A 114,961-nucleotide genomic window follows, 5' to 3' on the forward strand; every position below is an offset into this window, starting at 1 on the left:
TTTGGACATATGAGGATAGAACGAATAAAGAGTTTACATATCGTAGACTTTTTAGATGATTTATCGAAGGATGGTGCGAGAAAAGATGGTAAGCCAGGGGGATTAGGAGAAAGAACAATATTAGATATCTTTAAATTACTGCAGGTAGTTTTTAAAACCGCAGCTGAAGAATGGAAGATTATCAAGATTGATCCAATGAAGGGATTGCCCTTGCCAGTCAACGAGAAGAAAGAAATGAACTATTTTGAAGCAGATGAAGCTGCTCAATGTATTAAGATTCTATATGAAGAAGTTGATATTAAATGGAGACTTTATTTCTTAGCAGCTATGATAGGGGGATTGAGAAGAGGTGAAGGTCTTGCACTCGAATGGCATTTAGATGTGGATTGGGATGCTGGTGGATTTAAAATTAATCGTTCACTTTCAAAGACAATTCAAGGCAAACCGCATGTGAAAGACCCTAAGTCCAAAAGTTCAAAACGATTCGTGCAGATGCCGGATTGGTACATGAATGAACTTTCTCTTTACTATCATATGTGGAAAAGAGAAAAGGAAAAGCTCAATGATGCCTGGGAAGGTGGAGATCACCAATACATTTTTCATAGTGGTCTTGGTAAGCCTTATTACTTTACTACTCCAACTACAAAGTGGAACCGCATTACACAAAAGTATAAAATAAAAAATATCCGTTTACATGATCTACGTCACACTATGGTTGCTTTATTGATGGAAGCCGGCGAAAGTATAAGTGCTATTCAAAGACGTGCCGGACACGCTAGCGCCAGAACAACATCTGATATATATGGCCATGTAACAGATGAAATGAAAAAGAGTGCAGCGAATCACTTTAACAAGTTTGATCCTAAACATCTGAGAAACACAAATTCAGAGATAGGAAATTTCCGTCCCCAAGTCGTCCCCAAGGTTAAAAATAATGCATAATACAAATTTGAGAGATTTCTCATCAAAAATAAAAAAATAGCCTTCCCCCTTGTATTCTAAGGGGGAATTAAATATAATAATATTTATTGAAACATCCCGGGGCATTAGCTCAGCTGGGAGAGCGCTACGCTGGCAGCGTAGAGGTCAGCGGTTCGATCCCGCTATGCTCCATTATCAAAAGCCTATCCAATGATGGATAGGCTTTTTCATTTGATTTTACTCATAAAAGATTATTTGTCTGGTTCTTGAATTTGATAACCAAAGACTCCTTTTATCTCAACATCCCCACAACCTTCTTTTTTAGTCAGTTTAATACCATGGGGTCTATAAATGTAGCGACCACTTGATAAAATTCGGTCTGTTGCACTTAGATCATATTGGTTACCTGTATACTCTTTGACTGATGACGGAAAATCCGTTCCTGATAAGGATGTTCTGTAGAGTGTCACCTCTAGAGTACACCCCTCTGCATTTAGTATAGAAAATTGGTAGCCATAAGTAGATGGATATTGTTCAGGATTATTTTGACCTCCTGGTACCCACAAATCTTTTTCCTGTTCCGTCATGATGAAATCAACTTCTACTTCTCGATAAATGGTCTTAGCTGCAACCTTTTCCATATTAAAATGGAACATGACAATGAAACAAAGAGACATCATTACACTTATCCGCTTCATACAACCCCTCCATTCATTTTCACCATTATACAAAAAATAACACCAAAAATGTCTTTATTTTACTTTTTTATAATAAATAAGGGTTGATCCATTCCATATGTGTTAACTTTCTATGACCTTTCTTAATGTTTCTTTGGTCTTTGGACCATAAATGCCATCTGGGGTTAACCCATGCATCATTTGAAATCGAGACACTGCATTTGCAGTCTTGGGTCCGTAGTACCCATCGATTCCATTGTTGATCGCTCCCTTATCAGGATAAAAATAAATCGATGCTAGGGCTTGTTGTACGGCTTTTACAGCTGGCCCTTTCGTAAGAGGCTTCGTCACTTTTAAAATACCTGCGGGCAAACTGTATGTTTTTTTGACCTTGTTGATTTTAGATGTTGATCTCGTTGATATGGTTTTGATAGATGTTTCTTTCACCGGTTTAGCTGTTGTCATTTGACTTGATGCTGATGCAATACCAGCCTTGAAGCCATCCCAACGATTTAACAGCTTACGCGGACACTCTTTCCAGCTCCAATGCTTATGCGGCACCACGTTTGATAAAGGAATTCCTAAATCCCCCATCAGTTTTCGAATGAGCCATTGGGCATTTTTAACGGCTTGTTCAAAGTCACCGCCTGCATTTTCACAAATTTCAATTCCAATTGATTTCATATTGCCGGTTCCCCTGCCATCTCCTGCGTGCCAGCCATTTTCGTTTAAAGGTAAATGCTGATAAATGACCTGATCATCGACCGTGTAGTGCCAGCTAACCCCGGTACTTGCCCGAGCAACAAATGCTGCATGATTTGCCGCATCAGCCCCCCGTCCAGTGTTCGATGTATTATGCACCGTAATATAGAGCGGCTTCATCCTGTTTCCTGGTCTGTTGCGATTCTGTTTTGGGATGAGTGCTTGAATGATCTTCACCATATTGTTTCTCCTTTAAGAATTATTTTGTTAACCCTCTTTGTTTCAGGGCATCTTTTTGCAATTGACCTTTATAGGTCACATAATTATTTTTAAACCAAGCGATCATGGCAGTGACCATAGTGAAAATTGTGGAACCTGCCACATATAGTGCCTCTCCTACGGTTTGCACTTGCTCCTCGCTAATCGGCAGCACTGTTTGTCCAAACATGACAAGCGTTTGGTTGATAAGCGCAATAAAAAGAAGCACTGTGCGAATCACAGTGCCTTTGTCGAATGTTTTCATGATGTTTTCCTCCTATTTTAAATTCCGTTCAATTTTATCGAGCTTGTCGATCACGACGTCATACTTCTCACTAAACTTTGCTAACACATCATTTTGCGCCTCGATTTGCTCATTGAGTTTGTTTTCTCGTTCTTTTGTTGTGTTGAGAACATAAAACAGAATCCAGCAAAAAAGAACGGCGAATGGGCCTTGTGTCATTAAGTTTTGAACGACATCTACTTCCATTGGAATCACCTTCTTTCCGGCAAAAAAATAAAGCCATTAGGCTTTGTATATTTCTCCAGTTATATTTTGATAGTCTTCTGCTTTAGTGAATTTCTTATTGTAACTACCATAGTGGAATTGCTTCATTCATTTCAATACGTGTTACCTTTAACGGATCATTTGCAATTAATCCATCTAATTTTAAACTACCCTCTTTAGATAAAGACATCCTAGCAGATCCGTATGAACCAACCGTCGCACAAGTGAAAACGGTTAAAGAGGAAGGTTTATACGTTAAACGTGCAATTTCTGTTTCATTAATCGAAACTATTTCAAATGATCCTCTCAAATATAAAATATTTTGTCTGACAGAATATTTCAATGGATTAACTGAATATTGATTTATATTACTATTTAGATTTACATTATACCAGGTAGCATTTAAATCTGTAGACGTGAGATGTTTTTCCCATTCAGTCCATGTATAGTCAGTTTTCCTAATTCTATAAAATGAGTTTAGACCATTGACTGCATCATATATAGTTTGTAGCAAGGTATTCCCATAACTTATCACTATCATAAATGCTCTTTTGATCTCTTTTGGACCATTAAGGCCTGCATTATAAATGAGATACATTCCTGTTTCTATAATTTCGTTATAGTCGGTGGTCTCACCTATACTTTTATAAAAGGGTTGACCGTTATCCCTTGTTATTTTATGAAGTTGACTGTTGTTCCATTTATCTTGTTCAGCTGCTGTCGGAAGCTGTGTCCAATTGATAGATATGTGGTTAGGATAATAGTAAAAGTAATATGCACTGCCGGATGTATCTATTGCGAAACCTGTTCCAATATTATTTTGCCCCACTGTCTGTATCCCTCTAATTGCGTATTGTGAAGGGTTATCCTCAATCCCACTGGGCGCATAGAATGTACATGTTCCTTTGTCTTTAATTGAATCAAAAATTCTTGAACCAACGGAAATATTTAAAAGTTGTGTTCCATTATCACCTGTAATTTTATACAGCTGCGACTCATTCCATTTCTTTTTTTCTACTTCTGAAGAGTGTTGACTTGGATCATTGATATGAAGAGTTATTTGTTCTGACATACCAGTGTCGTTATGAAGCAATGTTTCCAACATATCATTGAATAGATCTGCATGAGCTTTATCACTCGTTTCAAAAGGACGAGGAGTTTGTATAACCAATGTATTTTCTCCTTTCTATATTCAATGTTTAAGATTCCTTTGTTATCTTGTTCTAAATTGGAAACAAGAAATAATAAATTCATTTGGATGATTGAACTCAAAATTTTCCATCAGCCTCTATAGATGTTCTATGAACTAGTGGAGCGTTATCCTCCCAATGCCTAACTCGATGACATCAATAAAGTGAATCAATGTAAAAAAACAGAGTGAAATTCAAGGTTAGCCATCCACAATGGAACCAATTATCTCAAAAGTACTTAGAGTGCATCGAGCTACTTAATCGTTCTTTTGTTGTATTGTGCACATAAAACAGAATCCAGCAAAAGAGAACGCCGAATAGCTTATGTCATTCGGTCTTGAACGATATCCACTTCCAGCGATATCGTCTTCTTATTAGCAAAAAAAGCCATTAGGCTTCGTATTTGTCTCCTGTAATATTTTGATAGTCGTCAGCAGAGACCATCCAACGCTTACATAAAATATAATATCCTGCCATAACAGCGCCAGTTCCAAAAATGTTTGATATCAGCAACAGTTGGAACTTCCTTAATTTAATGGAATCACCATGTCTAGGTAGTAGCCAGTTACAGCATTGTCTTTTGCAGATAGCAAGCCTGTTAGTTTCATTTCTCCATCACCATAAATAATTAATTTACTATGTCCTGTTGTACCTGATACTGGCACTGATACCACAAGACCTTTTTCTGGTAAACCTGAAATAGGAATCTTTCCACAGACGATTTCTCTAATTGCTATCAGATGTCCTCGCAGCAATAATAAGTTTCCCCATTTAGCATATTGAACCGGTCTGTCTCCGTTTGAGGAACCTTTTTCTAGCATGATATCTTGCCAAACAACTGGTGCATTAGGTGTAAGTTCCATCCAAGGTGTCCAATTGTCTGTAAATTGTGTCTTATTTCTAATAAATTTTCTTCTAGTATCAGGGATATTATCGGTTACTCCTGAATATGAAGTGAATTCTTGATAAGGGTAGGTACTATAGTTATATACTGTTAAATAACCATTATTCTTTACAGGGCCATTGATTCCTGAAAATATATAGTAAAATCCTGTTTCAGTAACTTCATCGAAATTGACTCCGTTCAAACCTTTAATTGATCCATTGTCTAAGGTAAGTTTATGGAGCTGTCCATCATTCCATTTGTGCATGTCAGTTACTGTGGGCAGTTTTGTCCATGTTATAGACGTGTGACCATAATTATAATAGAAACTGTAAGCATTTCCTGCGATATCTACCGCAAAACCTGTTCCTATATCATCTTGACCAACTGTTTGAATACCTCTCAACGAAATATTCGCTGGTGAAGGTGAGTCTTCTACACCTGCGGCTGCGTAAAATGTACACATTCCTTTATCCTTAATTGCGTCAAAAATTCTTGACTCAGCTGAAATGTTAATAAGTTGCATTCCATTATCGGCTGTGATTTTATAAGATTGTGATTCATTCCACTTTTTCTTTTCTGTTTCAGAAACATGATGCTTTGTGTCATCAGCGTGAATATCCAGTTGCTTCAACAAGTCAGAGTCATTTTTAAACAACGTTTCCAACACTTCATTAAATAGATCTGCATGGGCTTTGTCACTGGTAGTAAAGGAACGGGGTGATTTTAAATCCATTTGACCTGATCTCCTTTCTCAAATTGAATTGATTAAAAAATCTCGTGAAACAGTACTATCTTGTTCTAAATCGAAAACCAAACGTGATGAACTCATTAGGATTCAGATCATTAGAACAATATTGAACACAAACTTTTCCGTCTTTCCCAATTGCGGTCCTATGAATTTGTGGTGTACTGCCCTTACCCACGCTTGACGCCACTCCAATGAAGTGAGTCGATTGTAAGGGTCTAAATCCTTCTTCTAAAGTAAAAACAACAGATTCAAAACCAACTTTACCGCCGGTAATTGATCCAATAATTTCAACGACACCTAATGCATCTTTACTATATTGCAAAGTGTGGGGGGTACCATCGACAGAATTATATATTTTCCAATCGTTATCTAGAGGAAGTCGTACTTTTGTCCACTTCACCTCTTCATCCGCAGCAGTCAGTAATCTACGCCAGCCCTGCCAGCCTAAATTTAAATCAAGATAGTTCGTAAAGACGTTATTACGATAATCTACAGCAATCACCCATCCAAACGTCCCCTTGTTATTACTGTCCGCAGATGTAAAGTGATAAAAACCCCGTGCAGATAAAGCCGAAGGATTGTCCTGTACACCAGCTGGAGAATAAAATGTGCCAAATGTTTTTCCCGCCTGTGTAATTTTATCGAGTAAACTCTCTGTAGTTCCTACAGATACACGTACGCCACCCGTGTCATTTGTAATTTTAATTAACTGACTATCATTCCATTTATTTTGATCGGACATATTTGGCAAAGGCGTCCAACTAATAGAAAGATCACTGGACCCATATAGAAATGTATAAGCATTTCCCATTGTATCGATCGCAAATCCTGTTCCTGCATTCGCTTGCCCTACCGTTTGAATGCCTCTTAAAGCATTCGTTGTTGGACTATCTTCTATTCCACGAGGAGCGTAAAATGTACATGTTCCTTTTTCTTTAATAGCATCATAGATCTTACTAGAAGCTGGAATGCTGATTAAATGTGTCCCATTGTCTGCAGTTATTTTATAACTTTGAGAATCATTCCATTTTTGTTTCTCCAATCCAGTTACATGTTGAATCGTATCATTTTTATGACTAGTGAATTGTTCTAACAGCCCATGGTCGTTTTCAAGTAAGACTTCAACCATTTCATTAAATAGGTTTGCATGAGCTTTATCACTAGTTTCAAATGTTTTTGGTGTTTTCAAGTCCATTTTCGACTCCCTCCATTAATAAATATCATCAATCTCAAAAACAAATTCGATGTCGCCGTCTTTTTGTTTGTCTGTCATGGTGCGGATGGCGGTGAATTTGCCGGCCTCGTCGACAAGGGCTAGTTCATTGATGACTTCGCCTGCGAGTTCTCCTTCAGCGATGGTGCAGGTGTAGCGGATTTTTGCCGGTTCCATGAAGGTAAATGAATCTATATTTTTTTGAATCAGTTCTTTTTCGAGTGCTTGTTCGGTTCCGTCAAGAGAGATCGGTTTTCCATCCTTTGTTCCTCCATTTCCGAATGCCATTTTGACGACTTTTGTGAGTTTTGTTCCTTCTGCTCGTGCCTTTGCCATTTGTTGACGTGCATATAGTGTGGTTACGGTTAATTGATCAGCCATTGTGATCCTCCTTATAGGTCTATTTTTTTAGAAGTTGCTGCTAGCATTTTTGATCCATCAAGTGGAACGGATCCATCGAGAATCCAGTAATGCTCCTTGATCAGTAAACTGCCGCCTTGTTCATTTTGAACATGTACCGGTAAGCGGAACGTCATCCTCTTTTTCGTTTGATGTGAAAGCTGGTTCTTTGCGCGCAAAGTCAGCGTAGCTGCTTGCTTCGTTTCATGCGATGCTCCAGTCATGACATAATTCAGACGATATGCTGTTTCTTTCTCTTGTTGAAGCGGCATTCTCATCTTTAATGAATGCCGAAAGCGAGCAGGGACCTCCGTAGTACCTCGTATCCCGCTGAGATAGAACGTTCCATTTAATACGAATTCACCATTGAGTAAAATTGGAATATGATCGAAAAAGCCCACTCTGCTTCGCAGTGTGAGCCGCTGGTGATGATCATTTGTTTCATGAACATCGGTATGATGACTGGCGGTGAACGTATACGCCAAATGTGCTGGCTTTAACGTTTCGAGTATTTCGACGATATATCTTGTGTTTTGCAGGTCATCCAGGTTGACACGCAATGCAAAATGATAACGGTTGACTGTAAGACGGATGATCGCACTTGGATTTTTAAGAAATCGATTCACTGATTTCTCTAATGAAAGATACGTAATTGGTGGAATGTTCGACATCATATTGAGTAATCGTGCCCTGCGCAGCTCAATTGAATCATCTGACTCTCGCTGCACCTTGAGCATTCTTTCCCACCGATTCAATCCCCACGTCGCTGTTAAGGGGAAGAACTGATCCGTTACATCAAAAATGGATTCGTCCAATTGTTCAAACTCTGGCGCCTCCGTTTTTAGTAAATGATCCACATCATAAATCTCTGTGAAATAAGGCGGCAAGTAGTTTTTCATTTCATCAAGTTTGCTCAATAACCTTCACCTGCCTCAGACGTGGTATCTCAATGTCCTGTAATACTAAGTTTTTTGACTCCCCATTCAATAAGACATTTGCATAATCGGACACGCTCTCTGAATGGTACAAGATATCATTTAAGGCGGACATTCGAATCGTACTTTTTTCAAATGCGATTGATTTTAACAGTGCTTTGACCTTTTCTTCTATTTCTTTTTGCGCACCTTCAAGCGTCCAGTCCATCTGAAGTTCGACGGACACTTCTATGTCAATATCTAGCCACTTGGCGCTTTCAACAGTTGCTTTTGAACCAATAGGAGCTTGCCCTTCTCCTTCTCCTGGTACAGGATCGATATACTCCTGAACCCTTTTGACAAGAAGCTCAGATGCTACATCTAGATTGCCATCGGTGATGACAATTTTGACCGTTCCCTCTCCATTCCATAACGGGAATACTTTCGCTCTGCCGACACCAACCACTTCCTCGGCCCACTTTTTGTAATGTGCTCTGTTGGCACTGACAGCCTCTCGCCTTGCGCGTATTAAATACCGATCGTATAATGACGCATCATCTTCTTCCTCTTGCCCTGGTATCACCAATTCCTTCATGATCATCGACTCTAGACCCGGAATGGTATCAAGCGATAGCAGCGGCTGACCTGTTAATTGCCCATTGCCGGCTGTACCTGTTGTCTCGCATTCTAGTGTACCGTCCTTTGAAAATTGAAAATAAACGTCTTCAATAAAGAATCTTGATCCTGCTGGAATGTTTACGTTCTCTGGTTGAATGGTTACGGACCAGACCGCTTTGGTGGCTGGCTTTCGTTCAATCCCTACTTCTGCTGCTCGTCTATCTAAAAATTCCCCCTGTGCTGTATCAGCAAAGACAAGCTCAAACACTTGATCAAGCCAAATATACGACTGAGCCAGTTCAGCAGCAGCAGGTGCCAAGGCATTCCAAATGACGCTGTTTTCTCTTTTATCTATGTCATCTGGCAGCCTGTCCAGCATTCTTTCCATCAATGCCTCATACGTTTGCTCTTCAAACATCTCCCTCCATCACCTCCTCTATTTCTAATGTGCCTTCATCTGTGACAATGGTTAGTTTGACTTGAAAGGCATCATTTTGCTTCGTGACCTCTATCTCTTCAATATGATCAATCCGCTCATCAACGACCAATGCTTCTTCAAGCAATCTTGGAATCTCCATTTCTTTGTATTCATCAGTTGCTTCAGTATCAGTCAATAGCTCCTGAATTTCAGTGCCAATATCGTGACTGTAAATGGGATGTGCATAGCGCTCTGTTCGCAATGTCATATAAATAAATTGACGGATCGATTCAATGCCTGTAATGGCTTCATTTGTCAGCCTGCCATTTTCAAAATCTATGCGATACGTCGTCGAGGTTTCTACCTCTTCATCTTCCTCTGTTTCCTCGATTTCTTCCTCTGGTGAAAGTGCCACGTTCATCACCTCCCTTACAATTTGTCGATGATGTAAAAGGACTGCCCTCCTGCCATTGCAAGTACCATAATGCTGTCTCCCCTTTTCAACTCATCATCCTCACCCTTATTTAAGCGTTTAGGCCAAATAAGCAGTTCTTCCGGAATGATCAGCTTACTGTTTTCATTTAATCGGATGTGAAGAGGCGAAGCCATTGTGACCTCTCCAATCACCAGATCAATTGGAGAAGCTGCATCTACTGCATTGACAGCGAGTCGTTTAATTGCTTCACTTAATCTCATGCTTGATCACCCTTTGGCATGGAATTTTTCTCAACGACGTCAATTGTCATGGTGTGCTTCACTCCATTGAATTCATGCTTGTCTTGATCGATCCAGTAGGTTTTTTTGATGTTGATTTCAGGGATTTTCAAATAGATTGGCAGACCGCTTTGCAGTTCAGGGATTCCGAGTGCTTGTATGCTTTTCACTTCTTGTTTGACGCCTTTTTTCTCAGCTAGGCGTACTTTCGCTCTTTTTTGAAGCTGCGGCTGGTTGATTTGACCTGTGACCGTCTCCACATGCTGTAAAATGCCGTACTTACTCTGACCCGCTTTATCCTGTTCGATCACCACAATATCTGATTTGCTACCTTTTTTCTTATTCTTCCCCTGTTCGTCTACAGACGTGCGCATCTTCACACGTGTTGCTGTCTCTTCAATGGAGGTGCTGTACTGATAACCGATGAGGTTGACGCCTGATTCAATGACCCACACGTCCTCTGGATCGGGCCAAGCTCTCAGCCCCATCTTGCCTTTAGCAGAAAAAATTTGATAATTTCTACCGGTTTGCCGCTTCGTTTCCTTCAATGCTTTTAAAATGATGTCATATAAACTCGTGTCATTTTTAAAAACGAGAGACTTCATGACATGTCCTGTATTTGCGATGGATGTCATAGGAATTTGAAAGTCTGCCCCGATCCGCCTCAAAATTTGATCTGCCCGTTGATTTGAAAAAACATATACATCTTGGTTTTTCACTAAATATTGGAGCATATCGTATGCGGTAAAGGTCAGCTTTCCTTCAACAGGCGTCCTAGAAAACACGATGCCTCTGAACAGCTCTTTTCCTTTCCATTTAAAAAGAACCGTGTCTCCTTCTGAGACACGGTAATATGTTTGACTGCCTTGCTTTGTGATAATATTCGCCTGAATAGAGCGAGGGGCCTGATACCTTTGCCCCTGAAGTGTCACACTCTCTGTGACAAGCTCATACATCGTGCCGCTTCTGATGGCAAAAAGCTCAATCAATGTCAGCCCCCCTATTGTGGTATTTTCAATTTTTGCCCTGGAAAAATCCAATATCCCGGCTGTTTAATATTGAGTTTACTTCGTTTGATCATCGCTGCTTTATTGGCATTCCAAATACGCCGCCATTTTGTACTATCGCCATAAAAACGGCCTGAAATGGCCCACAGAGTATCTCCCTTTTTGACAGTGTACAATTTTGGTGGTGTTTTTGAGGGTCTTTTCTTTTTGGTTTGTTTTGCTTTTTTCTTTCGTTTGATTTTCCTAGGCGATGCGGTTTTATATTCCTTTAACTCGATCGTAAATTCACGATCCCCTATGTCATAAGACCCTTCCTTGTGTGTGAAGCTCTCAATGCTGCACGTCATATTGATTTTAGTCCCTGTCACAATCAGTCGCACAGACTTCTTTGAACGCATCATTCGTTCAATTTTCGCTATTGCATTCTCTGGTGATGGAATGCTTTTATATTCAGCAATTGGCGAATATTTCTTAGGAAATAATGAGGTGAATGATACTTGTTTAGCCGATGGTACATCAATAAAAGTCAGTTCTCCAAAGGAGGAGACCTTCACTGTTTCATTTTGTACATTATTTGTGATCTCAAGTTCGGATGGAAGCACAGGGAATCGCAACTTCTCCTTGCCTTGGGAAATCCACAATTGATACACTGATTTACCCATCGATCACGACCCCTTTCGTTCCTGTCTGAAGCTCTACTTCCAATTCGTCTACAAGCATTTGTCTAATTTTTTCGACAAGCGATTGCTGATCCTGTCCATTATGGAAATGCTGATCACCATTAAACTGGATGGTGATTTGTTTATTACCAGACGTTGTTGTATTCCCAGCTGACTGTGCTGAGGTAACTTGCTGCATCTGTGATTCTGGTAAAGGAGCAGATGCATTTGATGGATCATAGACTTGCATCCCAAGTGCCTTTGCTGCCTGCGTCAATAAATATCTCCCGCGAATGCCTCTTTCTTCTGGAATAATCCACTCGCGTTTGTTTCCTTCACCGACTCTAGCTACCTGCTCCTGAGTAATCAATCCGCCATTGGCGTAGCCTTTATAAGGACCGCCTCTTCTCATACTCCGTAATCCCGGTGTATTGAAGACTGTTCCATATCTGCCCTTAATGTAGTTAATGGCTGCTACGGCATTATGAATTGGGTTCCAAATATCATTCATGCCCTTGCCTTTATTAGAATGAAAGGTCGGCCCAATGGTTTGCATTAACCCTTTAGAAGGCGTTCCCTTCTTGGCGTTGGAATCCCACAAGTTGATGGCTTTCGGGTTACCATTTGATTCGTGCTGAGCGATTGTCATAAGACCTGGAAGCCAGCTCATCGATGTGCCAGTCGCCATCAGAGCTGCCATGAGCCATTGCTGAACACTAAGACCTGAAGCACCCATACCGCTGAACGCTCCGATTAATGAACCCGCTTGATTTTCAGCAAACTTTTTCACATCAACTGAATCGAGCCCTTTGACGACACCAATCGATGCGAATTTCCCTAGACTCATCATGACACGCGAAGGAGAATGAATGTCTAGTTCTTCTCTAAACGCCTGTTCCACTTTCTTCGCCATTTCTTTGGCAGCTTGTGTGACTTCACTTGCTTTTGAACGCATGCCGCTATTGAAGGCATCGATCATTCCTGAACCCCATCCTGGTGATTCTTGTTTGGCTTGCAGGAATGGTTGTTTGACGTGTTGGTCTACGTATTGGCTTGTGCCAATTGATGTGGCATTTTGACCTGTTGCAAAGCCACTAACAGTTCCAGAACCCCAAGTTGGTGATGCTGTCATCACTTGTTGGTATGGTGCTTTTACACGACTTTGCAAAAAGCTATCAGTTCCTGTTGGTGTCATTTGCTGGCCAGTAGCAAATGCCGATACCGTTTGTTGTCCGTACTTTCCTGAATCTGATGTCATTTGATTAAATGGCTGCTGAATGTTTTTTTGCTTCCATTGATCAAGTGAAACCACTTTTTGATTCAGCCCTTGTTCAAAATCATGATTAAATTGCTCACCTATGCTGGCAGATTGGATGTTTCCATTCATTGAAACCGTTCCACCAATTGAACCGGCAGAAGCAGTTGGAGCTGCTGGAGCATTTGGCGTTATTGGAGCTGGAGAGCTAGAAACTGGACTTGCTGCTCCGCTGCTGCTTGGCACAACAGACATTCCAAGATGAGAAGCAGCTTGTGCAAGCAACATCTTCCCACGGCCCCGGTTATTTTGAGTTGGAATGACAAATTCGTTACCCGCTTCACCAATCCATGATAAGGTAGGCTGGGTGATATAGCCGCCTGTTGCATTATTATCAGGTTTTTTCTTTCCAACGATCCAATTTATTACAACATCTACAATACCGCCTGCTTTTTCAAAAATCTTTTGAACCCAACCAAATGCTGCAGAAAAACCATCACTTATGGCACCAGCCACTTTTACGATCGGTGTCTGAATATTATCTTTAAACCATTTGGATAATCCATTCCATATATCTGTCACCACTTTATACGCTTCTTCAAACTTCTTCCCAATGCTATCTTTAATGGTTCCAACCGTTTCTACAAGCGGATTCCATACATTGTTCATAAACCAAGAGGATACTGCTCCAAAAATTGATTGAATGGTTTTCCACGCATTTGATAATGCTGTCCAAATCCCCGTAGCGACTGTGACAACTGTGCTGCTTAGCGGTGTCCACACATTCTCAATAAACCAGCCTGCTACTGCACTGAATGTTTCTTGTATCCACGTCCAGGCATTGACTAGACTTGTCCAGATCGTGGTTGCTACTGTAACGACTGTGTCGCTTAGCGGTGTCCAGACATTTTCGATAAACCAGCCCGCAACTGCACTGAATGTTTCTTGTATCCATGTCCAGGCATTGACTAGACTTGTCCAAATCGTGGTTGCTACTGTAACGACTGTACCACTTAGTGGTGTCCAGACGTTTTCGATAAACCAGCCTGCGACTGCACTGAATGTTTCTTGTATCCATGTCCAGGCATTGACTAGACTTGTCCAGATCGTGGTTGCTACCGTGCCAACCGTGCTGCTTAATGGTGTCCACACATTTTGGATAAACCAGTCTGCGACTGTAGACCACACTTCAACAATTTGATCTTTGATTTCAATGGCTTTTTGGCCAATCTTCTCAAATCCACCGCCATCAAACCATTTTCCAATTGTTTCACCGATAGATTCTCCGCCCATACTGCCAGCGATGCCGCCTACTAGGCCGCCGATGGCTGTGCCTACTCCTGGTACTACACTTCCAATAGCTGCACCTGCTGCTGCACCTGCCATCCCTCCGGCGATGCCGCCTCCAGTCGCACCGATCTTTTCACCAGCATTCTCTTTTTTCATACCAATTAGATTTGTTGCACTAAGTACACTGCCTAAAATAGGTACTTTCTTTAATAATTTGCCGCTCCCTTTACCGATATTTTTCAACGCATCCCCTAATTTACTTGGAGGTCTTCTATTCATTTCGGTTCTTGTTGTGGCATTTGGATTTCTAGGTTGTCTTGGTGATTGACCATTTCTATTTTTGGTTTTAGTAGATCCTCCCCTGCTTAAACCTCTTGCACAACAAGGACAACAACTATTGCGAAACAAACCTTTACCACCTCGCGGCTTAGATTTCTTATTGGGAGCTGAATTTGATGGTGTGGATGTTGGTGCTGTTGTTGGTGCTGTTGTTGGTGCCGTTGTTGGCGCTGTTGTCGGCGCTGTTGTTGGCGCTGTTGTTGGCGCTGGAGTGCTACTTCCATTCGATTGATCACCTGCACCAAAGAGACGGTCTAATACATTGGTCACCAATTCATCTAGTTTTTTTTCAGGATTAAATTTAATCTTCTCTTTTATTCTTCCGATCACATCTTGCTTGTACTCTTCCATTTTATTTTCAACCCAAGGAAGTGCCTTTTCGTCCCAAAACTTTCTAGGACTTAATTTTTCTTTCAGCTTGTCTGCAACATCACCTGCATATTTTTGAATTTCATTTAACCCTTTATTAGCAAGGCTCTGGAGCCAACCCTGTTTGGGTTCATCCTTTTTAATTGGCGGACTAACAGCTTCAGGCTCTTTTTTTATGTTTTGTTCTTTCACAACTGACTCTGCCTGATCTCGTTTTTTCAACTTACTCTTTGCATTGTCTTGAACAGACACTCTGATCTCATGTTTAGCCATTGTCAAGCTTTTGAGTGTCTTTTTGATTCGTTGAATGGCAGCGGTGGCTTGGTCAACCATGTTTAATCTCATATAGTACGTTCTGTTCATGAGCTGAAGGATTGATTTTTTGATTGATGACATTTTTCCTGACAACTGATCATTCAGTTTGAACGTCACCAGGATTGGACTTGCTTGTGATTGTTTCAAGCGATCTATACTGGATTTAATGACATCTAGTCCTTTTGCTTGAATCGATATGATCATCTGTTTCGGTATCATGTTCAGCTGGTTTGTTAATGATTTGAGATCACGATAGATTCCTTGATCTAGCTTCATGGATAATACAGAAAACCTTCTCATCGATAAATTGAGGTTCCTTAGCTTCTTTTCATCCATTTCCAGGCTTATTTTCACCGGTTTTCTAAATGGTTTGAGCTGCTTCTCAAACGTTTGAAAACGTTTTTGAATGCGCAACAGCTTCTTTGATACTTTGTCTTCTAATTCAAATCGTGCAGTGAGCTTCGCCAGTTTATTTCCCTCCTTTCTTTGCTTCTTTTTCTAACATGTCGAGTTTGTAGCTGATGAGTCCGAATAAGAATGCCTTAAATTGTCTTGGTGCTTCGTATAAATCGAGAAGTTCTGATGGGGAATAGTGAAGCTCATGCATGGCGTAATATAAAAACACCGCTTCCTTATCCCCATCTTTTATTAGTTTTTTGCTGCGTCTTCTAAATCTTCAATTTCGTCTTCAAATCCGTTGATTTCAATGGCTTTGTTTAACCAGTTTGCATATTCACCGCCGACAGATAAAACACGTTTTGCAACTTCAACTGGATCTTGTGTGCTGTAGGCTTCTCTTAATTCCTTTGAGCGGAAATCTGGATAAATCGTCGATTCAATGGCAATTCGTGCGTAGAAGCGCTGGCTGTCTAAGTCTTTCACACGGCCTCTGCCTTTGACATTTTTGAACGTGGTGTTTTCTTTTTCCAGTTCATCAATACGTTCCGTGGTAATCGCTTTGAAGACAAAAGGAATGACATTCCCTTTTTTATCAACAAAACGCTTAGAAATTGGCACTTTGACCTCTTCCGCTTCTACTGTTTGTCCTGGCATAAAAAATGAAAGATCAAATGTTTGTTTTTCGCTCATGTTTAAAAACTCCCTTTTGTTTGTTTTTTGAATACAAAAAAGCACATCCATTTTTGAATGTGCTTTCCAATCTTTTCATGTATAATATAACTCGTACAATTGAACGGCTTGCTCAAGGGTGTCTGGCTCATCCCCGATAGGAAGGGGGTGATGCTCATGTCAACGTTCCAAGCGATTTCCCTAATGCTTTTATTCGGGATGTTTATCCTTGCTTTGTTGACGTATATAAACAAAAAATAGACTCCCCTTGAGCTTTGGTAGGTGAAAGGGAAAGTCTATCCTTAAAACTATCTAATTGATAAGCCAGCCCCTTGAAGGGCCTCATTGTACATTGCCGGGATGTTAGCGCATCCTGGCTTCTTTTTATTGTATGCAAATCGCTTTGCATGTAAACATCATTTTGTGTGTCATTGAATGCAATGTGCATTACAAATGCATTCATTTTTCATTACATTTGCATTATAGCATATTTGGTTTTTATTTAGCTAATTAATTAGCTAATTTCCTCCGCATTTCTTAGAAAGAATTCTTCAGCTTTTCAGGCAGATCAAAGTCTTCAAATGTAAATGGAACTTCTTCTTCAAGTGCCTCTGAATCAACATCTAGTCCAGCAATTTTAGCTGAATCAAAGTTGACATCGAATAATGTCACACGCTCTGTGCCTCGGCCTGATGATTTATCATCAATTACCGCTTGAAGAGTGAAATAAGGATCTTCCCCTTTTTTCACATAGTTGAGCATAAGTTGAACGAAACGTGACGTAACTTTATAGAATGTTGCCGTTCCTGTTCCGTTTGCCCCTGTTGTTTTATGACCAGTCATTCGGCGGCCCATCACATTCACTTCTGATTTATTTTTCTCCACGTTTGCTTCAAACGTTTTGATAAAGGCAAGCTCCTCACCTTCTAAGAAAAGACGACCTTCTTTACCTGAGATTGTATTTTGCGCTTTAAAAGCCATCTTACTTCACCTCCACATTGAAATAGAATTTTTCTGCTGCGTCTACTGGCTGTACTGCTAAATCGATGATAAATCCATCACGATCTTCATTGAGGCCAATGACGATATCTGTTTCTGAGTTAAAGCCTGTAATGCCGCTTCCATCTTGAAGTTGTGTGAGATACTGTGTAATCAGTGTTTTCACAAGCTGCACACCGTCGTCTGATGCTGGAATGTCATTGCCATTGGCTTTGCGTAATTTAATCAAATTTTTCAGTTCAAATGTTAAATCATTGTTGATTGCATCTAGCACACGGATGATTTTGTTTTTCGCCATTTGCTGGTTCTTTTCAACCGTGAAGCTTGTCAAAGAGTTAATATCTTTTTCAACGCTCACCGTGCGGTCTCTTGCATCGAAAGTGAAAAGAAACTCTCCTTGTGATAAACGGTATTCTACTTGATCATTATCAAGACGCTCTAATGTATCGACTGCGCCTTCGTATTCAACAAAGGTCAGTGACTGATTAAAATTCGCTCCTGCACTTGCTCCTGCGACCCAAGCTGTTGTTTGAGCAGGCGTCAGTTCTGTTCCGTCTTCTAAAACAACACCGCTTGTGACATTGATGATTCCTTCTTGATCAGCTGCATAGTTAGCCACAACGCCTTGCACCTTACGTCCTTGCTTATCACGTAAACGCTCAATAAATGACGCGAATGTTGCTTTTAATTGCTCACTATTATCGACTGGGAGTGCAATGACATCAAAGTATTCCGTTTCAGCTGCTTCTAGGAAAGCTGTATAATCTGCGACACTTGCCACACCGTTTTTCCCGCCGCTTAAAGCCGCTCCTGCAGTAATGACCGCTTCGCCTTCACCAGAAAATTGAACGTATTTGTTTTTCACAAGATCTTTGACATCTTTGACCACCTGTTTATCGACAATATCTGTTCCAAGATAGGTGATGACGTCACGCTTTGTGCTGTCGAGTACATTTTCTGCCACTTGAATGGTAATCTCATTTCCTTTTTGACCACCATAATTGGCTGTGACCACAAAGTTTTCTGCGATTTCCGCTTTGGCTGGCTCTCCTTCGTTTAGACGGTAAAGCAAGACCGTTTGCGCTTTTTTCTTCGCTTCACGGAAAAGAAGAAGTGACTTATCATCAATGTTGAGCCCGACCTTTTTATTTAAGTCTTCCATATCGGAAACGGAAATAAAGGTTTTTGGTTCTCCCCAGCTCATGACAAGAGGAAGTGCAACTGTTCCTCGCTCGCCTAAAGTAATTCGCTGCTCTGCTGTTGTTTTAAAATTAAAGTAAATGCCAGGACGCTTTTTCTCTGTACCTGGTGTAAAAGTGCCTCCGTTCATCCTTTAAACCTCCTTGGACAAAAAAGCATCGATGTGCTTCTTTGCTTCTGTTTTTGTAATTGGTTGATGTTTGATATAAAAAAGAGCACCTTCAAGGATTTCTGGTTTTACCCCAAAAAGATCCTTGCTGTGCTCTTTTAAGGCTTCAAATGAAAAGCCAAATTCTTTTTCTTCGCCCGCTGTTTGATCGAGCTGTGTTTTTTTAGTCTTGCCCACGTTTGATCACCCCATCTGAAAAATTGATATCTTCTAGGCTTGGCTGTTTATCTCGGTTGTACCAATAGCTGCTATCCCACGTCAGGACAATCGCTGCTACACCTTGATCTATGATTCTTGTTTCCACTCTTTTTATGCGGACATAATCATCAAGCACCTCTCCATCTTCACTGATCATCTGAATGATTTGACGATCAGCAAGCAATGCATCGACGATTGTTTCCGCCGCATCATGCGCTTTTTCTGTATCCATATGAAACACTTTCACTTGCAGCGAATAAGATTTCATAAAAGTAGACACTGTATCTGGACCACTAATGACAGTCACTGGCGGCACATAAACAGATGGCACTTGGAAACGCTCTGGCAGAAGACGATCATACATTTTCACAGGAAAGCGTGTGTATATATAATGCATGATTGCCCCGACTTCTTGATTCATTCCATCACCTCCCAAAATGTCGATCGATCCAGCTTTGAAGCTTTCGATCTAGCGAGTGTTCAAACATTTGTTCATAGAGCATGACGGCATGATCCCAGTACCCATTTCCTTCAATCCATTGAGATGAAAGCATCATGCCAGTACTGGCGTTCGGATCATATTCAAAGCGGCTGCCGTTCCATCTGCCAGGCACCCATCTTCGTTCTCCATTTGAAGAAATGGCATGTCCATCGTTCACGTAAGAGGCATAATCAAGCTGTGTCCCCACTTCTAGCGTGAGCCCGCCTCGGGAAGTGAGAAAGTAATTCTCCTTGTCACCTTTTTGAAAGGAATTGAGGAGACGGCCTGTATCAACAGCCTTTTCTTTGATGATTTCATCTTGAATGATGTCTAAAAACTGTAAGCCCATTTCCTGTAACCACTCTTGATATTGCGCCGTTAAGCCGCCACTATTTGCCTGTTGGAGCTGGGATAGCAGCCGGTCAAGTCCATCAATTTTCATAGGTTTTCCTTTCTGACGGCCATCACTTCCATGTGATGATTTTTCACTCTTTTTGGCTGCTGCAACTTGAGTGAGATGCCGTTCCACACCATTTTGTCATGCAAGCGAATGTCGCTTGCTAAAGGGAAATGGACGAGATAGGACTGATAGATAACTGTATTCGGTTCTTCTTGCACGAGTGACTGGCTTTTTTCTACAACATAGCAAGCCACATCTCTCATACTTGGTGTATCAGGATAAGTGAGGTCCGTTTGCAGATCCCCTGCTGGTATACCAAATTTGCCACGGACTGCCCCCTCATTCTCTAAGTGAAAAAGATCACAGCGATCCGTTAATAGAGAATCATAGCTCATAATGATCTCACCTTTAAATTGGCGCTGCCGCCAGTTAATGACGGTTCAATATAATCAACAAGAAGGGCATACACATAAGGTCTGCCTTTCACTTTGTCCGCTGCCTTTGCATATGAATAATCACCCATTTTTTCTGAAGTCAAGCCTTTCATCATGGATTCATCATCATTCAGCATGGCAAAATACTGGGCCATTTTTAATAAGGCGATCCTTGCTTTTTCAGGAATGGGCTGATATTTTTCATGCGTAAAATCGTGCCCGACCATTTGAAATACCGCTGCTTCTGCTTCAATAATATCTGCCGCTAGTCTCTCTACAGAACGATTTTTCACGCGATCAAATACAGAATAGGCTTGTAGTTCCTCAGCAGAAATGATCATAGCCTGCTGTCACCTACTCTTTCACTTTCATGACTTTGGCTACAGCATCCTCTTCCTCAAATTTGCTGTCGAGCTTCGCTGTCAGAACAATGATAAACTTACGGCTGCGAATATCTTTTTCTACTTCAATGCGAATATTGCGAGAAAACCCTACGATAATGTTTTTCGGATGTGTCAGTAAAATATCTGATACATCTGTTCCTGCTTCATCATATGGCTGCATATTGGCAAGACCTTTGACCGGAACACCGAATGCAGAAGAAAGGCCGCCTTGAATCGCCGCATCTCCGAGACCTGTCTGACGGTTTGCTACTTGGTCTTTCCACTCGACCTCTAAACTTGGGGATGTATAAAAACGGAAATCCTGAGGTACACGTAAATATTTTGACGGCATCGCTTTATAGCCTTGTTTGAACATTTGACGGCTAATTTCCGCTCCATTCGCATCGACAATATGAGAAACTGCCTGTTTTCGTACGCCATCCATTTGAGCTAAAAATGGATCTTGTGATGTTGTATCACCGTTGACGATCAGTTCTTCAATATCGACTGCCGCTCGTTCCGCCAGCATTTGCATAATGGTTTGCTGAATCCCGTCTTTTTCAATGTTGTTTTCAATGCTGTCGTACGTCATATGAATCTCAGCAATGACTTCTTTTGCATTGAGCTGAACAGTGCTTGTCGCTGGGACAACACGGTCTTTTGCATCAAGCGCTTTGCCTTCTTCTGCTGGGCGTAAAATGCGCTGACCGAAGCCGATTTTTTCGATTTTTTGTGAATCACTTTCCATTGGAATGATACGTGCATCATTTAAAACGGTTGGTGTATTTTGCATCATTCTAATGAATGTGTTGGATTGGGCTGCGTTCATGAGACCGCCTGTTTTTAAGCTGGCAAGTGTCATTTCAGCCTTGCGAATCAACTCTTGATTTCTCACACTTTTTCCTCCTTATTTAGGCTTATAGTAAGCCATCCCATATGGGCTTTGTCATATCATTTTGTGTATCGTGATTTGTTTGTTTAGAAATGCCCCGCGCTTTTTCAAGCATGTGTATCCGCTCTGAAATAGGCAGTAGCTGTTGCTGAAGCACATCCTGAATCGCTGCTTTTTCTCTGCCTGCTGATTTCTCTAAGGAAGAGAGCTGATGGCGAATTGGCGCAACCACTTGCTCCAGCACTTTTTGTACAGGTTCTTCTTCACCTGTTTGATCTGTCCCTTGTTTATCCGCTTGTTGTAAAACGTTGTCGATGGCCATTTTTGCTTTTTCTAGTTCGCGTACTTGATCAGTCGTTAATCCGGCATCTTGCTTTTGAACGGATGCTGGTCTTTCGCCAATCGTTTGGAGGACATCATTTGTTTTCAACACATCCTGCACAATTGGAATCAATTGTTCAAGTGCCGCTCTTACGCTAGATTCATCACCATCACTTGACTGCAACGTTTCCAGCAGATGATCTAAAACGCTCCAAAATTGTTGTGGCATATTTGCACCTTCCTCTTTCAAAAAGAAATTTTTCAGCAAAGAAAAAAGCCCTCTCTCGTTCGTTTCTTGAGATAGGAGCTGATCGTGTTCCTCTATTGCGATGATGTCTGCTGTTCCAGCCATTGAGTAGCCTGTAATGTGGCCTTGCTGAATTTGGTCCCAAATATCTTGTGATGCCTTTGTCACAAGTACCCAAGATCCTTTTTGAATCAGCTCCCCGCCTACTTCAAAATCCGCTGGGGCAATGTATGATTCGACGACTTCGCCAACACCGTCTTGAAAATCATGCTGTTTATCAATGTGACGGGCATCTTTCATAAAACCGTGTGCTGCTCTTTCAATTTCTTTGGCCGACATAAAGTCTTGATGTGCATCAGGTGTATTTGGTTCATACACGACGCCATATACGAGGCGATGGGCATCCTCTGCCTTCGTCAGGACACTGACTTCTTTTTGAAAGTCAGGCTGCTTTTTCTTTGCTTTCATCAAGAAAAATTTCTTTTGGTTGGCGGCCCTGTCTACATAGGAAACATGCGTAATTTTTGCGTTTTTTAATTCCCTTGGCATATGTTCACCCCCTTTCAAAAAAAGCTCACGTCCTTCTATTTCTCTAGCCGGTTTGGCTCAGATGGAGACAGCCCATCAGCTGTTTTTATGCGGCTTTCTAAAGGTCGGTGGTAGAATTCTTCCGGCCATTCCTCTAACGTCTTGCCAAGAATACGCCCCGCAAGATCTCGTAAATCATTTGGCGATACTGCCCCAGCCTGAATAAATGGTGTCAGAACCTTTGCTATCTCTAATGGATCTCTAAAGTCAGGACCATTTAATAGAAAGCGGACATGCCATATATCTAAATCCGGGAGAAAAAGAGTATTGAGCTTCCCTGTAATAAGATGCCGCTCTGGCTGAAACACTTGCTCCTCCGTTGTTTTTCGCGCGGTATCTGCTGTAGCCTTGTTATAATCTTGTGACTCTCCTGTGTAAATAGGCGGCAGACGAAAAGCGGAGCGGATTTTGTTTCTCGTCTTTTCATCGTATTCTAAAAAGAGCGCATCCTCTTGCAGGATTTCCGCCAAGGATTTAAAGTTCACTTTGACATTTGATACATCTTCTTCACCTGTTAATCCTTTTTCTGTCGGAAGCCCTTCTACTTCAAGTAATAAAAACTTATGCGCATGGTCAGAGCCTTCAATATCATCCATATAATCTTGTAGCTGCTGATAAGAAGTCTCTGACAGCATGCCGTTTTCGACAATGATGGCACCAGGTACATGCCGTCCTTGCTTAAAATAAAGATAATTCAGCTCTTCTGCTTTTCGTGCGCCATACATATTGACGATGTTGCCAATCCAGCGGGGAATCCCATACGTCCCACTGCCAATTTTAAAATGAATGACTTCTGTTGCTTGAAGTGGTTCTGGTGTAGCATCATCGTACTTGCCTGTTTCACAATTTAATATGCGCGGATCACCATACTCCTTGAAAAAGACTTTCTTCTCATTGATGACCTGCACATATTTTCGGAATCGTTTCTTGCGATTCATCGTCTTTAATTCGCCGTTTTCTGTGTAGCGGAATTCGACGTCGACTGGCTCACCTAGCTTGCAAATGCGGATATGGAGTGCATCCAAATACTCGATTCCTGCCGGCTTTCCTTGTCCATCCCGCAGCACCTCTAAAAAGCCATTTCCTGTTTTCTCCCGGTCTTCTAGGACATAACCAAGAATCACGTCAGCAGACTCATCATAGTTCATGTATTTCGTAAACTCTTCGAGTCTTGTCCATTCCTTCTCGGCTGTCTTCTTTTTGACCGGTTTCACATCTTCCGCATTAAAATCAAAGGCGTATTCCACCCCAAAGCCAAAACCTAAAATGTTTGTTCGATACGCATCTATACATTGCTGAAGAATCGTTGAGTATTCTGCCATGCTTTTTAATTCATTGATATGGTAGGGCGGGGGGACAATGTCATCTTTTTCGTATGAAAATTCATCCTCATACATTTGTTTTGTATGATCAGACATGTTGGCCTTCATAATCGTTGCTTTTAATTGTTTCATTGTATGGACCTCCTCTCTCGGTTTGGACGGACACGCTCTGAAGCAGTCTGTTTCAAATCGGTCACCTCATAATCATCTAGCGCATACCAAATGGCAGATAATGTGTGTGGATCGATTTGAAATTCATCTTCCTCTAAGCGGCCGTTCTTATCTGCCTTATAGGTTAGTGATTGAAGTTCATAGATGGTATAAGGGCAAGCATCGGAACAAATGATTTTCTTAAATCGTTTGATTTTCTTTGTATATTGCAAACGTGACCCTTGGAACTTATGCGCAGCGACCATTTGAAATCCGCGTTGCCGAAAATAGTGAATCGTTTTAGGCTCTGCTGCATCTGCCTTAATCAGTTCCTTTGATTCAACAAATTCTTTCAAATCAACAGCTGTTTCATCATCTGTTTTCCCGCGGTCGTAATATTCCCAATAAATATATAAGTACTTTTTTTCATGATCGACAGCTAACCGAATGAGCGCATTGTAGGATTCGACAAATCCAAAATCCATCCCCGCACGTTTCAGCGGTCTTTCAATTTGCCCGATTGCTTCTAATACGTCGGCATGCTGTCTGACCTCAAATTGTGGAAACACTTTTGTGCCATTGATACCGAAGTATCCTTTCCTTGCAATTCGATAAAGATCTGGATCGTATTCTTTCAGCTCATCCAGCTGCTTGACATAGCTTTTAGGAAGAAATAGATTGTCTTCTGCTGTTGAGTGGTGATAGTACGTATCTTTTATCACGATGGTTCGCTGTTTGTATAAGGTTTCGTCATCAAGGACAAATCGTTTCAGCTGTTCATCTCGAAAGAAATGTCTGTACGTCCAATTATCCTGACCAACGGGATTCGTCGATAACATCATATAAAGAGGTAAAACTGGATGTCTCAGCCTTCCAAGCAGTTCTTTAAACCCTTCATATGAAACCTCGGAACACTCCTCAATCCAAATCATTGAGATGTTGTTGATCGACTTCAATTTCTCAGGCTTGTCCAGTCCTTTAAATAAAATGCTGCTCCCATTGCGAAAAGTGAGAGCAAGCGGTGAACTGCGGCACTTTACTAGATGATCGATGCCAAGATCGCTGACGATTTCTTGTAAAAGAGAGTAGGTCGACTCCCGGTGCGTATCATACACTTCTCGAATGACAAGTGCTGTCCGTTTTTCCTCAAGCAGTTTTAAAATCAGCTTTAAAGCAATGTGATAGCTTTTGGAGGAGCCATAACCGCCTACTAAAAACTGAAACTTTTGATTCCAATCGAACAAAAAGTGTTCAAAGTGAGGATTGACTTCTTTTTCAATCAACGGCGTCATGAATCGTCCTCTTTTCTTTTGATCATGATATGAAGATCTTCTTCTTTTTCCTCACGAACTGCTTTTTTTGTTTTTTCGATTGTCAGCTCAATTTGCTTCAGCTTTAATCTTCGTTCATCTTTCGCATGAGCGAGCTCTTCAAACTGTTTAATCAGCCGTCTTAGTTCTCCCATTGCACGAGATTGGGCATTTAAAAAAGTAGCATGCCGATCCCATGAAAATTGAAACGAAAATTCCTCTGCCGTGATCTCTGGCTCTGGATGAATGCCTTCGCCTGTTTCTTCCTCTAATGAAGAAGGCAAGTACGTCGCCTTTTTCAGTTCTTTGATCATGTCATCTTGATCTGCTACATGCATGATGCGCTGCGCTCGAATAATGGCTGCGTATTGAATTTGAATTTGATCCCAGATGATATCAAGAGATGTGCGCCCATCCATTTTTTCCATGATTTCAATCGTTTCATCTGAAAGAAATTGATGAAAGATCGAGTGCGCCTGCTTTGACGGTGTTTTTTGTCTTTGCCAGCCGTATCGTCTTTTCCATGATTTGACAGTATGGATGGAGACATTGTAATGATCCGCTAGCTGCTGGTACGTCATCCCTTTCATATAATCCTGCTTAGCCTCTATCCGTTTATCTTTCATTTACATTCACCTGCCGCCTCCTTTTAGTTCGAATGATTCCCTGAAGAGGAATCATTTGTGCCGGGCTAGCAAACATTCGTTTGGTCTTTCTAACTATAGGTGGCAACTGTAAGACAAGCTTTTGAAGATTGATGTGATGAAAGAAAAAACGCCTATTCAGCTGCTTTGAATAGGCGTTCTTGTACTTTTTTGGACATTTTGGTCCGAGCTCTTTCCATATGTTTTTGGACTGTTCCTTTTTTTACATCTAGCATAATCGCAATCTCGCTAAATGACAGACCCTGTGTTGTGTGCATAAAAAACACGTCTTTCTCTCGATCTGTTAAAACAGACAAAGCTTCATCGATTCGCCTTTTGTCACGCTCACTTACCTCTCTTTCTTTCTCTTGAATGAGGGTGTATTCATGTGATAAAGCCTCTAATACCTCTTGATTAGCAAGAATGGTGCGCTGATACACAGACCGTCTATCTAATCCTCTGCGTGCGCCCGGCTCTCTACCGAATTGAAGCCATTCCACCACATATTCTAAATCACTGACCATACTGGCGATCATTTTTTGATCATGTTTGTCCTGATCTGACATCTGTTTCTCTTCTTTCTCTTTCAATTGTTCATATCGTTTTCTGGCATCTTTTAAACTTCTTTTATATTCGATCAGTAAATCTTGCATCTGTGCTCTCTCCCTTTTTTAAGAAAATAAAAAACGGACACCAATCAGCCCCTTTTTATAGGGTCTTGATCAGTGTCCGCAGGCTTCCCGTCTTGGACTTATTCAGTTGTTCTTGTTCATCAGACTAGCTGATTTTAAAACCAATCTCATGATCGACTCTTGCAAAATGTCCTTTTGCTGTTTGAATAATCGTTTTTCCATGCTCAGGTACATCCATCATATAAGCCGTTCCTACGTTTCCATCTAACACAATGACTTGAATCTTCCCTTTTTCCATTTCACCGACAAATGTCTGGTTTTCTTGAATCATGATTTGTATTGGCTCGTTCATATGCTTGTCTCCTTATTTGGTGGTGAGGATCTCATATCATCACCCATCGTATTTAAAATGATTTCCATTCGAGGACGCATGCTATAAAACTGTGAAACTCTTAATTCTACAATCTGTAAAGAGGCGTCATCGGCAATGGCATGAATTGCTTCTTGTATATACTGCAAATTTGGTTGAAGAATGCTGATGTGTACCGGGCGTATCAAGCCTTTTTCAGCAGATGTACGCGTGTCTTGGCTGTTCGCTAGATCAATGGGCATATTGTAAAATGAGCGAATGTCGAGTGATAATGCGCCTTTTATTTTGCTTTTGCATTGCGCTTTAGCGGCTGTTTGAATTCTGTTTATCAATGTCTCTTTTGTGCATAAATGTTCTTTTTCAATGATAAAATGAAGGACCATGCTACGATCTCCCGTCATCCTTCGCCCACTGCCGAATGTCTTGTTCGTTTTGACCCGCATTGAGCAAACATTTCAGGAATGTCATGATTTGCTTCAATCGATTCATGTCGCATTCTTCCTTTCCTTCTTCTTGTCATCAACGGCTTTTTCTGCCATGAGGGTCATGTATGTGCGTTTTTCTTCTGCCGTGGGGAAAGCAAAAATCGGCTCTTTTTGATGAAAAGTGATCCAGCCGCCAGCTTGTACTAGGCAATGCTGTGCTTCTTTTCGGGCATCAAATGTCATCTGATGTCTCATCATCATCAAATCCTTTCTCACGGTCCTCGTCCTCTAATCGATAACCACTTCGGGACATTTCATATGGCCAGTAACGTTTTGGATAGCCGAAATCATTCATTTGCGTCACCATCGGATGTTCGATATTCATTCTGTTTGTCTCCCCTTTTTAAGAACGGTCTTCCTCAAGACTATTACTCTTTTTGTGTAACTTTTGACCAAAAAAAAGCTCTTGAACACCGATATTTAGCAAATCTGCAATATGCTTGGCTATTTCTAAGCTGGGCTTTGTTCGGCCCATTTCTATATTTGCATAGCCACTCGTGTACTTATATCCAAGTTTTTTCGCCATATACGTTTGTGTTTTTCCTTGTAATATTCGTTCTTCTCGTAAATTTTCAAGTTTCATGTTTCCACCTCTTACTCATTATGTGTAAGTTATATTCATTATGATAATATACACAAAACGAGTAAGTCAATCATATTTTTATTCTTTTTGTGTATTTATTTATCTTTTCCGTGTAATTCATGATAAAATTTACACATAATATGAAAAAAAGGTGTTTCCGATGGATAATTTGACTGGAAAGATTCTAACTGAATTAAGAGAGAAACATGGATGGAGTAAGTCTACCGTTGCCAAAAAACTCGGGTTAAAGGCGATGTCGACCTATGCTAACTGGGAGTATGGATTGAGAAAGCCAGATGGTGAAATGATTGTGAAAATCGCCGAGTTATACGGGGTCTCAACAGATTATCTTCTCACAGGTAAAGACAAAAACGCCTCTGATGACGATCTTGCAGATGATCCTGATTTGCAAATTGCGTTTAAAGCTGCCTCCGATTTTTCTGAAGAAGCACGAAGACAAACCATCGACTTTATTAACTACATTAGAGAGAAAGAGAAACAAAAAGGCCGTCAGCCAAAACAGACAGACGACAAATAAAAGATCTCTTTTCATAAAGCATCACATAGCTGGGTAGATACCCAGCTTTTTTTATGTCTCTTTTTCCCCCTAAAAAAAAATGACATATGAATAAAAAATCATGTGTTTTTTGAGTAAAATCGTCTTCCCCTACATAATATGTGACAATTTTCACCAAAAATACTCATTTTTCCACTTATTTTGATTGACATATAATTCTATTATTATTAATATATGTATATACCAAAAAAAGGAGTGTTACCGATGAAAAAATTAATGAAAGCTTGTACATTGTCTTTAGCTGCTTTAGGTGCTCTTACGTCCTTCCAAACAGAAGGTGCTCATGCAGCTGCACAGCCTAAAGAACCAGTTATAGCAAAAGCTCCTATTATGAATAAAGTGATTACGGTGAACCGCACACTTACTGTAGGTTCTTCAATCGCTGTTTCACTTCCAGCAAGTCAAATTTCTGTCTCAGGCGCAACGTATGCCATTCAATTAGACCAAACTGCTCCAAACTTCACATGGATCCGTGCTGTACAACGAGGTTCTGTTACAGTGTCTTACTATAATTCACTAGGTGAGCTTGTTATTAACTATATTACTGTTCGTTAAGCGATTTTTTTTCATATGAAAAGGCGATGACTACATGTTCATCGCCTTTTTGTGTTTTTACTTTTAAGCTGCTTACCAGTGCTTGCCAATCTCCATCCATTATGTTAACTTTTAATAAAAATAAGTTTACATATTGAGAGGGGCTTATGATGGGAAAAATAACGTCTTTGTCTTGGGAAACGATCGTGAAGAAAGCCATCAATCACGAACCAATTACGATGGAAGAAGGTCTAAATATTCTTGAAGCAGACGACGCAGAGTTGCTGCCTATTATGCATGCAGCTTATCAGGTGAGATTTCATTTTTTTCAAAAAAAGGTGAAGTTAAATATGATCTTTAACGCCAAAAGCGGATATTGTCCTGAAAACTGCGGTTATTGTTCACAATCGGTGATTTCAACAGCTCTGCTTGAGAGATATACAATGCTTGACCAAAAAACCATTGTGGCCGGTGCGCGTGAGGCGTTAAAAAGAAAAGCAGGGACTTATTGTATTGTAGCAAGCGGGAGAGCACCTTCGCACCGTGAATTAGATGAAGTCACCGCAGCAGTAAAGGAAATTACCGAGACGATGCCTTTGAAGGTGTGTGCATGCCTTGGGTTATTAAATGAAGAAAAAGCAAAGCGGCTGAAGGAAGCGGGTGTTCATCGGTATAATCATAATCTCAATACACATCAAGATCATCATGCTCAAATTACAACGACCCATACGTATGATGACCGCGTATCGACCCTTGAGAAGGTCAAACAGTCAGGGATGTCACCATGTTCAGGAGTTATTATTGGGATGGGCGAAACCAATCAGCAAATTGTCGAAATGGCTTTTGCGCTTAGAGCCCTTGATGCGGATTCGATTCCCGTCAACTTTCTCCATGCAATTGAAGGAACGCCTCTTGAACATCAAGAACGCACACATCCGATCAAAGCGTTGAAGGTTTTGGCACTGATGCGATTTATCAACCCGGCTAAGGAAATTCGAGTATCTGGGGGAAGAGAGTTTAATTTACGAACGCTTCAGCCTCTAGCATTATATGCAGCGAACTCTATTTTTGTAGGCGATTATTTAACGACAAAAGGACAGCAAGTTCAAACCGATCATCACATCATTGAAGATTTAGGTTTTGAAATAGAAGAATGTGCGCTTTAAAAAAAGTCTGCCGATGGATCGGCAGACTTTTGACGTTGAGATTAGAATCTTTTATGGAAATCGACAGTACCGCTTCCTTCTTCGCGGTCAAAGCTGCCAACAAAAGTCCAGTTAATATAGCCCCCGTCACCATTGTTGACAAACGTACCATCTTCAAATACCCAAATACCAAACGTAATGCCGTCATATTCAACACTATCATAATAAACAACATTGTTCAGTCCGCTAAAATCATGATCTTGGCTTAAGTTTTGAACAACTACGTTGTAATTTTGACCTGCTTCATAGAATGCACTGTATGCCGCATTTTTTACAAATCCATCACGATTTTGAGATGATTTTACTGCTTGTTCAATTTTATCGGCAATGGCTACTGGATCAATCGAGACACTTCCATCGACACCTGTTGTCGTAGCAGCTTCAGCCTTTTGACCAAAAGTCGTAAGAGATAAAGGGACAGCAACCATTGACGTAGCAATCATAGAGCTAACAAAAAATTTACTTGTTTTCCTCATTATTTCTAACTCCTCCTTTAATTGGTATGTTTATGTACTACCCTTTTCTTTGTCACTTAAACACTAATTTAAGAAAAAACTTCTTTTTCTACCAATTAAGAGGCTGTTTTTACTGTTTAAAAGGGCAAAACAACAAAAAAACTACTCTTTTAAAAGAGTAGTTTTCCATCATTACATAAACATGATGAATAAAATCAGACCTAGGATGATTCGGTAGATCGCAAAAGGCACAAGTTTGATTTTATTAATCAGTTTTAGGAAGAATCGAACAACAAAGAGAGCCACAATAAACGCACTCACAAAGCCCACAATAAAGAATGGAAGCATGTCTGTTGTTAAATATTCGGCATTTTTAACAAGTGTTAAGAGGCTTGCTCCCGCCATAATCGGCATGGCCATAATAAACGTAAAGTCAGCCGCCGCTCGGTGATTCAGTCCAAGAATAACACCACCTGCTATTGTAGAACCTGAACGCGAGAAGCCTGGCCATAGTGCTAAACATTGAAATAGCCCGATATACAGCGCTTGTCTGTACGTCATATTATCCACAGAGCTTGTTTCTGTTTTACGTTTATTGATCCAATCAGCGACAAGCATCAGCACAGCCCCTAAAATCAAACCGACAGCGACCGTTCTCACATCAAACAAATATTTATCAATATAATCTTCAAATAAGAATCCTAAAATGACGGCTGGGACGAGTCCAACAGCAATTTGAGCAATGGTCAGCTTATGTCCGCTGCGTTTTTGTTCTTCTGTGATATTTTTCTTTAAGCCTAACAAGTTCAAAATACGATCTTTAAACACGATCATGACAGCTAAAATTGAACCTAACTGAATCACGACTTTAAATGTGTTTGCAGCCTCTGGCGTAATGATGTCTTTTGATTTTAGCCAAAGATCATCAACAATGATCATATGCCCTGTAGACGAGACAGGTGCATACTCTGTTAATCCTTCGACAATTCCTAAAACCAGTGCCACGAATAAATCCCATAGATTCATGATTTTCTTTCCTTTCAATTCTGATCTTTTGAAGGCAAACATCTATGTCCACATAAAGACAAGCTTTCTTTTTCGAAAGCTCGTCTTTATGATACTATATTTTTTTCTAAAAAAGATTATGACATCAAACCTTTTCTTCTTTATACAAATTGGATCGCATTTTGAACCAATCAAACAGGTGGGTCGTGATCACTTTCAGAACGGCATACGTCGGAATCGCGACAATGATGCCGACGACACTGAACAATTTACCTGCTGTTAATAGAACAAAAATAATCGTAATCGGATGGATATGAAGGTTTTTCCCCATGACCTGAGGAGAAATGAATTTCCCTTCAATAAGTTGAACCACTGTCCAGACAATGATGAGTTTTAAAAGCATCACTGGTGATGTCACAAGCGCAATCACAATCGCTGGTGTAATCGCAATGGTTGGACCAAGGTATGGCACTACACTTGTACATGCCGCAATAATCGCCAGCAGCAGCGCATAGTCAAGTCCAATAATCATATAGCCAATTAAAAGAAGAATACCGATACAGAAGCTGACAATGATCTGCCCGCGTATATAAGAACTTAAACGATGGTTCATTTCGTGAAGCACGATATGAGTATGGTCTCTAAACTTATTCGGGATAAATTTCAAGAAATAGTCAGGCAGTTTTTTGCCGTCTTTTAATAGATAAAACAGAATGAACGGAACCGTCACGATCGAGATGATAATTTCAGTAAGCGCCCCTAAGAAAGTGCCGACTCCGGTAAAAGTACTTTCCAAAATCTTCGTCGCTTGACTTGACGCTTTACTTACCAATTCAGAGACGTTAAAGTTCATCGTTTTCTGCACTTGACTAATAAAGTTGCTTCCAGTTAATTGTCTAATCTGTTCTTCTACCGTATCAACGTATTTTGGCAGATTATGAAACAGACTCATCGTTTGTGCTTGTAAAAAAGGAATAATAGATACAATGGTCACTGTAATAATCCCAATAATGACGATATATAAAAGCAAAATCGAAAAGATCCTTTTGACCTTAAATCTCTCTAATAAATTCACAATTGGATTTAATAAATAATACACAACCCCCGTTAAAATAATCGGTAAGGCAATGGTTTTGATGAGTACAATGAGCGGTGTGAAAATAAAAGATGCTTTCATGAAAACAAGGATATTCAACCCTATTAATAGCAGGATGAGTAAAAAGAGAACAAACTTGTTATCAAGAAAAAATTTTCTAAATCGACTGCTCCACATTTGCATAGAATTCATATCTTTCCTCCAAACACGGGCTATTTTATTAGTAAATTGTACACTACTTGATCATCATTTTGTGATCATTGTTTTAGCTTTTTTTTCATGTTTCGCAATGGACATGGCCCATCCAATCAAAATCGGTTGTCCGATTAATCTCATCCATAACAAGGCTTGTTCTGTGCTCTCTTGCCCTGGAAATGGAATCCCTTCTCTCGCAGCAAATAGGTTCGCAGGGAAAATGAGCACCAGATAGACAGCGATCATTTTTGCTGCCACAATCCTTACGTTTGGAAGAAGCAGTAATACGGCCAGCAGCCATTCCAAGCATGCGGTGGCATAAATGATGCCATAGGGAAATGGCCATCCAGACATCATGCGGGCAAAGCCGCTTGGCTCTATCACATGAAAAACACCGGCTGCTATAAATAAAAGCGCGAATGCGTATGTACTTCCTATATGTAGGATGCGCTTCATGTTCGTTTCCTCCTCCCTCCTTCTCAAGTATTACCCGAATGAAGGAGGAAACTATCCACTTTTCGTACATTTATATTCTTTATGTAAGACGCATCAGCTAAGGTAAAGGTTTCATCCGCTTTTCAATAAAAAAGAAGATTCTTTCATACAAACGCTTTCAAAGCATGTATAATCAGAGAAAAGCAGAAGGAGGGAATGTGATGATTCGATTTGCTGTCATCGGAACGAATTGGATTACAGATCGATTCTTACAGGCTGGTGAAGGAGTGGCGGATTTTACATGTACGGCCGTCTATTCTCGGTCTGCTGAAAAAGGACAGGCATTTGCAGACAAGTATGGCATTGATACCGTCTTTACTAATTTACAGCAAATGGCGGCAAGTGATGCGTTTGATGCTGTGTATATCGCAAGTCCAAACGCCCTTCACAAAGAGCAAGCGATGCTGATGATGGCGCATCAAAAACATGTATTATGTGAAAAACCATTGGCCTCTCACCGGAAAGAGGCTGAAGAAATGATTGCTGCTGCGAAAAAATATCAGGTGTGCTTAATGGAAGCGATGAAGACCACATTTCTGCCGAATTTTCTTCAAATCAAACAGCATCTTGATCAACTAGGCCCCATTCGGCAAGTGATCGCTCATTACTGTAAATATTCCTCAAGATACGATGCCTACCGAAACGGTGAGATTCCAAATGCTTTTAAGCCGGAATTATCCAATGGCTCCTTAATGGACATCGGCGTGTATCTTGTCTTTCCCATCATTTATTTATTCGGGCTGCCACATCAAATCACCGCGAGAGGCTATACACTTTCTTCTGGAGTAGATGGGAGCGGTTCATTACTTTTACAATATGAAGGGCATCAAGCACTTCTTTTCCATTCAAAAATCTCAACATCTCATGTATCTGCTGAAATTCAAGGGGAGGATGCCACAATGGTGATTGATCAATTCCATCGCCCTTCTCGTATTATCATCCATGATCGGAATGGACAGGAAACCGATATTTCTCTCAAAGATGATCAACCTGCTATGTATTATGAAATCGATCACTTCATTCAATGCATCAAGCAAAAAAAGGGACAGTCTCCAATCAATACATTTGCCTTATCCGTTCAAACCATGTCCGTCATGGACGAGGCGAGAAGACAAATGGGCATTATCTATCCAGCCGACAGACAAATGTAATGAGGCATTGAATGAACAAAGGGCGTTTTACAGCCCTTTGTTTGTTCATGTGAATCTAGTTTGCCGCTAATACATCGGCAAATGCTTTCACATATGGTGGAAGGTCCGGCGGGCGTCTGCTAGATACAATATGACCATCTGTCACAACGGCTTCATCAAACCATTCTGCTCCAGCATTCGTCATATCATCTTTAATACCAGGTGTACTCGTTACTTTTTTACCTTTCAGGATACCAGCTGAAATGAGCACCCATCCGGCATGACAGATTTGTCCGATCGGTTTGCCCTTTGCATCAAACGTACGAACGATGTCTAATACTTCTGGATATCGGCGCAGTTTATCCGGCGCCCATCCCCCAGGAACGAGAACCGCATCATAATCATCTGCTTGAATGGAATAGAAGTCTGCATCTGATACAGCTGGCACTCCGTACTTCCCGATATATTCATGATCTGCTTTTTCGCCTACGAGATGGACAGTTGCCCCCTCTTCTCTTAATCGCAAAACGGGATACCATAGCTCTAAATCTTCAAAATCATCACTGACTAACGCAATGACCTTCTTATTTGATAAACGCATAACATCTCTCCTTTTCTTCGGATTTCCTCTATTGTACGAGATCATCTCTTAAAAAGAAAAGCGGTTCCCCTTGAGGAGAACCACTTTCCATTATTCACTGATCTTGAATTTTTTAATTAAGTCACGCAATTCTTCCGCCATTTGGGAAAGCGTCGTCGAAGAAGAGCTAATCTCTTCCATTGATGCCAGCTGTTCTTCTGCTGATGCTGCGATATCTTGAATACTTGCTGAACTCTCTCTCGATACATCTGCAATTTCATTCACTGCTTTAGAAATTTGCTCAGATCCTTTTGAAAGCTCACGAACTGTCGTATTCATTTCATTGATTCTTGTCGCAATTTCTGCCGTTTGCTGATTGATTTGTGAGAAGCTTTCTTTTGTTTGGTCTGTAATTGATAGACCATTTTTTACTTCTTCATTCACAGATTTGAACATATTTTGAGACGTTTCAATTTCAGAGACAATTTCTTTGACGAGTTTTTCAATCTCTTTTGCAGAATCTGATGATTGAACTGCCAGTTTACGGACTTCTTCTGCTACAACCGAGAAGCCTCTGCCTGACTCACCCGCACGTGCTGCTTCAATGGCTGCATTCAGAGCCAGTAAATTCGTTTGATCTGCTATACCGTTAATGACACCTAAAATGTTGGTGATATCTTTTGATTTATGCTCTAATCCGTTGATCACACTTTCAGCTTCTTTCACTGAATGATCAATCGTTTTCATTTGGCCAACTGTCTGTTCAACAAGCTGTCCGCCTGTTTCTGCGACTGTTTTTGATTGAACCGATGATTCTGTAATGACATCAGATGTTTGTGCAACTTCATTTAGCCCTTCGTTCATTTGTTTCAAGTGGGCTGCACTTTGTTCCACCATTTCGCTTTGATTTTCGTTTCCATTCGAGAATGTTTCAATGGATGATGTAATATGTTCGGTTGCTTTTGTCGTTTGACCTGCACTTGCCGTCAGTTCTTCCGACGATGACGCCACGTTCTCAACAGATGTCTGTACAGCTTGGATGACGTCTCTGAGTGACTCACTCATTTCATTAAAACTTGTACCGAGCTGACCAATTTCATCCTTTGATTTAACATCAATTTTTTCTGTTAAATCTCCTTCGCTAATCTTCTTAGAAGAGGAGACAAGCATGGAAAGTGGTTTTGTAATAGAACGGATGATAAAGAAGATGAGAATACCGCCAATGATGAGCGCACCAGCTAATATAATGGCCGCCATGTTGAAGACTGGCTGCGCCGCTTCTTCTACTTCATTGACAAACATTGTACCGGCAATTTTCCAACCAGTCGCTTTGTTTGTTGTGAATTCCATTTGCTTTTCTTTTCCTTCAAACATATAACTCATTGAACCTTTGTCTTGCGTATAAAGCTTGTCTACCCAATCACCTGTTAATTTTGTTCCTGCTTTTTTCGTTGGATGTGCCACGTATGTCCGATCTGGGCTTCCGATAAAAGCATGACCTTCTTTACCAATATTGATACTATTAGACTCTTTTACTAGATTCGCAATGTCCAGGTTCATCGCAATAACACCAGAACCATCCTCTAGTTTTTTAGAAATCGTCACAACAAGTGTACCAGTTGATGCGGTTGGATATGGAGCGGAAACAGACAGCTCACCGTTTTTCGCCCAGCCATCTTTGTACCAATCCCGCTCAGTTGCGACATAATCAGCAGGCATTTTTTGATTAGGATATCTTGAGAACACTTTTCCATCACTTGAAGCAACAAAGATGCCTTCTGTGTCATCATTCATGCTCATGAACTGCTCAAAGCGTCCTTGAATATCAGTCGTTCCTTTTTGCCCCAGCTTTTTCTTCGTAATCCATTTGCTAAAGAAATCGGCTGCGTCTGTTTTTACTTTCACAACCTTCGTAATGTTTTTGTCCAGCTGTTCTACATTTTCCTTTGCACTTTGCATGATTTGATCATTTAAAGAGGTGCTCGCCGTATGATATGAAGAGAATGCCAATACGATAATTGGGCATAAAAGAATAAATAAGAAAGAGAAAACGAGCTTTTTTGATATCGATGGTTTTTTGAAATACTGTATGAAATTCATAAAAAAGAAAACTCCTTTTAGTAAGATAGTATATATATCGGAAGTACTACTAGGTTCTTTACTTTTTTAATTTATTAAAGTCTAGATAAGTCCAAAATACCCAAATTATGTGCAAAGAACGGAAAAACACCTGACGTCAAAACGTCAGGTGTTCCACTATGACTCTTATATTTTAAATTGTTTGATGAGCTCTCTCAGTTCTTCTGCCATTTGAGATAAAGTGGCGGAAGATGAGCTGATCTCTTCCATTGATGCCAGCTGTTCTTCTGCTGAAGCCGCAATATCTTGGAAACCTGCGGAACTTTCACGTGAAAGCTCTTTGATTTGATTGACTGCTTGTGAAATATCGTTTGAGCCATGAGAAAGTTCTTGGGCTGACCCGTTCATTTGTTTCATTTGTTCTGTCATTTCTGATGTCTTATGGGTGATTTTCTCAAAACTCACTTTCGTTTCATCTGTAATGTTTAATCCAGATTGAACTTCTCCTGCTACTTGTCTAAACATCTTCTGCGACTTTTCAATTTCATCTACGATTTCGTTCGTTAGGCTTTCAATTTCTTTTGAAGAGCTGCCTGATTGCTCTGCCAATTTGCGGACTTCTTCAGCGACCACAGAGAAGCCTCTTCCTGCCTCACCTGCACGTGCTGCTTCTATCGCTGCATTTAAAGCAAGGAGATTCGTCTGATCTGCAATGCCGTTGATAACTCCAAGAATGCTTGTAATGTCCTTAGATTTCTGTTCTAGCCCTGCAATCACAAGCTCTGCTTCTTTCACTGCTTGTTCAATCGTTTGCATTTGACCTGCTGTTTTTTGAACGAGCTCTCCACCAGCCTGAGCGGTTTTGCTAGACTCAATAGATGATTCCATCATATGAGAAGTCGTGTTGACCATATGTGATAAGCTTCGATCCATGTCGTTTAACTGGACAGAGCTTTTTTCGATCATCTCATTTTGATGTTCATTGCTGTTTGAGAACTGTTCAATAGATGAGGTAATATGCTCAGTCGCTTGGGCTGTCTGTCCTGCACTAGCCGTTAATTCTTCAGATGAGGCAGCAACATTTTCAATTGAATTCTGGACGGCTTGAATGACTTGTTTCAGCTTTGCCGACATATCGTTAAAGCTATGTGCAAGCTTGCCGATTTCATCGTGTGTGCGCACCTCGATATGCTGAGTGAGATCCCCCTGACTGATTTTCTCAGCCGATTCAGAGAGCTCTATGAGTGGTTTTCGGATCGATTTAATAATAAAATAAATCGCGATTCCACCGATGACAATCGCAGCAGCCAGGATGATCATGGTTAAGTCAAGCACTGGCTGTGCGGCTTCCTTCACTTCGTTGACATACATTGTTCCCGCAAGCTTCCAGCCTGTCGCTTCATTTGTGTCATAAAACATTTGCTTCGGCTGTCCGTTGAATTCATATTCGAAACTGCCTTTTTTATTGTGATACATCTTTTCGATGAAATCGCCTGTCAGTTTCGTCCCGGCCTTTTCCGTTTTATGAGCAATGTAACGTTGGTCTGAGGTAGCGACAAACGCATAACCTTCTTGACCAATTTTGATGCTGTTTGTATCTTTCACAATCGTGTTCAATCGTACATTTATGCCGATAACACCAGAACCATCTGCTAACTGTTCTGATATTGTGATGAGCAGGTCATCTGATGACTTGTCTGTAAAAGGATCTGAAATGATGAGTTTGTCATCTCCCATTGATTGTTGAAACCATGGTTCATTTTTTGCGCTTTTGGCACTGCCTTTATGAATCTCGGAATATTCAGTTAGTTTACCATTCTGATCTGCAACAAATACTTCTACGACATCGTCGTCTGTTTCCGATAGTTGCTCTAATTTCACCTTAAGTAAATCCTTATTTTTAGAGGCCAGTTCCTTTTTTTTCACCGATTTAGATAAATATGAAACAATATCAATTTTAGGCTGTACATCTTTATTGATCAATTCATTTAATTGATTCACACCATTTGCAGCGCTAGACATAATCTCATCATTGAGAGACTTAGACGCCACTTCATAGGAAAATGCGGCCAACACAAGAATGGGCACTAGGAGAATCGCTAAGAATGCAGTAATTAATTTCTTTGACATCGTAAAGTGCTTAAAAAAGTTGATTTTTTTCATGACTCTACTCCTTTTGGTTTATGATTTGGGATCATCCCCCTCTATTTTTAGGTAATACGGATTATTTTTCAAGGTGTAACGCTCGAAAACTCATCAAAATAAGCATATTTACCTATTTCTTTCGTTATATTCAGTTCAAAAAAGAACCCCCTAGCTGGAGGTTCTTTTCATTTTGTTTATTCGACTTTAAATTTGCTAATCAAATCACGTAATTCTTCTGCCATTGAAGATAGGGTGGCAGAGGATGAGCTGATCTCTTCCATTGATGCCAGCTGTTCTTCAGCTGAAGCGGCAATGTCTTGAATATTGGCGGAGCTTTCACGTGATACGTCTGCAATCTCACGGACAGCCTCAGAAACATGTGCAGATCCTTTTGACAGCTGGACAACTGTTCGATTCATTGTTTGGAGCTGATCTGAGATTTCTTTGGTCATGTCGAAAATATTGTGGAAGCTGACTTTCGTTTGTTCAGTAAAGCTTAAGCCTGATTGAACTTCTTGATTTACTGCTGTGAATACTTCTTGTGATACATCAATATCTTGAACGATTTCTTTGATTAAGTTTTCAATTTCTTTCGCTGAGTTGGCAGATTGAACAGCAAGTTTTCTTACTTCTTCTGCTACAACGGAGAAGCCTCGACCAGATTCGCCAGCTCTTGCTGCCTCAATCGCTGCATTCAGCGCAAGTAAATTCGTTTGATCTGCGATGCCATTAATGACACCAAGAATCTGGGTAATATCTTTTGATTTGCTTTCCAGCGCACTGATGACATTCTCTGCTTTTTTCACTGATTGATCAATCACGTTCATTTGAGAGGCGGTTTTTTCTACTAGCTGTCCGCCTTCTCCTGCAATCTCTGTTGATTTGATGGATGAAGCGGTAATCGATTCAGCCGACTCGTTCATGTGCTGAAGGCCTCTGTTCATTTCTTCTAACTCTTCTGAGCTTGATTCCACTTTATCATTCTGGCTTTCGTTACCAGTAGAGAATTGTTCAATGGCTAATGTAATATGCTCTGTTGCTTTACTTGTTTGTCCTGCGCTTGCGGTCAGTTCTTCTGATGAAGAAGCGACATTTTCAACGGAGGTTTGGACGGCACCAATGAGGGATCTTAATGAGTCAATCATCGTATTAAAGCCTTTACCAACTTGTCCTATTTCATCATCTGATTGAATCTGAAGTTTATCACGTAAATCACCTTCGCTGACCTTTTTCGAGAAACGGGCAAGATTGGATAATCTACTTGAAATAGAGCGGACAATAAAGAAGATGAGGGTTCCTGCTACGATCAGTGTCACACTAAACACAATAATGGCTGTATTGAAAACGGGTTTAGCTGCATCCTCTACTTCTGATACGAGCATCGTGCCGCCGATTTTCCAGCCGGTTAGTTCATTGGTGACATACGCCACCTTTTTATCTGTTCCATTGAGTGTAAAGCTGCCGTTTCCTTGTTTGTTTTTAAAAATAATGTTCGCCAAATTCTCATTGACTTTGCTTCCAGCCTTTTGGGTTGGATCTGCTAACACGGTTTTATCCTTCTCCATGATGAAAGCATATCCTTTTTGACCTATTTTAATTTCTTTTAGCTTTTGAATGAGGCTGTCAATTTCCATATCAAGACCAATTACCCCTGAGCCATCTTTCGTTTTTTGGGCAATGGTGATGACCATTTTACCTGTAGATGCTGCGACGTATGGCTTCGTGATGACTTGTTTACCATCAGCACTCATGGCCTCTTGATACCACGGACGCTCTCTGGGATCATAGCCTTCAGGCATTTTTTGAACTGGGTATTGCATGAACAAGCCCTTTTCTGAACCTGCATAAATGGCTGAGACATCTTTTTCATTAATTTTTCCGTATTGCTGCAATTCTTTAATGGTAGCTTTTCTATTTTTTTCTTGAAGATTAACCGCTTTGAGATCATCTGTAAACAGAGTCACAGCCTCTGCCTTGTTCCCAATATTCTCATCGATTAAGGTATCAAATGCATTGACCTGACTCATCGCACTGCCCATAATCTGTTTGTCTAACTCTGTTTTTGATGTAAAAAATGCACTGATTGTGAGTGCGACGGTTGGCAGTATGAGGACTACCAAAAAGGCAATAACTAATTTTTTAGAAATGGATGGTTTTTTGAACCATTGGATCATTTTTCCCATTTTCTCTTTCCCCCTTTACTTCTCTAAAGTTATTATCGGATGAAAGGTTTATTTTTAGAGGGCTGGAAATGACGTTTAAAAATAAAAAAAATACCCAGACAATTCTGGATATTTTTTCATCGTTTTTTAATCAATTTTAAATTGACTTGTCAGCTCTTTTAGTTCCTCAGCCATATTGGCAAGTGTGACAGAAGAGGACGAAATTTCTTCCATAGATGCCAATTGTTCTTCAGCAGATGCCGCAATATCTTGAATGTTCGCCGCACTTTCTCTTGAAACTTGACGCATCTCCTGCATAGCTTGTGACACAAGTTTTGATCCGCTTGATAGGTCAACCGCTGTATCATTTAATTGAGTGAGCTTTTTCGACATACCTTCTGCCGCCTCATAGATGTTTTGGAAGCTTTCTTTTGCTTCTTCTGTCATCCCAAGTCCTGCATTTACTTCTCGGTTAACAGCTTTGAACATCTCTTGAGATTTGGAAATTTCCAACACAATTTCTTGGATCAGCTTTTCAATTTCTTTCGCTGAATCTGCAGATTGGACCGCTAGTTTTCTGACTTCCTCTGCTACGACAGAGAAACCGCGCCCTGATTCACCTGCTCTTGCTGCTTCTATGGCTGCATTGAGTGCAAGTAAATTCGTTTGATCTGCGATGCCATTAATGACATTTAAAATGCTCGTAATATCTTTAGATTTGTATTCTAATTCTTTCATGACTTGTTCGGCTTCTTGTACAGATGTGTCGATATGTTTCATTTGATTCGCTGTGCTTTCAACGATACGTCCGCCTTGTCCAGCCGCTTCTGTCGATTGAATGGAGACAGCAGTCACTTCTGATGAAGTTTGTGACATACCTTGTAATCCTTCATTCATTGCGACAAGCTGATTCGTGCTAGATTCGACTTTCTCATTTTGTGCTTCATTCCCATTTGAGAATTGTTCAATCGACATGGTGATATGCTCTGTTGCCTGACTCGTTTGGCTGGCACTAGCAGTCAGCTCTTCTGAAGCTGAAGCCACATTGTCGACAGATTGCTGGACCGCTCGGATAACTTCACGCAAAGATTCACTCATCTTACTAAAGCTTCTTGTGAGGTCTCCTATTTCATCCTTCGATTTGGTTTCAAGGGTTTCCGTTAGATCCCCTTCACTCACCTTTTCTGAGAAATCAACAAGCCTTCTAAGCCCAATTGTGATGGAGCGAACGATAAAGAAGATCGCAATACCGCCAAGGATAAAAGAAGAAATTAAAAGAATAATGGCAGAATTCCAAACTGGCTGTGCTGCTTCTTCTGTTTCTGATACAAACATCGTTCCAGCAATTTTCCAACCTGTTAAATCATTTGTGACAAAAACGAGACGTTTTTGCTCTCCTTTATTCTCATAAGTTGATGTTCCTTCTTTGCCGCTGTAAAGGATTGATGAAATATTTTCAGTCACTGCAGATCCTGATTTTTCTTCTGGATGAGCGACAATCTGTTTGTTTTTATTTGCAATAATTGGATATCCTTCTCGTCCAATTTTAATGTCTTTGATTTTATCGACAATGTCTTGAACTTCAATGTCGATTCCTATTGCTCCAGACCCGTCCTTCAAGCGTTGGGCAATTGTGACAACCATGCTGTCTGTTGTGGCTGAGACGTATGGATTGGTGACCACAGGTTCACCTGTCTCGTCCTGCATCGCCGCTTTGTACCAGTCACGAGTTGTTGGGTCATAGTCCTTTGGCATATCCACTTTAGGATACTGAATAAAGTCACGATTTTTACTTGCTGCATAAAACCCAACCACATCATCTTCATTGATTTTACTGTATATCTCAAAATGCTCATACAGTTCGTCCTGGTTTTTCTTTTTAAAGTCTGCAGCACTGGATGTTTCGGTAAACAGTTTGACTGCGTTCTCCTTATTCAAAAGCTTTTGCTCGATCATGTCATTCAGTTCATTGACTCTTGCGTTGGCTCCGTACATGATTTCATGATCTAATTCTTCTTTGGCAATCTGATATGAAATCGTACTGAGTGTAATGATAGGCAAGACGAGAACAAGTGTGAATGAAATAATCAGCCTTTTAGAAATCGATGGTTTTTTCAACCATTTTATGATACTTTTCATGTTTTTCCTCCTTTTAAACGTTATGTTTTATATCGGACAGCTTCATATTATTTTCATGTTTTTCAAATAAAAAGGATGCTTTTTTGTTTATTTTCACAAATTGATTCCTTGCCCAAGCATCCCGCATACGCTAATACAAAAGGGGGCGCTTTTCATATGATTATCCTTTCAGGACAGCCAGTGACAAATGAGCAGCTGGCATCGTTTCAGCTAGAAGGACAAAAGCGGATCATTTTGATGCAATTACAAGCCTCAAATGATACGTTCCGTTATAGGCAGGCATCTGATTTGTTATTTGAGGTGACTTTACGATCGAATATCATGAATGCGGCAAGAGATTTGAACAAGAGCGGTGCCTCATTTGCTATCTTTCAAAGGTCCCGTGCGAATGACGCCTATTGGCGTGTATCAGAGGCCGGAGCGTTAGAACTGCGCTATCAAGTCGAGCCATCTACGGGGATTAAAGACATCTTTGAAAATGGCTCAAAATATGCCTTTGAATGTGCCACAGCGATTGTCATTGTGTTTTATATGGGAGTCCTGCAAACGGTAGGAGACGAGAAGTTCAATCGAAGACTTAGAAGTTTAACGCTGTATGACTGGCACTATGATACATTATCCATTTATACAGAGCGCGGAAATGATTTTATTTATGGGGATTGCCTATATTTCGAGAATCCAGAGTTTAGCTATCAACAGTCTCAATGGCGCGGAGAAAATGTGATTTACTTAGGGGAAGATCAATATTATGGGCATGGGCTTGGGATCTTAACAGCTGCAGAGATTATCGATAAATTAAATGCCAGAAGACGGCCAGGGGCGGTTCAGTCCGCTTATTTACTGCCGCAGACTACTAGGATGGATGTTATTTATCTGAGGCAAATGTTTGGCAGCTAAAAAAGGCCTCTTGTCTATAGGTTATGACAAGGGGCCTTTGTATGCCTTGCGTTTGCGGTAATCGTGGAGCGTGCCAAGCATTGTGTTTGCTAGGATTTCCATTTCTTCTAGGTCGTTTCTTGTGACTGGAGGGTCGTGCTGATTCCATTTCACATAACGGACGAAATAGTAATGACGAATGGGGGTAAGGACGGCAGGGGAGTGCGGAAAATCATCAAATAGAAATTCAATTTGTCCTTTTTTCCGATATGAATGTTTTAAGATTTCCATCCTGTCACACCACCCATCATCAAATTATATCTGCGTGAGTTCATGCATGATCTCTTCAACGGTTAAAATCGAGAGAATGCGGCCAACCCCCTGACCTGCCCAAAGAGCCATTTGTTCTCGGTTTCCTGCAGCAGCTGCCACTTTTCGCATCGGTGTTGTCCATACATGCTGTATAGGATAGGGAAGAACCCGGTCTTCATTTCGTCTTTCTTCCTCCATCCACTGATTGACAATACCTCTGGCTTTTTTTCCAGAGAAAAGCCGTGTCATCGCTGTTTCACTGCCTTCTGCCTGTAACAGCGCCTTTTTGTACACATCTGCCGCAGCACTTTCTTGACTCGCTAAAAATCGTGTCCCTATTTGAACCGCATCTGCTCCAAGTGCTAGTGCTGCTTTCATAGTGGTCCTGTCTGTGATACCTCCAGCGGCAATCAATGGGATATGACAGACAGACCTGACATCACTGATCAGGCAGAAAAGTCCCTGCAGAGCATCTCCCTTTGAATGTAAAAAGGTGCCTCGGTGCCCTCCTGCTTCGCTTCCTTGCAGAACAATGGCATCCATTCCTTTTTCTTCTAAAAGCAGTGCTTCTTCTTTTGTTGTAGCTGTTCCAATGAGAAAGATCCCCTTTTGTTTCAGGTGATGAATTGTTTGTTCGTTTGGACAGGCAAATGTAAACGACACAGCTGGGACTTCTTCTTCTTGAAGAATGTTGATTTTTTGTTCATAGTCCTTCCATAATTCTTCCTCGCTAGGGATCATCTGTGCTTCTGGTATGACAGGCAGCCGATCTCTCCAAAATGATACATCTTCTGTTTTCGTTTCTGAAATGGGTTCAGGGACAAACACATTCACTTGAAATGGACGAGATGTCAGCTGTTTGACCTGTCTGATTTGCTGCCTCATCTTTTCAGGCTGTACATAACCACTTGCTAAACTGCCGAGACCGCCATATTGTGAAACAGCGGCGACAAGCTGCGGCGTCACCGCTCCTCCTGCCATTGGTGCTTGAATGATGCCATGTTCAATTTGAAGTAACGCTGTGAATTCTCCCATCTTCTCCCCCGCCCTTACTCGTTAGATGACACCTGTACATAAAAGTGACGATGTCTCGGTCCGTCAAACTCACAAAAATAGATTCCCTGCCACGTTCCAAGCACAAGATCACCATGATGGACAAGAACGTGCTGAGATGCTCCCATATAACTGGCTTTCATATGCGCTGCTGTATTGCCTTCCATATGACGATCTTTTGAATGTTCCCACGGAAAGACTTCATCAAGCCGGCGCAGCATATCTCGTTTGACGTCTGGGTCGGCATTTTCATTAATGGTGATTCCAGCCGTCGTATGTGGACAATAGACCATAACCGTTCCGTTTTGAATCCCAGTTTCCCGGACATATTGCTGAACTTCATGGGTAATGTCTATCATGTCATCGTGTTTGTCTGTTTGTACGTTGATTTTTTTCATTTCACTGGCTCCTTTTGATCATGTCTATAAAACCATACCCTTTTTATGTGAAATCAATCACTGCCGGTTGGCAGAAACAAATCTTCTTACATAAAGTTTACCAAGCAAAAAAACCTCGTCAATAGCTCGGAGGTTTTTAGGAAAAGTGAACCTTTTTTACTTCTATGGTTCGAATATGATGATCTTCTGCATCGACAATTTTAAATTCACAGCCTTCTGCTTCAATGATATCTCCAATGTCAAAATCAATTTTATGCGTCATCATCCACCCTGCAATTGTATCAACATCATCATTTTCAATCGCTAAATCCAATAAATCATTTACTTCATCGATCAAGGCTTTCCCATCCATCACATAATGAAAGTCACCTTTTTTCACAATATGAGGGGTCTCATCTTGATCATATTCATCTCGAATCTCGCCCACAATTTCTTCTAATATGTCTTCAACTGTGACGAGACCTGCTGTTCCGCCGTATTCATCTACAAGCACCGACATATGAATCCGTTCCTTTTGCATCAAAATCAGCAGTTCTTGAACCGGTGTACTTTCAATGACTCGAATAACAGGGCGCATTAAGTCTTCAATGGACACCTCTTGATTGAGAAAACTTGCTTTAAATACGTCTTTGCTATTGATCACACCAATGACATGATCTTTGTCTTCTTTAATGACAGGATAACGTGTATACCTTTCGTTCAGCATATAATGCGTCACGTCTTCCAGGCTCTGTTCAATTTCAATGGCTGAGATTTCTGTGCGCGGGATCATGATCTCTCTCGCCACTCGGTTATCAAATTCAAATATTTTATTGACATATTTGTATTCAGATTGGTTGATCTCGCCCTTCTCGTAGCTTTCAGACAGAATGAGACGCAATTCTTCCTCACTAATCGCCACTTCATGTTCTTTGACAGAATGAAAACCAAATAATTTCACAATGCCTCGTGCAGCCCCATTTAATGCTTTAATAAACGGATACATGACTTTATAGAAAAAAATAAGAGGTTTTGCCGTCACAAGACTGACGGCTTCTGCCTTTTGAATGGCAATCGTTTTGGGAGCAAGTTCCCCAACGACAACATGCAAAAACGTAATGATCACAAAGGCAATGATAAACGATATGATGTCTGTCAAAGCGGAATGAAGCCCTGCCTTTTCAAAAAGCGGATGCAGGAAATGTTCCACTGTCGGCTCCCCTAACCACCCTAAGCCTAATGCCGTGATGGTAATGCCAAGCTGACAGGCAGATAAATATTCATCAAGGTTGGTTGTCAGTTTCTGAACATGAATGGCTCTCTTATCACCGCTTTCAATCAGCTGATTGATTTTTGAGCCTCTAATTTTCACAATCGCAAATTCAGTGACAACAAAAAATGCTGTCGCAGCAATGAGTAATAGGACTAAAAATACGTTTAAAATATACAAAAAAACCCTTACCTAACACGGGTAAGGGCTCACCTCCTCTGGCGTCAATTAATCATTACGGCCATTTAGGAAGATCATTACAAAACGGAGCAATTCAAACAGGGAGACAAGGGCCGCTGCTACGTACGTAAGAGCTGCGGCATTTAACACCTTGTTCACGCCTCTTTCTTCACTGCTTCTAATGATTCCTTCTGAAACAATGATATTCTTTGCACGAGAACTTGCGTTAAACTCAACAGGCAATGTCACTAGCTGAAAGAACACAGCAGCTGAGAACAAAACGATCCCAAGCCCGATTAAGTTAAGGCTGCCGAGCAATAATCCACCTAGGAAAAGAAGCGGGGCAACACCAGATGCAAAGTTCACGACAGGGAAGATCTTATGTCTCAAGACAAGCGCACCATAGGATTCCTGATGCTGCAAGGCATGTCCAACCTCGTGTGATGCGACTGAAATGGCCGAAATGGAATGGCCATAATACACTGGTTCAGATAAACGAACCACACGCTGCGTCGGGTCGTAATGATCAGTCAAAGTTCCTCTTACCGGTTCAACGGGTACGTCGTATAACCCGTTGCGATCTAAAATATATCGAGCGGTTTCAGCGCCTGTTTTCATACTGGCAGCTTCAACCTTTGAATACTTTTCAAAATTATTCTTTACTTTAAATTGTGCCCAAAAAGACAATCCCAATGCGGCAAATGTTAAAAAATAAAAAAACAGCATGCTCATCAGCTTCCTTTTTATTTTATATATATATTTACAATTTTAATGACTTTTATGTAACGTGTACAGCAAAAAGCACTAGGTCTTTTTAAGGGGAATCACTACACCAATGAAAAAGAAGAACATTCCGATGCATGCTGTATAAAATGTCACCGTTCCATATAGGTCTTGAAAAAAACGAAGCCACGAGAAATCATTCATGAAATGGTTCACCGCATTTAAATCAAACACGAGTAAAATCACCGCAGATGATAAAAAGTGTGCGCCGATAAAAAGAAGTACGGTCTTTTGAACAAACGACATTCGCATTCCCTCCTTCTTCTCTCTTATTTTAAGATATGGGTTCTGTTTCAATACATGACGATGATGAAAAATTGTTTCCTAATCGGGCATACTGACATTAGCAGTTTCCCTGAAAGGACGAGTTCGATGAAATCAAACCGTATCTTCATTGCCTGGCTAAGATGGCCTCTTTATGTTCGCATTGCGATCATCATCTGTTTCTTGCTTCTCTTTTTTGGACAATTAATCGTCATACTTGAACCAAAGCAGTATCATACGATCTTTGATGGGATCTGGTGGGCTCTCATTACAGTCGCGACGGTAGGCTATGGTGATTTTGTGCCGCAAACCATGCCCGGACAAATCGCAGGTATGGCGCTGATTCTGATCGGGGCAAGCTTTGTAACGGCTTATTTTGCCACGCTTGCTGCCGCTGTATTTAGCAAACAGCACCATTATGTAGAGGGGAAGGTGACTTTCAAGGGGAAGGGACATCTCATCATTGTCGGCTGGAATGAGAAAACGAACAAACTGCTTCAATCGTTTCAAACCATTGATCCCGCCATGCCGATTGTACTCATTGATGATTCCTTAAAGGAAGGACCTCTTTTAGAGAATGTTCATTTTATTAAAGGCCATGGTACAGAGGATGCCACACTTCGCAGAGCAAATATTATGAGTGCTGATACATTGATGATTACCGCCGACCAGCATGAAAATGAAGTGACGGCTGATATGCAGAGTGTCTTAACCTTGCTTGCGGCAAAAGGATTAAATCCTTCGTTATATTGTTTAATTGAAATTTTAACCGATCGCTATGTGAAAAATGCTGAGCGGGCTGGAGCCAATCAAGTCATCCATACTTCTGATGCCGTGAATCATTTAATGGTGGAGCATTTTCTTTTAAAAGAACAGCTCATGGCGTTAAAAATCAAAAGAAACATGACCCTCCATAAACAGATCACCATCATTCCAGTACCGGCTTCATTAGCTGGAGAGACATTCTTAACGGCACTTCATCACTTTCTAGAGCACCATGTCATCATTGTAGGCGTACAAAAAAAAGAAGGACCCATGATGAATCCTCCTTTTGGATATGAGCTTCATCCAGAGGATGAGCTGATCAGCTTTTAAAGCAGTGCATCTTCTAATTCTTTGACGAGTGAAAAGCCAATTTCGGCATAAGCCTTTGACACATCTCCGTCTTTCTCTTTCGGTTCTTGGAATTGGTTAAAAGATGCCCCTACATTTCCAACCATCGCATGGTCATCTAATTTATCTTGATAGACATGCTTTAAGAGAAATGGATGTCCCATTTTCACCACAACGCCTGGCTGATCCAGCTGTCCTTTCTCGGCTGTAAACGGAACTCTGAGAAAGGTATAGCCGTCACGGTTGTCAATTTTATAATCAAAATATCCATGATCATAATCCCAATTCCCATTAATGACATATCCGAGCGGCTTCATGTTTTCTTCTAAATGGTACAGTGAAAAGCTTTCACCAGTTAGCCTAGATGGTACATGAATCATACAGAACCCTCCTTTTTGTATAGGGTTCGTTAAAGAGAGGAATTCATACATTTGCCTTTCGTGATTTGCACATTGTTTGTAAAAGCAGCATCAAATAAGGCCTGGCTGGATGATGCATTTGTCTCGTTTGCACTGCCCGCTCCTGATGTTTCTTTCGTAGCACTCATTGGACAAATCCGCCCAACATTCCCAAAGTTAACGATGGCCTGCCCGGAAATGTCATGGATATAAATATGATTTGTTCTCATCGGTTCATCAACCTCCTCCATTGATTATTCTATGTACAGAGCTTAGGGAGGCTTGCACTGACACCATGAGAACATAAAAAAAGGCACACCTTATGCAAAGATGTGCCTTTTATTCTTATGATTGTTTGAGACGGCTCTCAAGTTCTGCCTTTTTCTCTTCGAAGCCCGGTTTTCCTAATAAAGCAAACATGTTCACTTTATACGCTTCTACTCCAGGCTGGTCGAATGGATTGACGCCTAGTAAATACCCAGACATCGCACATGCTTTTTCAAAGAAGTACACGAGATATCCGAATGTATAAGCATCCATTTCAGGAATTGTCACAATCAGGTTCGGTACTTTTCCATCCGTATGAGCAAGCATTGTGCCTTCAAATGCTTTTTTATTGACGAAATCAACCGTTTTTCCTGCAAGATAGTTTAACCCATCAAGGTCTTGTTCTTCTGCTTCGATGACAAGTTCATGTCGTGGCTTGTCTACATTCACGATGGTTTCAAACAAGTCTCTTCTTCCTTCTTGTACATATTGACCAAGTGAATGAAGATCCGTTGAGAAGTTGGCAGATGAAGGATAGATTCCTTTTTCATCTTTCCCTTCACTTTCGCCGAATAACTGCTTCCACCACTCCGCAAAGTACTGTAAGCCTGGCTCATAGTTAATCAGCATTTCAATTGTCCGTCCTTTATTATAAAGAACATTACGGACAACCGCATATTGATAAGCCGCATTTTCTGAGAGCTCAGATGAAGCGAAGTCTTCACTTGCTTTCGCAGCACCTTCCATCATTTGATCAATGTCTGCACCGCTTACAGCGATTGGCAATAGACCAACTGCTGTTAAGACGGAATAGCGTCCGCCGACGTCATCAGGGATGATAAATGATTCATAGCCTTCTTCAGTTGCTAACGTTTTGAGTGCCCCGCGTGCCTTGTCAGTTGTCGCATAGATGCGTTTTTTCGCTTCTTCAGCACCATATTTTTCGATAAGGAGCTTTTTAAAGATACGGAACGCAATGGCTGGCTCTGTTGTTGTACCAGATTTTGAAATCACGTTAATGGAGAAATCGGCATCTTCTAGCAGATCCATTACATCTGTTAAATAAGAAGAACTGATGTTGTTTCCAATAAAGATGATTTGCGGTGTTTTGCGTTTGCCTTTTGGCAAAGTATTATAGAAAGAATGGTTTAAAAACTCAATGGCCGCACGTGCGCCAAGATAAGAACCACCAATTCCAACAACGAGTAATACATCAGAATCAGACTTAATCTTTTCTGCACTTTTTTTAATGCGGGCAAATTCTTCGCGATCATATTGCTTCGGTAAGTCAACCCAGCCTAAATAATCACTGCCAGTACCCGTTTGTTCATGAATATTATGATGGGCCACCTTCACAAAATCTTTTAAATATGTAAGCTCATGTTCTTGAAAGAAAGGTAACGCTTTCGAGTAGTCAAATTGAATATGTGTCATCGCTTGTAAGCCCTCCATTACGTTAGTTCTGTCCCTTTCACTTTAGCGGAACTAGCTATTGAAATCAAGTGATCGTCATTGATGCAGCAAAAAGCCGCTCCTCATGAAGAGAAGCGGCCATCCAAATTATAGAGAAGCTTTCAAAATCGCTAAAATGTCATCACGGCCAAGTTTCATAAAGTTACCAAAACCACCATATTCCATTTCTTTTGCTGCGATGTCAGCAATTTTGTCCAGTTGATCTTCACCAATATCATAATCCGCTAAACGACTCGGTGCACCGAGGCTTGTCCAGAAGGCTGACAGCTTGTCGATTCCTTCTAATGCGATGTCACGATCCGATTTTCCTTCTGTCTCAATGTCAAACATGTTCAACATGAGGTTTTTAAAACGTTCGACATTATGATCGAGTGTATGACGCATCCAGTTTGGGAAGAGGATCGCAAGTCCACCTGCATGCGGTATGTCATAGACTGCTGATACTGCATGCTCAATCGTATGAGATGCCCAGTCTCCAAAATAGCCCATTTGCAGCGTGCCATTTAAAGCAATCGTTCCTGCATAAAGGATGGTTTCACGGTGCTCATAGTTTTGTAAGTCTTCAAGTAGCTTTGGTGCTGTCTCGATGACTGTTTGAAGAACAGCAAAACACATCCGATCTTGTAGAGGCGTATTTTTGACATTATGGAAGTATTGTTCAAATACATGGCTCATCATATCAACCATGCCATACACCGTCTGATTCTCTGGCACAGAATATGTGTGCTCAGGATCTAAAATTGAAAAAGCAGGGTGCGTGACTGAACTGCCCCACACGTATTTTTCATTTGTTTCCCAGTTCGTGATCACAGAATCCGGGTTCATTTCTGAGCCTGTCGCTGCAAGTGTCAATACTGTGCCAAATGGCAGTGCTTTTTGAGCGGTCGTTTTCTTTGAAATAATATCCCAAACATTCCCGTCATATTCAGCTCCAGCTGCAATGGCTTTTGTACAGTCGATGACACTTCCCCCACCAACTGCTAATAAGAAATCAATGTTCTCATTTTGGCAAATGTCGATCCCTTTTTGCACTGTAGTGAGACGAGGGTTCGGTTCAACTCCTGACAGTTCAAATACGTCAGCCTCTGCTTCATTTAAAGCGCTGATGACCTTATCATAAAGACCATTTTTCTTAATACTGCCTCCACCATATACAAGAAGCACTCGCTTTCCATAACGAGCGAGTTCGCTTTTTAGTCCGTCTAGTTGTCCTTTTCCAAACATTAATTTCGTTGGATTATAGTAAATAAAGTTCTCCATCTGTTCTACATCTCCTTAAAACATATATATCCAAAAACATGAAAGACTACTGTAACATATGTACATGCAGAACTCAAAAAAGATAACTGCTTAAAAGCAGCTATCTTTTTCATGTTCGATTATAAAGAAGCGTTTAGAATAGCTAGAACATCTTCTTTGTTCAGCTTTTTAAATTGGCCAAATTCACCACGTGCCATTGCACGGTCTGCAATCAGATCAATTTTCTCATCGTTGATGTCATAGTCAGCTAAACGGTTTGGTGCTCCTAAACTTGTCCAGAAAGCAGAAAGTTTTTCGATTCCTTCTAAGCCAACTTCTTCGTCTGTTTTGCCCGCAGGGTCTACATCGAATACACGCACTGCTAATTGCTTGAAGCGACCTGGGTTTTCTTGAATGACATGTTTCATCCAGTTCGGGAACAAGATCGCAAGTCCGCCTGCATGAGGGATGTCATACACCGCGGATACCGCATGCTCAATATTGTGAGATGCCCAGTCTCCGCGTGCGCCCATTGAAAGCATTCCATTCAGTGCAATGGTGCCTGTGAATAAAATCGTTTCACGAAGCTCATAGTTTTCCAAATCATTGATCAGCTTTGGTGCTGTTTCAATGACCGTACGAAGAAGTCCTTCACACATGCGATCTTGGTAAGGTGTATTCTCCGTGTGATGGAAATATTGTTCAAACACGTGAGACATCATGTCGACCATGCCATAAATCGTATGGTTTTTTGGCACAGTAAATGTATTGACTGGGTCAAGAATAGAGAATTTAGGGAAGACAGCTGGACTGCCCCATCCGTATTTCTCATTTGTTTCCCAGTTTGTGATGACGGAGCCAGAGTTCATTTCAGAACCTGTCGCGGCAAGTGTTAATACTGTACCAAATGGGATGGCTTCCATTGGGACATGCTTACGAGTGACGATATCCCAAGCATCTCCATCGTATTTCGCACCAGCTGCGATCGCTTTGGTTGCGTCAATGACACTACCGCCGCCGACTGCCAAAATAAAATCAATTTGGTTCTCTTTGCAAAGCTCAACCCCTTTTCTAACTGTTGTTAAGCGCGGGTTTGGCTCAACACCAGCAAGCTCAGTGATTGCAGCTCCTGATTCTTTTAAAATGCTGACAACTTGGTCATAAAGGCCATTTCGTTTAATGCTGCCTCCACCATATACAAGCAATACGTTTTTTCCGTAGTGTTTTAGTTCATCTGAAAGGGCTGATACTTCTCCCTTTCCAAAAATTAATTTCGTTGGGTTCCAATAAGTAAATCGATCCATGTGATCTCCTCCTCGCGCTACATTATGCGCCTCTTTCATTCCAAAAGTAAAGTAATTTGCTTTCATCCATTTTCTTACGCATAGTTTGGCTAAAAATCTGCAAAATATAAATGTATTGATACTGTAGCGAAAGGAGGAATCACGATGAGTGCTATTCAGCGTATTGCCCTCGTGCTCACGATTATCGGTGCTATTAACTGGGGACTAATCGGCTTTTTTCAATTTGACTTAGTAGCAGCGATCTTTGGCGGTCAAGGTGCTGCATTATCACGTATTATTTATGGTCTTGTTGGAATTGCAGGTCTTGTCAATCTTGGTCTGTTGTTCAAACCTAGTGAAGAAGCTGTCCGCCGTGACGAGCCAAATCCAGAGGTCCGCTAATGAAAAAGACATAAAAAAAGACTGCCTATGAGGCAGCCTAAGGCACCGTTTGAAGCGGTGCTTTTTTTATTTCTTGATAAGGTCTTTACGGTTAGATTGCTCAATCCACTCTTCAAGTTTATCTTTCAGTGTATTGAAACCTTGTGGTGCAGCAGCTTCTTCTTTCACTTGCTGTGGTCTTTGTTTCTTTGGTTTGCTTTCTTTTCTTTCAGGTGCTTCTTGCGTTGCACGGATAGAAAGGCTGATTTTACCAGCATTTTCATCAACAGAAAGAACTTTCACTTGTACTTCGTCACCAATTGAAAGGTGCTCGTTGATGTCTTTTACAAAACCGTGAGTTACTTCAGAAATGTGCACAAGTCCTTGAGTTTCTTCATCTAATGCAACAAACGCACCATACGCTTGTAATCCTGTTACTTTACCAGTGTAAACACTGCCTACTTCAAACTTTGTCGCCATGATAACAACTCCTAAATAAATGTTTTAATATTCGTTTATACGCAATTAAAAACTATATCACAGAACGCTCTTTTACGCAAAATATTTTTTAATTGGGTTTAGATCCGTTCAAAAGGGGGAATACCTGAAAACAAGAATGCTTTCTAGTATTCCCCCCCTAATTTGAGAGGCATGAGTCCAGATGGATTGATGCCTTTTTTTATTTTAAGATAGCAGGTGCCTCTTCTTGCACTTGTCTATTCTGCAAAAAACGCTGGATTCTTGAAAGTGATTCCTGCAAGTGATCGAGTGATGATGCATATGAACAGCGAATATGTCCTTCACCACTTGGACCGAATACATTTCCAGGGACAACCGCTACTTTCTCGCTAAGCAGCAGCTCCTCGGCAAATTGTTCTGACGTCATGCCTGTGCTTTTAATGGACGGGAAAGCGTAAAACGCTCCGTTTGGCTGGTGGCAAGTGAGTCCAAGTTCATTGAGAGAGCCGACAAACAAATTACGGCGCCTTCTGTAGCTTTTCTTCATTTTCTCCACATCTTCAAGTCCATTTTTTAATGCTTCTTCTGCGGCATATTGTGCCATAGCTGGTGCACACATCATAGAATATTGATGTATTTTCAGCATGGCATCACGGAGGACTGGCGGTGCTGCCACATATCCTAGGCGCCACCCCGTCATAGCGAACCCTTTTGAAAAACCTGAAATCAAAATCGTTCTTTCCTTCATATCTTGAATCGCCGCTACGCTCGTAAAAGCTTCATCGTACGTCAGCTCTGCATAAATCTCATCTGTGATGATTAAAAGATCATGCTCCTTTGCAAACTGAGCAATATCTTCAAGCTCTTCTTTCGAGTAAACAGACCCTGTTGGGTTTGATGGAGAGCATAGCAAGATGGCTTTTGTTTTCGGCGTCAGCTTCGTACGAAGATCAGCAGAATCGGCTTTAAAATCTTTTTCAGCCGATGTACTTAAATAAACCGGTACACCGCCCGCAAGTGTCGTCAGAGCCCCATATGCGACGAAACAAGGCTCAGGGATGATCACTTCGTCCCCGCTGTTTAAAATGGCGCGAAAGGCCAAATCAAGCGCCTGGCTGCCGCCAACGGTAATAATGAGTTCTTCTTCAGGACTGTACTCAATGTGAAACCGCTTATATAAATAATGACTCAATTCTTTTCGCAAAGAGAGCAGCCCAGCATTTGCTGTATAAGAGGTCAGTCCTTGCTCTAAAGACATAATACTGGCTTCTCTCACATTCCAAGCTGTCACGAAATCCGGTTCGCCGACGCCGAGGGAGATAACCCCTTCCATTGTGGCTGCCAAATCAAAGAATTTCCGAATACCTGACGGCTGAATGCTTTGTACCGTTTCAGATAAATAAGACTTTTTCATTTAAGGAGACACCACGATTCTTTTGTCATCGTCCCCTGTTTCAAAGACTTTCCCATCATGCTTATATCTTTTCAAAATAAAGTGGGTAGTGGTTGAAACAACAGAATCAAGTGTCGATAATTTTTCAGATACGAAGCGGGCGATATCAGACATGGATCTTCCTCTGATCACAACAGATAAATCATACACGCCTGACATTAAATACACGGACTCCACTTCTTGGAACCTGTAAATGCGTTCAGCAATTTCATCAAAACCGACGCCTCTTTTTGGGGTCACTTTCACATCAATCATCGCTGTAACGCCTTCGTGTCCGTCTACTTTTCGCCAGTCAATCATGGTCGAATAATCAATAATGACTTTTTGATCTTCGAGCTTTTGAATAATGGCTTCTGCTTCTTCTGATGTCACACCTGCCATTTTTGCAATTGTATTTAAATCGGCGCGGCTGTTTTCATCTAAAATCTCTAATATTTCAGTTTCTTTTTCGGTTAGTTTCATTGATTTCACACCTCTGATTGTAAAAAGCTAGTTTTAAAAAATCTTCTGAACATTATAGCACGTTTTTCCCATTATGCTAAGCAGGGAAAAGATTCTAATCGTAGCTTAAAATCCACTTTTTAGGGTACAATACAGTCACCTAACAGAGAGTGAGTATCAAATATCGGAGTTGATGAGTGTGGACATTGTACAGCCATCCTATATGAAAAGTAAATTCGGTTTAGATATCTATTACGAACACTATCCAAATGAAGGTAAGAAGACATTGATTTTGATTCACGGTCTTTTCTCATCTACCTTCAGCTATCGAAAGCTCATCCCGCTTCTGAAACAAGACTTCAATTTAATTGCGATTGATCTGCCTCCATTCGGGCAGTCCGAAAAATCAAATACGTTCATTTACAGCTATCGCAACATGGCAAAAATCATCATTGAACTAGCTGGTTATTTGCAGATTCAGCATGCGATCCTCGTGGGGCATTCCATGGGGGGACAAATTGCTTTATATGCTGCCTCTGAGCGTCCCGACCTATTTGAAAAAGCTGTTCTTTTATGCAGTTCAGGGTATATGAATAAGTCCAAAAAGTCGCTTGTTTACAGCACATATATTCCTTATTTTTATCTCTATTTAAAAAGAAAGTTGTTCAAGCAAGGTATTATGAAAAATTTAACCGCTGTTGTGCATGATCATTCGATTATTGATCAAGAGATGGTAGACGGATATTTAAAGCCTTTTTCAGATGACCAAATTTTCAGAGGTATTTTTCGTTTGATTCGGCATAGGGAAGGCGATTTAGCGTCAGATGTCTTAAAGAAAATGGAGACACCTGTCCTGCTGATTTGGGGGGAGGAAGACCGGATCGTTCCTATTCAAATTGGCGAAAGACTGCACAAAGATCTGCCGCATTCAACCTTTCACGCATTAAAAAAAACCGGGCACCTCATCCCTGAGGAAAATCCGGTCTTTGTGTCTGATCAAATTGGTCATTTCAGCCTGTCTTAAAACGAGCAGGAGCTACTTTCTCTTATGATAAAAAGCTGATTTGCGATATGCTGGCAGCTTTCCATCGGAAGAAGCTGATCAAATGAGTGATGGTAAATGGCTTGAATGTCTTTCGCGAAAGATAACGGGTCTTCTGCGTCGTATAAGGCACTGATGACGTCAGCAGGCTCCGTTTCGTAAAAGTCCTCTCCATACTGAAAAGGGTCCCATGCCTTAATGATTTGAATCATCTCTTCTACAGCTTGACTATCTTTCATGGGGATCACCGCTTATAATAAATTTTGTGATGTTTATTTTAGCACAACCAAGAATGGTTGAAAAACGGCTAGAGGTGGGTTTCATGAATTTCGACGAACAGATCATACGTAAAGGTTCAAAATCAGTCAAATGGGATCAAGCAGAGTCTTTGTTCCTGACAACAGATGCGCTGCCAATGTGGGTAGCAGATATGGATTTTAAAGCGCCCCAAGTCGTACTTGATGCTTTAAAAGAACGATTAGATCACGGCGTATTCGGCTATGCATTTCAGGATCAGGATACGCAGCAAGCAGTAGCTGACTGGGTCAAAAGAAGACACGGTTGGACGATAAAAACAGATGCCGTCACCTTCACACCAGGTATCGTGACAGCACTTAGTTTTGCGGTACAAGCCTTTACAGCTCCGAATGATGAAGTGGTCATTCAGTCACCGGTGTATACGCCCTTCTATCAAATGATTGAAAGAAACGGACGTATCGTCTCAACCAACCCTTTAAAAATAGAAAACAACCGTTACATGATGGATTTTGATGATTTAGAGAAGAAATTAAGCAGGCCAGAAGCAAAGCTGATGTTTCTTTGTCATCCGCATAATCCTTCAGGGAGAGCTTGGTCAAAAGAGGAATTAAAGCGTGTAGGAGATTTATGTGTACAGTACGGTGTCACCGTCGTGTCAGATGAAATTCATTCCGATCTGATGCTTTACGGGCAGCCGCATGTGCCTTTTGCCAGCCTTTCTGATGAGATAGCTAACATCACGGTAACGTGTATTGCACCGAGTAAAACATTTAATTTAGCTGGTCTTCAGGCATCTGCCATTATCATTTCTGATGAAGAAAAAAGAACTCTTTTCACCAATGAAGTGCAAAGAAATGGATTGTCTAAACTGAATGCCTTTGCGATTCCTGCCATGGAGGCGGCCTATCGCCACGGAGATGAGTGGCTTGATTCACTTGTTCTTTATCTCGAAAATAATATGAAGATCGCAATGGATTATATTGATGAATATCTGCCGAGCATGCGTTATATGAAACCAGATGCTTCTTATCTATTATGGCTGGATATTCGTGATTATGAGCTCACTCAAGCAGAATTGAAACGTAATCTGCTGAAAAAGGGCAAGGTCATACTAGAGCTCGGAAACGTATATGGGTACGAAGGAGACGGCTTTATTCGAATGAATCTGGGCTGTCCTGCCGGAACAGTGAAAGAAGGTCTGAAGCGCCTTCATCAAGCATTCACTCAATCTTCCGAATAAAACCATTTCTATCAAAAGAACATCCTAACGGGTGTTCTTTTTAAAGAAAAAAACCCTCCTATTATCATATCTACTTTGTACATGAAATGATATAATGAGAGGAATTACAATTATTTACGAGGAGAGCATTTAAATGGAAATGTTCAAGGATTTTCTGCTCCATGTATCTTTTATTCTATTTCCAATCTTTTTATATCATGCACTATGGCTAAGCCGGACCCCTGCTCATTTCCCTAAAACGAATAAACTGCTCATCACCATATTTGCATCCATTTCATCAGCACTATGTATTATGTATCCAGTTGGTTCGATTTTAGATTTGCAGACTGGGCTTCAATCGATTCCCCTTGTACTGGCTATTTTATACGGGGGATATACCGCCGGAATCGTCGCTATCTTAGTAAGTTCAACCGTAAAGTTCGTGATGTATGGCTCTTTTTTATGGGTTGGATTGATTGTTGTACCGATTTACTTTTTCATTCCTTTCCTGCTTTACCGGAAATGGCGCCAATATTCTAAGCAGAGAAAGCTGTTATACGGAGTCATGATTGCGTTATTAAAAGGGATGTTTATTTACATTGGACTGCTTGTGGTCAGCTTAATAGAGTACAGCCCTGCATTCATTATGCAACAAAAGCTGCTCGAATTATTTTTCTCAACTCTTTACTACATATTCTTCCTTGTGCTGAGTATTTATTCCATTGAGTTTGTGAAAGAGAATGCGCAAATGAGAACACAGCTTGTCCAATCAGAGAAACTGACGATTGTGAGTGAACTGGCAGCAAGTGTCGCCCATGAAGTCCGCAATCCACTGACGGTGGTGAGAGGATTTATCCAACTGCTCTTTTCAAGTGACAATACGAAAGAGCCGTCAACCAATAAAGATTATAAAAATCTCGTTTTATCTGAACTTGACCGTGCGCAGGATATTATTACGAGCTATCTTGATATTGCGAAACAAAATTATTATCAAATTGAGTCTCTCAATTTATCTAAATTACTTGAAGAATGTGCATCGCTGATGACATCCTATGCGAATTTTAAGTCGGTCACGATTCATCAATCGATTGAACCAGACTTATACATCCAAGGTGATGAAACGAAAATCAAACAAGTCATGATTAATTTAATCAAAAATGCAATCGAAGCAGCGCCCGAACACGAAGGTAAAATCGAACTGTTTGCTTCAAAAGAAAATCATCGAATCTGCCTTTATTTCGTTGATAACGGTGTAGGCATGTCAGAAAGCCAAATGAAAAAGCTTGGTGAACCCTATTACACATTGAAAAATAAAGGAACAGGGCTTGGGTTGACAGTGACATTTTCCATCATTGAAAATCATCATGGAACGATTCGTTTCAAAAGCTCATTGCAGTCTGGTACAACAGTCACCGTGAAGTTTCCTGAAGATACAAGAAGAAAATGATCAATCCATTTTTTTTGTCCTTTTTTCATCGATCTGCTCCTGCTTCTTAGAAGCACGAACGATCAGACGAAAGCAAATAAATGCAGCAGCAAAGAAAAGCACCGTCGTGATTGCCGCAGGGATATACTCCCTTTTATCTTCAGGAAAATACAGTAGAAAGAATATGATGAACGACATGTTCCGCTCTTCCCCCTTTTGCTCGTTTACTTCACTATATTGGCTAAAAGAAAGGAAATACCTTCTTATGCGAAGGAAATGGAGGAATTTCATATGACAGACATTCAGATTGGACAAATCGTGAAAGGTTTTTACAAAACAGGTGTTTACGTTGGGGAAGTGACAGCCATTAAACCATCTACTTATCTCGTTCAAGTAAAAGCGGTTTTAACACACCCTACTCAAGGTGACCTGCATCATCCAAAAGAAGCGGACGTACCTTTTTTTCAGGAAAGACGGGCTTTGGCCTTTAGGGAACAGACGAACATCCCTCATCATATGGTCAAGCCTTATGATGGCGACATACCTGATTATCAAGTATCACTGAAAGACGCCGTAGACAAATTGAAAAAAGGGCTCAGTGCGGATGATTCCAAGTGGGCTGAAAAATCAAGAGTGTGCCTCTCTTCTCTTGAAAAAGATTATTTTCCAGAAGACGCCCGCTAATCTGCCGAATCAAAAAAGTGAGAGAAGTCAATGAGTTCACCAATTTTGGTTGTTTGCGGATTTTCCACATAGGATCGATCTTTTTCAAAAAGGGTGAACAGCTGATAAGTGGTCATGGCATCATCAAGTGCTTTATGATGCTTACCAGCTCCTTCACTGCCGTACTCCTTAGCTGCTTTCCGAAGTCCTGTGAGTGTTCTATCCCCAAAAAAGGTTTTATATTCAAAAGCCAGATCCCTTTGATTCCCCTTAAAAGGAAAACCAATATGATTGAGCATACAGTTTTGCTTCAGTACCTTCATGTCCATATTTCCCCATGTGATAATCTCACAGTCTTCTCCCCCATCGAGTGACACGAGCTTCTCGATAAACGTCTCAAAAGAAATCCCGCTTTCTACATCCTGCTGCGTAATGCCAAGGAACGATTTACAGCGCTTTGTCAGCTTTGGGAACTTTTTCGGTTTGACATAGCTTGAGAATGTGTCTATGATCGTTTCATTTGATGCTTTGACGACACCGGCTTCAATGATTTCCGGGAAAAAATTTTGCGGATGATATTTCCCATCAGGCATCGTAAATTCAAAATCGACCACAAGCAGCGTCTTCTGTTCCATCAGTCTCACCCCACTTTCTCGTCTGTTTTCCATCCTGCTACTATTATATTAAGACGGACTTTGAAATCACTTCATTTTCGTGAAAATAATGCAGATTCACTATGCCCAACCTATTCATCAGATGAAAGATCGTTTATTTTCCTTTATAATTATTAAGGAACACGAAATAAATAAAGAAGGTGGTCTTTATCACAAACAGGAAGAAAAACTTGTACATCATGTGGTTTGTGAACTTTTTTGTATCTGCCAGCATTACAATGATCGTCCCTTTTTTATCACTTTACATAGAGTCTCTTGATAGCAGTTATTCGAATGAATTTGTTCAAAGATGGAGCGGCTATGTCTTTGGGGTTACGTTTTTAACAGCCTTTCTCATTTCTCCAATTTGGGGACGGATTGGTGACCGGCATGGCTATAAAAAGATTTTGCTCATTAACGGTATTGGGATTGCAACAAGCATTTTATTAATGGGGCTTGTTCAAACCGTTTATCAACTATTTGCGTTAAGGCTTTTCATGGGGCTTGTGACAGGCTTTATTTCGACTTCGATGGCACTGATTTCTGCACAGACCGAAAAGGCAACAGCCGGTAAGACCCTTGGTACGATGCAGATGAGTAATGTCGCCGGAGGGTTATTCGGTCCATTAATGGGTGGATTTATGGCAGACAGTGTCGGATTCATTTATACATTTTTCTTAACAGCTGCTGTCATATATGTGTCAGCGATTGTCATTATCTTCGGTGTGAAAGAACAGCCGATCCGTTCAAAAGAAGCAAAACGGGTTTCTTACTCACGGAAGGATGTCCTTGTCCATATTTTCAAACAGCCTTTACTTGTCGTCACCATGCTGCTCACATTTATTACGCAAGTCGGGAACTTTAGTATTCAGCCGCTTTTAGCCTTGTACATTCATGATTTACACGGCCCAGTCAACCTTGCCTTTTATGCAGGACTGGCGTTTTCTGCAACCGGGCTTGGCAATTTGCTATTTACACGGAAATGGGGAGACCTTGGAGATCGTATTGGTCACGATAAGGTGCTGCTTGCCCTTCTCATCCTCTCCTCCATTTTATTTATCCCGCAAGCGATGGCAGATTCCTACGGGATGTTAGTGATCTTCCGTTTCTTATACGGGATGGCACTAGGCGGCATCATTCCTTGTACGACGGCCTATATTCGCATCAAAGCGCCTGCCTCTATGCAAGGGGAAGTGCTTGGTTACAATGTCAGCTTCCGCTTTCTTGGAAATGTCGTCGGACCCGTCATAGGCGGTATTGTGGCGAGTCATTACGGAATTCCAGCTGTCTTTTATGTTACCGCAGGCATTTTCCTTTTCGGGGCATTATTTTTATGGGCGGTCCGCTCACAATCAAAGACAAAAGAGAGGAGTGTCTGATCCATCATCAGATACTCTTTTCTTCTGTCTAAATGCCTTGTTTACTAGACTTCACGTCTATTCTTTTCTAAAAATAACCTTCTCGTAATCGCAAAAGAATGGTACGATATGGCTAGAAATCCGAAGAAAGTGAGTGACCTCATGTTTCGTGCAATCATTGGATGGTTATTACTTGTTGCCCTCATTCCATTATTTGTTCTGACTTTTTATCTATCAAAGGAAGAAGCCGCAAGTGTAAAACCTGTTAACGAAGTGCTTGATCAAAAAATCAAGCTGGAAAAGGTAGACTTTTCCCAAAACAGTTATATGTATGATCGAGATGGTTCTCTTATCTCTGAGATCGTATCAAACGATGAGAACCGTGTTTTCGTGAAGTACGATAAAATTCCTGATTCCGTCAAGGAGCTGTTCCTCCGATCAGAGGACCGCAACTTTTATGACCATAAAGGCATTGACTTTATGGGCGTGATTCGTGCCCTTGCCGCAAATGTGAAAAACCATGGCATTAGCCAAGGCGCTAGCACCATCACACAACAGTTATCCCGTAATTTATATTTAAGTCATGAACGTTCATTCAGCCGAAAGTTTACAGAACTGCTCTATTCCTATGAGCTCGAGCGAAAATTTACAAAAGAGGAAATTCTCGAAAGCTATTTAAATACGATTTATTTCAGTAACGGGGTTTACGGTGTCGGTTCTGCGGCTAATTACTATTTTGATAAGCCGCTTAGTTCTTTGACGCTTGCACAGATGGCATTTATTTCTGCGATTCCTAACAACCCTACGCTGTATGACCCATTGAAACAATTCAAACATACAAAGAAACGCCAGGAACGGCTGCTTGGTATTTTAGAAAAAGATGGTGTCATTACTAAGAAGCAATACAAAAAAGCAGTGAAAGAAAAAATCAGCTTGTCCTTAAGTGAAAAGAAAAATCTTTACCCTGACTATGTGACATACGCCAATGAAGAATTTACCGATCTGGTGTCTGATCAGGAAGGCTTTACAAAACGATTGAAAAAAGCCAAAACAGCTGGCGCAAAAAAGGCAATTCAAAAAGAATTATCAGAAAAGGTCAGTGCATTGCTTCAAGATGGTGTGAAGATTTATACAGCACTAGACCCTTCCTTACAACAAAGAGCGGTTTATCAGCTCAATGCACAATTGCCTTATCAAGGTGTGGAAGGCGGTTCAGCAGTCATTAACCACCAAACCCATCAAATCGTCGCACTTGCTGGCGGGAAGAATTATAAAAAATTTGATTTCAACTACGCCTATCAAGCGCAAAGACAACCAGGTTCCGCCATTAAGCCGCTGTTAGATTATGGCCCTTATATTGATCAAACCGGTGCCACGGCATCAAGCAAAATCAGTGCCGGCAAGTTTTGCAGTAGCGGATATTGCCCGCAAAACTATAATCATAAAACGTATGGAACTGTAACACTTGAAACAGCCTTTAAGAACTCTTACAATACACCAGCGATTCGTATGCTTGATACAGTCGGTGTCAAAAAAGGCTTCAGCTATTTAGAAAAGTTTTCATTCGAACATATTGTCGCAGATGATTACCGTCTCCCTTCTGCACTTGGAGGATTTACAAAAGGCTTCTCGCCGCTAGAAATAACCGATGCATATACCGTGTTTGGCAATCAAGGTGCCTATACGCGAAATCACTCCATTACAAAGGTCACAGACTTAAACGGCAAAACCCTTTACAAGTGGAAAGAGTCGCCGAAGCAAATCTATTCTCAGCGTACAAATGAAACAATGCGCAAGCTGCTTGCCTCTGTTGTGAAAAGTGGAACAGGGAAAAAGGCGAATTTCAATTCTCCTTACATTGGGGGGAAAACAGGGACATCCAATGACTACAAAGACATTTGGTTTGTTGGCCTGACAGATCAATACACAATGGGTGTATGGGTCGGAAGAGATAGAGGAACCGTTGAATCGATTTATAGTTCAAGCCCGCACTTACGTATTTGGAAACAAACTATGCAATACGCTAGATAAACAGGAGGATTGATTGCAATGCATTCAACACAACCCTCTCACTTCATTTTATTTGACGGTGTCTGCAACGTGTGCAGTGGTGCTGTTCAGTTTATCATCAAGCGCGACCCGAATGAGCGGATGATGTTTGCTTCTTTACAATCAGATACAGGGCAGCGTGTTTTAAAAGAAAACGGCTTGCCTTTAGATGAGTTCAATTCATTCATTTATATTGAAAATGGGACACTTTATATGAAGTCAACAGGCATCTTAAAAGCCGCACGGCATTTAAAAGGGATATACAGATGGAGCTATTTACTCCTCGCGATCCCTCGTCCAATCCGTGACTGGTTTTATCAGCTCATTGCAAAGAATCGCTACAAATGGTTTGGTCAAAAAACATCCTGTATGATGCCTACACCAGAAATTCAGAAGCGGTTTCTTCCATAAAAAAAAGCATCCTCCATCATCGGAGGATGCTTTCTTTCGTCTGATTAAGCTGGCAGACTCGCCATCACACTGTTATAAAGCTTAATAAATAAGTACAAAATGCCGATCAAAAACGTGGCCCAAAACAGCAGAATAAACATCATAAACCCAATTAAATTCAGCATGGAAAGTGATTGATAAATGCGTACCACAACCCAGATAAAATAGACGAGACTTGCTAAAACAAAAAGTCCAACAAGCAGAATGAGCTGCTGCGTCAATAGAAATGCAAGTAAGCTGGCAAACAAATAGACAACCGATGCAATCCGAATTTTCTTTAAGTTCTCCCCTTCAGGGTCCTTTGCAAAAAAGAGCAGCGCCAACTCTAACACCGTATCTGCAATGAGTTTTAAAGCAGATAAAATCATAAAATAAACAAGTGCAAATGCGGCAAATAAAGCAAGACGAATGCCCTGTTCAGAGAAAAATTCCAGCATTCCTTTTAAAATTCCTGCTTGGGTCAAGAAGTCAGTCGTGATACCTACTGTAAAAATAGAAAAGGCAGAGCTGAATAGCAAAATCGAAATCAGCGGAAAATATCCAGTCAAATATGTATTTTTCATAAATAGATCCTTTCTCATAAGCTCATTTTTATTATGGCTCACTTAAAACGGATTGACAAGATGCTTTCCAAGTAAACTGGAATCTAAATCAAATTTGTGATTTTGCACGTACATTCCTTCACAAACTTACATTTTCCCGTTAAAGTATTACTATTACGAAAAAATTGCGCGTTAGGGGTATACTCGTGAAAAAAACTTTAAGACTGCAAACACGGCTGACGATCTTTGTCTGTATTGTTGTCCTGATCTCCCTCTGTATCACATTCTTTACGATCTGGTCAGAAACAGCCAAAAATATTCATCAGCAGGAACGTGACATTGCCCTCTCTACTGCCAAAATGGTCGCAGAGGCTCCGATCACAGCGAAATCATTGGAAAAAGATCAATCATATACAGCACTACGGAAATATACAACCAATGTGCAGCGTATCACCAAAACCGAATTCGTTGTCGTCATGGATATGAACGGTATCCGCAAAACACATCCGAATCCGCAAAAGATTGGGAAGCGATTTGCTGGCGGTGATGAAAAACCGGCATTACAGGGTAAAGAACATATTAGTACCGCATCTGGAACACTTGGCAAGTCCATGCGTGCCTTTGTTCCTGTTTATAACCAAGATGGCAAGCAGCTCGGGGCTGTGGCAGTTGGGATTACATTAAAGGAAATTGATTTAATTATTCATCAAAGCCTGCTCCCGCTCTACTTTGTCACATCGCTTAGCCTTTTATCTGGCATTATCGGCGCACTCATTGTGGCACGTAAAGTAAAGAAGATTATGTTTGGACTAGAGCCAGATGAAATTGCCACCTTATTAAAAGAACGAAGCGCTATGCTAGAGTCAACAAAAGAAGGCATTCTTGCCGTCGATCAGCACGGTAAAATCAAGCTGGCAAATGCAGAAGCTAAACGCCTTTTTCATAATATGGGCATTATGGTTGACCCTAGAGAACAAGATGTACAGGCCCTTCTACCTTCAAGCGGCTTAAAGCAAGTAATCGAAACACGGAAACCGCTGCTTGATCGCGATGTCAGAATGAACGGACTGGAGCTGGTCTTTAATGAGGTTCCGATTACGGTAAAAGGAGAAATTGTCGGAGCGATCGCAACCTTCCGTGACAAAACAGAAGTCAAACACCTGGCTGAGCAGCTGAGCGGGGTGAAGATGTATGCCAATGCACTTCGTGCCCAGTCACACGAATTTATGAACAAGCTCCATGTCATTTTAGGATTGGTCCAGCTGAAGAACTATGATGACCTTGGCACCTATATTAAAGATATTGCGATTTATCAGCAGACAGAAACAAATGAAATCATCAACCATGTGAAAAACTCTGTCTTAGCCGGGTTTTTACTAGGAAAACAAAGCTACATCAGAGAACAAGGCGCAGCTTTAGAAGTCAATTGCAGTACACAAGTACCAAACTCGGAGGACCCAGCAGTCACACATGACCTTATTACGGTCATCGGTAATCTGTTAAATAACGCACTCGATGCCGTTTCCCATACAGAGAACAAAAATATCTCCATCTCATTCAGATATGTCCAAGAGCAGCTTCATATTGAAATTACAGACACAGGGGTCGGTCTGACAAAAGAAGAACAGGACATTATGTTTGATCAAGGCTTTTCAACAAAAGGAGAAGACAGAGGATTTGGCCTTTACTTTGTTGACCAAAGCATCAAAAAACTGAACGGACATATGATCGTCACAAGCGAAAAAGGAGAAGGAACGACCTTTAGTCTCCGTATTCCATATAAACAAAAGGAGGATTCACATGATTAATGTGTTGATCGTAGAAGATGACCCAATGGTCGGGGAGCTGAATAAACGCTACTTGACCCAAATAGAAGGATTTGAATTAAAAGGGATTGCCACCTCATTTCAGAAGGCACTAGACATCTTAAAATCAGAAATCATTCACCTTGTATTGCTTGATATTTATATGCCTGGACAAAATGGGCTTGCCCTATTATCAGAAATTCGTCAGCAAAATCATTCCGTTGACGTCATCGTCATTTCAGCTGCAAATGAAGTGGATGTCGTACAGCAAACGATGCGGAACGGAGCTGTCGACTATTTAATCAAACCTTTTGAGTTCGAACGCTTCCAATCAGCACTGGCAGAATATAAAAGAAAACATGCCCTATACCAAACGATGAACAGCATCTCGCAAAATGATTTAGACGCGAAGCTTTTTCATAAAAAAGCAGAGGCGGAAAAAGTCCTGCTGCCAAAAGGCCTGACGAAGAGCACACTCAAACTCATCTGGACAAGCATTCAATCATTCGGTCAGCAGGCTTTCACGACCGAAGACCTAGCCAATCATACTGAAATCTCCCAAGTTTCGATTAGAAAATATTTGAAATTTCTTGAGGATATCGAAGTGGTTGATGTGGAGATGGCATACGGGACAATCGGCCGCCCTGTTTTCCAATATAAACTGAATACAAGCAACATGAATTTGATACAGCAATATCTTTAATTTGACACATCTGACCTTTCACAAAGGCCAGATGTTTTTTTATGGCATACGATGTCACAACCCCCTTGATATCAGCGGTTTCACTGTAGTAGAGCACATCATAAAAGCGGCATTATATCATATTTCAGCACATAAAAAGACATCGAATTTAGCCTTTTAACATTTTTTTAAAAATAAAACAAATTTCTATTTATTTATTCGATGGGAAATGATAAATTATGATTGATTAGTTCAACGAGATATAAGTCTGATGTCTTACATCTTCTCTCCTGTTTCCATCAATTTTAAAAGAATGCAGGATAAAATACCCTTTTCACAAGGATAGGAGAAGGCAAGAGTCGGTCTTTTTTCGCGAGACTTTTCTGAAACTTTTAAATTTTATAGGGGGTTATGTTTTGAAGAAGCGCAAAATTGGACTTGCATTGTCCTTAGTCGTAGCAGCAGGAACCATCCTTGGAGCATGCGGCAACTCTGGCTCAAACAGCGGTGAAAACAAAAAAGATAAAGATCAATTCACTGTTGCAATGGTAACTGATGTCGGTGGTGTCGATGACAAATCGTTTAACCAATCTGCTTGGGAAGGTTTACAAGCATTTGGGAAAGACAACAATTTAACAAAAGGTAAAAACGGCTTTGATTACTTACAATCTAAATCAGACGCTGACTATACAACAAACTTAAACACACTTGCTCGTGAGAAATTTGATTTGATTTACGGAATTGGTTTCTTAATGCAAGATTCTATTACTGAAATTGCGAATCAACGTAAGAAAAACCACTTTGCCATCGTTGATGCAGTTGTAAAAAAAGACAACGTAGCAAGCATTACATTTAACGAAAACGAAGGTTCATTCCTTGTAGGTGTTGCAGCGGCTCTTTCTACAAAATCAAACAAAATTGGTTTTGTTGGCGGCGTTGATTCTGAATTAATCAGAAAATTCGAAGTTGGTTTCCGTGCAGGCGTTGAAGCAGCTAATCCAAAAGCAAAAGTTGAAGTGAAATATGCTGGGGCATTCGATAAAGCAGACATCGGTAAAGCAACAGCTGAAAGTATGTACAAATCTGGCGTTGACGTCATTTACCACGCAGCAGGCGGAACTGGAACTGGTGTCTTCACAGAAGCGAAAAACCTGAAAAAAGCTGATCCTGACCGCAAAGTGTGGGTCATTGGTGTCGATAAAGACCAGTATGACGAAGGTAAAGTACCTGGAACAAAACAAAGTGTCACTCTTACTTCTATGATTAAGAAAGTAGACACAGCGGTACAAGACTTAACAACAAAAGCAAAAGAAGGTAAATTCCCTGGTGGCGAAGTCATCACGTACGGTCTGAAAGAAGGCGGCGTTGACATCTCTCCATCTCAAGAGAATCTTGATAAAGATGTATTGAAGAAAATCGAAGAATGGAAACAAAAAATCATCAAGGGTGAAGTGAAAATCCCTGCAACACGTGATGAACTAAAAGATTTTAAAGCTTAATTTGTGCATCGGGATAAGCACGCCTTATCCCCTTGCCTCTCCTTTACCTCCTCTTTATTCGTAAAAGGTGGTAAAAGAAAAGCTGCAGCCTTGTTTTGCAGCTTTTCTTTTGCTAGTTTTTATCTTCATCAGCACCCTAAAAAAGGAGCGGTTAAACCTGTGGATTATGTCATTGAAATGTTGAATATACGCAAAGAATTCCCTGGCATTGTAGCAAATGATAACATTACGCTGCAGCTAAAAAAGGGCGAAATTCATGCGCTGCTTGGTGAAAACGGCGCTGGAAAATCAACGCTTATGAACGTGCTTTTCGGACTGTATCAGCCTGAAAAAGGTGAAATCAAGGTACACGGAAAACCGGTTACAATCTCAAGTCCAAATGATGCAAGTGATTTAGGCATTGGAATGGTCCATCAGCATTTTATGCTAGTTGATACATTTACTGTGGCTGAAAACATCATTTTAGGAAAAGAGCCAAAGAAATTTGGAAAGATTGACAAAGAACAAGCCATTCAGCAAGTGCAGGAACTTTCTGACCGTTATGGACTAAAAATAGACCCTGCGGCTAAAGTATCTGACATCTCAGTCGGTATGCAGCAGCGAGCAGAAATCTTAAAAACACTATACCGCGGCGCTGACATCTTGATCTTCGACGAACCAACAGCCGTCTTAACACCTCAAGAAATAAAAGAACTCATACAAATTATGAAAAACTTAATCAATGAAGGCAAATCCATTATTTTAATTACCCACAAGCTTAAAGAAATTATGGATGCCTGTCATCGTGTGACCATTATCCGAAAAGGGCAAGGTATTCGTACACTTGATGTGGAACACACAAACAAAGACGAGCTTGCCAGTTTAATGGTCGGCCGCGAAGTCTCATTTAAAACAGACAAAAAAGCAGCCTCCCCTGCTGAAGAAGTCTTGCAAATTCAAGATCTCACTGTCAAAGATGCGCGAGGAATTGAAGCTGTGAAACAACTCAATTTATCAGTGAAAGCCGGTGAGATTGTCGGAATTGCGGGTGTAGACGGAAATGGTCAATCTGAATTAATTGAAGCCATTACAGGTCTGAAAAAATCCGAATCTGGCACGATCATGCTAAACGGGAAAGCCATTCAAAATCTCCCGCCTCGTAAGGTCACAGAATCTGGTATCGGACATATTCCTCAAGACCGTCATAAGCACGGACTTGTCCTTGATTTTTCAATTGGAGAAAATATTTCCTTACAAACGTATTATCAGCGTCCATATTCGAAGTTTGGCTTGATGAATATGAAAAATATTTATCAAAAAGCAAAACAAATCATTGCTGAATACGACGTACGGACGCCTAGTGAATATACAGAAGCACGTGCGCTATCAGGCGGTAACCAGCAAAAAGCCATTATTGGCCGTGAAGTGGACCGAAATCCTGATTTATTAATTGCCGCACAGCCGACACGTGGACTTGATGTCGGAGCCATTGAGTTTGTTCATAAACGTCTGATTGAACAAAGGGATTCAGGCAAAGCTGTTCTGCTCATATCCTTTGAGCTTGATGAAATTATCAATGTCAGTGATAAGATTGCTGTGATTTTCGAAGGCAGCATTATTGCCATTGTGGATCCAAAAGAAACAACAGAGCAAGAACTTGGTCTGTTAATGGCTGGAAGTACGCAACAGGAAGTGGGGAAAGAAGCAAATGTCTAATCGCTTAACAAATCTGCTGATTCCGCTTATCGCCATTGTACTTGGTCTTTTCGTTGGGGCCATCATTATGCTGGCAAGCGGTTATAGTGTCATCGAAGGTTATAGCGCCCTTTGGAATGGCGTCTTCGGTGAAACGTATTATATGGGAGAAACCATCCGACAAGTCACGCCTTATATTTTATCAGGACTTGCTGTTGCCTTTGCATTTCGGACGGGCCTCTTTAATATCGGGGTAGAAGGTCAAATGCTGATTGGCTGGGTTGCTGCTGTATGGATCGGCACAACTGTCCATGCCCCTATGTATATCCATTTGCCTCTTGCACTGATCACAGCAGCAGCTGCTGGTGCACTATGGGGCTTTATTCCCGGATTTTTAAAAGCTCGTTTTTACGTACATGAAGTCATTGTCACCATCATGATGAACTACATTGCCCTTCATGTCACAAATTATTTAATCTCAAATGTCTTAACAAACAATAAAGATAAAACAGAAAAAATTGATGCAACAGCTTCCCTTCGATCTGGTTTTTTTGAGCAGATCACTGATTTCTCTAGAATGCATAATGGGATTTTTGTTGCCATTATTGCGGCTGTTGTCATGTGGGTTATTATCCAGAAAACCTCTAAAGGGTTTGAATTACGCGCAGTTGGGATGAACCAGCAGGCCTCTCATTATGCTGGGATGAACGTTCGACGCAACATCATTTATGCGATGCTCATTTCTGGTGCCTTTGCAGGTCTTGCAGGTGCGATGGAAGGACTCGGAACATTTGAATATGCTTCGATTAAAGGATCATTCACTGGCGTTGGTTTTGATGGAATCGCTGTTGCCTTATTAGGCGGAAACACAGCTATTGGTGTCGTCTTAGCGGCATTATTGCTTGGTGGATTGAAAGTCGGTGCTTTAAACATGCCGCTTGAATCTGGCGTACCGACTGAGGTCGTTGATATTGTGATTGCGATCATTATTCTTTTCGTTGCCTCAAGCTATATCATCCGTCTTGTCATTCAACAATTGAAGAAAAAGGGGGGAAAATAAGTGGGATTTCTGCAAATTCTTGAAATCATCGTCCCGGCTACACTTGTATATGCTGCACCACTTATTTTAACCGCTCTTGGAGGCGTCTTTTCAGAAAGATCAGGTGTCGTCAATATCGGTCTTGAAGGTTTGATGGTCGTCGGAGCATTTTCTAGTATTATTTTTAACTTAATGTTTGCTGATACGTTTGGTGCCTTGACCCCGTGGCTCGGTCTACTTGTTGGTATGGCCATTGGCGGCGTGTTCTCACTCATTCACGCTGTTGCCACTATTACGTTCAGAGCAGATCAAACGGTCAGTGGTGTTGCGATTAACATGCTTGCCCTTGGTGCTACGCTGTTTGTTGTCAAACTGATTTATGGAAAAGCACAAACGGATAAAATTACAGAACCTTTCTATAAAGGAGATATTCCCCTTTTAAGTGATATTCCGATCATTGGTGATATTTTCTTCAAAGATGTGTATTATACGTCCATTCTCGCATTGGTTCTTGCGGTTGTCGCTTGGTTTGTTTTATTTAAAATGCCGTTTGGCTTACGACTTCGTGCAGTCGGAGAGCATCCAATGGCAGCTGATACAATGGGAATCAAGGTATACCAGATGCGCTATATTGGCGTCTTCATTAGTGGTCTATTTGGCGGTCTTGGCGGAGCTGTGTATGCATCGACCATCGCTCTTGACTTCTCACACGCCACCATTACAGGACAAGGCTTCATTGCGTTAGCCGCCCTTGTTTTCGGGAAATGGCACCCATTTGGCGCTATGGGCGCTGCTTTATTCTTTGGATTTGCACAAAGCTTAAGCATCATTGGCTCTCTGCTTCCGCTGTTTCAAGATATCCCGAACGTGTACATGCTCATTGCACCATATGTGCTGACGATCCTAGCTCTTACTGGCTTCATTGGACGAGCAGACGCACCAAAAGCACTTGGTACCCCTTATTTAAAAGGAAAACGATAAATAAATACCATGTATGATCAATCCCCTGAAGGACAAACTATCTTCAGGGGATTTTTGTATGATAAAAACGACAAAACCCCCGTTTATTTTACTTTTATTACACTTAATTTAGTTTAATAAATAGATGAGTGTCACAGAATCTTCTACAATTGAGACAAATAGCATTTGGGGGTGTTTATGTGGCTAATACACAACAATTGAAATCGATTACAAACGATTCTGACAATAATAAAAGCGTTTTCCGAAAAATTCTTTCTTGGAAAATTGGTGTTATTGATCTACCTGTGTATATAGTACTTGCAGCGATTATTTTAACTGCCGCTTATTTTAATAAAATTCCAGCAAATATGCTTGGTGGTTTCGCTGTTATTATGATTTTGGGGATTTTCCTAGGAGATGTAGGACAACGTATTCCAATCTTAAAAGATATTGGTGGACCGGCGATTCTTTCTTTATTCGTACCATCGTTCCTGGTCTTTTTTCATGTTCTGAATCCAAACTCGTTGGAAGCGGTTACGTCTCTGATGAAAACGTCGAACTTCCTATACTTCTATATATCTGCTCTTGTAGTAGGTAGTATTCTTGGGATGCAACGAACTGTTTTAGTACAAGGCCTTATTCGTATGTTTGTTCCTCTTGTTGCAGGTACAATTACAGCTGTAGCTGCTGGAATTCTAGTGGGTCTTCTAGTTGGTTACACACCGCATCATTCGTTCTTCTTTATCATTGTACCGATTATTGCCGGTGGTGTCGGTGAAGGAATATTGCCATTATCAATTGCTTATTCACAAATTCTTGGTGTATCAGCAGAGTCATTAATTTCTCAATTGATTCCGGCTGCTGTTATTGGGAACGTCATTGCCATCATTTGTGCTGGCGCAATGAAAAAGCTTGGTGAAAAACGTCCTGAACTAAACGGGAATGGACGACTTGTTAAATCAAAAGAAGCAAATGAAATCTTTGAACAGCCTGAAATGGATACTAAAGTTGACTTCAGCTTAATGGGTGCAGGTGTGCTTGTTGCATGTACAACTTTTATCTTTGGCGGCTTATTAGAAAGTTTTGTTCATATTCCAGGTCCAATCTTAATGATTGTTCTTGCTGCATTAATCAAATACTTAAACGTGATGCCTCAGCATTTGCAAAACGGCTCACAGCAGTTCTACAAGTTTGTATCGAAAAGCTTTACATGGCCTCTAATGGTTGGTTTAGGAATTCTATACATTCCACTTGATGATGTGGCCACTGTTATTTCGATTCCTTTCGTATGTGTATGTATTGCTGTTGTTCTAGGCATGGTTGGTTCTGGTTACTTTGTTGGTAAATTCATGAACATGTATCCAGTTGAATCTGCCATTGTGACTGGCTGTCACAGTGGATTAGGCGGTACTGGTGACGTTGCAATTCTTTCAGCTTCTGGAAGAATGGGCCTTATGCCTTTCGCTCAAGTCTCTACACGTCTTGGCGGAGCAGCAACCGTTATTTGCGCAACAATCTTACTCAGAATGTTTACTTAAAAAAGAAACAAAAAGCATGTCCTTTTCGTAAGGGACATGCTTTTTTTATATTTCTTTTCTCCCATACATCCTCATTCATCAGCCAATACAATTCGTAAATATTCCCGAGGCTGAAAAGGATACTGTTTCGCCTGAGGATAGGTCATATGGAGGAGTTGTTCGGAAAATAGCGGCCATTCACTCCCGGCCTGCCACCTTTTTTGATCATTTCGTTCAATCAAGAATGCTCCTCCTAAAATCGTGCAGAATATGCTTAAGCTGATGGTGATCTTTCGTTTCATTTGATCAGCTCCTTTAAGAAAAGCATGTACGAAATACAAAACAATATACAACGAGTTTCATTTTTGATAAAATATTTTTTGTGGTCAAAAGAACTCAAAATAAATTCAATTTGCCGTAAATCAGTTCAAACCAATGCACTATGTCTGTATTTACGCTATAATTTTAATTACCAGTTCTTTAGAACGTGAATTTATATTGATCAAAGGAGGTTCATTTTCTTGCAGCTTATTCACTTCGCCATCCTATCACCTTTTTTACTTGCCTTTGTCGTCCCTTTTCTTTTTAAATACGTAAGGCGTATACATACAGGATGGTTTGTTCTCATCTTGCCTATTCTTTTATTTACCTATTTCATCCAAATGCTCCAGATCACCTCGAATGGACGAACGTTGTTCTCACAAGCTGAATGGATTCCCTCTCTAGGGATGAATTTCACTGTGTATGTAGATGGTCTCAGCCTGTTATTTGCTTTACTCATCACAGGTATTGGTGCACTTGTGGTACTGTACAGTATTTTCTACTTATCAAAGGAAAAAGAACAGCTTGGCTCTTTCTATACGTATTTATTAATGTTTATGACCGCTATGCTTGGTGTTGTTCTCTCTGACAACATGGTCGTACTTTATTTGTTCTGGGAGCTAACAAGTATCTCTTCCTTCCTCTTAATTGGGTATTGGTATAAGCGTGAGCGTTCTCGTTACGGAGCAACCAAATCACTGCTTATTACTGTGTTTGGCGGATTAGCTATGCTTGGCGGCTTCATCCTCATTTACCTGATCACTGATTCATTCAGTATTCGCGAAGCAGTCAATCAGCTTCAGCTCATTATGGCATCACCTTATTTCATCCCTGCGATGGTTCTCATTTTACTAGGGGCCTTCACGAAATCAGCGCAGTTCCCATTTTATATTTGGCTGCCTGATGCTATGGAAGCACCAACCCCTGTAAGCAGTTATCTGCATTCTGCTACTATGGTCAAAGCCGGTATTTATCTGGTTGCCCGCTTTAGTCCGATTTTTGCTATATCAGAGGTGTGGTTTTGGACCATTTCGATTGTCGGACTTATCACACTATTCTGGGGATCTTTCCACGCCGTTCGGCAAAATGATTTGAAAGCCATTCTGGCCTTCTCGACAGTGAGTCAACTCGGTATGATTATGCTCATGCTAGGAGTAGGCGCAGCTGCCATTCATGAAAACAACCCTGCCTTTTTTGGCGCAGCCGTTCTTGCTGCTATTTTTCATCTCATTAACCACGCGACTTTTAAAGGAAGTCTCTTTATGGCAGCAGGGATTATCGATCACGAAACAGGTACACGTGATATTCGCAAATTAGGTGGATTAATGACCATCATGCCAATTACCTTTACAATTACGTTAATTGGTACATTCTCGATGGCTGGACTCCCGCCTTTTAATGGATTTTTAAGTAAAGAGCTATTTTTCACAAGTATGATTCGGATTTCTGACATCAGCTTTACGGATGTTTCAACATGGGGGGCTGTCTTCCCTGCTATCGCTTGGCTCGCTAGTGTGTTTACGTTCATCTACAGTATGATGATCGTCTTCAAAACATTTAGAGGCCGTCTGAATGTCGATCAATTGGAGAAAAAACCGCATGAAGCACCGATTGGTATGCTGATCCCGCCAATTATTTTAGCTGCACTTGTGGTCACATTTTTCTTTTTCCCTAATATTCTTGCCTATTCTGTCATTGAACCTGCCATTCAAGCGATCATTCCAGAAGCCATTCAAACAGGAAGCCGCTTTGCCGTAAAAATTGAAGCGTGGCATGGATTCCAGCCAGAGCTTTACATGACAATTGGTGTAGTTGCGCTCGGTACCATTGGCTATTTAACGCTGTCAAAATGGCGCCCAATGTACAACATATTTAAGGAAAAATGGTCATTTAACGCTTTGTATGATCGTTCGCTTATAGGTGTAGAAAAAGGGGCTTACCGCCTAACAAACAGCTATATGACAGGATTCCTTCGTGACTATCTTGTCTATGTATTTGGGTTTATGATTATCGTGCTTGGCAGCGTGATGTTCTACAAGCAAGCCTTCTCATTTCAAACTGAGCACGCTGCATCAATCGGCACGTACGAAGTCATCCTTTCACTTGTGATGGTCGCAGCGACAGTCACGACTGTATTTGCTCGTTCACGCTTAACAGCTATTATTGCGCTAGGTGTTATGGGCTACACGCTGTCACTATTCTTCGTGATTTTCAGAGCACCTGACCTTGCGCTGACACAGCTCATTATTGAAACCATTTCTGTCGCGCTGTTTTTACTTTGCTTCTATCATTTGCCAAAGCTGAGCCTGAAGCAAAAAACACGAAGATTTAAATTAACAAATTTGATCATCTCATTAGGTGTTGGAGTCGTTGTCACCTGTCTTGCTTTCGCTTCCACAAGCCAGCAGTCTCTTGACACAATTTCAACGTACTTCATTGAAAACAGCTACAAACTGGCTGGCGGAGACAATATTGTCAATGTCATTCTTGTCGATTTCAGGGGCTTTGATACACTCTTTGAGATTACAGTGCTGGCCATTGCGGCACTCGGTATTTATGGATTATTGAAGGTAAAAGCACAAGGAAAACGGAAGAGAGGCGTACGGCGATGAGAAAGATTGATACGAATGATATGCTCTTACAAGTCACAACTAAAATTACAGCATTCATCATCTTGCTTTTCTCACTTCACCTATTTCTTGCAGGACATAACAATCCTGGCGGAGGATTCATTGGCGGTTTGATGAGCGCTGGTGCTGTCGTTCTTCTGCTTTTAGCCTACGACCTTAAAACAGTCAGACGCATTTTACCATTTGACTTTATTTATGTGGCTGGTGTCGGTTTGCTCGTTGCCATCCTAACAGGTATGGGATCTTTTCTGTTCGGAGCACCTTTCCTATCCCATGCATTCGATTATTTCCAACTGCCGTTTCTAGGGAAAACAGAACTGGCGACAGCGGTCCTGTTTGATATCGGTGTGTATTTAGTTGTTGTTGGTGTCACCATGACCATTATTCAAACGATTGGAGAGAAGGAATAATGGAATTTCTAATGTCTATTATCGTCGGAATCATTTTTATGGCAGCGACCTATTTAATGCTTTCAAAAAGCCTTCTGCGGGTCATCGTCGGTACTGCCGTTTTAAGTCACGGCGTCCATTTGCTTCTATTAACAATGGGCGGCTTAAAAAAGGGAGCACCTCCTATTTTGAAAGAGGGGCTCACATCCTATGTAGATCCATTGCCACAAGCATTAATTTTAACAGCCATTGTCATTGCTTTTGGTGTAACATCCTTTTTGCTCGTGATGGCCTTCCGTGCCTTCCAAGAGCTGAGAACAGATGACATGGATCAAATGAGAGGAAATGATCAGCATGAATAATCTCGTGATCCTGCCTATATTAATTCCATTACTAGCTGCTACATTATTGATCTTTATGAATAAAAACACCATGCTGTCGAGAGGCTTTAGTGTGTTTGCATCTCTTTTAGCCATTATCTGTAATGTCTATTTGGTCCAAACGATTTTCACAAACGGCATACAAACCCTTTATTTGGGCGGCTGGAAAGCACCGTTTGGCATTGCCCTTGTGGCCGATCAGTTTGCTGCGCTTCTTGTTTTGACCGCTTCCATTGTTGGACTTGTCACAGTTCTTTTTTCCTTTCAAACGATTGGGAAAGAAAGAGAGCGACTGTTCTATTATTCTGGTGTCCAATTCTTGTTAGCTGGCGTCAGTGGTGCCTTTTTAACAGGAGATATTTTCAACCTGTTTGTCTTCTTTGAATTGTTGCTGATGGCATCTTATATGCTCATTGTTCTGGGTGGTTCAAAGCCTCAGCTTCGTGAATCACTGAAATACATTGTGTTTAATATAATCTCATCGGCATTATTTATTGTTGGCGTAGCGTGTTTATATGCAGTCACAGGCACACTGAACATGGCTGATTTAAGTGTGAAAATAGCTGAATCTGGGCAAACAGGGTTAATCACCGTGATTGCCATTCTGTTCCTGATTGTATTTGGCTTAAAAGCTGGAGTCTTCCCGCTTTATTTCTGGTTGCCAGGGTCTTATCATGCACCGCCGGCAGCGATTTCAGCTTTGTTTGGTGCACTGCTGACAAAGGTCGGGCTATATGCGATTGCCAGGGTCTTTACGCTCATCTTTATACATGATACAGGTTTTACACATACAATTATGGCCTGGCTAGCCGCTCTAACGGTTATATTCGGTGTCATTGGCTCTATCGCCTATTCTGATGTGCAAAAAATTGTGATTTATAACATTGTCACAGCTGTTGGTGTCATTTTGTTTGGGATTGCGGCCAATACACCGGCATCACTCCAAGGCGCCATTTATTACCTCATTCACGATATGGTGATCAAAGGAGCTCTATTTATGCTTGCAGGGGCACTGTTTGTGTATGCTGGAACCAATCATCTGAAAAAAATGGGTGGGCTGATTCAATCCCAGCCTCTACTCGGCTGGATGTTCTTCATATCGGCTTTATCACTTGCGGGTATTCCTCCGCTAAGTGGATTTGTTGGCAAACTGAAAATTGTTGAAGGTGGGTTTTCTGCTGGGTACATGACGTTCTCTATCCTTGTTTTACTGTCCAGTCTTCTTGTCCTTTATTCTGTTATGAGGATTTTCATGCTCGCGTTTTGGGGAGAGGAACAGGATATGCGAAGAAGAAAGCCATCCATTAGAGGAATGGTGTATCCTGGGGTACTGCTTGTTATCTTATCGCTTGCGATTGGATTAGGCACAGAATTCATTGCACCTTATATCAATCAAGCTGCGGAAATGCTTTCAACACCAGAAAAATATATTCAAGCTGTGCTGAAGGAGTAGATGAACATGGCCTTTCAAATATTATTAAACGCTCTCCTCGCCTTTACATGGATGTTTATGAATGATACATACAGAGCTGCAGACTTTGTATCAGGCTTTGCACTAGGGATGATCGCCATTTTTATGCTACGGCGATTCTTCCCGCAACGTTTTTACGGCTATGCCCTTTATGCGATTTTCAAGCTCGTCATCATTTTTATCAGAGAGCTGCTTCTTGCTAATTTGAGTGTACTCAAGACGGTGTTATCTCCAAAGCTTAAGATCAAGCCTGGTATTTTCGCCTTTCGTACAGATTTAAAAACAGATTGGGAAATCACCATACTGGCTAATATGATTACATTAACACCTGGTACACTGGTCATCGATATTTCGGATGATCGTTCGATTTTATATATTCATGCGATGGATATTGAAGATGCTGAAAAAGCCATCCACGATATTCGGGTATCATTTGAAAAAGCGATTCAGGAGGTGAGCGGTAAGTAATGGAACTGATCTTGCAAATGTCACTTGGGATTCTTGCGCTGTCTACTTTGCTTTTTGTGATACGGGTCATCAAAGGACCTTCTATTCCTGATCGCGTTAGTGCGCTTGATGCGATAGGAATCAACTTAATTGGGATGACAGCCATCGTGTCTATCTTACTGAAAACCACGACGTTCTTTGAAATTATTTTACTGCTCGGTATTCTTGCCTTTATCGGCACTGTCGCTTTTTCCAAATTCCTTGAGAAAGGGGAAGTGATTGAAAATGATCGTCATCGCTAAAGCGATCGTGATTTTCTTTATTCTGCTTGGCGCCATTCTTTGTCTGGTCTCAGCCATTGGTGTCCTTCGCCTACCGGATGTTTACACACGTATGCATGCTGCATCAAAAGCATCGACACTTGGTGTTGTTCTCATTTTAGTTGGTGTGTTCTTTCATGAATGGTTTCTTGCAGGGATCATCTCTGCGAAAATCCTGCTTGGGATTGTCTTTATCTTTCTGACCGCACCAGTCGGCGCTCATTTGATCGGAAGAGCCGCTTACAACACTGGTGTGAAAATGGACAAACGAAGTGTCCAAGATGATTATGGCGGTTTCCGTAACTTTGTCATTAAACGAAAAGAAGACTCTTATTTATAAATGAAGAACCTGACATTCAGGTCTTGTTCACTTTACCCGCATGTTCATAAAAGGGTATTAAAAAAAGCTTCCGCTGCACCGGGAGCTTTTTTATATGCGATCAATGACAGCGAGTGTACATCTTGACGTACAGATATGACGGTCTCGATCATCTTTTATATCGATTTGGAATACCATTGTACGCCGTCCTACATGTACAGGAACAGCTGTAGCTGTCACCACTCCATCACGTACAGATTTTAAATGATTGGCATTGATTTCAATACCTGAACAAACCTGCTTCGTTAAATCCAAATGAGCAGCAGCACCCATGCTTGCCACTGTTTCTGCTAGAGCAGCTGATGCTCCTCCATGCAGTAATCCAAATGGCTGTTTTGTTCGGTGATCGACTGGCATTGTCGCCACGCATCGTGACGTATTGCATTCCACAATCTCAATCCCCAGTGCCTCAAGCAGTGTATTTGAACCACTCACATCCATCAAGGCCCTCTCCCTTCACACGTTTACAGCACACTTTCCGATTTTGCAATTAACACCGCTTCTGTTCGAGATCCAACATTCAGCTTATTAAAGATGGAGGTCAAACTGTATTCAATCGAGCGTTTGCTCAAATGAAGCACATCGGCGATCTCTTGGTTTGTGTACCCTTTTTCCACTTCTCTTAAGATTAAACATTCACGCTCTGTTAACAGCTCATGATCCGTCTGCTGCGCCTGTTCTGGCTTCTCTTGCTGCTGTGAAATTAATTTCTTTAAATAGGATAGCTGAATGACAACTTCTCCTTGCAATGTGCGGTGTATGTATTCAATGATTTTGTCTTTTGTCTCTGTTTTACTTATTGCACCATGCAATCCAGCTCGAATGGCCTCTTCGAAATAATCATCTACTTCATATCCTGTATAAATGATAATTTTCACTTGTTGATTCGTTTCTAGAATTTGTTTGGCAATGTCCATTCCATTGATATCCCCGAGATTTAAATCCATCAAGATCACATCATAGATGGAAAAGTCATGCGTCTTTAAAAAGGCGCCTTCTGCATCAGGACTTAAACAATCGACTGATAGCTGCTGATCTGATTCTAATATGCTTTTTGTCCCTTCCATGACAGCCGGATGATCATCAATGACCAATATCTTCTTCATGTCTTCCTCCCTTTAAATCACTCACTTCCATTTTATATAAAAGACTTGGCAGATGCCAAGTCTTATTCCTTAAGAAATCGTTACAATTCCATTTCAATTTTCACCTTGAGCCCTTTTTCAGGTGCTGTGTGAATTTGAAGCTTTCCATTTAGAGCTTTGACTCGTTCCCTTATGCCAGAAAGACCCATGCTCATCGTGTGCTGATCAAGCTGGCTTGCATCAAATCCGACTCCATCGTCCTCATAATGGAGAACAACTTGATCTTTAATACAAATGAGCATCACTAAGACTTGGCTGGCCTTAGAATGCTTCAACGCATTGGATAACAGCTCCTGCACAATCCGGTAAATATTCAGCTGTGAGTCAATATCAATGTCCAATTCTTTATCAAAGCGGGTTGTATTCAGCCTAATATGAAATGGCGCTTCCTCTTGAATTTGCGAAGTCAGCTTCGAAATTGCCTTCACTAACCCCAAATCATAGAGGAGCTGCGGCCGAAGTTCATGACATGTTTCTCTCGTGGTTTGAATCACCTTAGACATTTGTTCATTCCAAGAGATCAATGAATTTTCAATAGATGTTGGGCATTGGTTGTTTTGGAAATTGGTTAAGAACATCTCGGACTGTCTCTTCAGTGAAATCAAATCCTGCAGCACAGAATCATGAAGATCCCTCGCTAAATCTGAGCGCTGCTTTTCTTCCATGGCGAACATGACTTTCTTCAGCCAGGCGGGATTGGCTTCCCGCTGTTTCAAATCCTCAAGATGCTCCATCAGTTCCTCGATCTTGACGACATTTTCTAAACTGACACTTGTGTAAAATGCCAATGTTTTCAGCCATGAAATTTCATCGCGGGTCAGCTTAGGTGTCCGTAAATTAGATAAACAGCAAATCACAAACGAGTGACCGCCCCGCTCACCAATTTTCATCATAAACCCTTTATCAAGCCCAATGATTTTACCAACTTCACCTAAAATATCTTGAAATTGATCCACATACTCTTTCCATAGCTGGCTTTCTTCTATTGATTCATCAATTTCAACAATTTGTCCATCTGCCTTCACTTCAAGCACAAAGGCTTTGTTCACAACAAGTACTTCTAAGATGGTGTATTTTAAATGATACAATACTTGATGAAGTGATGACGCCTCACGAATAAGCTGTGTAAATTTAAATACACTATCCTGATAATTATGCTTCTCTGAAAAACGCTTCAATCGAAAACGGAAATCGATAATTTCTTTAAAGTAGAAGACGGTAAGCATAAGAATGTACGTGATAATCGTAAATTTCACTGTATAGAAATTTGCATTTGGCTTTTGAATAAAATCAAAAAGAACAACCACTAGTATTGTTGGTGTAATTGCTAAAAAACCGTAGTATTTAATCCTTCCCATAAAGAAATCAACATTATATAGCTTATTTGACATAAATTGATAGACTAAGAAAAAAGGAATTAAAAGAACAAACGATGCAACAACATACGGTGAAATAAAATATATACCAAAAAAATAAGGAATGATAAAAAATAGCATGAATGGACTGAATGCTGAGATTAAAATGAGTGCAAATGCTCGAAGTACATTGCTGACTTCATTGTCTTTCAATTTTTTAGCAGCCCTTATAGTGATAATAATCGAAAGGAAAGCCAGAACAAAAAATGAAAGTAAATTGACATATGCTAATAGATCTACTGGTCCTGCTTTATTTTTATAGAATAAAACTAATAAAACGTTAGTCACTGGAACTAGATACAAATAAAAAAGAACTCGACGACGAATAATTTCTGTTCCTAATTCTTTTAAATATTGATACATAAAGTGCATATATAGTGGAGGTACAATATTCATTGTAACGATTACAAGAATACGACTGATAGCCTCTCCTTTTCCAGAACCACCAGAACTTACATAACCTATAGACACCGCCAAAAGAAATAAAGCTAAAATATAAGCTGACTCTTTTTGGTTTGCTTTATTCATTTTTAAAATCATAAATATACAAAATAGACAGATGGAATAAAGAATGACTGGTATTAGATAAATAAACAGATTCGCTTGACTCAATAACCTTACATTCTCTAAATCAATTTTATCACCATGTCTATCAACGACTAAACTTTTAACATTAGCTAAAAAACCTCTTTTAACTTCTTCAACTGGTTTTTTATTCCCATTCACTTCAAGTATGATATCGCCTTTCCTAACTCCAGCTAGATAGCTATCTGTAAAATTATCGACATCCACTACCTCAAGTTGACCCTGACTATTTTCCTTAACAGCTGCTCCAACAAAAATATTAAATACGTTGATATAAGAGATGTAAATCACATAGATGAAGCTAAGGATAACTAATATAACTGTTAACTTAGAGTAAAACTTTCTCATAATATTTATCTACTCAAGCAGTTGCCCATATGATTGCTTTAATAACGTCTTCTTTCTGGAATCCGTCAACAATAATACTTGCAGTTTCTTGATCAACGTGAAGCAATGATGCGTTCCCATTAGCGATTTGATTTAATGTTGAAGGATTCTCCACTAAATAACTAACCAATTCCTGAATTTTCATCTTCTCCATCTCCATTTAAAAAAAGTATCAGTTTTTTCTTTTTTGAAGCCTCTAAATGTAGTTTCTTGAATGCTTCTTTAAACTTATTTCTGAGAAGGTTTCTCATAATAAATACATATTGTTGAGCACCAGATTTTTTTAATTTATCCTTTAATTCTTCAGAGCCGGCACTCTTATCCTTTGATTGAAAATAACTGAGCAAGTCTGAACTAGATGGATTAAATTCATTTTTCAAGTAAACTAGCGGTAATGTTTGCATTCTTTTAAAGTCAATATTATCTTTGTTAAAAAGACCTAGATAGTCATTTTCAAGCTGTTCCGCCATTCCTAGGTAATAAGCATATTCTTCTACCTTCTTTTCAAAAGAACCTGTTGCCAAAACAACACCTAACACACAAGGTAATACAAACAGTGACCCTGCTTTTAACTTCATGATATTTAAACAATCCTGCTCATTCTCTGGCTCCAGTGTCATATCTATATGCTGCCCTTGCATTGACTGAATGGAATAAGAATATACATTGTTTAAAAGCTTCGCTCCATGATCAAGCTTTGAAAACACATCAAAACTCAATGCAAAGAGAACATTCGCCGCATTAATCGCAATTCCGCTCTGACATTTCATCCAAGGATACGAATCATTATCCTGATCTTCAATATCATCTAATATATCGGCAGATAAGATGAGAAGTTCAATCCCTGCTGCCAGTTTTGTAATCGCTTGCTTGTCTTGTCCGCCAAATGCCTCATAATGTTGGTAAGCCAATTGCCCAAAAGGAAATTCATTCTTTATATCTGTAAATTCGAGAAGCAGCTTTTGTAAATCATTTTGCCTGACTGCATGTTGAATAAAATCAGACATTTTCTGCTTGATTTTTGTATTCTCTAGATAGTTTAGCATACTCGATCTTGATCCTCACCCTCTCGCCTCTTATTTTACTAAAAAGAAATAAGCAAATGTCCACTGACATCACTATTTAACAATTATATAATAATATATCCTTTTTTTGTATGTATTTGGATAAAAAAAAGACTTGATGGTTATCAAGTCTTTAAGAAATTTTCACATATTCATATTTGTCGTATTGATCAATGCTTTTGTTAATGTTATGAAGAGAAGCCGTTGTTTCTCTAATTTCGTTTTCAAGTTTCCATAATAGTTGTTTAAGTTCTTCGATTTCATACTTTTCCATCGATTCCACTCTCCTTTTTTGGAAGATCAATGTATTTGTGTATGTTGATTGGGTCATAAGTATTTGATCTGTTACTAACAGTGTAAATGCTATTGAGTATTTTTTCACCGAAAAGTATGCACAAAATGTGTGCGTGATACCGCAAAATTCAATAGGTCTTTTTTCATCATTTTCAGACTTTTCAAATGATACTTTTATCTCAATTTCAAAGGGAATACGTCATTTTTGCGACATGAACAGGCATCATTCGTCACAATTCTCACGATAAAGAACATACGATCCCCTCTGTTTCCTCGGTTTTTCATGTTATAGGTCAGACGACAGGCTCTACTGTAGACACCGCAATTTTTTGGCGACATTCACCGAAATTGACCGCAAAAGTACCTATTTTTACGATGAATATGCAAAGGTAGAAAGATCATTTTGATTCTTTATTCGGATTTTCTTCATACATTTAGAACAGATATCCGTCCAAATTCACTTCAATGAGAGAAGAGGTGACCATGTGTTTTACTATGTTCCTTATCCGCCTTTGCAGGTTCCCGCAATGGGGAACGCATACCCGCGAACACCTATGACTTTTCCTCCAGTAGATGCTCATGCGTTTCAAAAGGCTGCAAAGGAATCAACCCGTCTCGTGGCTGATGCATCCCTCATTACACAGCAGATTTCCGGTTCGCTTTCGTTTGGACAGCGAATCATGGAAGCTGCTGAACGTGCTGACACCGCAAGTGTGATTCGAATGCTGAAGCAGATTGGGGTGAAAAGCAATATCGATATCCGCTTTAGTCCAGAAGGCATCCGTATCTACTTATCCCTTTCTTCCAGCAGGCTTTTTCTACTTTTACAGTGGGGATAACAAAGAAAGAAGCCGCTCTAGTGGGAGCGGCTTTTCTTAAGATTCAAACATTTTATGACACCATTCAATGGCTTCTATATAACAGCCGTAGGCTTCCTGCTTAGGGAGACTTCCACCTAACATCTCATCATACCATTCATTTCGTTCAATACGTTTGGCAACGTCTAACACTAGGAAATAGTCATTTTCATAGCCAAGCAGTGCCTCACCTACTTCATCCGAAAGAGGCAGTTCTTTCACAAGTTCAGTAATGTCCGCCCTGACAAGCGTATCAATGAGTGAAAACATACCTGTTAGCATATAAGAAGCGGGATGCTCTCGTTCAGTCCGACTAGCAATGAGTTCACACGTTTTGGCACGAATGAACGACATTTTGATGATTTCCTTTTGGCTTGAGTTGGCTTGGACATTCAGTTCTTTAAATGAAAGGATAAAGATCCATCGCCGTATTTCATTAAACCCAAGCAAGATAATCGCCTGACGAATACTCTTGATTTGATAAAGACGTCTCATACCGCCAGAATTCAGCATTTTTAATAATTGATATGAAAGGGAAAGATCACTTTCTATAAAGTGCGTCACGGTCTGAATATTCGGCTGCTCCTGGCTCAGCTCATTCAATAGCTGATGGTATGCGTGGAAGCTAGTCGATAAGGCTCGTCCCGAAATGACGTGCGGCTCACTAAAGAAATATCCTTGAAACAAATGGAAGCCAGCTTCTAACGCTTCTTCATATTCTTTTCGCGTTTCTACCTTTTCAGCAAGGAATCGAAGTCGATACTTTTTATATGTATGTAAAATGTCTCTTCGTTCTTCACATGTTGTTTTCAGAAAATCAATTTTTAAAATATCAATGCAATAGAGGAGTTCATCGAGTAACTTGTCATGAAAATGTGTTCCGCTCAGAAAGAAATCATCGAGCGCAATCGTGTATCCCCACTTTTTTAATTGCTTACATCTCATAATAAGTGCCGGGGTAATCGGTACATTTTCTAATATTTCGATCACAAGCTGATGTGGATCAAAATAAGTGAGCAGATCAGACGAAAGCAAGCTTTCGGTGAAATTGATGTAGCATCGTTTTCCTTCTGTCAGTGTTTCGATGCCAATGTTTAAAAAACTATTGATAATGAGGTCCGTTGTCGCTTGATCACCATCTTCAGCGCTATATGTATTGGTTTCACTATCTCTATAAAGCAGCTCGTATGATACGACTTGTTCTTTTCTGTTAAAAATAGGCTGCCTTGCAACAAACACCCTCAACTGCTCCATTCCTCCTTTATGCAATGACAAACAAGATGTGCCTTCAGTATACCAAATGATTGCCCATAAGGTTCATTTTGAATCGTCCAACATGAAAAAAAAGAGACCATCTGGCTTGATGATCTCCTTTCCCGGGGTAATCAGCTTTCATAAAGCTCTTTTTTGATTTTATTTTTCACATCATGGATAAACTGCATCTTATTATCCCAGCATTTTTGACTCAAATCGACTGGGTATTCTTCTGGTTTGCTGATTCGTTTGTATTCCTCCCAGAAGAGTCCGAGACTGTCCTGCACATATGCTTGAATCGTTTGGATATCTGGATTATCATACACCAGCTTCCCTTGTTCAAAAATTGGGACATGAAGGTCCTTTGCCACAAAATTTGTCACAAATTTGCTGATAAATGTATGAACTGGATGGAACATTTTCAGCTTATCTTCACTTTGAACATCTTCTTCTTCAAGGGCAATGTAGTCTCCCTCAGAGTGATGATTCAATTGATTGATAATGCGATACACTCGTTTACGGCCTGGTGTTGTCACTTTCTCTGGGTTAGAAGAAATTTTGATCGTGTCATTCATCTGACCATTTTCTTCAATCGATACAAGCTTATATACAGCACCAAGAGCTGGCTGATCGAATGCGGTAATCAGTTTCGTTCCAACACCCCATACATCAATTTTTGCACCTTGTGCTTTTAAGTTCATAATGGTGTGTTCATCAAGATCGCTTGATGCAATGACTTTGGCGTCATGGAATCCAGCTTCATCCAGCATCGTTCTCGCCTTTTTAGACAAGTAGGCAAGGTCTCCGCTATCAAGTCTGACTCCAATAAAGTTGATTTTGTCTCCGAATTCTTTCGCTACCTTAATCGCATTTGGAATGCCTGATCTGACCGTATCATATGTATCCACTAAAAAGACACAGTCTGTATGTGTTTCGGCATATTTTCTAAATGCAGTATATTCGTCGCGATATGCTTGTACAAGGGCATGGGCATGGGTGCCTGATACGGGAATATTGAAGCGTTTCCCTGCACGGACATTACTTGTTGCCTGAAATCCGCCGATCAGTGCTGCTCTTGCTCCCCACATGGCTGCATCCATTTCATGCGCACGTCTTGTTCCGAATTCTAATGCTGTCTCATCTTCAATGATTCCTTTAATACGAGCCGCCTTTGTTGCAATTAGCGTCTGGAAGTTCACGATGTTGAGCAGTGCCGTTTCAATTAGCTGCGCTTCAACAAGTGTTGCCTCGATGCGCATAATAGGTTCATTCGCAAAGACAATTTCTCCTTCTCGCATTGAATGAAGTGTCCCTGTAAAAGACAATCCGCTTAAGTATTCAATGAAATCGCTTTTATAACCGAGTTCATCTTTTAAATATGCAAGGTCGCTCTCGGTGAAGGAGAAGTCCGATAAATATTCAATCGCTTTCTCTAAACCAGCAAATACAGCGAAGCCGTTGTCAAATGGAAGCTTTCTAAAGAAGAGTTCGAAGACTGCCTTCTTCTCATGAATGCCGTCTCTCCAATACGTTTCTGCCATGTTAATTTGATAAAGATCTGTATGTAGTGATAAACTGTCGTCAATAAACCGATGCTCCAACTTCCATTCTCCTTCCCTTACTTAACCACTTTCGCACCAAGCGTATGCTCAAAGTGAGAAAGTGCCCACTCGTGCCCCGCTTCATTAAAACTCGCTACGGCATTCGCATGAATCACAAGTTCAAAGCCTTTATTGTACGCATCAACAGCTGTATGAAGTACACAAATATCGGTACACACTCCGGCTAGGTGAAGTTCAGTGATGCCACGCTCGCGCAGTTTCATTTCTAATTGAGTGCCTGCAAAAGCAGAGTATCTTGTTTTTTCCATATAATAGACATAATTTAAATGTATTGACGTGTGAAATAGTGAACTTAGTTTTCCGTAAAGTTCAATTCCTTCTGTCCCGCGAATATTATGGGGCGGAAATAACTTTGTCTCTGGATGATATGGATCTTGCTCTTCATGATGATCGACGGCAAAAACAACAAAGTGTCCTTCATCAATAAATGAAGAAGTGATCTCTGTGATCTTCGACTCAATCGCCTGTCCAGGCTTTCCGCACGTCAGTTTTCCATCGTCTGCAACAAAATCAACTGTATAATCAATACAAATCAATGCTTTGCCCATCCGCATCTCTCCCATATGCTCTTTTGAATCATTATAGCTTATTCATTTCACTAGGGAAACCTATTCAACAGATTCACAAGAAAAAGCTTTTTGAAAAAGCTCATCTTCTATATAGATGTGCTCTTGATTGATCGCATGCGGCACCTCTATCACAAGCCCAAAAGGTGAATGTGACTCGTGATGGTTGACCACTTTAAAAGAACAACCAGCGGCATTTGCCATTTTGACATATGGAGAATAAGAAGCATATGACAATTCACCATTTAAAAGAACAGTGGCCTCTCGGTTTGCCTTCAATACTTGCTCTACCTCTTGATACGATTTATGTCTCGATACTTGCCCTTTTGTCAGAGCGAGAAGAGCACGTTCTCTTAATGAGCCGAGAAACATTCTTCGTTCATCTGGTTTTGTTTCAGCATGTCCAAATATCCCTTGCTGCAAATAAAAGTCTACGGATTCTTCTTTCATTGCTGTGTTCACTCCTGGTTTCTGAATTTACATTTCTGTGACCCAGTGCACAATTTTTTGTGCAAGTTCACGGGCTTCGTCTATTTCTACTCTTTTGTTTAAAGATTGTTCTAGTGCTTGCTCAAGCTGCGTTTTTTCGTCTTCATACGCAATAGAAATACTCCATTCTATGTCAGGTACAGCGACAAGCGTTTTATATTCTTTTTTATTTTCATGTAAATATACATTGTAGGTTGTTGGTTGCCCGCTTGTCAGATGCGCTTTTCTTATTTTCATTTGATGTGTTTTACCCCCCTTTTTCTTCTTCCTTCTTCTATCCATTGTACCATAAAAAAAGACAGCTTCTGAAAAGGAGACCCTTTCAAAGCTGGCTATGCGTTAAAGCTCTTTTGCTGGCTGATCAGGTTTGAATCCCAAACAAATGTGACGTTCGGATTGTTGAAAAATTGAACAAAGTCTCCTGCATTATAGGTACCTGAACCACCAGCGGAATGATCCACACTTTTTGGCGAAATGGCAAACACATCGCCGAAATGTGCAGAACCGTTTCCTATCACACGGTCAATATGAATGGGTCCAACAATTGCTGGCATCTTTCCACCACCTTTACTACCCTCATCATATGCCCAGCGGAACAATACGTGTCTATCCAACATAAAAAAGACAGCTGATATGTCATATGATCAGCTGTCTTTTATGCATTAAATGATTGAGGCTGGCCAAACAGTGTAAAGTCCCAAAGCATGGTGGCATTCGGATCGCTTGTCAGGGACATATAATCACCTGAATTAAAAGCTCCCGCTCCACCGGTCGAGTGATCTACAGCCAAAGGGGCAATGGCGAGAACGTCACCAAAAGTAGCCGAGCCGTTTCCGCCTAAAGACTCAATATGGATGGGTCCAACAATCGCAGGCATCTTCCTTCTCCTCCCTATTCGCTTATGTGAGTTATGTTATGCAAAAAGGGAAAAGTTGTGCATCTGCCCTAAACGTTTAAATGCTGTTCTTTTCGAGAGCGCTGACGCAGCTGAACCAATCTGACAATATTGAGTGTGATGGCTTTCAGCAGCGCATAGACAGGGACGGCAAAAATCATGCCAAGGATTCCGCCAAAACTTCCTGCCCCAATTAATAGCAAGATAATTGTTAACGGATGTGTGTTGAGACGTTTTCCAATGATCAATGGAGAAATGACGTTTCCATCGACCTGCTGAACAACAAGAATGACAATAACAGTCACAACCGCTTTTCCAGGCGAATCAAGAAAAGCAATGAGCACAGCTGGTGCCGCACCAAGATATGGCCCAAGATATGGAATGACGTTTGTCACCGCAATAATGATGCCGAGAATGAGCGCATATTTCACACCAATTAATAAGTATCCGATAAAACAAGCAACTCCGACAAATAAACAAACAACGATTTGCCCTTGTATGTAAGCAGCAAGCGTATCGTTTAATTCTTTAAAAATCTTCAATCCTTCCTTACGGTAAGGCATTGGCAAAAATTGAACGAGCTTGTCCGGAAACTTATGCCCGTCTTTTAGCATGTAAAATAAAATGAATGGAACGGTAATGACAGCGAGGGCAATATTCGCAATCACGCCAAACACCGCCGACATACTTGAAGCAATATTTTCCGGTAAATCTTTTAATGTCGAAACGATCGACTGTTCAAACTTTGAAACAGACACATAATCTTGGTTCATCATCCACGTAAATGTTTTAGAATGCGAGAAGTCGTTGATAAATTTCTGCATGTCCGTGACATACCCCGGGAAGCTTTTGACAAGTCCACCCACCTGCGTGACAATGACAGGTCCAGCAGCATTGACAATAAACGTGATAAGCCCGATGAATAGAAGATAAATAATCAGAATGGCGAGCGTCCTAGGTATCTTCTTCGACAAAAATCGAACAATCGGATTAAAGATGAAAAAGAGAATACCTGCCAGTAAAATAGGAACAAACAACGTTGAAGCAAATAAAATGATCGGCTGAAATAAAAACGAAACTTTTGTTGATACGTACACAATTAGTAAAACCAGTAATATTTGGAATGTCCAAAAATGAACTTTAGATTTTAACAAAGATGCTCCTCCTGTTACGTATTGACCTTATTAAAAAACTACTATTCAACCCACCTTCTGTCAACTGCTTCTTGTTTTAGAACCATATTTTTTGAAAAAAAAAGAACAATTGGTATATCATGCACTTTTTCCAGATATACATTCTGTAAGCATTGAAAAAAGCAGACACCTGTGCGTCTGCTTGTTACACTCTTTCACTGTGATCAGGCATCACCGACACGATTTGCTGGATCCGCACATAAAACACTGATTTTGCCCCCGCCTCAATCACAATATGATCCGGCATCACTTCCTTCAACTTTCCACGTACTGTATCTTTCACTGTTTGAACAATCAATCTCATACCGACTACTTTCTGCAATGTTTGATAAACATATGGATCAACTAATGAAACAAGCTGTGGACTTCCTTGTTGTGCCATGCTACCTGCCCCTTTACTTGTGTATTTACCCACAGCGTATGCAATGACCCATGTGAGTGTCACTCAGCAAACCTACAACATTATTACCGTATTTTTACATTTCATATTTTTTTACAATTTTTAGAAGTATAATAGATTGGTGCTGCCAACATCTTAAATTATTTGAAGAGGTGAATGATCTTGAAAAAATTAATCTGTATCGTTGCTGTCATGCTCTTACTATCCTCTGCAAGTTATGCGCACGCAGGCACAATTGGAGATGCACCTGGTACACCAGGGAAGTGGTTTAAAGGAGAAGAACCGGTACAAAAAGACCTGTCAAAACCCCCACTTGTTTTTGTTCATGGCATAAACAGTTCTTCCTCCACATGGTCTGATCGAAACGATATGGCAAAACAAGCTGTTCTGAACGGATACGAAAGCGCGTTCATAGATTTATATCCAGATCAGGACATGAAAAAGAATGGAAAACTATTAGCAGAAAAGTTAAAAGAAATCTATGAATTTTTCGGCAGAAAACTGATCATAATCGGTCATAGTAAAGGCGGAGTGGATACGCAGGCTGCCCTCGTGTATTACAACGCTCATCCATATGTAGAGAAAGTCATCACACTTGGCTCTCCACACTATGGGACGCCGCTTGCGGATTTAGCCTATAGCAAAGGCGGAAGCTGGCTTGCGCAAATCCTTGGACAAAAGAGCGACGCGCTCTATTCTCTGCAAACCGGGATGATGGCAGCTTTTCGAAGTGAAACCGACCAGCTGGAGACGTTCCCTCATAAGTATGTAACCTATTCTGGTTCAGATTGGGGAACCTTTGGCGGAGTGCTTTATTTAGGCGGCATGTATTTAAAAAGCTTTGGTGCAAACGATGGCGCTGTGACGGTCAGCAGCACAAAGCTAGCATATGCAAACAATATTTTAACAGGAAAATGGGATCACTTTTCGATCAAAAACGGCACAAGCATGTTCCCCGTATTTCAGGCACAGCTGCGTGCAAGTACCGCAAGCGCTGAAAGTGAAGACGAACAAGAGCAAGAACCAGTCTCTTCGGAGCTAAATACAAACGTTTATGTGAAAGGTGGAGAAAGTGAAAAGGATAAAACAGAAGCGTTCTATGTAGAGGAAGGAACGAATGGCCTATCGATTCAGTGGTTAAATGAAAGACAGGAAGCCAATCCGGAAATCGTTGCGCCAAATGGAGATGTCTTAACCAATTTGACGACATCCGAAGCATCATTCCCATATGAAGGCGCCTATTCACACCATGTGCAAATCAATAAACCCGTTCCAGGAAAATGGACGATTCGATCAAATTCAGGAAAAAAGGATCCTTATTTGCTACTTGTATCCTTTGATTCACCATTGAATGAAGAAATCAAAATCGCTGCAGCGAAATCAGGAGATGCATCGACACATTCGAGCAAGCTGATTAAACGATTAAGCAAAACTGTAGAGACCACTTATTTTAAAGATGCCGAGAAGGATCATCCACTGAAAACGAGCTCTTCATCTGCCGTTCAATTGAAAAAAGAAGGTGCTTATTCCGTCACGGTTCATTACACAGGTCTCACTGCGTCAGGGACGTCGGCATTTAACCGTACTGTGATCCGCACATTGTATGTGGATCAGCACGGAACGATTCATGGAGATATTCCATATTAAACAGAGCGTTTCATGGGCTGAAGCGCCTGCTGCACCTTCTCATCCAAATCAGCAATTTTTTTGAGCGCAAGTGATTCATCTATTTGTCTGTAATGATGGTGTCCACCAGGCTCTTCGTCCATTTCATCTGCTTTCTTCACAATTTGCTGGAGTGTGTCCTTATGCAGGTCGCCCTCTGGCAAATATGAATCTGTGTGAAGCAAAATCGCAAGGGCAATCTCTTTGGCTGCTTTTGGTTCCTCGCCGAGCCGTATGAGCAGTTTATGTGCCCGCTCTGCCCCTTTAATGGCATGAATATCATTTCGTCTATATGTCTCGTAATCCCATTCTCCGCCTGCTGTATACCATTCATAGTGGCCGATGTCATGCAAGAGTGCTGCTTTCACAGCAAGATCCGGGTTAATCCCCGCCTGCATCGCCAGTTTGAATGCGTGATAAGCACAAGCAATGGCGTGGGCTTTTCCTGAACGATTTAAATATTTTTGAGCGACTGGATGGGTGTAAACATCCATTAATGTAACCTTTCTCATGGAAACCCCTCCTTATCTATATTTTTAGCATCCTAACATATTCTGAAAAGAAACTCAAATGTTCTGTCATATTTCCGATGAGTCTCAAAATTAGCTTATGCTCGATAAGCTGTCTTTGCTTGTACAATACGAAAAAAGCAGCCGTTATGACTGCTTTTTTCCATACTCACGGGCATCGTATACACAACCGCCAGCTGGGTCATCTGCTAGAAGGTCGAGTAAAATACCGGCCACTTCATCTGGGCTCTTTAACGTACCTGTTTCATGTAATTGCTGAAACCGTTCAATTTGTTCAAAGTCCTGTTTGGAGGATTTCCGAATCTCTCCCTGCATATCCGTATCAATCGTACCGGGTGAAAAGGAAAACGTGGTGACAGGATATGCTTCGTCCTGCTGTTCCTCATGTAAAGTCCTCATAAACATATCAAGCCCTGCTTTTGAACTGCAATAGGCACTCCATCCTTTGTACGGGTTTTTAGCTGCCCCAGAAGAAAGATGCACGATGGTTTTCTTCCCTTCAAGAGATTGTGTCTCCCTCACAAACACGTGACTGAGCAAAACAGGGATGACAAGGTTCAGCGTATAATGCTGATGAAGCGTATCTTCTCCGCCTTGCCCTGCACGCTTGATAGGAGTCACCATTCCTGCATTATTGACAAGCAAGACGTCATCAGCGTCTGCGAGAGTTTGCGAGGACAAGATGCCCTGAAGCCACTTTGCAGCCGATTCCTCATCAGTGAGATCGACCTGTGAATGCGTGAGGTGTGGATGGGATAGTGGCGACTCACTTCTTGCAGCGGTATACACGTTATCCCCGCGTGAAAGTAGCTGTTTGACAAGTGCTAAACCAAATCCTTTTGATCCGCCTGTGACGATTGAAATTCGAATGACAATCTCCTCCCTTGATAACACTATTTTAAATAGTGAATCGGTATCACATCAAGCAATCTGCATAAAGAAAAGCCTGCCCCTTTTTAAAGAGGCAGGCTATTTCTTTTCCGTCTTCACATTCACCTTTGGAATCAGAATGATCATGACAATGATGCCAAAGGCGATCAAGATGCCAAAAATGATTGGCAGAAGCGCCGATCTCTGCTTTTCATGATCATCGCCAGAAGGAGTTGATACAGCCGAATCGCTGAAAGAGATATTCATCTCTTTCATCATACGAGCTGGCGTTTTAGGCGGATTGTCTTTCAGATCACTAAAAATTTGCGGCGAAAGTTGACCACCAGAGGTCTTAGGCGGGTCAGCAAAGTGAATGTCCGTTTTGACTTTAGATGTTGTTTTGCTTTGTTCGTATTTCGTTTGATCCCTCAATATACTCGAATTAATATTGAGGTTCTTTTCTTGATATTCATTCGGCTTGACATTCGTATCCGTATCTTCACCTGTAGCAGCAAAAGCAGCAGGACTGAGGAGAAAAAGGGATATGACACCAAGTGCCATCCCTTTGACGAATAGATTAAGCCTCATGAGTGACATCACGTTCCTCTGTTTTGTCTTTCCATAGCTTCTTCACTAGTGGAATGACCATGAACAATATCGTTAAAATCAGTAGCCCTGTGATGCCCATACCGAAGTTGTCTCCATTTCCATATTGGATGGACAGATACACGTCTGTCACTGGATTTGTAAAATGGAAGTTTGGCATGACCAAATCAATTAACGGTGCAACAAAGAAGAAAATAAGCGCCGTTGCTGCCATCCATCCGGCAATTGAACCGAAAAGGAAAGCTGTGCGAATAAAGGCAGAGCATGCCACTAGCAGCAAAATCGTAAAGATCGACCATTGAATGGCTTGGTCATCAGCTAGTTTGTAAATGTTGAGTCCAAACAGACTGATCATGAGCCCGACTAGCAGATTTAAAATACCAAACAGTGCACCTTTGACCAGCATTGGCGCTGACGCATAGTACGAGCTAAAAAAGCCAATCAACAAACTGCTGATCATCACAATAACCAAAATGACTACTGGCGGTACAGTCTGCGTTTTTTCTTCTGGCACATCGCCGCTAATTTTCAGCGGATTGGCTAAATGGTTATACACATAGTTGCTGTTGCCTTGATCGTCTAAAGTGTTGCCTAAAATACCCTTTAAATCTTGTTGAACAAGCTTCGTAGAATTGACATTCTTACTCCAGTTTTCGTTCAACGTATCTGCTTTTTCTTGAACGGTTGTGACACTTTCTTCAATATTATTCGTATAATCCGCCACCCCTTTTTGGCGGTCAGTTAACGAACTCATATTTTCAGAAAGACGAAGCACTTCCTGACCAATTGAATCCTGTGCACTCACAACAATCGAACTGCCCGCAAGGTCTGCCGTATACACCGCATCTCCTTGATCAGCCATTTGTTCAGCTACTGTGTCCGCACTTTCAGAAATGGCATTTAACTCCTGTTCCATGCTTGCCTGCTGAGTCGAAATGTATTCTGCGTAGCCATCTGAGAATTTTTGCATCTCATCAATAAAGGTAGACACATCATCATTTGACGTCAGCATTTGATTTTTGAGTGTATCCCAGTTTTCCGTTTCTTCTTTTTTGATGGAAAGGATGGACTGGATTTCATCTCCTTTTGTGTCTAGTAGAGATGAGTTGTTTGTTGGTTGATATAGATTCCCAAGCATCATCTCTAGCTGAGACAGTTGATTGGAGTATTCCATTAATTTTTTAGTATTTGTTGATTTTGTTTCAAACTTTTTCTCAAAAAGATTATCTTTAAAAACTTTAACAATCGGTGAATTTCTGCTCTCTAACTCTTTTACTTTGCTCAAAATAGTTGATTCCTGATTTTTGATTTCATTTGGAATCACATTATATCGATCTTGCAACAATAGGATCGTCTTTTCAAGCTTTCCTACTTTTTCAGAAAGTCTCTCAAGCTCTTTACTCATTTGACTCACTTTGCCTTTTAATTCTTCATTATGAGCAGCAGCTTTCTCTTGAATCTTCTTTTTTACTTCTTCTAAACGAGTCGAGAGTGCTTTAAGGTCATCCTTCGATGAATTCGTGCTGCCGGTATCTGGCTGAGCAGGATTTTCATCGTTGTCACCATCTTTATCACCTTCAATAGAAGGCGGTGTCTCTTGATTTGCTAATTGATCCGCGAGATCGTTCATTTCTGTTGAAATTTGAGAGAGCTCATTTGTTTCTTCATCGAGGTTAATTCCAATCTCTTCTGGGTTTTCATTATCTTGATCTGATGGCCCGTCGTTACTGGAATCATCTGGCGATTCAGTTTCAGCCAATAGCTGTTCTCTTTTTACGTTTAGCTTCGTCAGCAAAGCTGTTATTTTATTTTTATAGTCCTCTAAGTATTGACCTTCATAATCCTTCAACAGTTCTTCTTGAGACGTCTTCACAAGTTCCTTTAATCCCGACGATTGCTTAGGGATTGCGTCTTCTCTTGCCTTTTGAACAGATTGAATTGCGCTGTCCGTTGTTTTAAGCTGACTTTGGACCCCATTGATATCGGTTTTGAGTCCGCCCATTTGATCGCTAAAGCTGCGGGCATTTTGGTTTTGAATCTCCGCAAGCTGTTTGAGTCCTTGCTGGATTTGTTTTTTGCTTGTCGATTGCGCTTTGATCAAGAGATCCTTTTGTTTGTCTTGATACTGCTGATATTGATCGACTACTTTTACGAAATCCTTTAGCTGGCTTTTCGCTTCTTCTGTTGTACTTAAACCGTCTTTATACTGTTTTTGTGAATCGGCCATCGCATTTTTTAGTTCTTCTATTTGTTTCTTCTGCTGCTGGACGGCATCAGATAGTTTGTTTGAATTTGGCTTATAGAAGTTGTACATCGTGTTTTGGAATTCGACCTCTTTGCCAACAATATGCTCAAACTCTTCTCTGACATTGCCGATTTCCTGTGATACAAAACTCCAATATAAAGTCGACATTTGTTCATTCATTTTCTTTTGAGCATTTTCTAGCTCTCTTTGTACTTTTTCTTTATTCACTGCATTGAGCTGATCTTGGATTGAGAATTGGATAGATGCCTTCTCAGGATGATCCTTATCATAGCTCAGCACATTTTTAGAGAAGTCAGATGGAATATAGAGAACTGCATCGTACTTTCTATTTTTCAGGCCATTTTCTGCCGCACTTCGATTGACGACTGTCCATGTGTAATCTGGACGCTCTGATAATGCCGCCACCACATCCTGTCCGAAACGAGCGGTATTTTCACTTTCGCTCGCCCCCATATCCTCATTGACCACGGCTATGTTACGTGTGGCATTCTTTTTCTGTTTTGCCGGATCATCCCCAATGAGATGGAAAAATAGAACCGGCAAGACGAGAATCAGTATCATGGTCGACACGATTTTGATGGAGCTTTTTTGCTGCTCTGTCATTGAACACTCTTCCTTTCTACCGCACATAAAGGAACCTGGATTTTCTTCTCTTTCCCGTTTTCAACCAAATATCCGAATCCTGGCTGAATCTCTGGTTCTTGTCTTGCATACGGAAGCGGTATGATGTTTTGCTCTGATTTTTTCATCAGTAACATGGCATGACGAACCTGTTTGATTTCGTTTGTGAGTGCATCATAGCCTTTACTGAATTCGGTATGATTCCCTGATGCGATCAAGCTGAAGCCTAAGTGTGCATATGACTTCATGAAATCAGCCAATTGATCTTGAAGACGCGGGTCGATTGTCTGCTGAAAACGCGTAATGCCATCAATCACAAGCACAATTTGAGAGAACGACAACTGATCAGTCTCTCCCCGGCGCACAGCTTCGACGTACATCTCTTCACGCACCTTGAATAAACGATCTATTTCCTCTGCCCATTCTGTGATATCATCCTTTGTTTCAAGGTAATCAATGTTCTCTTCTTTTGCATAATGAGAGAGCCCCCGATCAATCGAATCAAAGACGGCCAGCTTCTCAGGTTTTGCTACTAATAGCTGATCAAGCATCAGTTTGGTCACATTTGTTTTCCCGCGCTGCGTTTGTCCGATAATGAGGCAGTGTTTATTCTTTTTCAAATCAAAGTAAACAGGTGCCACAGATTCCTCATCCAGTCCTACTGGAATGTCATATGGCTGCTTTTGATCGTCTAAACGACTCTCAAGCTCCCAGACCGTCAGCTTATCAGGAAGCATCGGCACAGGTTTTGGTTTTTCAGCTGATTCAAAGCGAGCATCTAGAAGCTGGATCTCTTGTTTTAAATGCTCAAACAATTCGAGATCGTTCTCTCCTTCAACTGGCAGGAACATTTGGGCAAAATAAAGCTCTTCTTTGTTGATAATGACTCGTCCTGGAATTGGCTCTAAGCTGAATTTCGGTCTGCCAATAATGGAGTATGCCTCTCCTTGATCCATTAAGTAATGGACAATCTTTGTTTTCAAGTTGTTCATAAGAGATTGACGGACTGCGTTGACACGAGTCGCTGAGATTAAGAAATAAATGCCTAACGATTGTCCATCACGGCTTAACTGAATAAATTCAGATTCGAGTTCATGCATTTCGTCTTTCACAATGTCAAAGTTGTCAATCACGATAAATATGAATGGAAGCTTTTTCTCATTCAGCGCATTGTACATTTTGATATGACTCATTTCCTGCTGTCTAAATAAACGCTTGCGATATTCAACCTCTTCACGAAGACGCTTCATCGACTTTTGAATCTTTCTCATTTGATCCATTAAGAAATAATCAGCCGTATGCGGAAGTTTGGCAAGCGGTAGCAAGGTGCCGTTACCGAAGTCATAAATATATGCATGCCATTCTTCAGGTGAATATCTTTCTGCGAAGCTCATAAGCAGTGTTGTTGCAGCAAGTGATTTGCCGTAGCCGGATGAACCGAAGATGCCAATATTTCCATCCTCCATCATTTGATAAGATAGTGGATGCTGGCTTTGCTGATCTGGCTCATCGACAAGAGCGAAATGGAAGACGTGCTCTTCACTTGATGCATAACGTGTTTTTGGAATCCGCTCTTCAAGCGGTGGAAGCCATGGACTCGGAAGCTTTTCAATTCCAAGCTCCTGCTGCATACGTTCAATTTCATCCACAACAGCGGAAATTTCCGTCACTGTCTCTTTTTTCACAGCTGGCTCTGTACTTACCCCTGATAATGGGATCAGTCCAGTGTCCGTTACAATGGCGATGTCATCTTCTGATCCGTAGCCGTCTTCCATATACGGTGCACCGCTCCAAGCCGACTGGAATAATTCATAGATTTCATTGTTCCCCACTTGTAAATATCCACGACCTGTCACGGTAATCGACGCTGCATCACTATTTTTCAAAATTTCCTTACTGTCTGATGCATCTTGTACCTTTAATGCGACTTTAAAGCGGGAGTTACTCCAAATTTGATCATCAATGACCCCGCCGGGCTTTTGTGTCGCCAAAATGAGATGGACACCGAGACTTCGTCCAATCCGCGCGGCACTGACAAGCTCTCTAATAAAATCTGGCTCTTCACTTTTTAATTCAGCAAACTCATCAGAGATTAAGAACAAATGAGGCATCGCCTGTTCCGCCTTTTTCTCTTTATAGAGTTTCGTATAGTCATTGATATGATTCACATGATACTGATCAAACAAGCGCTGTCTTTTCTTCAGTTCACTTTTAATAGAGGCAAGCGCTCTTTCACTAAAGTTTTTGCTGCCTTCAATGTTTGTGATCGTACCAAGTAAGTGCGGAATATTTCGGAACGGCTGCGCCATTCCGCCTCCTTTGTAATCAATGAGCAGGAACGCCACTTCATGCGGGTGAAAGTGTACAGCCAAGGATAAAATATACGTCTGTAAAAACTCACTTTTTCCTGATCCCGTTGTTCCCGCTAACAGACCATGTGGGCCATGTGCTTTTTCATGCAGATTCAGATCGACAATATCGTTTTTTCCTTTATAACCGATAGGCACAGATAATGACTTTGCTGTTTCAGATGTCAGCCATTTTTCACGAATGCCAATGTCATCTACCTGTTTGGCATGAAACAGGTCAAGGAAGGAGACCGTTTCTGGAATTGAGTTGGTCATCCCGACTTGATGATCTAATGTTCTTAAGGTTCTGGCAAACAGCTCATTGTCCGCTCGCTCATGTGCATCCAGCTGAAATGGAATTCGTACGGCCTTCTTATGCTGAATGAGAATATCTCCTTCTTCTTCGTTAATGTAACGAACAAGCGTTGAAATATTTTCAGCCAAGCTTTCCTTTGTTTCTGCTGCAAAGATGATTGAGATGCCTAAATCCGTCCGGCTGCCTTCTAGGTATTCTAAAATCACGTGTTCCGCAATGAGTTCATGGTTTGTCACGATAAACACAAAGTGAGGCGTAAATATTTTTTTCTCTTTTTCCTCTTCCAGATCACGCTCTCGCAAAATTTCATAAATAGAAGACAAGAGCTGATCACGTGTTTGTTCGTTATATATAAACCCTTTCCCGTATGTATGAGGAAGTTGGAAGTGCGGCAGCCATTTCATCCATTCCCAGTTCTCATACTCCTGTTCATTAAAGATAAAAACAAATCTCAAATCATGATAGCTGTGCGAGAAAGCAAGCTGGCCGACAAGCTGGTGAAGCTCATTTTTGACAATTGCCGGTTTTCCTATTAATCCGGTTGGACCGTCCGCAAGACCGAACGTAATCGGTACATCTTTTATCTCGCGATAGACGTTTTGCATATGCTGGGTTTGTTCCATTAAATCATCGATGTCACGATTGGCCATATCGCCGCCGCTCGTCGATAATTCATAACTTGAAGGAACTGCACCTGTCCCTAGACGCAGCTGTAAAAAATCATCACTGACAAGCGTCTTTTCCCAAATACGCCCGCTGATTTCTGACGTCAAATATTTCATTTGTTCAAAAGACGGATAATGATACGTTAAAATAAATTGTTGACGGTCATACAACTCTTGCAGCTCTTTCCGCTTATTTTCTAAGTAAAGAGAGTAAACGCGTTGCCGCTTCTCTTCTCGTCTTTTGCGCTGTGATTTCTCTTTAAAATATTGAACGGACGAAGTAATTAACGTCATAATAAACATCGCCATCGACACGACAATAAAGATACCTCGCGGCTGTACAAGGGCCACGATCCCCATGACAATCAGCATGACAAGCGGCGGAAGAACCACGAGCCAAAGTCCTCTGCCGTTATTTTCACTCTCCTGTGAAGGAAAGCTGAAAGACACCCGGTCATCTGGCAGATCGTAAATCAAACGTGGTGTTCGTCTATATAAAGGATATTTTTGTTTCGTTTCGGTACTCGGCCGCCTTGTTTTTTCTAAACGTGTTTGAAATGATTCAAATGCTATTACTTGCAATAAATCATCATCTTTCAATGACAGCGTCAAAAAGTTCCAAAACAGCTCATCTCCAGCAAGAAGCTGCTGTGGACCGTGCAGCTGTTTCCCGTTCACATAGATCGTTTCATCTTGGGGAATCACATACCAAGCGCCTTCTATTTTTTCCAACGTGAAGGATTTGGCATTTTGAAACATTGAATGGGCTTCTTCTTTCCACACATCCGCTTCATCTATTTCTTCACTTGAAATAGTCACTTCGACTCTATTTCCTAGGTAATAAATGGTTTGATCATGATGTGAATCCATCAACATGAGTGTGAGTGAACCAACCTGATATGGTTCATGTGGAAGTAAGTGACCTTTCTTTTTTTCGCCCTGATAAAGAGAAAAGCCGTCATTCGTTTCATCTGGAGATAAACGAATCAATCCTTCATCAAACGAAAGGGAAGGAATCGTTACTGTATGCTCTATTTCAGGTCCAATCACAGCTTCCCGGTTGAACTGCTCATCTAAACGGACGGTTTGATAATCTTCTTCATAAAAAACCCATAGAAGACTCAAACGCTCCACCTCCTCATCGGACAGCACCAACTGTCAGTTGTATCGAAAGAATTATTTTTTCTCATCTTTTTTCGTCTGAGAGGTTTTCTTTTTTGCATCAGATTCTTTCTCTTTTTTCTCCTGATCGGCTTTTGACTGCTCTTTTTGTTCAGCTGTTTCATCTGTTTGGCTTGCATCTGAGGAGTCATTGGTGCTCGTCTCCGTTGTTTCTTTTTCTTCATACTTCGCCATTTCCTTAATGATTGGATCTAGCTGTTTTTGTTTTTCTTCAGCAGATAGGCTGTCGTCATTTTGAATTTCATTGCGGTAGGCGACGAGTGCTGTGAATATGTATCGGTCGTCCCCGAGCACCCTTGCAATATCCAGAGCTTCCTTGCTATTGCCTTGTCCAATATGAATCCAGAACAGGAAGTATTGCGGGTCTGTCTGCAATGTGTACGTATCCGTGATTTCTTTTTTGTGCTGGTCAAGCAATAGATTCCCTTGATTCGTTTGCACATACGAAATGGCCAGTTCATATTGAAGAGAGACTGGCATTTGATCGGCTTTGTATTTTTCGAGCGTATCCACCACTTGGCTGTACTGTTTGTTGAGATAATATTTGTTCGCTTCCACATACGCTTCTTGTTTCGGCATGGCGAAAAAGAACGTGTAAATGGTATACACCAATGCAGGAATCAAAAGAACAAGGAGACCAAGTCCAATGTATCGTTCAATCTTCCATTTCTTTTTTGGAATAGTTAAGAGCGTCTTTTCTTTTGCTTCGATGGCTTCTATTTTTTGTTGAATCAAAGCAGACAATTCTTCCAGCGACTGTGTATCACTTATTTCCTTTGCCTGCTCAGATAATTTCAACGTATCATGATAAGCCAAATATTCTTGAAACTGATATTCATGGTCCACCACTCGAAGAATGACGGCTTTGACCTCTTTTAACAAACGTTGTTGGTCGGTTTCATATGGCGGGATGCTTTCTTTGACCCCGTAATGCAAAAATGCAGGCGCTAAGCCTTGATGAAAAACAATGTTTTCAGGAGAAACAATAGGATGCAGCCGCTTCACGTCGTGTTTGCACACTGCATCGACAAGCTGGTATGAAAAAATCCATTTGCTTTTTTCATCCTTTGCATGGATGAAACGAAATTCCTGATAGGCAGGAGGCGGTTGAATCGAAATGATGACCTCACCTTCGGTTAATTGGATCTCTTTTTTAAATGAAGGATTGATGTCTTTAATCGGTGCCGCTTCTAAACCGTCTAAGAGTTTAATTGTCTCTCTTTGAAAAATGAAGGTGTAAGTGCCTTCCTCTTTTTTCATGACTGCTTCTAATTGTTCTTCTAAATAGGAACTCTTTTTATCTGCCATTTACAAAAGTCCTTTCATAGTATTTCCAGCCTGTCTCCTGTGGTGATTCCACAGTCTGACAGCTTATATTCGCCTGAAAACACAGCTTTCTTATTGACTACACGCACCCATCCGCCATCTCGTTTAGGTAGTGAGATTTGTTTTGCCTGCCAGGCGATATGGATGACTTGTTTAATATGTAAATAATTTGATAGTCTCAAATCAAACACACTGCCATCATAGTTTTTTAAGTCGATGGTAATATCGATATACACAAATTTCCACCTCACAAAATAGAAAGAGCGCCGGCATCAACTGACAGACTCGGCGCTTTTTCTGCTTTTCACACTTAGAAAGGAAATCCCTTTGATTAGCCGCGGATTTGGCTAGCGATGTCTTGGTCAGTGCTTTCAAGTGTATTTGCAGTTTGATCAAGCTGATTGCTGACATCTGTTAATAGATCAGACATTTTGATGAATGAAGGTTTTAGCTGTTCGTATTGATCAGCGAATGCTTCACTAGAAGCACCTTCCCACATTCCTTTTAGGTCAGAGATCATTCTATTTAGACGATCAACTTGGTTTAACACTTCTTGACTTTCAACACCATATTGCTTAGCGGTCGCTCTTAGTTCTTCTGGGGTTACGCGAATAATTCCTGACATATTCCTCATTACCTCCCGTGCATAGCCGCCATATAATGGGCTAATCCACTTATTTTTTGACGTTATTATTATAAAAACAGAAATGATACACAGTCAAACAAATCTGTTTTTATTTTACAAAATGAGTCTATAGAATTACTGTTTTTTCGCTCTTTATCTAGTATTTAACAATTTTTTGGTCATATATTCTTAATAAAAGGGCGTGCACTTCGATGAATCTTTCCGCCTATTGATTTTTTACTACATTATTATTGTACTATTTCTTTTTGTGATCAACGCATGACCAATGTGCTCATTTCTCAAGCTTTTTGTTTTTTTAATGATTATGGCATTTTCTTGTTGATTTACGTACCTGATTCTCTTCATAATGTAAGTACGTGAAATATTCGAAAAAGCAGGGGTTTTTTATGACAAAAAAGACAGATCCATTTAAGTATAGCCTTGATCGTTTAGAGGATGTGGCAGACCAAATTAGTGATGTGCTCAATTGCCCTATTACTATAGAAGATACTCATCATCGATTATTAGCCTATAGCACACATAATGATTTCACTGATCCCGCCAGAACTTCAACCATTATCTCCCGCCGTGTACCGGAAAAAGTCATTAATCGGCTTTGGAAAGACGGTATCATTCCTACACTCCTTAAAACAGATGAACCGCTTCGCGTACCTCAAATTGCAGAAGTCGGTCTATCCAGCAGGGTTGCCATTTCCATATGGAAAGACAAAGAGGTGCTCGGCTTTATCTGGGCAATTGAATCCACGCAGCCTTTTTCAGATGAAGAAATGGACCTTCTCAAGATGGCAGCACATGCCGTGAAAAACAAATTACTCAATTTACAAATTCGAAAAACGAAAACAGAAGAACGCAATCAGGAGCTATTTTGGAAGATGCTCACAGGACATATTCATGAAAAGGATGAGATGCTTGATCTCTTCTTGAGGCTTGGGATGAGATGTCCAGACACGTATGCCATTATTATCTTTCGCCTTCGTGATGAACTCACAGAAGATACGGAAAAGAAGCTCTCCTATCTGCTTGAAACAACGCAGCAAGTGCAGGTGCTGTTAACGACTGTTGATTTTAACGAATTCATTATTCTTGTCTCGCCAAAAACAGAACATCCGCTTCAAGATATTAAACAATTCACAAGCGGCATGCTAAAGCAGCTGTCTGATCGGTATCAGATCCATCACGTTCAGGCGGCCATTGGTGGAATTTACGATCACATTACTCATATTCAGCCATCCTATAAAGAAGCACTGGCCGTCTTAAAAACAAAAGAACGCTTTCCTGTGGAAACAGAACGATTAAACAGCTTTTCTGAACTGGGTATTTATCAATATTTAGATGTGCTTGCAGAAAAACGAAAGGGATCGTCTTATTCCAGTTACTCTTTATCAAAGCTTGAGGATTACGATCTCAGGCATCATTCCAACCTCGTCGAGACCCTTGAACGGTTTATTGATTGTGACAGCAACGCCAATATCGCCGCAAAGCAGTTAAATATTCATATCAACACACTGAATTATAGACTGAAGCGGATTACAGACATTGCAGAAATTGATTTAAAAAACATGAATGAGAAAATGACCATTTATCTTGATATGAAGCTAAAAAACGTCCCTTTGTGAAATTTCACAAAGAGGCGTTTTTTAATTTTTTCATTCAACCGAAGAATTTTCTAAACTTTCAGGATACACTAGACATACAATATCAATAGATAAGCATAGGAGGAATTGATATGATCATCGGCATTCCGAAAGAGATTAAGAACAATGAAAACCGGGTCGCATTAACACCAGGAGCAGCATCTCAATTGCTTTCAGCTGGACACCAGATTTTAATTGAAACGAACGCTGGTTTTGGAAGCGGATTCACTGATGACGATTATGTATCTGTTGGTGCAGAGATTCTTGATCAAGCGAAAGATGTGTGGGCATCTTCTGATATGATTATGAAGGTAAAAGAACCATTACCAGAAGAATATTCATATTTCAGAGAAGGTCTGATCTTATTTACGTACTTGCACCTTGCAGCAGAGCCCTCCTTGGCTGAAGCATTAAAACAAAAAGGTGTAACAGCCATTGCTTATGAAACGGTAACGGACGGAAAATCACTCCCTCTATTAACGCCAATGTCTGAAGTAGCAGGTAGAATGGCTGCTCAGATTGGTGCTCAATTTTTAGAAAAGCCAAAAGGCGGAAAAGGCATTTTGCTCGCCGGCGTGCCAGGAGTATCGAGGGGGAAAGTCACCATTATTGGCGGCGGTGTCGTTGGAACAAATGCAGCGAAAATGGCGATCGGACTTGGCGCAGATGTCACCCTTATTGATGTAAATGCAGAACGATTACGTCAGCTGGACGATCAGTTTGGCCATCAAATGAAAACGTTAATGTCTAATCCTGTTAACATTGCAGATTCAGTGAGCGAGGCAGACCTGCTTATTTGTGCGGTTCTCATCCCAGGTGCTAAAGCACCAACCCTTGTCACAGAAGAAATGGTGAAACAAATGAAGCCTGGTTCTGTCATTGTCGATGTAGCCATTGACCAAGGCGGGATTGTGGAAACAATCGATCATATTACAACACATGATCAGCCTACTTATGAAAAGCACGGCATTTTACATTATGCTGTTGCCAATATGCCAGGAGCGGTTCCGAGAACATCGACAGTTGCTTTAACAAACGTCACGGTCCCATACGCACTGCAGATTGCAAATAAAGGCGCTGCAAAAGCGATCAAAGAAAACAAGGCGATTGCTGAAGGCGTCAATGTGATGAACGGACATATCACCTATGAAGCTGTCGCTCGTGATCTCGGCTATGATTATGTGCCTGTTAGTAAAGCCCTTGAAACCTCTTCCATGACCGAAGCTTAATATCTAGTCCGCCCTTTTCAGGGGCGGGTTTTATTGTTAACCTAAAATAAAAATGAGTTGACAAAAGAACCTCTTCCCCTTAATCTATTTGTACAGATAAGACAGGGGGAAATATCATGCAAAAGAAGACAAGAACAGCTGACTTTGTGCTCGTCGGGATGTTTGCTGCGCTCATGGCTATCGGAGCCAATATCACATCCATTGTGCCATTTTTACAGGTCGGCGGAATCCCACTTACGATGCAGCCGTTTTTTTGTGTGCTTGCTGGTCTTTTGCTGGGCAGACGACTTGGCGCATTGGCCATGATTGTCTATGCTCTTGTTGGGATCGCTGGTGCACCTGTATTCGCACAGTTCTCGGCGGGTCTCGGCGTTATTTTAGGAAAAAGCGGTGGCTTTGTGTTATCATACATTCCTGCTGCTTGGCTTGCCGGATTCATTCTTGAAAAAAGACAAAACCCTGGTTTTGGCCGCTTTTTATTTGCAGCCATTGCAGGAACGACCGTGATGTATGTGATCGGGACAACTTATACATACATCGCATTAAATGTATGGCTGAACGCACCAATCTCTTATCAAACTACATGGTTCTTCATGATGTGGTTTATGGTAAAAGACTATGCGCTGACCATCCTCCTTGCGATGCTGGCACCTAAAATTTATCGATCTGTTTCAAAAGCTACATCCTTTCGAAAAGAACAAACAGCTTCCTAATATCAGAAAAGGTTCCTCTACTCTACGAGTAAGGAACCCTTTTTTCATTTTATAAAATAATTGCCGCAAGCCAGCCGAACAAGACGAGCGGGATATTATAAAAGGCGAATGTTGGGACACATGTACCCCAAATGTGGTGATGCTGTCCATCCATATTCAGTCCAGATGTTGGTCCGAGTGTACTGTCGCTTGCAGGTGAACCTGCATCTCCTACCGCCGCAGCTGAACCAATAATCGCAATAGTCGCCATCGGGCTGAATCCTAAGTGTAAACAAAGCGGGACAAAGATCGTCGTAATAATCGGAATCGTTGCAAATGATGAGCCAATGCCCATTGTCACTAGCAGACCCACCAGTAGCATTAAAATGGCCGCTAAGCTTTGGCTGTTTCCGATAAATTGAGAAGACGCCTTGACGAGAGATTCAATATCTCCTGTTTTCGTTAAAACATTGGCAAATCCAGCTGCAACAAGCATAACAAATCCGATAAATGCCATCATGTTCATGCCAGATGTAATCAGCGCATCTGCTTCATCGCGTTTCATCATTCCCGTTACAAACAAGACAAGCAAGCCTGCAAGCGCACCGAAGATCATCCCTTCGACTCCAAGGCTTTGAGAGAGATATAACTGAACAATAAGTGATACAAGGATCGCAAGTCCAGCAAAGAATAAGCTCTTTTTTGTATATGCTGATTTTTCTACATCCGTAATGTCACGATTCTCATATGTTTTTGGCTTACGATAGACAAAGAGTGAAACGATCAAGCCAAGAACCATGCCGCCTACAGGAATCAGCATCGCATACGGAATGTCTGCTAAATTCACTGTTAAACCTGCATCTTTCATGTTGTCACGAAGCATTCCGTGAAAAATCTGTCCAAAACCGACCGGAAGCAAAATATATGGTGCAGTAAGTCCGAAAGTCATCACACATGCTAGCAGTCTGCGGTCAATTTGAAGCTCGTTAAACACCTTTAATAATGGCGGGATTAAGACCGGAATAAAGGCAATATGAACAGGAACAACGTTTTGAGAAAAACAAGATACGATCAAAATGACCAGAATAATGAGCACTTTTGATAATGTTTTTCTTCTTGAATCGCCTTCTTTTCCAAGAAGCTTCACAGCTCCTTCGACCATGGCATCAGGAAGACCCGTTTTCGTCAGTGCGGCTGCGAATGCACCTAATAGTGCGTAACTAATCGCCACTGTCGCATTTCCGCCAAGACCGTCAGTGAACGCTTGAACTGTTCCCCCTAGACCTAATCCACCTGCAAGTCCGCCCGCTAAAGCGCCAAGTGCCAGCGCAATCACGACATTGACCCGCAGCAAGCTTAATATCAACATTAAAACAACCGCTAAAACAACTGCATTCATGGTGAAACCTCCGAAATCCTTTAGTTTACTAATGTAGTAGATAATTAAAGTACCAACGTATGTTACCATAGAAAATTTACTTCGTCAAATGGCGTATGTCCTACATAAAAAGCTCTGCCAGTTGGCAGAGCTCAGATTGTTGACAAAGGGCTAAAATGAATTTTATTTTAGCCCTTTGTCTTCTTTTCAGCGTGATAGAAAACCTTTGCAGTCTAGGAAGGACGAGCATCGGCGCGGAGCGAATTTGACATTCGTGAGCACCGAAGCGCAGGACTGACACCGAATGCGAGGGTTTGTCTACACGCTGAGCTCTGCCAGTTGGCAGAGCTTCCGTTGTTATTTCTTCGGTTCAAATCGTTCCACAAATGTCGCTAATGATCTGACCATCACACCTGTTGCTCCTGTTGGACCAAAGCATGAAGGCTTTTCTGTCGTGGCTGTTCCTGCAATATCTAAGTGAACCCAAGGGGTGTCTTCAGCGAATTCCCCAATGAATGCACCTGCCATGATCGCATGACCATCACGACCTGGTGAGTTATTCAGATCAGCCATTTTACTGTTTCTTACTCGTTTTTTATCTTTTTCGGTGATTGGCAGCTGCCAAATCATTTCCCCGCATTCTTCTGATGCCTCTTTAAACTGGGCATACAGTTCATCGTTATTGGTCATCACGCCTGTTGTTTCATTCCCAAGTGCCACAATGACACCGCCTGTTAATGTCGCAACATCCACAAGCACAGAGGCGCCATGCTGCTTCGCATAGGTCACACCATCTGCTAAAACAAGACGACCTTCTGCATCCGTGTTAAGCACTTCGATTGTTTTGCCGCTTAGTGAGACAATGACGTCATCTGGCTTCATCGCATCTGCTGAGACCATATTATCTGTTGAGGCGATGACCGCAATGACATTCTGCTCTGGACGAAGTTCACCGATGATTTCCATTGCGCCTAAAACAGAGGCTGAACCGCCCATATCTGTTTTCATCCCCACCATACTTGCTCTTGGCTTTAAGGAATACCCACCTGTATCATACGTAATGCCTTTACCGACAAGGCCGATGACGTCTGTCCATTCTTCCTTGCCTTGATATTTCAATACAATCAGCTTCGGTGGTTCTGTTGAGCCTCTATTAACGGCTAGAATACCGCCCATTCCGAGCTCTTCCATTTGTTCTTTATCTAAAATTTCAATCTCGAATTCATATTTATAAGCAAGCTCTGCCGCATAGGATGCAAGATCAGAGGACGTGAGCATGTTCGGCGGCATATTCACAAGTGTACGAGCCGAATTGACCGATTGTCCGTAGACTTCGCCCACTTTCAGACTTGCCTGAATTTCGGCAGCATCATGATCCGTTGTTGCATAAACAAATTCGATAAAGCGATCCGGTTCATTCGTTTTATGTTTAAAATCTTGTAATTCATATGTAGCTAAAAGGCAGCTTTCAGAAAGGGCATGGGCTGCATCTTGAACAGGCAGATCCTTTCCTGTAAATGTATCAAGCAAAACCGAAACTGCTTGCTTTTTATCTTGATGAAGCTTTTTAAATAAATGCGCAAACACTTCCTTTGCCTCTTCAAACGTGTAATCTGACTCCTTCCCAAGCCCGACAAAATAAATGCGTTTAATGCCGGTTTCAGGGGATGGGAAAAATTTCGAAAGCTGATTTCGCTTAGACGAAATATCGCCTTCTTTTAGTAATTCAGTGATTCTTCCTCCATGTAATTCATCCATTTCTTTTGCTTTTCCTGATAATTGGCTCTTTTGAAAAAGTCCGATGGCCAGTGTATCTTTATGTTGCAACTCATTTGTCGAGAAAAACATATTTATCACACGCTCCTTCAATGAACTCCATATTTCACATTGGAACTTCTATTATATCAAAATTTATGTGCTGATACGATCATTGCCAGCCTGTCTTCCCTTGAA

Annotated in this window: 124 protein-coding genes, 1 tRNA gene and 4 pseudogenes (1 of these 129 cut by a window edge); 36 read left to right on the top strand and 93 right to left on the bottom strand. The window is 40.9% G+C overall.

Going from position 1 to position 114,961, the window contains the following annotated elements:
- Together ACSBQP_RS08860 and ACSBQP_RS08865 are read left to right on the top strand one after the other, a co-directional pair.
- Positions 1-942, top strand: partial view of a tyrosine-type recombinase/integrase gene (locus ACSBQP_RS08860; protein WP_191098158.1) — the 3' portion only. The gene continues 342 nt to the left of window position 1, outside the view; only the last 942 of its 1,284 coding nucleotides appear in the window; the start codon falls outside the window, past its left edge; the stop codon is at positions 940-942.
- Between the two features lie 98 nt (positions 943-1,040).
- Positions 1,041-1,113 (top strand) — tRNA-Ala (locus tag ACSBQP_RS08865).
- A 59-nt stretch (positions 1,114-1,172) separates the two neighbouring features.
- Here ACSBQP_RS08865 and ACSBQP_RS08870 read toward each other — a convergent pair.
- The 18 genes from ACSBQP_RS08870 to ACSBQP_RS08955 form a co-directional block, all read right to left on the bottom strand.
- Positions 1,173-1,619 carry a hypothetical protein gene (locus ACSBQP_RS08870; RefSeq protein WP_025207857.1) on the bottom strand — a complete coding sequence of 149 codons (447 nt, stop codon included), beginning with the start codon at positions 1,617-1,619 and terminating at the stop codon, positions 1,173-1,175.
- A gap of 102 nt (positions 1,620-1,721) precedes the next feature.
- Positions 1,722-2,540: a peptidoglycan recognition protein family protein gene (locus ACSBQP_RS08875; RefSeq protein WP_435028344.1), complete on the bottom strand. Its 819-nt coding sequence runs from the start codon at positions 2,538-2,540 to the stop codon at positions 1,722-1,724.
- Positions 2,541-2,559: 19 nt separating this feature from the next.
- The gene (locus ACSBQP_RS08880) at positions 2,560-2,823 is read right to left on the bottom strand and encodes a phage holin (protein WP_116306105.1); all 264 of its coding nucleotides are present in this window, start codon (positions 2,821-2,823) and stop codon (positions 2,560-2,562) included.
- Between the two features lie 12 nt (positions 2,824-2,835).
- A complete protein-coding gene (locus tag ACSBQP_RS08885) occupies positions 2,836-3,048 on the bottom strand; it encodes a BhlA/UviB family holin-like peptide (protein WP_017367922.1) in 213 nt (70 codons plus the stop codon).
- Positions 3,049-3,151: 103 nt separating this feature from the next.
- Positions 3,152-4,237 carry a pyocin knob domain-containing protein gene (locus ACSBQP_RS08890; protein ID WP_254505880.1) on the bottom strand — a complete coding sequence of 362 codons (1,086 nt, stop codon included), beginning with the start codon at positions 4,235-4,237 and terminating at the stop codon, positions 3,152-3,154.
- 409 nt (positions 4,238-4,646) lie between these two features.
- The gene (locus ACSBQP_RS08895) at positions 4,647-4,769 is read right to left on the bottom strand and encodes a hypothetical protein (protein ID WP_255201831.1); all 123 of its coding nucleotides are present in this window, start codon (positions 4,767-4,769) and stop codon (positions 4,647-4,649) included.
- Between the two features lie 14 nt (positions 4,770-4,783).
- Positions 4,784-5,875, bottom strand: a complete 1,092-nt coding sequence (locus tag ACSBQP_RS08900; RefSeq protein WP_232516889.1) for a pyocin knob domain-containing protein — start codon at positions 5,873-5,875, stop codon at positions 4,784-4,786.
- 55 nt (positions 5,876-5,930) lie between these two features.
- The gene (locus tag ACSBQP_RS08905; protein WP_099496706.1) at positions 5,931-7,085 is read right to left on the bottom strand and encodes a hypothetical protein; all 1,155 of its coding nucleotides are present in this window, start codon (positions 7,083-7,085) and stop codon (positions 5,931-5,933) included.
- A gap of 15 nt (positions 7,086-7,100) precedes the next feature.
- Positions 7,101-7,484 carry a phage tail-collar fiber domain-containing protein gene (locus ACSBQP_RS08910; RefSeq protein WP_217816374.1) on the bottom strand — a complete coding sequence of 128 codons (384 nt, stop codon included), beginning with the start codon at positions 7,482-7,484 and terminating at the stop codon, positions 7,101-7,103.
- An 11-nt stretch (positions 7,485-7,495) separates the two neighbouring features.
- Positions 7,496-8,419 (bottom strand): YmfQ family protein, encoded by a 924-nt coding sequence (locus tag ACSBQP_RS08915; protein WP_217816373.1) that lies wholly within the window; start codon positions 8,417-8,419, stop codon positions 7,496-7,498.
- Positions 8,406-9,452: a baseplate J/gp47 family protein gene (locus ACSBQP_RS08920; protein WP_007500587.1), complete on the bottom strand. Its 1,047-nt coding sequence runs from the start codon at positions 9,450-9,452 to the stop codon at positions 8,406-8,408. The genes ACSBQP_RS08915 and ACSBQP_RS08920 overlap by 14 nt, the downstream gene beginning before the upstream one ends.
- Positions 9,445-9,867: a DUF2634 domain-containing protein gene (locus ACSBQP_RS08925; protein WP_008344087.1), complete on the bottom strand. Its 423-nt coding sequence runs from the start codon at positions 9,865-9,867 to the stop codon at positions 9,445-9,447. Before ACSBQP_RS08925 ends, ACSBQP_RS08920 begins: the two co-directional genes overlap by 8 nt.
- Before the next feature lie 14 nt (positions 9,868-9,881).
- Positions 9,882-10,148, bottom strand: a complete 267-nt coding sequence (locus tag ACSBQP_RS08930; RefSeq protein ID WP_017358996.1) for a DUF2577 family protein — start codon at positions 10,146-10,148, stop codon at positions 9,882-9,884.
- Positions 10,145-11,155 carry an XkdQ/YqbQ family protein gene (locus ACSBQP_RS08935; RefSeq protein ID WP_008344092.1) on the bottom strand — a complete coding sequence of 337 codons (1,011 nt, stop codon included), beginning with the start codon at positions 11,153-11,155 and terminating at the stop codon, positions 10,145-10,147. The genes ACSBQP_RS08930 and ACSBQP_RS08935 overlap by 4 nt, the downstream gene beginning before the upstream one ends.
- A gap of 11 nt (positions 11,156-11,166) precedes the next feature.
- Complete coding sequence (locus tag ACSBQP_RS08940) at positions 11,167-11,835, bottom strand: LysM peptidoglycan-binding domain-containing protein (RefSeq protein WP_008344093.1); 669 nt, start codon at positions 11,833-11,835, stop codon at positions 11,167-11,169.
- Complete coding sequence (locus ACSBQP_RS08945) at positions 11,828-15,868, bottom strand: transglycosylase SLT domain-containing protein (RefSeq protein ID WP_435028497.1); 4,041 nt, start codon at positions 15,866-15,868, stop codon at positions 11,828-11,830. Before ACSBQP_RS08945 ends, ACSBQP_RS08940 begins: the two co-directional genes overlap by 8 nt.
- Position 15,869: 1 nt before the next feature.
- Positions 15,870-16,007, bottom strand: coding sequence for a hypothetical protein (locus ACSBQP_RS08950; RefSeq protein ID WP_008344097.1), 138 nt, complete (start codon positions 16,005-16,007; stop codon positions 15,870-15,872).
- Positions 16,008-16,048: 41 nt separating this feature from the next.
- Positions 16,049-16,489, bottom strand: coding sequence for a phage tail assembly chaperone (locus ACSBQP_RS08955; RefSeq protein ID WP_008344099.1), 441 nt, complete (start codon positions 16,487-16,489; stop codon positions 16,049-16,051).
- A 183-nt stretch (positions 16,490-16,672) separates the two neighbouring features.
- Between ACSBQP_RS08955 and ACSBQP_RS08960 the strand changes: the two genes are divergently transcribed.
- Positions 16,673-16,729 carry a putative holin-like toxin gene (locus tag ACSBQP_RS08960; protein ID WP_229200408.1) on the top strand — a complete coding sequence of 19 codons (57 nt, stop codon included), beginning with the start codon at positions 16,673-16,675 and terminating at the stop codon, positions 16,727-16,729.
- A 276-nt stretch (positions 16,730-17,005) separates the two neighbouring features.
- Here the strand turns inward: ACSBQP_RS08960 and ACSBQP_RS08965 are convergent, their stop codons facing one another.
- From ACSBQP_RS08965 to ACSBQP_RS09050, 18 genes are all read right to left on the bottom strand, one after another.
- Positions 17,006-17,449 (bottom strand): phage tail tube protein, encoded by a 444-nt coding sequence (locus ACSBQP_RS08965; RefSeq protein ID WP_003213309.1) that lies wholly within the window; start codon positions 17,447-17,449, stop codon positions 17,006-17,008.
- Between the two features lies 1 nt (position 17,450).
- A complete protein-coding gene (locus ACSBQP_RS08970; protein ID WP_017367936.1) occupies positions 17,451-18,797 on the bottom strand; it encodes a phage tail sheath family protein in 1,347 nt (448 codons plus the stop codon).
- A gap of 3 nt (positions 18,798-18,800) precedes the next feature.
- Positions 18,801-19,013 carry a hypothetical protein gene (locus tag ACSBQP_RS08975; protein WP_435028345.1) on the bottom strand — a complete coding sequence of 71 codons (213 nt, stop codon included), beginning with the start codon at positions 19,011-19,013 and terminating at the stop codon, positions 18,801-18,803.
- Positions 19,000-19,455: a phage tail terminator family protein gene (locus ACSBQP_RS08980; RefSeq protein ID WP_435028346.1), complete on the bottom strand. Its 456-nt coding sequence runs from the start codon at positions 19,453-19,455 to the stop codon at positions 19,000-19,002. Before ACSBQP_RS08980 ends, ACSBQP_RS08975 begins: the two co-directional genes overlap by 14 nt.
- Positions 19,456-19,459: 4 nt before the next feature.
- Complete coding sequence (locus tag ACSBQP_RS08985; RefSeq protein ID WP_212360793.1) at positions 19,460-19,957, bottom strand: HK97 gp10 family phage protein; 498 nt, start codon at positions 19,955-19,957, stop codon at positions 19,460-19,462.
- The gene (locus ACSBQP_RS08990) at positions 19,954-20,310 is read right to left on the bottom strand and encodes a YqbH/XkdH family protein (RefSeq protein WP_017358987.1); all 357 of its coding nucleotides are present in this window, start codon (positions 20,308-20,310) and stop codon (positions 19,954-19,956) included. The genes ACSBQP_RS08985 and ACSBQP_RS08990 overlap by 4 nt, the downstream gene beginning before the upstream one ends.
- On the bottom strand, positions 20,307-20,690 hold the full coding sequence (yqbG, locus tag ACSBQP_RS08995; RefSeq protein WP_007500574.1) for a protein YqbG: 384 nt from the start codon (positions 20,688-20,690) through the stop codon (positions 20,307-20,309). The genes ACSBQP_RS08990 and yqbG overlap by 4 nt, the downstream gene beginning before the upstream one ends.
- A 13-nt stretch (positions 20,691-20,703) precedes the next feature.
- Positions 20,704-21,627, bottom strand: a complete 924-nt coding sequence (locus ACSBQP_RS09000; RefSeq protein ID WP_035389210.1) for a phage major capsid protein — start codon at positions 21,625-21,627, stop codon at positions 20,704-20,706.
- A gap of 22 nt (positions 21,628-21,649) precedes the next feature.
- The gene (locus ACSBQP_RS09005; protein WP_035389213.1) at positions 21,650-22,741 is read right to left on the bottom strand and encodes an XkdF-like putative serine protease domain-containing protein; all 1,092 of its coding nucleotides are present in this window, start codon (positions 22,739-22,741) and stop codon (positions 21,650-21,652) included.
- Between the two features lie 35 nt (positions 22,742-22,776).
- Positions 22,777-24,234: a phage portal protein gene (locus ACSBQP_RS09010; protein ID WP_435028347.1), complete on the bottom strand. Its 1,458-nt coding sequence runs from the start codon at positions 24,232-24,234 to the stop codon at positions 22,777-22,779.
- The gene (locus tag ACSBQP_RS09015) at positions 24,231-25,532 is read right to left on the bottom strand and encodes a PBSX family phage terminase large subunit (RefSeq protein WP_161630747.1); all 1,302 of its coding nucleotides are present in this window, start codon (positions 25,530-25,532) and stop codon (positions 24,231-24,233) included. Before ACSBQP_RS09015 ends, ACSBQP_RS09010 begins: the two co-directional genes overlap by 4 nt.
- Before the next feature lie 8 nt (positions 25,533-25,540).
- Positions 25,541-26,188, bottom strand: a complete 648-nt coding sequence (terS, locus tag ACSBQP_RS09020; RefSeq protein ID WP_007500563.1) for a phage terminase small subunit — start codon at positions 26,186-26,188, stop codon at positions 25,541-25,543.
- Positions 26,189-26,340: 152 nt separating this feature from the next.
- Positions 26,341-26,859: a sigma-70 family RNA polymerase sigma factor gene (locus ACSBQP_RS09025; RefSeq protein ID WP_435028348.1), complete on the bottom strand. Its 519-nt coding sequence runs from the start codon at positions 26,857-26,859 to the stop codon at positions 26,341-26,343.
- 124 nt (positions 26,860-26,983) lie between these two features.
- Positions 26,984-27,169 (bottom strand): XtrA/YqaO family protein, encoded by a 186-nt coding sequence (locus ACSBQP_RS09030; protein ID WP_370648332.1) that lies wholly within the window; start codon positions 27,167-27,169, stop codon positions 26,984-26,986.
- 17 nt (positions 27,170-27,186) lie between these two features.
- Positions 27,187-27,591, bottom strand: a complete 405-nt coding sequence (locus ACSBQP_RS09035; protein ID WP_216942723.1) for a RusA family crossover junction endodeoxyribonuclease — start codon at positions 27,589-27,591, stop codon at positions 27,187-27,189.
- A 102-nt stretch (positions 27,592-27,693) separates the two neighbouring features.
- Positions 27,694-27,888, bottom strand: a complete 195-nt coding sequence (locus ACSBQP_RS09040) for a hypothetical protein (RefSeq protein WP_234717158.1) — start codon at positions 27,886-27,888, stop codon at positions 27,694-27,696.
- On the bottom strand, positions 27,866-28,018 hold the full coding sequence (locus ACSBQP_RS09045; protein WP_164071363.1) for a hypothetical protein: 153 nt from the start codon (positions 28,016-28,018) through the stop codon (positions 27,866-27,868). The genes ACSBQP_RS09040 and ACSBQP_RS09045 overlap by 23 nt, the downstream gene beginning before the upstream one ends.
- 18 nt (positions 28,019-28,036) lie before the next feature.
- Positions 28,037-28,276, bottom strand: a complete 240-nt coding sequence (locus ACSBQP_RS09050; protein ID WP_017358976.1) for a helix-turn-helix transcriptional regulator — start codon at positions 28,274-28,276, stop codon at positions 28,037-28,039.
- Positions 28,277-28,436: 160 nt separating this feature from the next.
- On the opposite strand from ACSBQP_RS09050, the gene ACSBQP_RS09055 reads away from it, so the two are divergent.
- The 3 genes from ACSBQP_RS09055 (at position 28,437) to bioB (ending at position 30,553) form a co-directional block, all read left to right on the top strand.
- Positions 28,437-28,814, top strand: a complete 378-nt coding sequence (locus ACSBQP_RS09055; protein WP_007500560.1) for a helix-turn-helix domain-containing protein — start codon at positions 28,437-28,439, stop codon at positions 28,812-28,814.
- Positions 28,815-29,057: 243 nt separating this feature from the next.
- Positions 29,058-29,408 carry a hypothetical protein gene (locus ACSBQP_RS09060; protein ID WP_144626074.1) on the top strand — a complete coding sequence of 117 codons (351 nt, stop codon included), beginning with the start codon at positions 29,058-29,060 and terminating at the stop codon, positions 29,406-29,408.
- A gap of 149 nt (positions 29,409-29,557) precedes the next feature.
- Complete coding sequence (bioB, locus tag ACSBQP_RS09065) at positions 29,558-30,553, top strand: biotin synthase BioB (protein WP_025207878.1); 996 nt, start codon at positions 29,558-29,560, stop codon at positions 30,551-30,553.
- Positions 30,554-30,594: 41 nt separating this feature from the next.
- On the opposite strand, the gene ACSBQP_RS09070 is transcribed toward bioB, so the two are convergent.
- From ACSBQP_RS09070 to ACSBQP_RS09085, 4 genes are all read right to left on the bottom strand, one after another.
- A complete protein-coding gene (locus ACSBQP_RS09070) occupies positions 30,595-31,068 on the bottom strand; it encodes a hypothetical protein (protein WP_007500557.1) in 474 nt (157 codons plus the stop codon).
- Between the two features lie 171 nt (positions 31,069-31,239).
- Positions 31,240-32,073, bottom strand: a complete 834-nt coding sequence (locus tag ACSBQP_RS09075) for an undecaprenyl-diphosphate phosphatase (protein WP_035390159.1) — start codon at positions 32,071-32,073, stop codon at positions 31,240-31,242.
- 124 nt (positions 32,074-32,197) lie between these two features.
- Positions 32,198-33,340 carry an AI-2E family transporter gene (locus ACSBQP_RS09080; RefSeq protein ID WP_007500555.1) on the bottom strand — a complete coding sequence of 381 codons (1,143 nt, stop codon included), beginning with the start codon at positions 33,338-33,340 and terminating at the stop codon, positions 32,198-32,200.
- 54 nt (positions 33,341-33,394) lie between these two features.
- Positions 33,395-33,799, bottom strand: a complete 405-nt coding sequence (locus tag ACSBQP_RS09085; protein WP_366968591.1) for a DoxX family protein — start codon at positions 33,797-33,799, stop codon at positions 33,395-33,397.
- Positions 33,800-33,999: 200 nt separating this feature from the next.
- Between ACSBQP_RS09085 and ACSBQP_RS09090 the strand changes: the two genes are divergently transcribed.
- Positions 34,000-34,989 carry a Gfo/Idh/MocA family protein gene (locus ACSBQP_RS09090; RefSeq protein WP_435028349.1) on the top strand — a complete coding sequence of 330 codons (990 nt, stop codon included), beginning with the start codon at positions 34,000-34,002 and terminating at the stop codon, positions 34,987-34,989.
- A gap of 55 nt (positions 34,990-35,044) precedes the next feature.
- Here the strand turns inward: ACSBQP_RS09090 and ACSBQP_RS09095 are convergent, their stop codons facing one another.
- From ACSBQP_RS09095 to ACSBQP_RS09135, 9 genes and pseudogenes are all read right to left on the bottom strand, one after another.
- Positions 35,045-35,569, bottom strand: coding sequence for a type 1 glutamine amidotransferase domain-containing protein (locus ACSBQP_RS09095; protein WP_008344162.1), 525 nt, complete (start codon positions 35,567-35,569; stop codon positions 35,045-35,047).
- Positions 35,570-35,659: 90 nt separating this feature from the next.
- Positions 35,660-36,613: a methyl-accepting chemotaxis protein gene (locus tag ACSBQP_RS09100; protein ID WP_370529237.1), complete on the bottom strand. Its 954-nt coding sequence runs from the start codon at positions 36,611-36,613 to the stop codon at positions 35,660-35,662.
- A pseudogene (locus ACSBQP_RS09105) lies at positions 36,605-37,648 on the bottom strand (HAMP domain-containing protein); the annotation flags it as partial. The gene ACSBQP_RS09100 and the pseudogene ACSBQP_RS09105, both read right to left, overlap by 9 nt.
- A gap of 165 nt (positions 37,649-37,813) precedes the next feature.
- The gene (locus ACSBQP_RS09110; RefSeq protein ID WP_370539194.1) at positions 37,814-38,761 is read right to left on the bottom strand and encodes a methyl-accepting chemotaxis protein; all 948 of its coding nucleotides are present in this window, start codon (positions 38,759-38,761) and stop codon (positions 37,814-37,816) included.
- A pseudogene (locus tag ACSBQP_RS09115) lies at positions 38,753-39,790 on the bottom strand (HAMP domain-containing protein); the annotation flags it as partial. The pseudogene ACSBQP_RS09115 and the gene ACSBQP_RS09110, both read right to left, overlap by 9 nt.
- Before the next feature lie 176 nt (positions 39,791-39,966).
- Positions 39,967-40,917 carry a methyl-accepting chemotaxis protein gene (locus ACSBQP_RS09120; protein ID WP_370529239.1) on the bottom strand — a complete coding sequence of 317 codons (951 nt, stop codon included), beginning with the start codon at positions 40,915-40,917 and terminating at the stop codon, positions 39,967-39,969.
- A pseudogene (locus ACSBQP_RS09125) lies at positions 40,912-41,955 on the bottom strand (cache domain-containing protein); the annotation flags it as partial. The pseudogene ACSBQP_RS09125 and the gene ACSBQP_RS09120, both read right to left, overlap by 6 nt.
- A gap of 126 nt (positions 41,956-42,081) precedes the next feature.
- Complete coding sequence (locus ACSBQP_RS09130) at positions 42,082-43,032, bottom strand: methyl-accepting chemotaxis protein (protein ID WP_370529240.1); 951 nt, start codon at positions 43,030-43,032, stop codon at positions 42,082-42,084.
- Positions 43,024-44,073 (bottom strand): annotated as a pseudogene (locus tag ACSBQP_RS09135) (cache domain-containing protein); the annotation flags it as partial. The gene ACSBQP_RS09130 and the pseudogene ACSBQP_RS09135, both read right to left, overlap by 9 nt.
- A 156-nt stretch (positions 44,074-44,229) precedes the next feature.
- Between ACSBQP_RS09135 and ACSBQP_RS09140 the strand changes: the two are divergent.
- On the top strand, positions 44,230-44,970 hold the full coding sequence (locus ACSBQP_RS09140) for a protein-glutamine gamma-glutamyltransferase (RefSeq protein WP_008345763.1): 741 nt from the start codon (positions 44,230-44,232) through the stop codon (positions 44,968-44,970).
- 21 nt (positions 44,971-44,991) lie between these two features.
- On the opposite strand, the gene ACSBQP_RS09145 is transcribed toward ACSBQP_RS09140, so the two are convergent.
- The 6 genes from ACSBQP_RS09145 to ACSBQP_RS09170 form a co-directional block, all read right to left on the bottom strand.
- Entirely contained in the window at positions 44,992-45,240 is a 249-nt protein-coding gene (locus tag ACSBQP_RS09145; protein WP_017358966.1) for a hypothetical protein, read from the bottom strand.
- 24 nt (positions 45,241-45,264) lie between these two features.
- Positions 45,265-46,296: a nitronate monooxygenase gene (locus ACSBQP_RS09150; RefSeq protein WP_435028350.1), complete on the bottom strand. Its 1,032-nt coding sequence runs from the start codon at positions 46,294-46,296 to the stop codon at positions 45,265-45,267.
- 14 nt (positions 46,297-46,310) lie between these two features.
- The gene (locus ACSBQP_RS09155) at positions 46,311-46,712 is read right to left on the bottom strand and encodes a secondary thiamine-phosphate synthase enzyme YjbQ (RefSeq protein ID WP_025207889.1); all 402 of its coding nucleotides are present in this window, start codon (positions 46,710-46,712) and stop codon (positions 46,311-46,313) included.
- Between the two features lie 136 nt (positions 46,713-46,848).
- On the bottom strand, positions 46,849-48,141 hold the full coding sequence (locus tag ACSBQP_RS09160; RefSeq protein ID WP_007500537.1) for a hemolysin family protein: 1,293 nt from the start codon (positions 48,139-48,141) through the stop codon (positions 46,849-46,851).
- A gap of 48 nt (positions 48,142-48,189) precedes the next feature.
- The gene (locus ACSBQP_RS09165; protein WP_024719711.1) at positions 48,190-48,864 is read right to left on the bottom strand and encodes a zinc metallopeptidase; all 675 of its coding nucleotides are present in this window, start codon (positions 48,862-48,864) and stop codon (positions 48,190-48,192) included.
- Positions 48,865-48,945: 81 nt separating this feature from the next.
- Positions 48,946-49,170: a hypothetical protein gene (locus ACSBQP_RS09170; RefSeq protein WP_008345775.1), complete on the bottom strand. Its 225-nt coding sequence runs from the start codon at positions 49,168-49,170 to the stop codon at positions 48,946-48,948.
- A 126-nt stretch (positions 49,171-49,296) separates the two neighbouring features.
- On the opposite strand from ACSBQP_RS09170, the gene ACSBQP_RS09175 reads away from it, so the two are divergent.
- Positions 49,297-50,283 carry a potassium channel family protein gene (locus tag ACSBQP_RS09175; RefSeq protein ID WP_060832595.1) on the top strand — a complete coding sequence of 329 codons (987 nt, stop codon included), beginning with the start codon at positions 49,297-49,299 and terminating at the stop codon, positions 50,281-50,283.
- On the opposite strand, the gene ACSBQP_RS09180 is transcribed toward ACSBQP_RS09175, so the two are convergent.
- The 5 genes from ACSBQP_RS09180 to ACSBQP_RS09200 form a co-directional block, all read right to left on the bottom strand.
- Complete coding sequence (locus ACSBQP_RS09180) at positions 50,280-50,681, bottom strand: YugN-like family protein (protein WP_008345780.1); 402 nt, start codon at positions 50,679-50,681, stop codon at positions 50,280-50,282. The genes ACSBQP_RS09175 and ACSBQP_RS09180 overlap by 4 nt on opposite strands.
- A gap of 29 nt (positions 50,682-50,710) precedes the next feature.
- Positions 50,711-50,929 (bottom strand): spore germination protein, encoded by a 219-nt coding sequence (locus tag ACSBQP_RS09185; protein ID WP_008345782.1) that lies wholly within the window; start codon positions 50,927-50,929, stop codon positions 50,711-50,713.
- 115 nt (positions 50,930-51,044) lie between these two features.
- Positions 51,045-52,400, bottom strand: coding sequence for a glucose-6-phosphate isomerase (locus ACSBQP_RS09190; RefSeq protein ID WP_017358963.1), 1,356 nt, complete (start codon positions 52,398-52,400; stop codon positions 51,045-51,047).
- A gap of 126 nt (positions 52,401-52,526) precedes the next feature.
- Positions 52,527-53,699: an iron-containing alcohol dehydrogenase gene (locus tag ACSBQP_RS09195; RefSeq protein WP_008345787.1), complete on the bottom strand. Its 1,173-nt coding sequence runs from the start codon at positions 53,697-53,699 to the stop codon at positions 52,527-52,529.
- A gap of 119 nt (positions 53,700-53,818) precedes the next feature.
- Positions 53,819-54,982 (bottom strand): iron-containing alcohol dehydrogenase, encoded by a 1,164-nt coding sequence (locus ACSBQP_RS09200; protein ID WP_017358962.1) that lies wholly within the window; start codon positions 54,980-54,982, stop codon positions 53,819-53,821.
- A 144-nt stretch (positions 54,983-55,126) separates the two neighbouring features.
- Here ACSBQP_RS09200 and ACSBQP_RS09205 point away from each other — a divergent pair, with 144 nt between their 5' ends.
- Positions 55,127-55,363, top strand: a complete 237-nt coding sequence (locus ACSBQP_RS09205) for a DUF378 domain-containing protein (protein ID WP_008345792.1) — start codon at positions 55,127-55,129, stop codon at positions 55,361-55,363.
- 66 nt (positions 55,364-55,429) lie between these two features.
- Here the strand turns inward: ACSBQP_RS09205 and yugI are convergent, their stop codons facing one another.
- The 3 genes from yugI to ACSBQP_RS09220 all read right to left on the bottom strand — a co-directional run bounded on the left by yugI (position 55,430) and on the right by ACSBQP_RS09220 (position 57,716).
- Entirely contained in the window at positions 55,430-55,822 is a 393-nt protein-coding gene (gene yugI / locus ACSBQP_RS09210; RefSeq protein ID WP_008345795.1) for a S1 domain-containing post-transcriptional regulator GSP13, read from the bottom strand.
- A gap of 199 nt (positions 55,823-56,021) precedes the next feature.
- A complete protein-coding gene (locus tag ACSBQP_RS09215; RefSeq protein WP_008345797.1) occupies positions 56,022-57,215 on the bottom strand; it encodes an aminotransferase in 1,194 nt (397 codons plus the stop codon).
- Positions 57,216-57,716: an Lrp/AsnC family transcriptional regulator gene (locus ACSBQP_RS09220; RefSeq protein ID WP_007500517.1), complete on the bottom strand. Its 501-nt coding sequence runs from the start codon at positions 57,714-57,716 to the stop codon at positions 57,216-57,218.
- 178 nt (positions 57,717-57,894) lie between these two features.
- Between ACSBQP_RS09220 and ACSBQP_RS09225 the strand changes: the two genes are divergently transcribed.
- Positions 57,895-58,719, top strand: coding sequence for an alpha/beta fold hydrolase (locus tag ACSBQP_RS09225; protein ID WP_017358960.1), 825 nt, complete (start codon positions 57,895-57,897; stop codon positions 58,717-58,719).
- On the opposite strand, the gene ACSBQP_RS09230 is transcribed toward ACSBQP_RS09225, so the two are convergent.
- Positions 58,716-58,976 carry a DUF1871 family protein gene (locus ACSBQP_RS09230; RefSeq protein WP_025207895.1) on the bottom strand — a complete coding sequence of 87 codons (261 nt, stop codon included), beginning with the start codon at positions 58,974-58,976 and terminating at the stop codon, positions 58,716-58,718. The genes ACSBQP_RS09225 and ACSBQP_RS09230 overlap by 4 nt on opposite strands.
- 83 nt (positions 58,977-59,059) lie before the next feature.
- Here ACSBQP_RS09230 and ACSBQP_RS09235 point away from each other — a divergent pair, with 83 nt between their 5' ends.
- Both ACSBQP_RS09235 and ACSBQP_RS09240 read left to right on the top strand, forming a co-directional pair.
- On the top strand, positions 59,060-60,235 hold the full coding sequence (locus tag ACSBQP_RS09235) for a MalY/PatB family protein (protein WP_435028351.1): 1,176 nt from the start codon (positions 59,060-59,062) through the stop codon (positions 60,233-60,235).
- A gap of 133 nt (positions 60,236-60,368) precedes the next feature.
- The gene (locus tag ACSBQP_RS09240; protein WP_035389243.1) at positions 60,369-61,661 is read left to right on the top strand and encodes a sensor histidine kinase; all 1,293 of its coding nucleotides are present in this window, start codon (positions 60,369-60,371) and stop codon (positions 61,659-61,661) included.
- On the opposite strand, the gene ACSBQP_RS09245 is transcribed toward ACSBQP_RS09240, so the two are convergent.
- Positions 61,662-61,838: a hypothetical protein gene (locus ACSBQP_RS09245; RefSeq protein ID WP_008345810.1), complete on the bottom strand. Its 177-nt coding sequence runs from the start codon at positions 61,836-61,838 to the stop codon at positions 61,662-61,664.
- Between the two features lie 93 nt (positions 61,839-61,931).
- On the opposite strand from ACSBQP_RS09245, the gene ACSBQP_RS09250 reads away from it, so the two are divergent.
- Positions 61,932-62,324 carry a kinase-associated lipoprotein B gene (locus tag ACSBQP_RS09250; protein WP_346395587.1) on the top strand — a complete coding sequence of 131 codons (393 nt, stop codon included), beginning with the start codon at positions 61,932-61,934 and terminating at the stop codon, positions 62,322-62,324.
- On the opposite strand, the gene kapD is transcribed toward ACSBQP_RS09250, so the two are convergent.
- On the bottom strand, positions 62,321-62,938 hold the full coding sequence (gene kapD, locus ACSBQP_RS09255) for a 3'-5' exonuclease KapD (RefSeq protein WP_025207898.1): 618 nt from the start codon (positions 62,936-62,938) through the stop codon (positions 62,321-62,323). The two genes, ACSBQP_RS09250 and kapD, sit on opposite strands and share 4 nt — an antisense overlap.
- A 218-nt stretch (positions 62,939-63,156) precedes the next feature.
- Between kapD and ACSBQP_RS09260 the strand changes: the two genes are divergently transcribed.
- The 3 genes from ACSBQP_RS09260 to ACSBQP_RS09270 all read left to right on the top strand — a co-directional run bounded on the left by ACSBQP_RS09260 (position 63,157) and on the right by ACSBQP_RS09270 (position 66,774).
- A complete protein-coding gene (locus ACSBQP_RS09260) occupies positions 63,157-64,335 on the top strand; it encodes an MFS transporter (RefSeq protein WP_220482436.1) in 1,179 nt (392 codons plus the stop codon).
- A gap of 108 nt (positions 64,336-64,443) precedes the next feature.
- Positions 64,444-66,345 carry a transglycosylase domain-containing protein gene (locus ACSBQP_RS09265; protein ID WP_024719722.1) on the top strand — a complete coding sequence of 634 codons (1,902 nt, stop codon included), beginning with the start codon at positions 64,444-64,446 and terminating at the stop codon, positions 66,343-66,345.
- Positions 66,346-66,363: 18 nt separating this feature from the next.
- Positions 66,364-66,774, top strand: a complete 411-nt coding sequence (locus ACSBQP_RS09270; RefSeq protein WP_035389247.1) for a thiol-disulfide oxidoreductase DCC family protein — start codon at positions 66,364-66,366, stop codon at positions 66,772-66,774.
- Positions 66,775-66,818: 44 nt separating this feature from the next.
- Here the strand turns inward: ACSBQP_RS09270 and ACSBQP_RS09275 are convergent, their stop codons facing one another.
- Positions 66,819-67,376 (bottom strand): YufK family protein, encoded by a 558-nt coding sequence (locus tag ACSBQP_RS09275; RefSeq protein WP_008345822.1) that lies wholly within the window; start codon positions 67,374-67,376, stop codon positions 66,819-66,821.
- A 185-nt stretch (positions 67,377-67,561) separates the two neighbouring features.
- Between ACSBQP_RS09275 and malK the strand changes: the two genes are divergently transcribed.
- The 7 genes from malK to ACSBQP_RS09310 all read left to right on the top strand — a co-directional run bounded on the left by malK (position 67,562) and on the right by ACSBQP_RS09310 (position 76,552).
- Positions 67,562-69,163 (top strand): malate sensor histidine kinase MalK, encoded by a 1,602-nt coding sequence (gene malK / locus ACSBQP_RS09280; RefSeq protein WP_008345824.1) that lies wholly within the window; start codon positions 67,562-67,564, stop codon positions 69,161-69,163.
- Positions 69,156-69,863, top strand: a complete 708-nt coding sequence (locus ACSBQP_RS09285) for a response regulator (RefSeq protein ID WP_050826562.1) — start codon at positions 69,156-69,158, stop codon at positions 69,861-69,863. Before malK ends, ACSBQP_RS09285 begins: the two co-directional genes overlap by 8 nt.
- A gap of 395 nt (positions 69,864-70,258) precedes the next feature.
- Entirely contained in the window at positions 70,259-71,341 is a 1,083-nt protein-coding gene (locus tag ACSBQP_RS09290) for a BMP family lipoprotein (RefSeq protein WP_035389251.1), read from the top strand.
- Positions 71,342-71,500: 159 nt separating this feature from the next.
- On the top strand, positions 71,501-73,036 hold the full coding sequence (locus ACSBQP_RS09295) for an ABC transporter ATP-binding protein (RefSeq protein WP_024719725.1): 1,536 nt from the start codon (positions 71,501-71,503) through the stop codon (positions 73,034-73,036).
- Entirely contained in the window at positions 73,029-74,075 is a 1,047-nt protein-coding gene (locus ACSBQP_RS09300) for an ABC transporter permease (RefSeq protein ID WP_017367955.1), read from the top strand. Before ACSBQP_RS09295 ends, ACSBQP_RS09300 begins: the two co-directional genes overlap by 8 nt.
- On the top strand, positions 74,076-75,035 hold the full coding sequence (locus ACSBQP_RS09305; RefSeq protein ID WP_052320814.1) for an ABC transporter permease: 960 nt from the start codon (positions 74,076-74,078) through the stop codon (positions 75,033-75,035). It begins immediately after the preceding gene.
- A gap of 179 nt (positions 75,036-75,214) precedes the next feature.
- Positions 75,215-76,552 carry a 2-hydroxycarboxylate transporter family protein gene (locus ACSBQP_RS09310; protein WP_008345838.1) on the top strand — a complete coding sequence of 446 codons (1,338 nt, stop codon included), beginning with the start codon at positions 75,215-75,217 and terminating at the stop codon, positions 76,550-76,552.
- A 71-nt stretch (positions 76,553-76,623) separates the two neighbouring features.
- Here ACSBQP_RS09310 and ACSBQP_RS09315 read toward each other — a convergent pair whose 3' ends face one another.
- Complete coding sequence (locus tag ACSBQP_RS09315; RefSeq protein WP_035389253.1) at positions 76,624-76,833, bottom strand: hypothetical protein; 210 nt, start codon at positions 76,831-76,833, stop codon at positions 76,624-76,626.
- A 219-nt stretch (positions 76,834-77,052) separates the two neighbouring features.
- Between ACSBQP_RS09315 and ACSBQP_RS09320 the strand changes: the two genes are divergently transcribed.
- Genes ACSBQP_RS09320 through mnhG form a run of 7 tightly spaced genes read left to right on the top strand, consistent with a single transcriptional unit; the run spans position 77,053 to position 82,829 of the window.
- Positions 77,053-79,464 carry a Na+/H+ antiporter subunit A gene (locus tag ACSBQP_RS09320; protein ID WP_035389255.1) on the top strand — a complete coding sequence of 804 codons (2,412 nt, stop codon included), beginning with the start codon at positions 77,053-77,055 and terminating at the stop codon, positions 79,462-79,464.
- Positions 79,461-79,892, top strand: coding sequence for a Na(+)/H(+) antiporter subunit B (locus ACSBQP_RS09325; RefSeq protein ID WP_008345843.1), 432 nt, complete (start codon positions 79,461-79,463; stop codon positions 79,890-79,892). The genes ACSBQP_RS09320 and ACSBQP_RS09325 overlap by 4 nt, the downstream gene beginning before the upstream one ends.
- Positions 79,892-80,233 (top strand): Na(+)/H(+) antiporter subunit C, encoded by a 342-nt coding sequence (locus ACSBQP_RS09330; protein ID WP_003213576.1) that lies wholly within the window; start codon positions 79,892-79,894, stop codon positions 80,231-80,233. The genes ACSBQP_RS09325 and ACSBQP_RS09330 overlap by 1 nt, the downstream gene beginning before the upstream one ends.
- Entirely contained in the window at positions 80,226-81,704 is a 1,479-nt protein-coding gene (locus ACSBQP_RS09335; RefSeq protein WP_019744043.1) for a Na+/H+ antiporter subunit D, read from the top strand. Before ACSBQP_RS09330 ends, ACSBQP_RS09335 begins: the two co-directional genes overlap by 8 nt.
- 6 nt (positions 81,705-81,710) lie before the next feature.
- A complete protein-coding gene (locus ACSBQP_RS09340) occupies positions 81,711-82,190 on the top strand; it encodes a Na+/H+ antiporter subunit E (protein WP_008345848.1) in 480 nt (159 codons plus the stop codon).
- On the top strand, positions 82,190-82,471 hold the full coding sequence (locus tag ACSBQP_RS09345) for a Na(+)/H(+) antiporter subunit F1 (protein ID WP_008345849.1): 282 nt from the start codon (positions 82,190-82,192) through the stop codon (positions 82,469-82,471). The genes ACSBQP_RS09340 and ACSBQP_RS09345 overlap by 1 nt, the downstream gene beginning before the upstream one ends.
- A complete protein-coding gene (mnhG, locus tag ACSBQP_RS09350; RefSeq protein WP_035701201.1) occupies positions 82,455-82,829 on the top strand; it encodes a monovalent cation/H(+) antiporter subunit G in 375 nt (124 codons plus the stop codon). Before ACSBQP_RS09345 ends, mnhG begins: the two co-directional genes overlap by 17 nt.
- Positions 82,830-82,919: 90 nt before the next feature.
- On the opposite strand, the gene ACSBQP_RS09355 is transcribed toward mnhG, so the two are convergent.
- From ACSBQP_RS09355 to degQ, 6 genes are all read right to left on the bottom strand, one after another.
- Positions 82,920-83,309: a hotdog fold thioesterase gene (locus tag ACSBQP_RS09355; protein WP_017358943.1), complete on the bottom strand. Its 390-nt coding sequence runs from the start codon at positions 83,307-83,309 to the stop codon at positions 82,920-82,922.
- Positions 83,310-83,332: 23 nt separating this feature from the next.
- The gene (locus tag ACSBQP_RS09360; protein WP_007500477.1) at positions 83,333-83,974 is read right to left on the bottom strand and encodes a response regulator transcription factor; all 642 of its coding nucleotides are present in this window, start codon (positions 83,972-83,974) and stop codon (positions 83,333-83,335) included.
- Between the two features lie 80 nt (positions 83,975-84,054).
- The gene (locus ACSBQP_RS09365; RefSeq protein WP_017367961.1) at positions 84,055-86,361 is read right to left on the bottom strand and encodes a sensor histidine kinase; all 2,307 of its coding nucleotides are present in this window, start codon (positions 86,359-86,361) and stop codon (positions 84,055-84,057) included.
- A gap of 13 nt (positions 86,362-86,374) precedes the next feature.
- A complete protein-coding gene (gene comX / locus ACSBQP_RS09370; protein ID WP_017358941.1) occupies positions 86,375-86,545 on the bottom strand; it encodes a competence pheromone ComX in 171 nt (56 codons plus the stop codon).
- Positions 86,523-87,446 (bottom strand): polyprenyl synthetase family protein, encoded by a 924-nt coding sequence (locus ACSBQP_RS09375; RefSeq protein WP_008345863.1) that lies wholly within the window; start codon positions 87,444-87,446, stop codon positions 86,523-86,525. The genes comX and ACSBQP_RS09375 overlap by 23 nt, the downstream gene beginning before the upstream one ends.
- A gap of 151 nt (positions 87,447-87,597) precedes the next feature.
- Entirely contained in the window at positions 87,598-87,738 is a 141-nt protein-coding gene (gene degQ / locus ACSBQP_RS09380; RefSeq protein WP_003213123.1) for a degradation enzyme regulation protein DegQ, read from the bottom strand.
- Positions 87,739-88,243: 505 nt separating this feature from the next.
- Between degQ and ACSBQP_RS09385 the strand changes: the two genes are divergently transcribed.
- Positions 88,244-88,597, top strand: a complete 354-nt coding sequence (locus ACSBQP_RS09385; protein ID WP_019744042.1) for a hypothetical protein — start codon at positions 88,244-88,246, stop codon at positions 88,595-88,597.
- 36 nt (positions 88,598-88,633) lie between these two features.
- On the opposite strand, the gene ACSBQP_RS09390 is transcribed toward ACSBQP_RS09385, so the two are convergent.
- From ACSBQP_RS09390 to ACSBQP_RS09430, 9 genes are all read right to left on the bottom strand, one after another.
- Entirely contained in the window at positions 88,634-89,860 is a 1,227-nt protein-coding gene (locus ACSBQP_RS09390) for an EAL and HDOD domain-containing protein (RefSeq protein WP_429586832.1), read from the bottom strand.
- 140 nt (positions 89,861-90,000) lie between these two features.
- Positions 90,001-91,470: a nicotinate phosphoribosyltransferase gene (locus tag ACSBQP_RS09395; protein WP_007500472.1), complete on the bottom strand. Its 1,470-nt coding sequence runs from the start codon at positions 91,468-91,470 to the stop codon at positions 90,001-90,003.
- Positions 91,471-91,487: 17 nt separating this feature from the next.
- On the bottom strand, positions 91,488-92,039 hold the full coding sequence (locus ACSBQP_RS09400) for a cysteine hydrolase family protein (protein ID WP_144683732.1): 552 nt from the start codon (positions 92,037-92,039) through the stop codon (positions 91,488-91,490).
- A 60-nt stretch (positions 92,040-92,099) separates the two neighbouring features.
- Positions 92,100-92,507: a YueI family protein gene (locus tag ACSBQP_RS09405; protein WP_435028352.1), complete on the bottom strand. Its 408-nt coding sequence runs from the start codon at positions 92,505-92,507 to the stop codon at positions 92,100-92,102.
- Between the two features lie 27 nt (positions 92,508-92,534).
- Positions 92,535-92,783, bottom strand: a complete 249-nt coding sequence (locus tag ACSBQP_RS09410) for a YueH family protein (protein ID WP_024719734.1) — start codon at positions 92,781-92,783, stop codon at positions 92,535-92,537.
- Positions 92,784-92,878: 95 nt separating this feature from the next.
- On the bottom strand, positions 92,879-93,100 hold the full coding sequence (locus ACSBQP_RS09415) for a spore germination protein (RefSeq protein WP_008345878.1): 222 nt from the start codon (positions 93,098-93,100) through the stop codon (positions 92,879-92,881).
- Between the two features lie 101 nt (positions 93,101-93,201).
- Positions 93,202-93,423 (bottom strand): spore germination protein, encoded by a 222-nt coding sequence (locus ACSBQP_RS09420; RefSeq protein WP_008345880.1) that lies wholly within the window; start codon positions 93,421-93,423, stop codon positions 93,202-93,204.
- Between the two features lie 68 nt (positions 93,424-93,491).
- Entirely contained in the window at positions 93,492-94,595 is a 1,104-nt protein-coding gene (locus ACSBQP_RS09425) for an AI-2E family transporter (RefSeq protein ID WP_050826566.1), read from the bottom strand.
- Between the two features lie 184 nt (positions 94,596-94,779).
- A complete protein-coding gene (locus ACSBQP_RS09430) occupies positions 94,780-95,016 on the bottom strand; it encodes a YuzF family protein (protein WP_003213721.1) in 237 nt (78 codons plus the stop codon).
- Positions 95,017-95,196: 180 nt separating this feature from the next.
- On the opposite strand from ACSBQP_RS09430, the gene ACSBQP_RS09435 reads away from it, so the two are divergent.
- A complete protein-coding gene (locus ACSBQP_RS09435) occupies positions 95,197-96,681 on the top strand; it encodes an esterase/lipase family protein (protein WP_039956281.1) in 1,485 nt (494 codons plus the stop codon).
- Here ACSBQP_RS09435 and ACSBQP_RS09440 read toward each other — a convergent pair.
- The 8 genes from ACSBQP_RS09440 to ACSBQP_RS09475 form a co-directional block, all read right to left on the bottom strand.
- On the bottom strand, positions 96,678-97,211 hold the full coding sequence (locus ACSBQP_RS09440; RefSeq protein ID WP_007500462.1) for an HD domain-containing protein: 534 nt from the start codon (positions 97,209-97,211) through the stop codon (positions 96,678-96,680). The two genes, ACSBQP_RS09435 and ACSBQP_RS09440, sit on opposite strands and share 4 nt — an antisense overlap.
- A gap of 144 nt (positions 97,212-97,355) precedes the next feature.
- A complete protein-coding gene (locus tag ACSBQP_RS09445; RefSeq protein WP_039963912.1) occupies positions 97,356-98,099 on the bottom strand; it encodes a (S)-benzoin forming benzil reductase in 744 nt (247 codons plus the stop codon).
- A 99-nt stretch (positions 98,100-98,198) separates the two neighbouring features.
- Positions 98,199-98,696, bottom strand: a complete 498-nt coding sequence (essA, locus tag ACSBQP_RS09450) for a type VII secretion protein EssA (protein WP_017358933.1) — start codon at positions 98,694-98,696, stop codon at positions 98,199-98,201.
- Entirely contained in the window at positions 98,677-101,574 is a 2,898-nt protein-coding gene (esaA, locus tag ACSBQP_RS09455) for a type VII secretion protein EsaA (protein ID WP_435028353.1), read from the bottom strand. The genes essA and esaA overlap by 20 nt, the downstream gene beginning before the upstream one ends.
- The gene (gene essC / locus ACSBQP_RS09460) at positions 101,571-106,046 is read right to left on the bottom strand and encodes a type VII secretion protein EssC (protein ID WP_435028354.1); all 4,476 of its coding nucleotides are present in this window, start codon (positions 106,044-106,046) and stop codon (positions 101,571-101,573) included. Before essC ends, esaA begins: the two co-directional genes overlap by 4 nt.
- A 51-nt stretch (positions 106,047-106,097) precedes the next feature.
- Entirely contained in the window at positions 106,098-107,411 is a 1,314-nt protein-coding gene (gene essB, locus ACSBQP_RS09465) for a type VII secretion protein EssB (protein WP_007500453.1), read from the bottom strand.
- Positions 107,412-107,425: 14 nt separating this feature from the next.
- On the bottom strand, positions 107,426-107,665 hold the full coding sequence (locus ACSBQP_RS09470; RefSeq protein WP_008345897.1) for an EsaB/YukD family protein: 240 nt from the start codon (positions 107,663-107,665) through the stop codon (positions 107,426-107,428).
- Between the two features lie 95 nt (positions 107,666-107,760).
- Positions 107,761-108,054 carry a WXG100 family type VII secretion target gene (locus ACSBQP_RS09475; protein ID WP_003213769.1) on the bottom strand — a complete coding sequence of 98 codons (294 nt, stop codon included), beginning with the start codon at positions 108,052-108,054 and terminating at the stop codon, positions 107,761-107,763.
- 407 nt (positions 108,055-108,461) lie between these two features.
- Here ACSBQP_RS09475 and ACSBQP_RS09480 point away from each other — a divergent pair, with 407 nt between their 5' ends.
- From ACSBQP_RS09480 to ACSBQP_RS09490, 3 genes are all read left to right on the top strand, one after another.
- Complete coding sequence (locus tag ACSBQP_RS09480) at positions 108,462-109,691, top strand: PucR family transcriptional regulator (RefSeq protein ID WP_025207915.1); 1,230 nt, start codon at positions 108,462-108,464, stop codon at positions 109,689-109,691.
- Between the two features lie 110 nt (positions 109,692-109,801).
- The gene (gene ald, locus ACSBQP_RS09485; protein ID WP_008345903.1) at positions 109,802-110,938 is read left to right on the top strand and encodes an alanine dehydrogenase; all 1,137 of its coding nucleotides are present in this window, start codon (positions 109,802-109,804) and stop codon (positions 110,936-110,938) included.
- A 116-nt stretch (positions 110,939-111,054) separates the two neighbouring features.
- Positions 111,055-111,651 carry a biotin transporter BioY gene (locus tag ACSBQP_RS09490; RefSeq protein WP_041091835.1) on the top strand — a complete coding sequence of 199 codons (597 nt, stop codon included), beginning with the start codon at positions 111,055-111,057 and terminating at the stop codon, positions 111,649-111,651.
- A 49-nt stretch (positions 111,652-111,700) separates the two neighbouring features.
- Here ACSBQP_RS09490 and ACSBQP_RS09495 read toward each other — a convergent pair whose 3' ends face one another.
- Entirely contained in the window at positions 111,701-113,029 is a 1,329-nt protein-coding gene (locus ACSBQP_RS09495) for a Na+/H+ antiporter family protein (protein WP_217816344.1), read from the bottom strand.
- A 336-nt stretch (positions 113,030-113,365) separates the two neighbouring features.
- Positions 113,366-114,856 (bottom strand): leucyl aminopeptidase, encoded by a 1,491-nt coding sequence (locus ACSBQP_RS09500; protein WP_008346787.1) that lies wholly within the window; start codon positions 114,854-114,856, stop codon positions 113,366-113,368.
- Positions 114,857-114,961 lie beyond the last annotated feature (105 nt).

The sequence above is a fragment of the Bacillus sp. G402 genome, assembly GCF_051172515.1.
GTDB classification, from domain to species: domain Bacteria; phylum Bacillota; class Bacilli; order Bacillales; family Bacillaceae; genus Bacillus; species Bacillus altitudinis.

Bases quoted from the DNA above. Each gene is read 5' to 3' on its own strand.
- ACSBQP_RS08870 (WP_025207857.1), bottom strand. From the start codon at position 1,619: ATGAAGCGGATAAGTGTAATGATGTCTCTTTGTTTCATTGTCATGTTC.
- ACSBQP_RS08875 (WP_435028344.1), bottom strand. From the start codon at position 2,540: ATGGTGAAGATCATTCAAGCACTCATCCCAAAACAGAATCGCAACAGA.
- ACSBQP_RS08880 (WP_116306105.1), bottom strand. From the start codon at position 2,823: ATGAAAACATTCGACAAAGGCACTGTGATTCGCACAGTGCTTCTTTTT.
- ACSBQP_RS08885 (WP_017367922.1), bottom strand. From the start codon at position 3,048: ATGGAAGTAGATGTCGTTCAAAACTTAATGACACAAGGCCCATTCGCC.
- ACSBQP_RS08900 (WP_232516889.1), bottom strand. From the start codon at position 5,875: ATGGATTTAAAATCACCCCGTTCCTTTACTACCAGTGACAAAGCCCAT.
- ACSBQP_RS08905 (WP_099496706.1), bottom strand. From the start codon at position 7,085: ATGGACTTGAAAACACCAAAAACATTTGAAACTAGTGATAAAGCTCAT.
- ACSBQP_RS08910 (WP_217816374.1), bottom strand. From the start codon at position 7,484: ATGGCTGATCAATTAACCGTAACCACACTATATGCACGTCAACAAATG.
- ACSBQP_RS08920 (WP_007500587.1), bottom strand. From the start codon at position 9,452: ATGTTTGAAGAGCAAACGTATGAGGCATTGATGGAAAGAATGCTGGAC.
- ACSBQP_RS08930 (WP_017358996.1), bottom strand. From the start codon at position 10,148: ATGAGATTAAGTGAAGCAATTAAACGACTCGCTGTCAATGCAGTAGAT.
- ACSBQP_RS08940 (WP_008344093.1), bottom strand. From the start codon at position 11,835: ATGGGTAAATCAGTGTATCAATTGTGGATTTCCCAAGGCAAGGAGAAG.
- ACSBQP_RS08950 (WP_008344097.1), bottom strand. From the start codon at position 16,007: ATGCATGAGCTTCACTATTCCCCATCAGAACTTCTCGATTTATACGAA.
- ACSBQP_RS08955 (WP_008344099.1), bottom strand. From the start codon at position 16,489: ATGAGCGAAAAACAAACATTTGATCTTTCATTTTTTATGCCAGGACAA.
- ACSBQP_RS08965 (WP_003213309.1), bottom strand. From the start codon at position 17,449: ATGGCTTTTAAAGCGCAAAATACAATCTCAGGTAAAGAAGGTCGTCTT.
- ACSBQP_RS08970 (WP_017367936.1), bottom strand. From the start codon at position 18,797: ATGAACGGAGGCACTTTTACACCAGGTACAGAGAAAAAGCGTCCTGGC.
- ACSBQP_RS08980 (WP_435028346.1), bottom strand. From the start codon at position 19,455: ATGAATCAAGAAGTCGGGGCAATCATGCATTATATATACACACGCTTT.
- ACSBQP_RS08985 (WP_212360793.1), bottom strand. From the start codon at position 19,957: ATGAAAATTGATGGACTTGACCGGCTGCTATCCCAGCTCCAACAGGCA.
- ACSBQP_RS08990 (WP_017358987.1), bottom strand. From the start codon at position 20,310: ATGAGCTATGATTCTCTATTAACGGATCGCTGTGATCTTTTTCACTTA.
- yqbG (WP_007500574.1), bottom strand. From the start codon at position 20,690: ATGATCATTTCTGCTGAGGAACTACAAGCCTATTCTGTATTTGATCGC.
- ACSBQP_RS09005 (WP_035389213.1), bottom strand. From the start codon at position 22,741: ATGCCAAGGGAATTAAAAAACGCAAAAATTACGCATGTTTCCTATGTA.
- ACSBQP_RS09010 (WP_435028347.1), bottom strand. From the start codon at position 24,234: ATGAAACAATTAAAAGCAACGATTATGAAGGCCAACATGTCTGATCAT.
- terS (WP_007500563.1), bottom strand. From the start codon at position 26,188: ATGAAAGATAAACGGATAGAGGCTAAGCAGGATTATATGAAAGGGATG.
- ACSBQP_RS09025 (WP_435028348.1), bottom strand. From the start codon at position 26,859: ATGCAAGATTTACTGATCGAATATAAAAGAAGTTTAAAAGATGCCAGA.
- ACSBQP_RS09030 (WP_370648332.1), bottom strand. From the start codon at position 27,169: ATGATTCAAGAAAACCAGACATTTGTCGGTGAAATGGAAAAAGGGAAG.
- ACSBQP_RS09035 (WP_216942723.1), bottom strand. From the start codon at position 27,591: ATGGTCCTTCATTTTATCATTGAAAAAGAACATTTATGCACAAAAGAG.
- ACSBQP_RS09040 (WP_234717158.1), bottom strand. From the start codon at position 27,888: ATGAGACATCAGATGACATTTGATGCCCGAAAAGAAGCACAGCATTGC.
- ACSBQP_RS09045 (WP_164071363.1), bottom strand. From the start codon at position 28,018: ATGAATATCGAACATCCGATGGTGACGCAAATGAATGATTTCGGCTAT.
- ACSBQP_RS09050 (WP_017358976.1), bottom strand. From the start codon at position 28,276: ATGAAACTTGAAAATTTACGAGAAGAACGAATATTACAAGGAAAAACA.
- ACSBQP_RS09055 (WP_007500560.1), top strand. From the start codon at position 28,437: ATGGATAATTTGACTGGAAAGATTCTAACTGAATTAAGAGAGAAACAT.
- ACSBQP_RS09060 (WP_144626074.1), top strand. From the start codon at position 29,058: ATGAAAAAATTAATGAAAGCTTGTACATTGTCTTTAGCTGCTTTAGGT.
- bioB (WP_025207878.1), top strand. From the start codon at position 29,558: ATGGGAAAAATAACGTCTTTGTCTTGGGAAACGATCGTGAAGAAAGCC.
- ACSBQP_RS09070 (WP_007500557.1), bottom strand. From the start codon at position 31,068: ATGAGGAAAACAAGTAAATTTTTTGTTAGCTCTATGATTGCTACGTCA.
- ACSBQP_RS09075 (WP_035390159.1), bottom strand. From the start codon at position 32,073: ATGAATCTATGGGATTTATTCGTGGCACTGGTTTTAGGAATTGTCGAA.
- ACSBQP_RS09080 (WP_007500555.1), bottom strand. From the start codon at position 33,340: ATGAATTCTATGCAAATGTGGAGCAGTCGATTTAGAAAATTTTTTCTT.
- ACSBQP_RS09085 (WP_366968591.1), bottom strand. From the start codon at position 33,799: ATGAAGCGCATCCTACATATAGGAAGTACATACGCATTCGCGCTTTTA.
- ACSBQP_RS09090 (WP_435028349.1), top strand. From the start codon at position 34,000: ATGATTCGATTTGCTGTCATCGGAACGAATTGGATTACAGATCGATTC.
- ACSBQP_RS09095 (WP_008344162.1), bottom strand. From the start codon at position 35,569: ATGCGTTTATCAAATAAGAAGGTCATTGCGTTAGTCAGTGATGATTTT.
- ACSBQP_RS09100 (WP_370529237.1), bottom strand. From the start codon at position 36,613: ATGAGTGAGTCACTCAGAGACGTCATCCAAGCTGTACAGACATCTGTT.
- ACSBQP_RS09110 (WP_370539194.1), bottom strand. From the start codon at position 38,761: ATGTCGGCAAAGCTGAAACAAGTCATTCAAGCCGTCCAGAATTCAATT.
- ACSBQP_RS09120 (WP_370529239.1), bottom strand. From the start codon at position 40,917: ATGATTGACTCATTAAGATCCCTCATTGGTGCCGTCCAAACCTCCGTT.
- ACSBQP_RS09130 (WP_370529240.1), bottom strand. From the start codon at position 43,032: ATGAGTGAATCTTTGCGTGAAGTTATCCGAGCGGTCCAGCAATCTGTC.
- ACSBQP_RS09140 (WP_008345763.1), top strand. From the start codon at position 44,230: ATGATTATCCTTTCAGGACAGCCAGTGACAAATGAGCAGCTGGCATCG.
- ACSBQP_RS09145 (WP_017358966.1), bottom strand. From the start codon at position 45,240: ATGGAAATCTTAAAACATTCATATCGGAAAAAAGGACAAATTGAATTT.
- ACSBQP_RS09150 (WP_435028350.1), bottom strand. From the start codon at position 46,296: ATGGGAGAATTCACAGCGTTACTTCAAATTGAACATGGCATCATTCAA.
- ACSBQP_RS09155 (WP_025207889.1), bottom strand. From the start codon at position 46,712: ATGAAAAAAATCAACGTACAAACAGACAAACACGATGACATGATAGAC.
- ACSBQP_RS09170 (WP_008345775.1), bottom strand. From the start codon at position 49,170: ATGTCGTTTGTTCAAAAGACCGTACTTCTTTTTATCGGCGCACACTTT.
- ACSBQP_RS09175 (WP_060832595.1), top strand. From the start codon at position 49,297: ATGAAATCAAACCGTATCTTCATTGCCTGGCTAAGATGGCCTCTTTAT.
- ACSBQP_RS09180 (WP_008345780.1), bottom strand. From the start codon at position 50,681: ATGATTCATGTACCATCTAGGCTAACTGGTGAAAGCTTTTCACTGTAC.
- ACSBQP_RS09185 (WP_008345782.1), bottom strand. From the start codon at position 50,929: ATGAGAACAAATCATATTTATATCCATGACATTTCCGGGCAGGCCATC.
- ACSBQP_RS09190 (WP_017358963.1), bottom strand. From the start codon at position 52,400: ATGACACATATTCAATTTGACTACTCGAAAGCGTTACCTTTCTTTCAA.
- ACSBQP_RS09195 (WP_008345787.1), bottom strand. From the start codon at position 53,699: ATGGAGAACTTTATTTACTATAATCCAACGAAATTAATGTTTGGAAAA.
- ACSBQP_RS09200 (WP_017358962.1), bottom strand. From the start codon at position 54,982: ATGGATCGATTTACTTATTGGAACCCAACGAAATTAATTTTTGGAAAG.
- ACSBQP_RS09205 (WP_008345792.1), top strand. From the start codon at position 55,127: ATGAGTGCTATTCAGCGTATTGCCCTCGTGCTCACGATTATCGGTGCT.
- yugI (WP_008345795.1), bottom strand. From the start codon at position 55,822: ATGGCGACAAAGTTTGAAGTAGGCAGTGTTTACACTGGTAAAGTAACA.
- ACSBQP_RS09215 (WP_008345797.1), bottom strand. From the start codon at position 57,215: ATGAAAAAGTCTTATTTATCTGAAACGGTACAAAGCATTCAGCCGTCA.
- ACSBQP_RS09220 (WP_007500517.1), bottom strand. From the start codon at position 57,716: ATGAAACTAACCGAAAAAGAAACTGAAATATTAGAGATTTTAGATGAA.
- ACSBQP_RS09230 (WP_025207895.1), bottom strand. From the start codon at position 58,976: ATGAAAGATAGTCAAGCTGTAGAAGAGATGATTCAAATCATTAAGGCA.
- ACSBQP_RS09235 (WP_435028351.1), top strand. From the start codon at position 59,060: ATGAATTTCGACGAACAGATCATACGTAAAGGTTCAAAATCAGTCAAA.
- ACSBQP_RS09240 (WP_035389243.1), top strand. From the start codon at position 60,369: ATGGAAATGTTCAAGGATTTTCTGCTCCATGTATCTTTTATTCTATTT.
- ACSBQP_RS09245 (WP_008345810.1), bottom strand. From the start codon at position 61,838: ATGTCGTTCATCATATTCTTTCTACTGTATTTTCCTGAAGATAAAAGG.
- ACSBQP_RS09250 (WP_346395587.1), top strand. From the start codon at position 61,932: ATGACAGACATTCAGATTGGACAAATCGTGAAAGGTTTTTACAAAACA.
- kapD (WP_025207898.1), bottom strand. From the start codon at position 62,938: ATGGAACAGAAGACGCTGCTTGTGGTCGATTTTGAATTTACGATGCCT.
- ACSBQP_RS09260 (WP_220482436.1), top strand. From the start codon at position 63,157: ATGTGGTTTGTGAACTTTTTTGTATCTGCCAGCATTACAATGATCGTC.
- ACSBQP_RS09265 (WP_024719722.1), top strand. From the start codon at position 64,444: ATGGCTAGAAATCCGAAGAAAGTGAGTGACCTCATGTTTCGTGCAATC.
- ACSBQP_RS09270 (WP_035389247.1), top strand. From the start codon at position 66,364: ATGCATTCAACACAACCCTCTCACTTCATTTTATTTGACGGTGTCTGC.
- ACSBQP_RS09275 (WP_008345822.1), bottom strand. From the start codon at position 67,376: ATGAAAAATACATATTTGACTGGATATTTTCCGCTGATTTCGATTTTG.
- ACSBQP_RS09285 (WP_050826562.1), top strand. From the start codon at position 69,156: ATGATTAATGTGTTGATCGTAGAAGATGACCCAATGGTCGGGGAGCTG.
- ACSBQP_RS09300 (WP_017367955.1), top strand. From the start codon at position 73,029: ATGTCTAATCGCTTAACAAATCTGCTGATTCCGCTTATCGCCATTGTA.
- ACSBQP_RS09315 (WP_035389253.1), bottom strand. From the start codon at position 76,833: ATGAAACGAAAGATCACCATCAGCTTAAGCATATTCTGCACGATTTTA.
- ACSBQP_RS09325 (WP_008345843.1), top strand. From the start codon at position 79,461: ATGAGAAAGATTGATACGAATGATATGCTCTTACAAGTCACAACTAAA.
- ACSBQP_RS09330 (WP_003213576.1), top strand. From the start codon at position 79,892: ATGGAATTTCTAATGTCTATTATCGTCGGAATCATTTTTATGGCAGCG.
- ACSBQP_RS09335 (WP_019744043.1), top strand. From the start codon at position 80,226: ATGAATAATCTCGTGATCCTGCCTATATTAATTCCATTACTAGCTGCT.
- ACSBQP_RS09340 (WP_008345848.1), top strand. From the start codon at position 81,711: ATGGCCTTTCAAATATTATTAAACGCTCTCCTCGCCTTTACATGGATG.
- ACSBQP_RS09345 (WP_008345849.1), top strand. From the start codon at position 82,190: ATGGAACTGATCTTGCAAATGTCACTTGGGATTCTTGCGCTGTCTACT.
- mnhG (WP_035701201.1), top strand. From the start codon at position 82,455: ATGATCGTCATCGCTAAAGCGATCGTGATTTTCTTTATTCTGCTTGGC.
- ACSBQP_RS09355 (WP_017358943.1), bottom strand. From the start codon at position 83,309: ATGGATGTGAGTGGTTCAAATACACTGCTTGAGGCACTGGGGATTGAG.
- ACSBQP_RS09360 (WP_007500477.1), bottom strand. From the start codon at position 83,974: ATGAAGAAGATATTGGTCATTGATGATCATCCGGCTGTCATGGAAGGG.
- ACSBQP_RS09365 (WP_017367961.1), bottom strand. From the start codon at position 86,361: ATGAGAAAGTTTTACTCTAAGTTAACAGTTATATTAGTTATCCTTAGC.
- comX (WP_017358941.1), bottom strand. From the start codon at position 86,545: ATGAAAATTCAGGAATTGGTTAGTTATTTAGTGGAGAATCCTTCAACA.
- ACSBQP_RS09375 (WP_008345863.1), bottom strand. From the start codon at position 87,446: ATGCTAAACTATCTAGAGAATACAAAAATCAAGCAGAAAATGTCTGAT.
- degQ (WP_003213123.1), bottom strand. From the start codon at position 87,738: ATGGAAAAGTATGAAATCGAAGAACTTAAACAACTATTATGGAAACTT.
- ACSBQP_RS09400 (WP_144683732.1), bottom strand. From the start codon at position 92,039: ATGGGCAAAGCATTGATTTGTATTGATTATACAGTTGATTTTGTTGCA.
- ACSBQP_RS09405 (WP_435028352.1), bottom strand. From the start codon at position 92,507: ATGAAAGAAGAATCCGTAGACTTTTATTTGCAGCAAGGGATATTTGGA.
- ACSBQP_RS09410 (WP_024719734.1), bottom strand. From the start codon at position 92,783: ATGAAAATAAGAAAAGCGCATCTGACAAGCGGGCAACCAACAACCTAC.
- ACSBQP_RS09415 (WP_008345878.1), bottom strand. From the start codon at position 93,100: ATGCCAGCAATTGTTGGACCCATTCATATTGACCGTGTGATAGGAAAC.
- ACSBQP_RS09420 (WP_008345880.1), bottom strand. From the start codon at position 93,423: ATGCCTGCGATTGTTGGACCCATCCATATTGAGTCTTTAGGCGGAAAC.
- ACSBQP_RS09430 (WP_003213721.1), bottom strand. From the start codon at position 95,016: ATGGCACAACAAGGAAGTCCACAGCTTGTTTCATTAGTTGATCCATAT.
- ACSBQP_RS09440 (WP_007500462.1), bottom strand. From the start codon at position 97,211: ATGAGAAAGGTTACATTAATGGATGTTTACACCCATCCAGTCGCTCAA.
- essA (WP_017358933.1), bottom strand. From the start codon at position 98,696: ATGTCACTCATGAGGCTTAATCTATTCGTCAAAGGGATGGCACTTGGT.
- esaA (WP_435028353.1), bottom strand. From the start codon at position 101,574: ATGACAGAGCAGCAAAAAAGCTCCATCAAAATCGTGTCGACCATGATA.
- essB (WP_007500453.1), bottom strand. From the start codon at position 107,411: ATGGCAGATAAAAAGAGTTCCTATTTAGAAGAACAATTAGAAGCAGTC.
- ACSBQP_RS09475 (WP_003213769.1), bottom strand. From the start codon at position 108,054: ATGTCAGGAATTATTCGCGTAACCCCAGAAGAACTAAGAGCGACCGCT.
- ACSBQP_RS09480 (WP_025207915.1), top strand. From the start codon at position 108,462: ATGACAAAAAAGACAGATCCATTTAAGTATAGCCTTGATCGTTTAGAG.
- ald (WP_008345903.1), top strand. From the start codon at position 109,802: ATGATCATCGGCATTCCGAAAGAGATTAAGAACAATGAAAACCGGGTC.
- ACSBQP_RS09490 (WP_041091835.1), top strand. From the start codon at position 111,055: ATGCAAAAGAAGACAAGAACAGCTGACTTTGTGCTCGTCGGGATGTTT.
- ACSBQP_RS09495 (WP_217816344.1), bottom strand. From the start codon at position 113,029: ATGAATGCAGTTGTTTTAGCGGTTGTTTTAATGTTGATATTAAGCTTG.
- ACSBQP_RS09500 (WP_008346787.1), bottom strand. From the start codon at position 114,856: ATGTTTTTCTCGACAAATGAGTTGCAACATAAAGATACACTGGCCATC.